73 protein-coding genes are annotated in these 93,573 nt (G+C 74.0%); 39 read left to right on the top strand and 34 right to left on the bottom strand.

Translation table 11 applies throughout. From position 1 onward, the window contains the following. From ABD249_RS13295 to ABD249_RS13280, 4 genes are all read left to right on the top strand, one after another. A partial coding sequence (locus ABD249_RS13295) for a hypothetical protein (protein WP_344344344.1) occupies positions 1–384 on the top strand: 384 nt, incomplete at its 5' end. A 115-nt stretch (positions 385–499) separates the two neighbouring features. Beyond that, positions 500–976 (top strand): pyridoxamine 5'-phosphate oxidase family protein, encoded by a 477-nt coding sequence (locus ABD249_RS13290; RefSeq protein WP_344344342.1) that lies wholly within the window; start codon positions 500–502, stop codon positions 974–976. A gap of 106 nt (positions 977–1,082) precedes the next feature. Further along, positions 1,083–1,337, top strand: coding sequence for a hypothetical protein (locus tag ABD249_RS13285; RefSeq protein ID WP_344344340.1), 255 nt, complete (start codon positions 1,083–1,085; stop codon positions 1,335–1,337). Beyond that, entirely contained in the window at positions 1,334–1,609 is a 276-nt protein-coding gene (locus tag ABD249_RS13280) for a DUF1905 domain-containing protein (protein ID WP_344344338.1), read from the top strand. Before ABD249_RS13285 ends, ABD249_RS13280 begins: the two co-directional genes overlap by 4 nt. A gap of 129 nt (positions 1,610–1,738) precedes the next feature. Here ABD249_RS13280 and ABD249_RS13275 read toward each other — a convergent pair whose 3' ends face one another. After that, the gene (locus ABD249_RS13275) at positions 1,739–2,260 is read right to left on the bottom strand and encodes an HtaA domain-containing protein (protein ID WP_344344336.1); all 522 of its coding nucleotides are present in this window, start codon (positions 2,258–2,260) and stop codon (positions 1,739–1,741) included. Positions 2,261–2,449: 189 nt separating this feature from the next. Beyond that, positions 2,450–3,421: a LysR family transcriptional regulator gene (locus tag ABD249_RS13270; protein ID WP_344344334.1), complete on the bottom strand. Its 972-nt coding sequence runs from the start codon at positions 3,419–3,421 to the stop codon at positions 2,450–2,452. A 153-nt stretch (positions 3,422–3,574) separates the two neighbouring features. Here ABD249_RS13270 and ABD249_RS13265 point away from each other — a divergent pair, with 153 nt between their 5' ends. Continuing rightward, positions 3,575–6,580: a cytochrome P450 gene (locus ABD249_RS13265; protein WP_344344332.1), complete on the top strand. Its 3,006-nt coding sequence runs from the start codon at positions 3,575–3,577 to the stop codon at positions 6,578–6,580. Between the two features lie 21 nt (positions 6,581–6,601). Here ABD249_RS13265 and ABD249_RS13260 read toward each other — a convergent pair whose 3' ends face one another. Then, positions 6,602–10,765: a beta strand repeat-containing protein gene (locus ABD249_RS13260; protein WP_344344330.1), complete on the bottom strand. Its 4,164-nt coding sequence runs from the start codon at positions 10,763–10,765 to the stop codon at positions 6,602–6,604. Between the two features lie 261 nt (positions 10,766–11,026). Here ABD249_RS13260 and ABD249_RS13255 point away from each other — a divergent pair, with 261 nt between their 5' ends. From ABD249_RS13255 to ABD249_RS13240, 4 genes are all read left to right on the top strand, one after another. Beyond that, positions 11,027–12,382: an ABC transporter substrate-binding protein gene (locus tag ABD249_RS13255; RefSeq protein WP_344344328.1), complete on the top strand. Its 1,356-nt coding sequence runs from the start codon at positions 11,027–11,029 to the stop codon at positions 12,380–12,382. A gap of 135 nt (positions 12,383–12,517) precedes the next feature. Beyond that, complete coding sequence (locus ABD249_RS13250; RefSeq protein WP_344344326.1) at positions 12,518–13,360, top strand: carbohydrate ABC transporter permease; 843 nt, start codon at positions 12,518–12,520, stop codon at positions 13,358–13,360. Continuing rightward, a complete protein-coding gene (locus ABD249_RS13245; RefSeq protein WP_344344324.1) occupies positions 13,353–14,300 on the top strand; it encodes a carbohydrate ABC transporter permease in 948 nt (315 codons plus the stop codon). Before ABD249_RS13250 ends, ABD249_RS13245 begins: the two co-directional genes overlap by 8 nt. 14 nt (positions 14,301–14,314) lie before the next feature. After that, entirely contained in the window at positions 14,315–14,632 is a 318-nt protein-coding gene (locus ABD249_RS13240; protein ID WP_344345105.1) for an L-rhamnose mutarotase, read from the top strand. Positions 14,633–14,692: 60 nt separating this feature from the next. Here ABD249_RS13240 and ABD249_RS13235 read toward each other — a convergent pair whose 3' ends face one another. The 10 genes from ABD249_RS13235 to ABD249_RS13190 form a co-directional block, all read right to left on the bottom strand. Continuing rightward, positions 14,693–15,106 carry a hypothetical protein gene (locus ABD249_RS13235; RefSeq protein ID WP_344344322.1) on the bottom strand — a complete coding sequence of 138 codons (414 nt, stop codon included), beginning with the start codon at positions 15,104–15,106 and terminating at the stop codon, positions 14,693–14,695. Between the two features lie 256 nt (positions 15,107–15,362). Continuing rightward, a complete protein-coding gene (locus ABD249_RS13230) occupies positions 15,363–16,124 on the bottom strand; it encodes a FadR/GntR family transcriptional regulator (protein WP_344344320.1) in 762 nt (253 codons plus the stop codon). Continuing rightward, the gene (locus ABD249_RS13225) at positions 16,121–17,641 is read right to left on the bottom strand and encodes an aldehyde dehydrogenase (NADP(+)) (protein ID WP_344344318.1); all 1,521 of its coding nucleotides are present in this window, start codon (positions 17,639–17,641) and stop codon (positions 16,121–16,123) included. Before ABD249_RS13225 ends, ABD249_RS13230 begins: the two co-directional genes overlap by 4 nt. Continuing rightward, the gene (locus ABD249_RS13220; RefSeq protein WP_344344317.1) at positions 17,638–18,831 is read right to left on the bottom strand and encodes a fumarylacetoacetate hydrolase family protein; all 1,194 of its coding nucleotides are present in this window, start codon (positions 18,829–18,831) and stop codon (positions 17,638–17,640) included. The genes ABD249_RS13225 and ABD249_RS13220 overlap by 4 nt, the downstream gene beginning before the upstream one ends. Next, the gene (locus ABD249_RS13215) at positions 18,821–19,618 is read right to left on the bottom strand and encodes an enoyl-CoA hydratase/isomerase family protein (protein WP_344344315.1); all 798 of its coding nucleotides are present in this window, start codon (positions 19,616–19,618) and stop codon (positions 18,821–18,823) included. Before ABD249_RS13215 ends, ABD249_RS13220 begins: the two co-directional genes overlap by 11 nt. Beyond that, positions 19,615–20,736 (bottom strand): type 2 periplasmic-binding domain-containing protein, encoded by a 1,122-nt coding sequence (locus ABD249_RS13210; RefSeq protein WP_344344314.1) that lies wholly within the window; start codon positions 20,734–20,736, stop codon positions 19,615–19,617. The genes ABD249_RS13215 and ABD249_RS13210 overlap by 4 nt, the downstream gene beginning before the upstream one ends. After that, positions 20,733–21,965, bottom strand: a complete 1,233-nt coding sequence (locus tag ABD249_RS13205) for a CaiB/BaiF CoA transferase family protein (protein WP_344344312.1) — start codon at positions 21,963–21,965, stop codon at positions 20,733–20,735. The genes ABD249_RS13210 and ABD249_RS13205 overlap by 4 nt, the downstream gene beginning before the upstream one ends. 18 nt (positions 21,966–21,983) lie before the next feature. Continuing rightward, positions 21,984–23,039, bottom strand: a complete 1,056-nt coding sequence (locus ABD249_RS13200) for a Gfo/Idh/MocA family protein (RefSeq protein WP_344344311.1) — start codon at positions 23,037–23,039, stop codon at positions 21,984–21,986. Continuing rightward, positions 23,036–23,995: an MBL fold metallo-hydrolase gene (locus ABD249_RS13195; RefSeq protein ID WP_344344309.1), complete on the bottom strand. Its 960-nt coding sequence runs from the start codon at positions 23,993–23,995 to the stop codon at positions 23,036–23,038. The genes ABD249_RS13200 and ABD249_RS13195 overlap by 4 nt, the downstream gene beginning before the upstream one ends. Position 23,996: 1 nt before the next feature. Continuing rightward, on the bottom strand, positions 23,997–25,148 hold the full coding sequence (locus ABD249_RS13190) for a mandelate racemase/muconate lactonizing enzyme family protein (RefSeq protein WP_344344308.1): 1,152 nt from the start codon (positions 25,146–25,148) through the stop codon (positions 23,997–23,999). Positions 25,149–25,285: 137 nt separating this feature from the next. Between ABD249_RS13190 and ABD249_RS13185 the strand changes: the two genes are divergently transcribed. The 6 genes from ABD249_RS13185 (at position 25,286) to ABD249_RS13160 (ending at position 30,025) form a co-directional block, all read left to right on the top strand. Continuing rightward, entirely contained in the window at positions 25,286–26,260 is a 975-nt protein-coding gene (locus ABD249_RS13185) for an aldo/keto reductase (protein WP_344344306.1), read from the top strand. Continuing rightward, positions 26,257–27,117 (top strand): amidohydrolase family protein, encoded by an 861-nt coding sequence (locus ABD249_RS13180; RefSeq protein WP_344344305.1) that lies wholly within the window; start codon positions 26,257–26,259, stop codon positions 27,115–27,117. Before ABD249_RS13185 ends, ABD249_RS13180 begins: the two co-directional genes overlap by 4 nt. Next, positions 27,114–27,980 (top strand): fumarylacetoacetate hydrolase family protein, encoded by an 867-nt coding sequence (locus ABD249_RS13175; RefSeq protein WP_344344303.1) that lies wholly within the window; start codon positions 27,114–27,116, stop codon positions 27,978–27,980. The genes ABD249_RS13180 and ABD249_RS13175 overlap by 4 nt, the downstream gene beginning before the upstream one ends. Next, positions 27,977–28,726 (top strand): SDR family NAD(P)-dependent oxidoreductase, encoded by a 750-nt coding sequence (locus ABD249_RS13170; protein ID WP_344344302.1) that lies wholly within the window; start codon positions 27,977–27,979, stop codon positions 28,724–28,726. Before ABD249_RS13175 ends, ABD249_RS13170 begins: the two co-directional genes overlap by 4 nt. Before the next feature lie 158 nt (positions 28,727–28,884). Next, complete coding sequence (locus tag ABD249_RS13165) at positions 28,885–29,532, top strand: hypothetical protein (protein ID WP_344344300.1); 648 nt, start codon at positions 28,885–28,887, stop codon at positions 29,530–29,532. A 106-nt stretch (positions 29,533–29,638) separates the two neighbouring features. Beyond that, complete coding sequence (locus ABD249_RS13160) at positions 29,639–30,025, top strand: hypothetical protein (protein ID WP_344344299.1); 387 nt, start codon at positions 29,639–29,641, stop codon at positions 30,023–30,025. Between the two features lie 10 nt (positions 30,026–30,035). On the opposite strand, the gene ABD249_RS13155 is transcribed toward ABD249_RS13160, so the two are convergent. Next, a complete protein-coding gene (locus tag ABD249_RS13155; protein WP_344344297.1) occupies positions 30,036–30,449 on the bottom strand; it encodes an SRPBCC family protein in 414 nt (137 codons plus the stop codon). Between the two features lie 100 nt (positions 30,450–30,549). Next, positions 30,550–31,065 (bottom strand): MarR family winged helix-turn-helix transcriptional regulator, encoded by a 516-nt coding sequence (locus tag ABD249_RS13150; RefSeq protein ID WP_344344295.1) that lies wholly within the window; start codon positions 31,063–31,065, stop codon positions 30,550–30,552. Between the two features lie 173 nt (positions 31,066–31,238). Between ABD249_RS13150 and ABD249_RS13145 the strand changes: the two genes are divergently transcribed. Further along, entirely contained in the window at positions 31,239–31,421 is a 183-nt protein-coding gene (locus ABD249_RS13145) for a hypothetical protein (protein WP_344344293.1), read from the top strand. A 23-nt stretch (positions 31,422–31,444) separates the two neighbouring features. Then, complete coding sequence (locus ABD249_RS13140; protein ID WP_344344291.1) at positions 31,445–31,753, top strand: DUF7882 family protein; 309 nt, start codon at positions 31,445–31,447, stop codon at positions 31,751–31,753. 114 nt (positions 31,754–31,867) lie between these two features. On the opposite strand, the gene ABD249_RS13135 is transcribed toward ABD249_RS13140, so the two are convergent. From ABD249_RS13135 to ABD249_RS13115, 5 genes are read right to left on the bottom strand one after another with little or no spacing between them, the layout of a single operon-like run. Continuing rightward, positions 31,868–32,644: an IclR family transcriptional regulator gene (locus ABD249_RS13135; RefSeq protein ID WP_344344289.1), complete on the bottom strand. Its 777-nt coding sequence runs from the start codon at positions 32,642–32,644 to the stop codon at positions 31,868–31,870. 17 nt (positions 32,645–32,661) lie between these two features. Continuing rightward, complete coding sequence (kduI, locus tag ABD249_RS13130) at positions 32,662–33,495, bottom strand: 5-dehydro-4-deoxy-D-glucuronate isomerase (RefSeq protein WP_344344287.1); 834 nt, start codon at positions 33,493–33,495, stop codon at positions 32,662–32,664. Between the two features lie 17 nt (positions 33,496–33,512). Then, on the bottom strand, positions 33,513–34,820 hold the full coding sequence (locus ABD249_RS13125) for a TRAP transporter large permease (RefSeq protein ID WP_344344285.1): 1,308 nt from the start codon (positions 34,818–34,820) through the stop codon (positions 33,513–33,515). Beyond that, positions 34,817–35,344, bottom strand: coding sequence for a TRAP transporter small permease (locus ABD249_RS13120; protein WP_344344283.1), 528 nt, complete (start codon positions 35,342–35,344; stop codon positions 34,817–34,819). Before ABD249_RS13120 ends, ABD249_RS13125 begins: the two co-directional genes overlap by 4 nt. 2 nt (positions 35,345–35,346) lie before the next feature. Beyond that, a complete protein-coding gene (locus ABD249_RS13115; protein WP_344344282.1) occupies positions 35,347–36,360 on the bottom strand; it encodes a TRAP transporter substrate-binding protein in 1,014 nt (337 codons plus the stop codon). 145 nt (positions 36,361–36,505) lie between these two features. Between ABD249_RS13115 and ABD249_RS13110 the strand changes: the two genes are divergently transcribed. From ABD249_RS13110 to ABD249_RS13075, 8 genes are all read left to right on the top strand, one after another. Further along, a complete protein-coding gene (locus tag ABD249_RS13110; RefSeq protein ID WP_344344280.1) occupies positions 36,506–37,531 on the top strand; it encodes a zinc-dependent alcohol dehydrogenase in 1,026 nt (341 codons plus the stop codon). A gap of 8 nt (positions 37,532–37,539) precedes the next feature. Further along, positions 37,540–38,283, top strand: a complete 744-nt coding sequence (locus tag ABD249_RS13105) for an SDR family oxidoreductase (protein WP_344345102.1) — start codon at positions 37,540–37,542, stop codon at positions 38,281–38,283. Beyond that, entirely contained in the window at positions 38,280–38,900 is a 621-nt protein-coding gene (locus ABD249_RS13100; RefSeq protein WP_344344279.1) for a bifunctional 4-hydroxy-2-oxoglutarate aldolase/2-dehydro-3-deoxy-phosphogluconate aldolase, read from the top strand. Before ABD249_RS13105 ends, ABD249_RS13100 begins: the two co-directional genes overlap by 4 nt. Further along, on the top strand, positions 38,897–39,841 hold the full coding sequence (locus tag ABD249_RS13095) for a sugar kinase (RefSeq protein WP_344344277.1): 945 nt from the start codon (positions 38,897–38,899) through the stop codon (positions 39,839–39,841). The genes ABD249_RS13100 and ABD249_RS13095 overlap by 4 nt, the downstream gene beginning before the upstream one ends. A 334-nt stretch (positions 39,842–40,175) precedes the next feature. After that, complete coding sequence (locus tag ABD249_RS13090; protein ID WP_344344276.1) at positions 40,176–41,063, top strand: hypothetical protein; 888 nt, start codon at positions 40,176–40,178, stop codon at positions 41,061–41,063. Between the two features lie 903 nt (positions 41,064–41,966). After that, positions 41,967–44,231, top strand: a complete 2,265-nt coding sequence (locus ABD249_RS13085; RefSeq protein WP_344344274.1) for a hypothetical protein — start codon at positions 41,967–41,969, stop codon at positions 44,229–44,231. A 163-nt stretch (positions 44,232–44,394) separates the two neighbouring features. Then, complete coding sequence (locus ABD249_RS13080) at positions 44,395–45,996, top strand: glycosyltransferase (protein ID WP_344344273.1); 1,602 nt, start codon at positions 44,395–44,397, stop codon at positions 45,994–45,996. Positions 45,997–46,087: 91 nt separating this feature from the next. Further along, entirely contained in the window at positions 46,088–47,500 is a 1,413-nt protein-coding gene (locus tag ABD249_RS13075; RefSeq protein ID WP_344344271.1) for a sugar porter family MFS transporter, read from the top strand. A 54-nt stretch (positions 47,501–47,554) separates the two neighbouring features. Here ABD249_RS13075 and ABD249_RS13070 read toward each other — a convergent pair whose 3' ends face one another. Both ABD249_RS13070 and ABD249_RS13065 read right to left on the bottom strand, forming a co-directional pair. Then, positions 47,555–47,743 (bottom strand): hypothetical protein, encoded by a 189-nt coding sequence (locus ABD249_RS13070; RefSeq protein ID WP_344344269.1) that lies wholly within the window; start codon positions 47,741–47,743, stop codon positions 47,555–47,557. Positions 47,744–48,274: 531 nt separating this feature from the next. After that, on the bottom strand, positions 48,275–49,240 hold the full coding sequence (locus ABD249_RS13065) for a hypothetical protein (RefSeq protein ID WP_344344267.1): 966 nt from the start codon (positions 49,238–49,240) through the stop codon (positions 48,275–48,277). Between the two features lie 194 nt (positions 49,241–49,434). On the opposite strand from ABD249_RS13065, the gene ABD249_RS13060 reads away from it, so the two are divergent. The 4 genes from ABD249_RS13060 (at position 49,435) to ABD249_RS13045 (ending at position 53,636) form a co-directional block, all read left to right on the top strand. Beyond that, positions 49,435–50,247, top strand: a complete 813-nt coding sequence (locus ABD249_RS13060; RefSeq protein WP_344344265.1) for a hypothetical protein — start codon at positions 49,435–49,437, stop codon at positions 50,245–50,247. A gap of 250 nt (positions 50,248–50,497) precedes the next feature. After that, a complete protein-coding gene (locus ABD249_RS13055) occupies positions 50,498–51,796 on the top strand; it encodes an ABC transporter substrate-binding protein (RefSeq protein WP_344344263.1) in 1,299 nt (432 codons plus the stop codon). Further along, positions 51,793–52,734 carry a carbohydrate ABC transporter permease gene (locus ABD249_RS13050; RefSeq protein ID WP_344344261.1) on the top strand — a complete coding sequence of 314 codons (942 nt, stop codon included), beginning with the start codon at positions 51,793–51,795 and terminating at the stop codon, positions 52,732–52,734. The genes ABD249_RS13055 and ABD249_RS13050 overlap by 4 nt, the downstream gene beginning before the upstream one ends. Positions 52,735–52,742: 8 nt before the next feature. After that, complete coding sequence (locus ABD249_RS13045; protein ID WP_344344259.1) at positions 52,743–53,636, top strand: carbohydrate ABC transporter permease; 894 nt, start codon at positions 52,743–52,745, stop codon at positions 53,634–53,636. Between the two features lie 123 nt (positions 53,637–53,759). Here the strand turns inward: ABD249_RS13045 and ABD249_RS13040 are convergent, their stop codons facing one another. Continuing rightward, the gene (locus ABD249_RS13040) at positions 53,760–54,767 is read right to left on the bottom strand and encodes a phosphotransferase enzyme family protein (protein ID WP_344344257.1); all 1,008 of its coding nucleotides are present in this window, start codon (positions 54,765–54,767) and stop codon (positions 53,760–53,762) included. A 243-nt stretch (positions 54,768–55,010) separates the two neighbouring features. Between ABD249_RS13040 and ABD249_RS13035 the strand changes: the two genes are divergently transcribed. Then, entirely contained in the window at positions 55,011–56,528 is a 1,518-nt protein-coding gene (locus tag ABD249_RS13035) for an SPFH domain-containing protein (RefSeq protein ID WP_344344255.1), read from the top strand. Between the two features lie 262 nt (positions 56,529–56,790). Continuing rightward, positions 56,791–74,250 carry a CshA/CshB family fibrillar adhesin-related protein gene (locus tag ABD249_RS13030; protein WP_344344253.1) on the top strand — a complete coding sequence of 5,820 codons (17,460 nt, stop codon included), beginning with the start codon at positions 56,791–56,793 and terminating at the stop codon, positions 74,248–74,250. A gap of 90 nt (positions 74,251–74,340) precedes the next feature. Here ABD249_RS13030 and efeB read toward each other — a convergent pair whose 3' ends face one another. Next, positions 74,341–75,624, bottom strand: a complete 1,284-nt coding sequence (efeB, locus tag ABD249_RS13025) for an iron uptake transporter deferrochelatase/peroxidase subunit (protein WP_344344251.1) — start codon at positions 75,622–75,624, stop codon at positions 74,341–74,343. Positions 75,625–75,694: 70 nt separating this feature from the next. On the opposite strand from efeB, the gene efeU reads away from it, so the two are divergent. Both efeU and efeO read left to right on the top strand, forming a co-directional pair. Then, positions 75,695–76,552, top strand: coding sequence for an iron uptake transporter permease EfeU (gene efeU / locus ABD249_RS13020; RefSeq protein WP_344344250.1), 858 nt, complete (start codon positions 75,695–75,697; stop codon positions 76,550–76,552). Then, entirely contained in the window at positions 76,549–77,802 is a 1,254-nt protein-coding gene (efeO, locus tag ABD249_RS13015; RefSeq protein WP_344344248.1) for an iron uptake system protein EfeO, read from the top strand. Before efeU ends, efeO begins: the two co-directional genes overlap by 4 nt. Positions 77,803–77,965: 163 nt before the next feature. On the opposite strand, the gene ABD249_RS13010 is transcribed toward efeO, so the two are convergent. Both ABD249_RS13010 and ABD249_RS13005 read right to left on the bottom strand, forming a co-directional pair. After that, positions 77,966–78,274 (bottom strand): DUF4287 domain-containing protein, encoded by a 309-nt coding sequence (locus ABD249_RS13010; RefSeq protein WP_344344246.1) that lies wholly within the window; start codon positions 78,272–78,274, stop codon positions 77,966–77,968. A gap of 374 nt (positions 78,275–78,648) precedes the next feature. Further along, positions 78,649–79,671 carry an Lrp/AsnC family transcriptional regulator gene (locus ABD249_RS13005; RefSeq protein ID WP_344344244.1) on the bottom strand — a complete coding sequence of 341 codons (1,023 nt, stop codon included), beginning with the start codon at positions 79,669–79,671 and terminating at the stop codon, positions 78,649–78,651. A gap of 125 nt (positions 79,672–79,796) precedes the next feature. On the opposite strand from ABD249_RS13005, the gene ABD249_RS13000 reads away from it, so the two are divergent. The 3 genes from ABD249_RS13000 to ABD249_RS12990 all read left to right on the top strand — a co-directional run bounded on the left by ABD249_RS13000 (position 79,797) and on the right by ABD249_RS12990 (position 83,249). Further along, positions 79,797–81,344, top strand: coding sequence for an AbgT family transporter (locus ABD249_RS13000; RefSeq protein WP_344344242.1), 1,548 nt, complete (start codon positions 79,797–79,799; stop codon positions 81,342–81,344). Positions 81,345–81,394: 50 nt separating this feature from the next. Then, positions 81,395–82,621, top strand: coding sequence for an amidohydrolase (locus ABD249_RS12995; RefSeq protein WP_344344240.1), 1,227 nt, complete (start codon positions 81,395–81,397; stop codon positions 82,619–82,621). Positions 82,622–82,814: 193 nt separating this feature from the next. Next, positions 82,815–83,249: a hypothetical protein gene (locus ABD249_RS12990; RefSeq protein ID WP_344344238.1), complete on the top strand. Its 435-nt coding sequence runs from the start codon at positions 82,815–82,817 to the stop codon at positions 83,247–83,249. A 218-nt stretch (positions 83,250–83,467) separates the two neighbouring features. On the opposite strand, the gene ABD249_RS12985 is transcribed toward ABD249_RS12990, so the two are convergent. Beyond that, complete coding sequence (locus ABD249_RS12985) at positions 83,468–84,598, bottom strand: phosphotransferase (RefSeq protein WP_344344236.1); 1,131 nt, start codon at positions 84,596–84,598, stop codon at positions 83,468–83,470. A 100-nt stretch (positions 84,599–84,698) separates the two neighbouring features. On the opposite strand from ABD249_RS12985, the gene ABD249_RS12980 reads away from it, so the two are divergent. The 3 genes from ABD249_RS12980 to ABD249_RS12970 all read left to right on the top strand — a co-directional run bounded on the left by ABD249_RS12980 (position 84,699) and on the right by ABD249_RS12970 (position 88,358). Then, positions 84,699–86,177, top strand: a complete 1,479-nt coding sequence (locus ABD249_RS12980) for a sensor histidine kinase (RefSeq protein ID WP_344344234.1) — start codon at positions 84,699–84,701, stop codon at positions 86,175–86,177. Between the two features lie 22 nt (positions 86,178–86,199). Then, positions 86,200–86,856 (top strand): response regulator transcription factor, encoded by a 657-nt coding sequence (locus ABD249_RS12975; RefSeq protein ID WP_344344232.1) that lies wholly within the window; start codon positions 86,200–86,202, stop codon positions 86,854–86,856. 683 nt (positions 86,857–87,539) lie between these two features. Next, positions 87,540–88,358: an LLM class flavin-dependent oxidoreductase gene (locus ABD249_RS12970; protein WP_344344230.1), complete on the top strand. Its 819-nt coding sequence runs from the start codon at positions 87,540–87,542 to the stop codon at positions 88,356–88,358. Between the two features lie 29 nt (positions 88,359–88,387). Here ABD249_RS12970 and ABD249_RS12965 read toward each other — a convergent pair whose 3' ends face one another. The 7 genes from ABD249_RS12965 to ABD249_RS12935 form a co-directional block, all read right to left on the bottom strand. Next, a complete protein-coding gene (locus ABD249_RS12965) occupies positions 88,388–88,711 on the bottom strand; it encodes a hypothetical protein (protein ID WP_344344228.1) in 324 nt (107 codons plus the stop codon). Positions 88,712–88,729: 18 nt separating this feature from the next. Then, entirely contained in the window at positions 88,730–89,767 is a 1,038-nt protein-coding gene (locus ABD249_RS12960) for a glutathione S-transferase family protein (RefSeq protein WP_344344226.1), read from the bottom strand. Positions 89,768–89,911: 144 nt separating this feature from the next. Next, positions 89,912–90,487 carry a nitroreductase family protein gene (locus ABD249_RS12955; protein WP_344344224.1) on the bottom strand — a complete coding sequence of 192 codons (576 nt, stop codon included), beginning with the start codon at positions 90,485–90,487 and terminating at the stop codon, positions 89,912–89,914. Positions 90,488–90,605: 118 nt separating this feature from the next. Continuing rightward, positions 90,606–91,871, bottom strand: a complete 1,266-nt coding sequence (locus ABD249_RS12950; protein WP_344344222.1) for an MFS transporter — start codon at positions 91,869–91,871, stop codon at positions 90,606–90,608. Continuing rightward, a complete protein-coding gene (locus ABD249_RS12945; RefSeq protein ID WP_344344220.1) occupies positions 91,868–92,296 on the bottom strand; it encodes a MarR family winged helix-turn-helix transcriptional regulator in 429 nt (142 codons plus the stop codon). The genes ABD249_RS12950 and ABD249_RS12945 overlap by 4 nt, the downstream gene beginning before the upstream one ends. Before the next feature lie 98 nt (positions 92,297–92,394). Beyond that, complete coding sequence (locus tag ABD249_RS12940; RefSeq protein WP_344344218.1) at positions 92,395–92,865, bottom strand: MarR family winged helix-turn-helix transcriptional regulator; 471 nt, start codon at positions 92,863–92,865, stop codon at positions 92,395–92,397. Between the two features lie 50 nt (positions 92,866–92,915). Beyond that, a partial coding sequence (locus tag ABD249_RS12935) for a CE1759 family FMN reductase (RefSeq protein WP_344344216.1) occupies positions 92,916–93,573 on the bottom strand: 658 nt, incomplete at its 5' end.

The following is a 93,573-nucleotide window of genomic DNA, read 5'->3' as shown; positions in this document are numbered from 1 at the left end:
AGTCGCCTGTCCACTCGGCGCCGCGTGCCCGTGCGGCTGATCGCCGCCGCCGTCGGTGCCGTCATCGTCCTCGGCAACGGCCTGCTGGTGCTGGGCCCCGTGCTCGGCCTCGTCGGCGCCGCCGCATCGCTCGGCCCCGTGCTGCAGATCCCCGCGGGCGGCATCACGATCGCCGTGATCGTCGGCTTCCTCGTCGCGATCGCCAGCGTCGTGCTCGCGGGCATCGCCCGCCATCCGTGGCTCTCCTGGACCTTCGTCGTCTCGGCATGGGTCGCATCCCTCATCGCCTCCGTGTGGCCGCTGATCGCGACCGCCAACGCCGCCGTCGACCGCGCGGGCGACGTCATCCCCTGGATCGTCGACCTCATCCAGCAGGTCGGCTGACGCCTGGCGGCACCCGCCGACAGCGGACGCATGCATCGCACGCGGACGCAATGGGCAGCGCCGTCACGCGGCGACGCGTGACGCTGGACAGACACCACGACGACAGGAGCAGACGATGGCGAAGACCGACCTCGAGCAGGTGCAGACGATGCTGGACGGATTCCGGTTCGCGATGCTCACGACGCGCGACGAGCAGGGGATGCTGCAGGCGCACCCGATGACGGTGCAGGAGCACGAGTTCGACGGCGACCTGTGGTTCATCGTCGGTGCAGACGCGCCCGCGGTGCAGCACATCGGCATCGACCCGGCCGTGGGCGTCTCGTTCAGCGGCGACTCCGCCTGGCTGTCGATCGCGGGCACCGCGGAGGTCGTCCACGACCTCGCGCGCCTGAAGGAGCTGTGGAGCACGGTCGTCGAGGCCTGGTTCCCCGAGGGCCCCGAGGACTCCAAGGCCACGCTGCTCAAGGTCACGGCCTCGAGCGCGCAGTACTGGGACAGCCCCGGCCGGCTCGCGACGCTCATCAGCCTCGTGACCTCGAAGGTGACGGGCGAGGCCAAGGGCGGCGAGAGCGGCACCGTGCAGCTCGACTGACGCATCCCACCACGCCGAGGCGTCGCATCCGATCCCGGTCGGATGCGGCGCCTTCGTCGTGCGTCAACCGGTTTCGCGGATCCGGTCGTCCGGACAGGATTCGAGCATGCGATTCCTCGCCGATGACGACGCCGGCCCCTCCGACCCCCTCACCGCCGACCTGACGCCCGTGTTCCAGGCGCTCGGCGTCGTGTCCGCGGTGGTGATCGTGCTCGCCATCGTCGTGCTGGTGCTGCGATTCCTGCGTCTGCGCCGCGGCGACGCCTTCCCGCGGCCGCTCACGGTGACGGCCGTCGTCGCCGGTGCGATCGCCGTCGTCGTGCTCGTCATGGCAGTCGGCGCGGGGGTCGTCGTCGCATGACCTGGGCGCCGTTGCGCTTCGAGGCGACGATCGGCGTCGAGGTCAAGGGCGAGACGTGGTCGTGCATCGCGATCCCCGACTCCGCCGAGCACCTGGGCACCGGTCGGTCCGTGCGCGTCGACGCCCGCGTCGACGACGTGCTGCTGACGAACGTCGGCGCGATGCCGACGGGTGCTGGCGGACACATGGTGTCGATCTCTGCGGTGGTGCGGAAGCGCCTCGGCAAGGACGTCGGCGACCCGGTCGACGTCGTCGTCTCGCCGCCGGCGTAGTGCGCGGCCGAGCCGCTCCGGAGGCTGCGGCCAGGTCCGGCGCGAAGGTTGCGGCCCAGGTCCGGCGCGGAGGTCGCGACCGGGCCTGAAGCGCAGGCTGCTGCCGAGGGTTGGGCCGGAGGCTGTGGCTCAGCCCTGGACGAAGGGATCGTCGAGCGGCGTGCCCTGCTCGTACGGCCCGAAGAAGAGGTCGGCGCCGTCGGCGGCGAGCGTCGTGCCCGTGCCGTGCTCACGGTGGTCTTGGCCGGAGGCCACGGCCGCGACGTCGGCGAAGTGCAGCCGCCGCGTCGGGGCGTCGGGATCCGAGAACTCGATGCGCCAGCCGTCGCCGACGCGCGTGATCGACGGCTCCGAGAGCTCGACGTGCATCATGCCGTTGTGGCCCTGGAACGTCACGACGCCGCAGAAGCGACGCGTGTCGGGGTCGTCGAGCGCATCGGCGTCCGCGCCTGCATCCGCAGGTCGCGGGGGGAACGCGAAGCCCTCGGCCGTCTCGACGACGCCGTCGTCGAGCAGCACCTCGCCGTCGGACATGCCGAGCACGTAGGCGATGAGCGACGACTTGATGCGCCACACGAGGCTGCCCGGGGCGGGGGAGGCGGACGCGGGCGCAGCGGCCTCGGGGGCCGTCGTCGGCTCGATGTCGGGCATCGCCACAGCGTATCCGGCGCGGTCGGGCGCAGGCCGTGGATGCGGCCGGTTCGTCGCCTCGGGGATGCGACGCGCTCAGGGTTGCGCGGTGCTGGCACCGCGTCCAGCCCGTCGTGCCGTGCTCGCGCGGTGCCGCGCCGGCCGTGCGCTGCACGTGCGCTGGACTCGCGCTGCTCCCTCGCGCGGCCGTCAGCCGGTCGCGCCGCCCACGCGCGGCCAGTCGATCGTCGTCGCGAAGTCGAGCAGCGCCTGCACGCGCGGCGGCGGCGTGCCCTCCGCGCTCCAGATGACGTCGACGCCCACGGGCTCGACGGCGGGCTCGATCTCGCGCAGCTCGACCGGGAACCCCTCGTAGCTCGCGGCGTTCGCGGGCCGCTGCACGAGGATGCCGTAGCCGAGGCCGCGGCCGACGAGCGTGCGCACCGACTCGTAGCTCGCGACGCGCTGCCGGATGCGGGGCGTGAGGCCGCGCGCGGCGAACAGGCTGAGGATGTGCTCGCTCGACGGGGGAGCGTCGAGCAGGATCAGGTCGCGATCGACGAGGTCCTCGAGCGGCACGCGCTCCTGCGCCGCGAGCGGGTCGCCGGGCGCGAGCAGCACGTGCGCCGGCAGCGCGAACAGCCGCGCCCGCCTCGGGTTGCCCGGCACGAGCCGGTCGTAGACGAACGCGACGTCGACCTCGCCCGACTCGATGCGGCCGACGAGGCCGTCCTGCGTCGTCTCGAGCACGTGCAGGTCGACGCCGGGATGCTGCGCCGCGAAGCCCGCGAGCAGCGGTGGCAGCACCGTGGGCGCGAGCGTCGGGTAGCAGGCGACCGCGATGGGGCCGACGAGCTCGCCGTCGGCGGCGGCGAGGCTCGTCTGCAGCTCGCGCGCCGCGGCGAGCAGCGACCGGGCCTGCGCCACGACGTGCGCGCCCGCGGTCGTGAGGGTGAGGCCGTGCGCACGCCGTCGTACGGCGAGATGCGCGCCGAGCGTGCGCTCGAGCTCGGTGATCGCATCCGAGATCGCCGAGGCCGACACGTGCAACCTGGCCGCGGCGGCGGCGATCGTGCCGTCGTCGGCTGCGGCGACGAGGTAGGCGAGCTGCCGCAGCGTGAAGTCGGGCGCGGGTGGCGCGGACCTTCGCGCCTGCGCCATCGCGTCGCGTCCGTCGCCCATGCGCTCCTCCAGGCCTGCCTCGTCGACCGCAGTGCGCGGCCTTCCTCGACGTCTCCGAAGAAGCATCCCGCATCTCTCCGCTTTTCACGAGGAACTGGCGCGCGCATCCTGGAGGGAGCGCGGCGACGGAGCCGCGCCGGAAGCGAGCGCTCGATGCCGAACCCTCCCGTCGCCGACTGGGTGCAGATCGCCGACCTCTACCGCGACCCGTTCCCCATCTACGAGCGGCTGCGCGCCGAGGGCGGCGTGCACTGGGTGCCGAGCGTCGGCCGCTACCTCATCACGACCTACGACGCCGTGCACGCGACCGAGGTCGACCAGGAGACCTTCTCGGCGAACGAGGAGGGGTCGCTGCAGATCCGCGCCATGGGCCACTCGATGCTGCGCCGCGACGACCCCGAGCACTACCTCGAGCGCAAGGCATGGCAGCCCACGCTGCGACCCGGCGTCGTCAAGCGCGTCTGGCGCGGCGTCTTCGAGCGCAACGCCGCCCGATACCTCGACGAGATGATCGCGAAGGGGCCGGGCGAGGCCGACCTCATCTGGGACTTCGCCGCCCCCTTCGCCGCCGAGAACCTCCGCGAGATGCTCGGCCTGCACAACGTGCACCAGACCGACCTGCAGCGCTGGTCGCAGACCCTCATCGACGCGACCGGCAACTACGCCGACGACCCCGAGGTGTGGGCGAGGGGCAAGCGCTCGTTCGACGAGGTCGACGTCGCGCTCGACGAGATGCTCGCCTGGCATGCGAAGCACCCCGACCACTCGCTGCTGTCGCAGCTCATCCGCATCCCCGACTACCAGATGCCGATCGAGCGGATCCGCGCGAACATCAAGATGACGATCGGCGGCGGGCTCAACGAGCCGCGCGACGCGCTCGGCGTCGCCGCCTGGGCCGTGCTGCTGCACCCCGAGCAGCGCCGCATCGTCGAGGCCGACGCCGGCCTGTGGCCGACGGTCTTCGAGGAGACGATCCGCTGGATCTCGCCCATCGGCCTCTACTCGCGGCAGACGACGCGCGAGGTCGAGCTCGCGGGCGTCACGCTGCCGAAGGGCGCGCGCCTGGGCATCTGCATCCTCTCCGCCAACCGCGACGAGCGCGTCTGGGACCGCGCGGACGTCTTCGACGTGCGGCGCGAGGTGCAGCCGCACCTGGCGTTCTCGAAGGGCGTGCACGTGTGCCTGGGCAACTGGGCCGCGCGCTCGGCCGTCGCCGATGTCGCCCTGCCCATGCTCTTCGACCGGCTGCGCGGCCTCGACCTCGTGCCCGATCGGCCGGCCGAGGTCGGCGGATGGGTCTTCCGCGGCATGCTCGCGATGCCCGTGCGGTGGGATGCGGTGGCGGAGCCCGCCGCATCGGCTGGCTCGGCGGCGGGCGCCGACGCGCTCGACGCCGCCCGTGACGCCGCCGCCCCTGCGCTCGCCCCACGCATCGCGATCGTCGGGTCGGGACCCGCCGGCTGCTTCAGCGCGCAGGCGCTGCGTCGCGCGCTGCCCGCGGCCCGCCTCGACGTCATCGACCGGCTGCCCACGCCTTACGGGCTCGTGCGGCACGGCGTCGCCGCCGACCACCAGGGCACGAAGGCCGTCGCACGGCAGTTCGACCGGCTGTTCCTGCACGAGGACGTGCGGTTCGTCGGCAACGCGCTCGTCGACGCCGACGGTCTTGCACGCCTGCGCGACGCGTACGACGCCGTCGTGCTCGCGACGGGGCTCTCGGCGGATGCCCCCCTCGCGATCCCCGGCGCGGACCTGCCGGGCGTGGTCGGCGCGGGCGTCGTGACGCGCGTGCTGAACGGCCACCCCGACGAGACGCACGTGCCCGCGCTCGGGCGTCGCGTCGCGATCGTGGGACACGGCAACGTCGCGATCGACGTCGCGCGGCTCGTCGCGCGCGAGGCCACCGAGCTCGACGGCACCGACGTCGACGACGCCGTACGCCACGCCCTCGCCGGCGATGTGCGCGAGCTGCATCTCGTGGGCCGCTCGGCCCCCGAGCGCGCGCGGTTCGACCCGGTCATGGTGCGCGAGCTCGCCGGGCTCGCGGGCGTGGAGCACGTCGTCCACGACGTCGACCTCGATGTCGTGCCCGAGGGCAAGGACGCGCGACTCGATGCCGTGCGTGCGCTCGCGGCTCGCACCGTCGACGCGGTGGGCGAGGCGCGCGTGCGTGTGCACTGGTGGTTCGGCGCGACGCCCGTCGCGATCGAGGGATCCGGCGGCGTGGCAGGCGTGCGCATCGTGACGGCCGGCGGCGAGCGCGTGCTCGAGGTCGAGGCCGTCGTGTCCGCCATCGGGTTCGCGGCGGGGGAGGGGGCGCTCGTGGAGGCGGGCGCGCATCCCGACGGCCGAGTCGAGCCCGGCCTCTACGTCGCGGGGTGGCTGCGGCGCGGCCCCCGCGGCACGATCCCCGACCAGCGCGCGGACGCGAAGGGGCTCGCGGGCCTCGTGCTCGACGACCTCGCCGCGGGCGCCGTCGCGATCGGTCGCCCCGGCCTCGAGACCTTCGCGGGCTCGGTCGACTTCGACGGCTGGCGGCGAATCGACGCCGCCGAGACGGCCGCCGCGACCCCCGGCCGGCGGCGGGCGAAGCTGCGCACGGTCCAGGCGCAGCTCGCCGCCGCGGCGGACGCATCCATCCCGCTCGCCGAGGTCACGCGGACCGCGGCGGAGGGCGACGGCGAGGGCGCACCCGTCACGATCCTCTTCGGCAGCGAGTCCGGCGGCGCCGAGCTCGTCGCCGACGACCTCGCGCAACATCTCGCCGGCACCGCCGACGTCGTGGTGCTGGACCTCGCCGATGCATCCCCCGAGGCGCTCGACGCGTCGCGCCTCCACCTCGTCGTCTGCTCGACGTACGGCGACGGGGAGGTGCCCACCTCGGCGCGGCCCTTCCTCGATGCGCTCGTCACGGGCGACGCCGAGCTGGCGGGCTTGCGCTACGGGATGCTCGGCATGGGCGACCGCAGCTACGCGAAGACGTACTCGCGCGGGTCCGAGCTCGTCGACGAGGCGCTCGCCGCCTGCGGCGCGCGACGCATCGGCGAGTACGGCCGGCACGACGCCTCCGGCCCCGAGGACGTGACCGAGGTCGCGCGCGAGTGGGCGGAGGGGGTGCTCGCCTCCGAGGAGCGGTGGACCGTCGCGGCGGCACGCTGACGGGCCCCGCCGGGCGCGCCGCTACGCGCGGCGGCGCGCCCGAGCGATGGTGCCCGCAGCCATGAGCAGCAGCGCGAGTGCCACGAGGGCGAGCGTCGCGTCGGATCCCGTCGTCGGCAGGCGCGAGCCGGTCGGCGCGGGTGCCACCACCGGCGGCGCGGCGATCGGGGCCGCCGCGACGGGCGGAGCCACCACGGGCGGCGTCGCCACGGGGGGAGCCACGACGGGCGGGTCCACGACCGGCGGCGTCACGATGGGCGTGGAGGCGACCTGCACGACGACGGTCGCGATCACGTCCCCGACCGTGGCGGAGAGGGTGCGCGGCCCGGCCGTGACGAACGTGACGCTCGAGCCGACGATCACGTCGGTCGGGTCGCTCGATGCGAGCGCGCCCTCGGCCGAGACGGCGATCGCGTTGCCGTAGCGATCCTCGCCCGCGACCTCGACGGCCACCGAGCCGCCCTGCGGCACCTCGGTGGCGCTCGGGGTGATCGTCAGCGTGGCGAGCGCACCGGCGACCACGCGAACGTCGAGCGAGTCCCGCAGGTCGCCGACGGTCGCAGCCACCGTGCGCTCGCCGGCGACGGTCATGTCGATCGAGAGCCCGTCGACCACGTCGGTCGCCTCGCTGCTGGCGAGGGTCGCGGAGACCGGCACGGGGTTGCCGAACGCGTCGGCCCCGGTCGCGGCGAACGTCGCCGTCGAGCCGGCGATCACCGGCTCGCTCGGGCCGGCGAGGTCGATGACGGCGAGCGCCGCCGCCTCCACCGTGAGCGTCGTCGAGGTCGAGACGTCGTCGAGCGTCGCCGCGATGGTGCGGGCGCCGGCGGTCGTGGCCGTGACGCCGAGCCCTGCGACGTCGTCGGACGCGACCGTGCTCGACAGCGTGACGCCTGCGGTGGAGGCAGGGTTGCCGAAGGCGTCGACCCCCGTCACCCCGTAGGCGGTGGTCGTGCCGGCGATCGCCGATGCCCCGGTCGGGGTCAGCGTCAGCGTCACCGGGGCGGCGGCCACCACCACAAGCTGCACGGTGGCCGTCGGCCCGTCCTCGCCCAGCGCGACCGTGACGGTGCGCGTGCCGGCGAGCGTCGCGACGACGTCCCATCCGGTCACCTCGTCCGTGGCCTCGCTGCTCGTCAGCGCCGCGCCCTCGAGCGACGCCGCGTTGCCGAACTCGTCGGTCGCGGTGGCCGTGAGGGTCGTCGTCTCGCCGGCGACGGCAGCGTCGATCGGCGTCGTGAGCACGACCGACGCCGCGACGCTCGCCGACACTGCGAGCGGCTGCGCGGCGCGGAGGTCGCCGAGCGCAGCCGTGACGACGCGCTCGCCGGCGACCGTGGCGGTGACGGTCGTGCTCGTGACCGCATCCGATGCGATCGAGCTCGTCACGACGGCGCCCGTCGCGTCGGTCGCGTTGCCGAACTCGTCGGTCGCGGCGACCGTGTAGGGCACGGCCTCCCCGGCGCCCGCCGTGCCCGTGCCCAGCGTCAGGGTGAGCGCAGCCGCGGACGCGGCCCGCACCTCGAGGGACGCGGAGGCGCTCGCCTCGCCGAGCCGCGCGGTGAGCAGCGCCTGGCCCGCCAGCGTCGACGACACGGTGAAGCCATCCGTGGCGTCGCCCGTGATCGTGTCGTCGATGCGACTGCTCGTGAGCTCGGCACCCGTCACGTCCGCGGGGTTGTCGAACGCGTCGACGCCCGTGATGCGGACGGCGATGGACTCGTCAGCAGTGACGGTGCTCGAGGAGAGCGCGAGGCGCAGCTCGGCCGCCGTTGCTGCCACGACGTCGAGCGACTCCGCGTCCGCGAGGTCGCCGAGCGTCGCGGTCACGACGCGCGTGCCTGCGGCGAAGCCCGTGACCACGAGCCCGGCGACCTCATCGGTCGCGATGCTGCTCGCGAGCGTCGCGGCGCTCGCATCGGCGGCGTTGTCGAACTCGTCGAAGGCGGCGACGCCGAACGTGCTGCCCACGCCTGCGGTCGCGGCCGCGGTCGGCGCGCTCAGCTCGATGCGCACGGCCTCGCCGGCGACGACCCGCAGCGTCGCGGTGCCGGTGGCCCCGTCGCCCGACGTCGCGGTGATGGTGCGATCGCCGGCACGGGTCGCGAGCACCTCGAGATCGGAGATCTCGTCGCTCCGCTCGTCGCTCGCGAGCGTCACGCCGCTCACGGGTGCGGGATTGCCGAAGGCGTCGACGCCGGTCACGGAGACGAGGGCGCTCTCGCCGGCGGCGATCGAGGAGGGAGCGATCGAGACGACGAGCGACGAGGTCGCCGCGGGCAGCACCTCGACGGCGACGGTCGCGACGAGCCCGGATGCGGCGTCGCGCACCGTGATCGTGCGCGTCCCGGCGGAGGTGGCCGTGAGCCGCATCCCCGAGAGCACGTCCGAGGCGCGGTCGCTCGTCGCGACGCCCACGGGCTGGTCGAAGCGATCGCGGATGAGCGTCGGGATGTCGACCGTCTGCCCGGCCTGCATGCGCAGGGGCTCCGGCGCCGGGGTCACGACGTACGTCTGTCGCTCGACGACCGTGACGTCGGCGGTGATCGTCGTCGACGCGGTGAACGTCGTCCAGGTGCCGGTCGGCCCCGCCACGGACCAGACGCCCCTCGCGGTGGGCGGCAGCGTCTGCCCGACCGACGCGAGCGTCGAACCGAGCACGCGGCGCGGCTCGGTCGCACCCGTGCCGTACTGGAAGGTGACGTCGAAGTCGTTGCCCGTCACGGGCGCCGTGACGCGCGACGGATCCAGGAGGATGCGGCCGGCGTTGGCGACGGTGCCCGGCCCCGAGGCGACGATGCTGGCATCCGCCGTCCCGAGCCGCTGGATGCTGCCCGCGGAGGAGATGGTGAGCGTGCCCGCTCCCACGTCGTACGACCCCTGCAGGCGCAGCGCGCCGCCGATGGTGACGTAGCCCGGCCGGGCGCCGACCGTGACGATGGCGGGTCCTCCGTCGAGCGCGAGCGCCGAGAGCGTGCTGCCTGCCACGGTGCGGATGCCGCCGAACGTGGTGCCGCCCGGGTCCGCGGTGATGGCGGGGCCCGAGGAGCTCGTCGCGTTGAGCACGCCGGCGTTGAGGATGATGGTGGTGGGGACGGACATGCCTGCTCCGGCTCCGACGCCGGCGCCGCCGCCGAGCCCTCCCGTGGCGGTCCACAGGGGCGTGCCGAATCCCTGCAGGGTGACCGAGGGGGATCCCAGGCCTCCGGTGGAGGCGCCTGGTCCACCCGTGCCGATCCCGGCACCGGCGCCGTTGCCGTACGCCGTGATGATGGGGGCGCCACCCGACAGGGTGTTCACGCCCACCCGGACGCCGCCGACGCCGCCGCCGATGCCGGCGCCGTCGGTCCCGCCGCGGGCGGTGACCCGCGCGTTGCCACCGAAGATGATGTTGGCGTAGCTGGAGCCGCGGCCACCGCCGATGCCGGCAGCCTGTGCGCCGCCGATCGCCTCGATCTGGCCGCCCAGGATCTGGATGGGCTGGATCGACGTCGGCACGTCGCGCGGCAGGCCGATGCCGGCGGCGCCGTCGCCACCCGTCGCCGTGATGGTGCCGCTGCGGATGACGATGGTGCCGGTGGATGTGGCACCCGTGCGCCCGATGCCCGGCGCGCCGTCGCCGCCCGTGCTCCGGATGATGGCGCTCGAGAGGTCGAAGACGCCCGTGCCGGTCGCGCCGATGCCCGCGCCGCCGTCGCCACCCCACGCGGTGATCGAGATGGCCCCGGCGGTCGTGAGCGTGCCGGCGGTGGACAGGATCGCCGACTGCGTCGTACCCCGCGCGTCGACGACGAGCGTGCCGGGACCGGCGATCGTGAAGGCGGCGGACGAGGTCACCTGCGTCGCCTCGAGCCGGAATCCGCCCAGCTGCAGCGTCTGCCCGCAGGGCGCGACGAGGGCCTCGGCGTCGAGCACGTCGGCGGCGAGGGTGACGGTCGGCAGGGTGCAGTCGAGCAGCGCCTCGCGCAGCTCCGCACCCGTGGCTGGGGTGGGGGTGGCCGCCATCGCCGTCGTGGCGCCGAGCATGGTCAGCGGCACGGCGATCGCGACGGCCGCGAGGCCGGCGAGCGCACGCCGCGCACCCACGCGAAGGCTGCGACCTCGGGTGCCGATCGTCGAGCTGCTCGGCGTCATGCCGGTCGGTGCAACGACGGCGTCGGGAAGGGAGGGGCCGAACGAGGCCATGGGGCGCTCCTGCGTCGATGGCGCCGCACGGGTCGGGCCGGATATGAGAGATCCTCTCATCGTTGGCATGCCATCGGAAGCGCCAGTGGCGAGGAGATGTCGCTTCGAGGTTCGCTCGGCGCACGAGCGTCACCACGCATCCGTAAGGATGTGAGGAGTCATCACCGACGCGATTGCGAAGACGTCATATGTATGATCTACTGATGCCGCCGCCCTCCGGCGGCCTTGTCGTCAACGACGTCGACTGAAAGGCGCGAAGCCATGGCGCACCGTCCCCTCACCCGTCTTCCCCGCACGATCGTGGCCGGTGCCGCGATCGCCGGGATCGGCCTCCTCGCCGGCTGCGGCTCCGCCGGCGGCGGCGGCGACGTCGATCCCGAGTACGGCTTCGTCACGTCCGAGCAGGTCGACGACAGCCCCATCACGATCTGGGTCGACGCCACGCGGCAGCCGGCCGTCGAGGCGTTCCAGGCCGCGAACCCCGACATCGACGTCGAGATCGTCGTCGACGACGGCTCGGCAGGCGCCTCCGGCACCTTCCAGACCCGCATCGGCCTCGCCGACCAGGCGGGCGAGGGCTGGCCCGACGTCGTCTTCTCGTCGCAGGCCAACGACGCCGCGTGGGCGTCGCAGGAGAACGCGGGCCAGCAGGCCTTCGCCGCGCCGCTCAACCAGGGCTTCCTCGACGACGAGCTCCTCGAGGGCTTCACCGAGGGCGCGCTCGAGCCGTCCACGATCGACGACACGGTCTACGGCCTCCGGAACGACCTCGCACCCGTCGTGCTCTGGTACAACCAGGCGCTCTTCGACCAGCTCGGCTACGAGATCCCGACGACGTGGGAGGAGTACGAGGCGCTCGGCGAGCAGCTCGCCGCCGAGAACCCCGGCTACTTCCTCGGCTCGATCGGCGACTCGTTCGTCGGCCCCTACGTGTACTACTGGGCCGGCGAGGCCCCGATCTTCCAGGTCGAGGGGCAGACGTTCTCGTCCGACACCTCCGACCCGAACGCCGTGAAGGTCACCGAGATGCTCGACGCGATGATCGCGAACGGCAGCCTCACGCAGGACAGCCTCTTCAGCGCCGAGTTCGTCGCGCAGTCGGACCAGCTGCTCGCGATCCCGGGTGCCGCCTGGTACGCCGGCGCGCTGTTCCAGAACCCGGACAGCATCGCGGCCGAGCCCGGCGAGTGGGGCGCAGCGCCGCCGCTCACGTGGGAGGACGGCGACGACGTCACCGGCAACATCGGTGGCGGCATGTGGTACGCCTCGAGCCACTCGCAGAACCTCGACGCCGTCGAGACGTTCCTCGAGTTCATCGTGACGAACGAGGAGACGGCCGGCACCGGCGGCCTCCCGGCCTACCAGGAGGCGGCCGACACGTGGCTCGCGGGCCAGGCCGAGAGCGGCTTCTTCGCAGGCGACTTCGAGGGCGCGATCTCGACCGCGGCATCGTCGGTGTGGAGCGGCTGGGGCTACCCCAACTTCTCCCCGGAGACCGCCTACGCCAGCGTCATCGTGCCCGGCCTCGCCGAGGGCGAGACGATCGCCGACCTCTCGGAGGCCTGGCAGACCGCGATGGAGAACGAGGCGCAGACCGTCGGCTACACGATCGACTGACGCCCCTCTCCCATCCCCACCTCTGGAGCATCGAATCCGATGATCGACACCCGACCCGCGACCGCTCCCGCTCCTGCCAAGGAGCGGTCGCGGGCCGGTGCCCGCCGCGCGGCACCGGCCAGGACGCAAGGACGCATGGGCGTCGTGTTCGTGAGCGGCTACGTCCTCTTCCTGCTCGCCTTCGGCATCGGTCCGTCGCTCTACGCCGTCGTCCTCGCCTTCACGCAGGACGGCAGCTTCGTCGGGTTCGACAACTTCCTGCGCGTCTTCGCCGACTACCGCTTCCTGCCGGCCGTCGGTCACGTCGCCCTCTACATCGTCGTGTGGCTCGTGAGCCTCATCGTGCTCGTGGTGCTGCTCGCCCTGCTCGTCCACGCCATCCGCACCCGCTGGGTGTCGATGAGCGTGCGCTTCCTCTACTACATCCCCGGCGCCCTCGCGGGAGCGTCGAGCGTGCTGCTGTGGCTGTTCGTGCTCGACCCGTCGGTGAGCCCCGTCTCGTTCCTGCTGCGGGCGCTCGGCAACGAGTCGTTCGTGCAGGTGCTGCGCGTCGACACCCTGCACGTCGTGCTGGCGATCATCGCCTTCTGGACGGGCGCCGGCGGCTGGGTCGTCATCATGTACGGCGCGCTGAACAACATCAGCACCGACGTCATGGAGGCCGCGCGCATCGACGGCGCGGGCCCGGTGCAGACGGCCCTGCACATCCAGATCCCGCTGCTGCGCAAGTGGATCTCGTACATGGCGATCATGTCGCTCGCGGCGGGCACGCAGCTGTTCGTCGAGCCGCGCGTGCTGGCCCAGGCCAGCCGCGGCGTGGTCGGCCAGGACTACTCGCTGAACCAGCTCGCCTTCCTCTACGCCTTCCGCCAGAACGACTTCCACGGATCGGCGGCGATCTCGATCGTGCTGCTCGTGGTCGCGCTCGGCCTCAGCGCCTTCTTCGTCTTCAGGGGTGGTCTCTTTGAGCGTGACTGATCTTCGGACGCGCGACCTGCGCACCGTCACCGGCTCGCGCACGCCGCGCCGCCCCGCGCCCGCCGGTGGCATCAGCCCCGGCCGGTGGATCGGCAAGGCGACGAGCGTGCTCGTCATCGTCACGTTCGTGCTGTTCTTCACGGTCCCGCTCGTGTGGCTGCTCATCGCCCCCACGAAGGACGCGCGTCAGCTGCTGCTCGACCACCCCTTCTCGGTCGGCACGTTCGAGCAGCTCGCCGAGAACTTCCAGAGCCTCGCCGGATACCAGGGCGGCCTCATCTGGACGTGGCTCGGCAACTCGGTCACGTACTCGGTGGGCGCGCTCGTCATCACGCTGCTGATCTCGGTGCCCGCCGGCTACGCGCTCGCGCTCACCGAGTTCCGCGGCCGGCGGCTGCTGCTCGCGACGACGCTCATCGTCATGCTCATCCCGAACACGGCGCTCGTGCTGCCGATCTTCCTCGAGCTGAGCGCCGTGCGGCTCATCGGGTCGCCGCTCGCGGTCATCCTGCCGTTCTCGTTCTTCCCGTTCGGCGTGTACCTGACGTACATCTACTTCTCGACGACGATCTCGAAGGATCTGCTCGACGCCGCGCGCATCGACGGCGCGAGCGAGCTGCGCGTGTTCGGCACCATCGCGCTGCCGCTCGCGACGCCCGTGATCGCGCTCGTCGGCTTCTTCTCGTTCACGGGCAACTGGAACAACTACTTCCTGCCGTTCGTGACCGTCCCCGGTCGCAACGCCCCGTTGCAGGTCGGGCTCGCCGAGCTGCTGTCGAACGTGCCGCAGTTCAACCCGACCGGTGCCGCCTCGACGACGATCCAGCTGCCGGCGCTCGCGCTCGCGACGCTGCTCGCCGTCGCGCCCGTGCTCATCGTGTTCCTGTTCTCGCAGCGCTTCCTCGTGAGCGGCATGACCGCCGGAGGGACGAAGGAGTGACGCGCAGGCTCGGCATGCTCTGCAGGATGCGGCCCGAGCTGCGCGACGAGTACCTCGCGCTCCACGCGGCGGTGTGGCCGCAGGTCGAGGCGACGATCACGGCGTGCGGCATCCGCGACTTCACGATCTGGAGCCACGGCGACGTGCTCGTCGCCTCCTTCTCCTACGTCGGCGACGACTACGAGGCCGACCAGGCGCGCATGGCCGCCGACCCGACGACGCAGGCGTGGTGGGCGCGGACCGCGCCGTGCCAGGTGCCGTTCGACGACGGACTCGAGCCCGGCGCGACCGGGTCGTGGCAGCTGCTCGACGAGGTGTGGCACCTCGACTGAGGCTCGGGCTCGCTCGCGACCGCCGTCAGGCGTCGCTGGTGGTCGACGCGCGTCGACCGCTCATGACACAGGGACCGTCTGCGGGATGTCGTGCCGCGCGACGCCGGCGTCGATGGCGACGTGGACGTCGTGGACCGCATCCAGCACCGTCATGAGCGAGCGCTGGCCGCGGATGGTCGCGAGGGCCATGTGCGCCTCGCGGCGGCGGAACCACGCCCGCACCAGCGCAGCGGCCAGCGGCCCGCCGTCGACCGAGTCGGAGGGGGCGGAGCCGCGGTCGAGGCGATCGACGAGCGCGAGCACGCGGGCGCGACGCGTCGGCTCGCCGGCGGCCCACGGCCCGGCGAGGTCGATGTCGTCCATGCGCGCGACCACCGTGGACAGGCGGCCGATCGCCTGGTCGATCGCAGCGACGTACCAGCCCGTCGCGCAGCGGGTGCCCGCATCGCGCGTGGCCGCGTCCTCGCGGCTCATCGCTCGCCTTCGAGCGCGCTCACGTCAGCCGCGAGTGCCGACGAGCCGTCATGCGGCTTGCCCATGCCTGCCTCCCTGGCGATTCGGTCCGTGAAGCACCTGTCGCGAGCGTCGAAGGAGCGACGGTGCGCCGGTGCTGGGCTCGACGCTAGTCGTCGCCCGAGGAGCTGGTTGCAGGGGCGAAGGATCCGATCGGTGCACGGCAGCGTCGAGACATGAGGAGCGACAGGGTGGTGGATGTACCGACCACTCCGCCTCAGTCGCGCGCGGTGGGCAGGCGGCGGCGCGCCCAGGCCTCGGCGATGTGGTGCTCCATCGCCCGCTGCGCGCCTGCCGCGTCGCCGGCCTCGATGGCGTCGAGCACCGCCTGGTGCTCCTCGAGCGTGAGGCGCAGCGCCTCGGCGGCGGGGGCGCCGACGAAGCGGCTCGACTCGCGGGCGCGATCGAAGAGGATGCGCGTGATGGTGGGCGCGAGGCGCGTGCCCGACTGCTCCATGACCGTGAAGTGGAAGTCGACGTCGGCCTGGCTGTAGGCGTCGAAGTCGTCGATCGTCTCGTGCATGTGGTCGAGGGCGTGCTGCAGCGCCGCGGTGCGCTCGGCGGTGCGCCTGCCGGCGGCGGCGTTCGCCATCGATCCCTCGAGCACGCCGCGTACGACGGCGAGCTCGTCGAGGATGCCGAGCGAGTCGTCGTGCTCGACGAGCGCAGAGAGGACGACGGGGTCGAGCACGTTCCACGCGCTGGCCTCGTTCACCGACGTGCCGCGGCCCTGCGCGACCGTGAGGAGGCCCTTCTCCTCGACGCGCTTCACCGACTCGCGGATCACGGTGCGGCTCACGCCGAACGTCTGGCTCAGCACGCCCTCGGGCGGCAGCACGGCGCCCGGCTGCACCTCGCCCGTGACGATGGCCTCGACGAGGTCGTGGACGACCGCGACGCCGAGTCGCGCCGGCGGCGTGCGGGGCGTGGACGCACCGAGCACGGTGGTCGGCGCCTGCGCCGCGGCCGGGTCGGTCATGCAGTCAGCGTACTGGGCAGCACGAGCGATCCGTCGATGCGACGGGGGATGCCGGGATCGGCATCCTGCAGCTCGACCGGCAGCAGCGCGGCGGGGGCGTCCTGCCATGCGAACGGGCGCAGGAAGCGGCGGATGGCGGTCATGCCCACGGACGTGTGGAGCGTGTTCGTCGCAGGCCACGGGCCGCCGTGGTGCTGCGCCCACGAGACGCGGACGCCCGTCGGGTAGCCGTTGACGACGAGTCGGCCCGCGCGGTCGGCGAGGTCGGCGGCGAAGCCCGCGAGGGCGCCGAGCTCGGCGTCCTCGACGTGCAGCGTCGCCGTGAGCGAGTCGGGCACGGCGTCGAGCGCCGCCGTGACCTCGGCGAGGTCGCGGTAGCGCACGAGCACGACGAGCGGGCCGAACGCCTCCTCGGTCGCGGCGGGCGTGACGGCCGTCGCGTCGATCTCGAGCACCGCGGGGCTCATGCCGTAGCCCTCGGGCGCGGCGACGGGGGCGACGAGCTCGCGCGCCGCGCCGTCGTCGACGAGGCGGGTGCGGATCTCGTCGAACGACGCGTGGATGCGGCCGTTGAGCAGCGGCTGGGCCGCCGCGTCGCGAGCGAGGCTGACGACGGCGTCGACGACGGCATCCCCCTCGGCGCCCGCGGGCACGAAGGCGATGCCGGGCTTCGTGCACAGCTGCCCGGCCGATCCGGTCACCGACGCGAAGAGGCCCTCGGCGATCGCGGCGCCGCGGGTGGCGACGGCGCCGGGCGTGACGACGAGCGGGTTCACGCTCGCGAGCTCGCCGTAGAAGGGGATGGGGCGCTCGCGGCCCTCGATGACGTCGAGCAGGATGCGCCCGGTCGTGAGCGAGCCGGTGAAGCCGACCGCGGCGATGCGCGGGTCGGCGACGAGCGCGGTGCCCGCCGGCTGGCCGTAGACGATGCCGACGGTGCCCGCGGGTCCGCCGGCGGCCTCGACGCCCGCGGCGAGCGCCTCGAACGCGATGCGCGAGGTGCCCGGATGCGACGAGTGGGCCTTCGCGACGATCGGGTTGCCGGCGGCGAGCGCCGAGGCGGTGTCGCCGCCGGGCACCGAGAACGCGAAGGGGAAGTTGCTCGAGCCGAAGACGGCGACGGGGCCGAGCGGCACGAGCATGCGGCGGATGTCGGGGCCGGGGCCCATGGGCGTGGGGCCGGCGTGGTCGATGGCGGCCTCGAGGTACGAGCCCTCGTCGACGGCGTCGGCGAACATGCGCAGCTGGGTGGTCGTGCGCGTGAGCTCGCCCTCGAGCCGGGCGGGCGCGAGGCCCGTCTCGGCGCCGGCGATCGCGACGAGCTCGGGCCGGCGGGCCTCGAGCGCGTCGGCGCAGCCGCGGAGGAGGTCGGCGCGCCAGGCGCGCGGCCGCGTGCGAAGGTCGAGGAACGCGTCGTGCGCCGCCTGCGCGATCGCGGCGACCTCCTCGGCCGTCGTGGGCTCGATGCCCGAGTCGGTCGCGTCGCCCGTGCGGGGGTCGGTGGTCGTGAGGGTCATCGGGGGCCTTCCGTGAGGAGTCCGCGTGCCGCGAGGCTCGCGTAGAGCGCGTGGACGCCGAACGTCCAGGGGGCTGCGTCGTTGGCGTGCGCGACGCGGTTCACGAGCGCGCCGAGGCGAGGGGATGCGATGCGCACGACGTCGCCGACGTGGTGCGTGAAGCCGCGGCCGGGCTCGTCGCGATCCTCGCCGGGCGCGAACATCGTGCCGAGGTACAGCACGAAGCCGTCGGGGTAGCGGTGGTGCCGCAGCGCCTGCGCCACGAGGTCGGCGGGGTCGCGGCTGATGCGCGCGAGCGGCGACGTGCCGTCGAGCGAGAAGCCGTCGTCGCCGTCGATGCGCAGCGACACCGTCTCCTGCCGCAGCTCGTCGAGGCCGAAGCCGCCCGCGAAGAGGCGCACGAACGGGCCGACGGCGGCCGAGGCGTTGTTGTCCTTCGCCTCGCCGAGCAGGAGGGCCGAGCGACCCTCGATGTCGCGCAGGTTGACGTCGTTGCCGAGCGTCGCACCCACGATGCGCCCATCGGAGGCGACGACGAGCACGACCTCGGGCTCGGGGTTCGACCACGAGGAGTCCTCGCGCACGCCGACCTCGACGGCGGTGCCGACGGTCGCGAGCACGGGGGCCTTCGTGAAGATCTCGGCATCCGGGCCGATGCCGACCTCGAGGTACTGGCTCCACATCCCCTCGGCGACGAGCAGCTCCTTGAGCGCCATCGCCTGCGGGCTGCCGGGCACGAGCGAGTCGAGGTCGCCGCCGAGCTGCGCGAGGATGCGCTCGCGGATGGGGCCGGCGGCGTCGGCGTCGCCGCGCGCGCCCTCCTCGATGACGCGCTCGAGCATCGAGACGGGGAACGTGACGCCCGCGGCCTTCACGACGTGGAGGTCGATGGGGGAGAGCAGCCACGGGCCGCCGCCGTCGCGCGCCGTCTCCGGCGTGCTCGCGAGCACGGCCTCGACGGTGCCGAGCACCGGTCCGTCGGCGGCGGCGAGCGCAGCGACGGGGTCGGCGGCCTCGGTGAGGTCGAGCATGGTGGGGAAGGCGCGGCTGACGTCGACGAGCGCGCCGTCGCGCACGGCGACGACCGACGGCCCGCCGGCCACGGGATCCCAGACCCGGCCGACGAGCACGGCGTCGGCGGCGTCGTCGGGCAGGGCGGCGGTGGCGTCGCCCATCCAGTCAGCGGCCACGGAACACCCCCGCGCGACGCTCGGCGAAGGCGGCGCGGCCCTCGGCGGCATCCTCGGTCGCGAACGCGATGCCCTGCATCTCGCGCTCGTAGCGGATGGCCTCCGACAGCGGCAGGTTGCGCGCGGCGGCGAGCACGGCCTTCGCCGTCTCGGCCGCGATGGGCGGCCTGGCCGCGATCGTCGCCGCGAGCTCGCGGGCGCGCGGCAGCAGCGCCTCGGGCTCGAGGACCTCGCTCACGAGCCCGATGCGCAGCGCACGGTCGGCGTCGATGGCGTCGCCGGTGAGGAGGAGCATCGCCGCGTCGCTCGCACCGAGCGACGACGAGAGCATCGCGGCCATGCCGCCGCCGCCGATCCAGCCGAGCTTGATCTCGGGGGCGGCGAACGTCGCGGTGCGCGACGCGAGGCGGATGTCGCAGATGAGCGCCGTCTCGAGTCCGCCGCCGAGCGCGTAGCCGTTGACGGCCGCGACGATCGGCGTGCGGAGCGCCCGCAGGGCGTCGCAGTAGTCGCGCCGGTTGCGGAACTCCCACGGCGAGGCGTAGCGGTCGAGCGTCGTGATGTCCGAGCCCGCGCTGAACGCGCGCTCGCCCGCACCCGTGAGCACGACCGCGCGCACGTCGGGGTCGGCGTCGATCGCGTGCACGACGCGCTCGAGGGCCTCCGACATCTCCTGCGTCACGGCGTTGAGCTTCGCGGGGCGGTCGAGCGTCACGACGACGACGTGGCTGTCGCGCTCGACGCGCACCTCGTCGATGCCGGGATCCATCGCGTCGATGGTCGTCATGCGTGCGCTCCTGTCGTGCGTGCGGTTCGGAGGAGGCCCGCGACGCGCTCGTGCGCCTCGCGCGCGGCGATGCGGCCGGCGACGGCGTCGCGCACGAGGGCGGACGCCGCGGTCTGCACCGGCACGTAGCCGGCGAACCGCGGGCGCACCCACGCCGACTCGATCGTCGCGGCGGTCGCGCCGTAGAACCCGCCGGCCGCGGCGTCGACGTCCGGGTCGTGCCAGGCTGCTCGGCTGCTCGGCTGACCCTCGAGGGCGGGGATGCGCAGGCGCTGCGCCTCGTCGGACAGCAGCCACGCGACGTGCGCGAGCAGCGCGGGGCTCGGCGTGCTGCGCCGCGTGATGGCGATGCCCGTGCCGCCGAGCGTCGAGCCGATGCGGCCGTCGATCGCGGGCGGCGCCGCGAAGGTCACGTGCCGGCCGCCGCTGCGGCGCGAGTAGGAGACGTAGCCGTAGACGAGCGGCACGTAGCGCAGGTCGTCGCCGGCGCTCATGCGCTCGAGCAGCGCGATGGGGTTCTGCTCGAGCGTGCCCTCGGGCGCGTGGGCCGCGAGGTCGGCGAGCACGTCGATCGCGAGGTCCCAGGCATCGGCGGCGACGACGTCCTCGCCGCGGTCGCCGCCCGCCGCGACGGCGATCGAGCACAGCGAGAGGAACGCGTGCGGGCCGGCGAGGCTCGGCGCGACGCCGCCCGAGCGCGCGAGCGTGCGCACGGCATCCCAGTCGGCGGGAGCCTCCGGCACCTCCCCCTCGCGCCTGGCCGACACCTGCGTCGCGGCGTCGAGCGGCAGCGCCCACGCGCGCCCGTCGACGACGTACGAGTCGAGGCTCGGGCCGATGGATGCGCGCGCCCAGCCGTCGATGGTCCCGGCGTCGAAGAGCTCGTCGAGCGGCACGATGCAGTCGGCCTCGAGCGCGTCGCCCAGGTGCGGATGGTCGAGCACGACGAGGTCGTAGCGGGCGGCGGTCTCGGCGATGGGCGCCGACTCGAAGCCCTCGAGCGGATGCGCGTCCCACGTGAGCGTGTCGAGGCCGGAGGAGGAGAACGCGCGCGCGGTCGTCTCGAGCGCGACGCGGCCGCGCGGGTGGTCCCACGTGAGCCCGCGGTAGTCGGTCATCGCGCGACCTGCGGCTCGACGGGCTCGAGCGTCGTCTCCACCACGACGCCCGATGCGAGCAGCGCATCCACGCGGTCGTCGTCGATGCCGAGCTCGGCGAGCACCTCGCGCGTGTGCTGCCCGGCGAGCGGCGCCCCGCGGTCGATGCGCGCCGGCGTCGCCGAGAACCGGTACGGGAAGCCGGGCACCTTCACGCGGCCCTCGGTGGGGTGGTCGTACTCGACGAACGTGCCGTTGTGCGCGATCTGCGGGTCGTCGAGGAGGTCCTGGTAGCCGTAGACCGGCCCCGCCCACATCCCTGCCGCGAGCAGCTCGTCCACCCAGCGCTCGGTCGTGCCGGCGCGCAGGCGCAGCGCGACCTTCGCGTGGATCTCGTCGCGCCGCGCCCATCCGTCGACCTCGGGGTCGAGGCCCGCGAACGACGGCTCGCCGATGATGCGGCCGAGGCCCTCGAGGTCGGCGAACGCGAGCGCCATGAAGCCATCGGACGTCTCGAAGACGCCGTAGGGCGCGCGGATGTAGACGTGCGCGCTCGGCTCGGCGCCGCGCCGCTGCGGCACGCCGCCGACGGTGAAGACCGAGAGCTCCTGCATCTGCAGCGTCGTGAGCGCGTCGAGCATGTTGACCGTGACGAGCTGGCCCTCGCCCGTGCGCTCGCGGTGCAGGAGGGCGACGAGCACGGCCTCGAACGCCGTGGAGGCCGTGACGGCGTCGGCGAGGTACTGGCCGGCGGGCATGGGCGGCTCGCCGTCGCGGCCCGCCGAGAGCATCGCGCCGGACATCGCCTGCACGAGGAGGTCCTGGCCGGGGCGCGAGACGTACGGACCCGTCTCGCCGTAGCCCGAGATCGACACGTAGACGAGGCCGGGGTTGATGGCCGAGAGCGTCTCGTAGTCGAGGCCGAGGCGCTTCGCGACGCCCGGGCGGTAGTTCTGCAGGAAGACGTCGGCGCTCGCGACGAGCTCGCGCAGCACCGCGGCGCCGTCGTCGGACTTCGCGTCGATCGCGAGCGAGCGCTTGTTGCGGTTGAGCGACAGGAAGGAGACGTTGATGCGGTTGCCGCGCGCGCCGCCCGCGGCTGCGAAGCGCTGCCACTCGCCGGCGGTCGGCTCGATCTTCACGACGTCGGCGCCGAGGTCGCCGAGGCGCTGGGCGGCGAAGGGGCCCGCCATCGCGATCGAGCAGTCGAGCACTCGGTAGCCGTCGAGGGCGCCGCGGGACTGGGACATGTCGGTCTCCTGGGGGGATCAGTCGTGCACGCGCACCTCGGCGCCGTCGGCGGCCGAGGAGCGCAGGAGCGCGTCGATGAGCTCGACGCTGCGGGCGGCGACCTCGACGCCCGAGTGGTTCTCGGTCGAGGCGCCGGTGATGAGGTCGATGAAGCGCGCGGGCGGCACGAGGCACTCGTACTCGCCCTCGCCGGGCGCGATCGCGAGGTCCTCGCGCGTGCCGTCGTAGCGGCTGAGCGTCACGCGCTCGCGCTCGACGTCGAGCATGAGGGTGCCCTCGGTGCCGAAGAGCCGGATGTCGACCTGGTACGGGTCGCCGTCGGCAAGGGTCGCGGCGCCCGAGAGCGTGCCGAGGGCGCCGCCGTCGTAGCGCACGACGGCCGCGTCGAACAGGTCGACGGGTGCGCCTGCCGTCGCGACGCGGCCGGCGACCGTCGCAGCCCGCAGGCCGGTGAGCCACAGCAGCAGCGCCGACGAGTGGGTGATCTGCCCGTGCGCGTAGCCGCCGCCGTGCTCGGGGCTCGACCACGTGCTCGCCTGCGGGGCGGTCGCGGTCGCGGAGTCCCAGCGCTCGAGCATGTGGGTCGGGTCGCCGCCGAAGAGGCCGCGCGTGGGGGAGGCCATGTGGCAGACGGCGTGCTGGATCTCGCCGATCGCGCCCGCCTCGAGCATGCGCCTCGCGGCGATCGTGAACGGCTTGTAGTTCCAGCCGTAGGGCACGAGCACGTGCGTGCCGGCGCGCTCGGCACGCGCCACGAGGTCCCACGCCTGGTCGGCGTGCAGCGTCATGGGCTTCTCGCACAGCACGTGGAGGCCGCGGTCGAGCGCGGCGGCGGCGGCGCCGTGGTGGAGGTCGTGCGGCGTGGAGATGACGACGGCGTCGATGCCGGCGTCGAGCAGCACGTCGACATCGTCGGTGGCGACGCGGAAGCCGAACTCGGCCTGCACGGCCGAGAGGTCGCCGAGGCCGCACACGGCGACGAGCTCGACGTCGTCGCGCGCGGCGAGGATCGGCAGGTGGTTGCTCGTCGCCCACCAGCCCGCGCCGATGGCGCCGACGCGGACGCGGCTCACGCGGCGCTCCACGCCCGCAGGCCGTCGCGCATGCCCTGCACGGCGCGGCCGTGCGCGACGAGGCGCTCGAGGTTCCCCGTCACGGGGAAGATGAGGTACTCGGCGGCGCTCGCATCCCACGGGCCGACCTCGCCGGCGATGCGGTGGATGAGCTCGAGCGTCGTGCGCGGGCCGTCGGCCTCCGCGAGCGCTGCCTCGAGCGCGCGGTCGAGCACGTCGACGTAGTCGGCCGACTCGTCGAGGAAGGCGGCGACGCCCTCGCCCTCGTGGACGGGGTAGTGCGCCGTGAGCAGCAGCTCGGCGTCGTGGGCGCGGAAGCGCTCGATCGTCGCGAGGTAGGGGTCGACGTCGCGGTACGTCGGCGGGAACGCGGGGCGTCCGTCGGCGAAGGGCACGGTCGCGCCGAGCGTCGCGTCGCCGATGACGAGCGTGCGGTTGGCGGGATCCCACAGCGCGAGGTGGCCGGGGCTGTGGCCGGGCGCCTCGAGCACGTGCACGACGCGGCCGCCGCCGAGGTCGAACGCGTCGCCGTCGCCGATGGTGCGCGCGACGGTCGCGAGACGGGTGACCGAGCGGATGTGCTCGGTGAGCTCGGGCGGATCGTCGAAGCCGTCGGGCTCGTGGAACTCGCCGTAGCGACCGGCGATGAGCAGGTCGACGTCCTGCGTCATCGCCGCGTCGGCGACGCCCGCGAGCAGCTCGACGTGGGGCGCGGCCTCGAGCAGCGCGGCGCTGCCGCCGGTGTGGTCGAAGTCGCAGTGCGACGTCACGGCCCACCGCAGCCGATCGAGCGGCATGCCGATCGCGTCGAGGTAGGGCAGGAGCGTGCCTGCGATGCTCTCGTCGATGCCGGTGTCGAACAGGAGGACGCCCTCGGGGCCCTCGAGCAGGTACAGCGCGACGATGCGCTCGCCGAGCGGTGCGACGACGCGATGCAGGCCGGGTCGGATCTCCATGTCATGCGCTCCCTTCCGCGGCGAGCCGCAGTCCCGTGCGTGCCGACCGGACGTGCGGGCCGGCGGCCGAGCGCCATCCCTCGCCCGCCATGCGTGCGGCGATGCCGTCCTCGTCGATGCGGATGCCGGCGCCGGGCTCGTCGCCGAGCACGATGCCGCCGCCCTCGAACGACTGGTCGAGCGTCACGCCGATGGGGGCGCCGAGATCCTGCACCTCGGTGGGCATGGGGTTCGGCACGGCGGCGGCGGCGTGCGTGACGGCGGCGTTCGCGGTGGGGCCGACGATGCTCACGGGCAGGTCGCGCGCATGGGCGGCGACGGCGACGCGCAGGTAGTGCGTGATGCCCCAGATGGCGCCGACCTGCACGACGTCGACGGCGCCGGCGTCGAGCAGGGGCCGGTACTGCTCGAGGCCCGTGAGGTTCTCGCCCGTGGCGACGCTGGCGCGCACGGCACGACCGAGTGCGGCGTGGCCGTCGGCATCCCAGCGGCGCAGCGGCTCCTCGATCCACACGAGGTCGAGCTGCTCCTCGATCGCGGCGACGTGGCGCACCGCCTGCTTGCGATGCCACGACTCGTTGGCGTCGAGCATGAGGCCGGGGCGGTCGGCGTTGCCGCGCAGGGCGTCCTCGACGATGCGGAGCCTGCGCACGTCGTCGGCGACGTCGCGGCCGCCCTTGAGCTTGCCGCTCGCGTAGCCGCGCTCGGCCATCGACCGGTAGAGCGCTGCGAGCCGGTCGTCGTCGAGCGCGATGTCGAGGCCGGAGGCGTAGCCCTCGACGAAGCGGTCGCCCGCGCCGAGCAGGCGCCAGAGCGGCTCTCCCGCGAGCTTGGCCTTGATGTCCCACAGCGCGGCGTCGATCGTGCCGATGCCCCCGAACGTCGCGCCGCCGTGGCCCGACTTGAAGACGCGCGCGAGCATGCGGTCGTAGAGGGAGGCGACGGCGCGGGGATCCTGGCCCTCGATCGCGGGGAAGAGGCGCTCCAGGTCGTGGGTAGAGCCGGTCGCGATGCCCTCGACGCCCGCGTCGGTCTCGAGCACGAGGATCGGCACCTCGGTGATGCCGGATGCGACATGGCCGTTGACGTCGCCGACGGGGCGCCCCCAGTCGTGCTGCGTCGCCAGGCAGCGATACCCCGTGATCTTCATCATCGCCTTCGATGTCGGTGGGCGCACTCGAACGTGCTGCGAGACACCATACATCATATGTCTGATGTCCGTGCGGTACTGGTCGTGGCGAGTGCAAACGTATGATGTATGATCCAAGCAGTCTCGACGAGGAGGTCGCCGTGCGCAGTCGCACCGTCACGAGCAGCGTGCAGCTCACCGAGCTCGGCTTCGGCGCCGCGCAGCTCGGCAACCTGAACCGCGCGACGACCGACGAGGCGTCGACCGCCGCCGTGGATGTCGCATGGGACGCCGGCGTGCGGTACTTCGACACCGCGCCGCACTACGGGCTCGGCCTGTCCGAGCGTCGCCTCGGCGCGGCGCTGCGCGACCGCCCGCGGGAGTCCTACGTCGTCTCGACGAAGGTCGGACGCCTGCTCGAGCCCACGCCCGAGCATGCGGGCGAGCAGGACGGCCACGGCTTCCACGTGCCCGCGACCCACCGTCGCGTGTGGGACTTCTCGCGCGACGGCATCCTGCGCTCCCTCGAGCAGAGCCTCGAGCGCCTCGGCCTCGACCGCGTCGACGTCGTCTACCTCCACGACCCCGACGACCACCTCCAGCAGGCCGCGACCGAGGGCGTCGACGCCCTCGTGCGCCTGCGCGACGAGGGCGTCGTCGGGGCGATCGGCGCCGGCATGAACCAGTCGGCCGCGCTCGCCGAGCTCGTGCGCCGCTGCGACCTCGACGTCGTCATGCTCGCCGGCCGGTACACGCTGCTCGACCAGGGCGCGCTCGACGACCTGCTGCCGCTCGCGCTCGACCGCGGCGTCGGCGTCGTCGCCGCCGGCGTCTACAACTCGGGCCTGCTGAGCCGCGCCGACGTGCCCGACGACGCGAGCTTCGACTACCTCCCCGCCTCCGCCGAGCTCGTCGCCCGCGCGCGTGCGCTCGCCGCCCGCTGCGCCGCGCACGGCGTCACGCTGCCCGACGCCGCCGTGCAGCTGCCGCTGCGGCACCCCGCGGTCGTCTCGGTCGTGCTCGGCACGCGCACCGCCGAGCAGGTGCGCGAGGGTGCGCGACGCGCGAGCGCACCCATCCCGGACGCCCTGTGGGCCGAGCTCGAGGCGAGCGGCGAGCTGCGAGGCGTCGCGTGATCGTCGACGCCCACCTGCACGTGTGGGACCTCGCCCGCGCCGAGTACGCCTGGATGGACGCGGGCATGGGCGGCCTGCACCGCACCGTGACCCTCGACGAGATCGCGCCGGCGCTCGCCGCGCGCGGCGTCGACGCCGTCGTGCTCGTGCAGTCGGCCGACGAGCGCGGCGACACCGAGCTGCTGCTCGAGCTCGCGCGCGAGCACGCGCTCGTCGCGGGCGTCGTCGCCTACGCGCCGCTCGACGACCCGGATGCGCTCGCCGCCGACCTCGAGGCGTTCGCCGACGACGCCCGGGTGCTCGGCATCCGCAACCTCGTGCACGAGCGGCCCGCCGCGTGGTTCGCGAGCGACGCCGTCGAGCGCGGGCTCGCCGTGCTCGCCGAGCACAGGATGCCGCTCGACGTGCCGACCGACGGCTTCGCGGCGCTCGCGCGCGTCGCCGAGATCGCCGAGGCCCACCCCGCCCTGCCCGTCGTGCTCGACCACCTGGGCAAGCCGCCCGTCGGCGGCGGCCCCGAGGCCCGTGCCGCGTGGCGCGCCGCCCTCGCCGAGTGCGCACGGCATCCCACGGTCGTCGCGAAGCTCTCGGGCCTGTACGCCGCGAGCGGTCCGCTCGACGCGTGGACGGTCGACGACCTCCGGCCGATCGTCGACGACGCGCTCGACCTCCTCGGCGCCGACCGGCTGCTCTACGGCAGCGACTGGCCCATCTCCCTCCTCGCCGGCGGCGACGCGCGCACGTGGGATGCGATGCAGCAGCTGCTCGCACCCCTCTCCGCGTCCGAGCGCGCCGCGATCCTCGGCGGCACCGCCGCCCGCGTCTACCGCATCCCCTCCGAAGGAGCCGCATCATGACCGACCAGCCCTCCGGCCTCGCCCGCCTCGGCGAGCCCGGCGCCGAGATCCCCGTGCTCGTGCAGGACGGCGTCGCGTACGACCTCCGCAGCCTCACGAGCGACGTCGACGGCGCCTTCCTCGCCGGCGGCGGCATCGATCGCGCGCGTGCCGCCGCGGCCGCCGGCGAGCTGCCCGTGCTCGAGGACGCCGACGCCCTGCGCGTCGGCGCGCCCATCGCGACGCCGGGCAAGATCGTCTGCATCGGCCTCAACTACTCCGACCACGCCGCGGAGTCGGGACTCGCGATCCCTGCGGAGCCCGTCGTGTTCATGAAGGACCCCACGACGATCGTCGGACCGTTCGACCCCGTGCTCGTGCCGCGCGCATCGACGAAGACCGACTGGGAGGTCGAGCTCGGCGTCGTCGTCGGCACCGAGATGCGCTACCTCGACTCGCCCGCCGACGCGCTCGCGCACGTCGCCGGCTACGTGCTGTCGCACGACGTCTCGGAGCGGGAGTTCCAGCTCGAGCGTGGAGGGCAGTGGGACAAGGGCAAGAGCTGCGAGACGTTCAACCCGCTCGGCACGCGCCTCGTGCCCGCCGACGCCATCGCCGACCCGCAGGCGCTCGGCATGCGCCTGTCGGTCAACGGCGCGCTGCGGCAGGACGGCTCGTCGGCCGACATGATCTTCCCCGTCGCCCACGTGCTCTGGTACCTGAGCCAGTTCATGGTGCTGCGGCCCGGCGACCTCGTGAACACCGGCACCCCGGCGGGCGTCGGCCTCGGCATGGCGACGCCCGAGTACCTGCGCGACGGCGACGTCGTCGAGCTCTCGATCGACGGGCTCGGCAGCGCCCGCCAGGACGTGGGGCAGGCATGAGCGGCGACCTCGACGGCCTCGTCGCCGTCGTCACGGGTGGCGCCTCGGGCATCGGCCACGCCACGGCCCTCGCGCTCGCGGCCGAGGGCGCACGCGTCGCGGTGCTCGACCTCGCGGTCGACGCCGTCGAGGCGCCGCTGACCGGCTACGCCGCCGACGTGCGCGATCGCGCCTCGGTCGTCGCCGCGATCGACGCCGTCGCGCGCGACCTCGGCGGCATCGACGTGCTCGTCAACAACGCCGGCATCAGCGCCGTCGGCACCGTCGAGGAGAACGACGACGCCGACTGGGCGCGCGTGCTCGACGTCAACGTCACGGGCATGGCGCGCGTCTCGGCCGCCGCGCTGCCGCACCTGCGCCGCTCGCACGCCGCCTCGATCGTCAACGTCTGCTCGATCGCCGCGCTCAACGGGCTGCCCCAGCGCGCCCTCTACGCCGCGTCGAAGGGCGCGGTGCTCTCGCTGACGTTCGCGATGGCGACCGACCACGTGGCCGAGGGCATCCGCGTGAACTGCGTGCGACCCGCGACGGTCTCGTCGCCGTTCGTCGAGCGCATGCTGCAGGGCTTCCCCGACCCCGTCGCCGAGCGCGCGGCGCTCGACGCGCGGCAGGCGACGAACCGCATGGTGACGCCCGAGGAGGTCGCCGGCGCGATCGCGTACCTCGCGTCGCCGCGCTCGGGGTCGACGACGGGCAGCGCGCTCGACGTCGACGGCGGCGTCACGCACCTGCGCGTGCGTCGCTGACGCGGCGCTCGCCGTGACCCGCGCATCCATGCCGTGACCGCCGGATCCACGCCGCAGCGGGGCGCCGGCCGCACTACGCGGCTCGCGCACCGCTGAGGCGTGGATCCGGCGGCGCCGGCCGGCGATCGACGCCCAGCGGGACGCGTCAGGATGACCGCATGATGTCGAGAGCCTGGTTCGCGCTCGCTGCGCTGTCGGTCCTCGTCGTGCCCGTCGCGCTCCTGCTGCCCGTCGAGCCCGCCGTGCGATGGGCGATGCTCGGCTACGCGGTCGTCGTGATGACGCTCGGCATCGTCATGGGCCTGCGGGTGCGCAGGCGCGAGGCGCCGGCGGACCTCGTGCCCGTGGCGCCGGCGACGGTGCCGGATGCGCTGCCGAGGCCGTGGCCGCGGGACGCGTTCGCCGCCGCGCTCGCCGCGGCCTTCGCGCCCACGCCCTTCCGCGTGCAGGCGGCGCCCGATCGCCTCCGCGTCGTCGTCGACGAGCGCGACCCGCGCTACGTCGGCTCCGTCGAGCACTGGCGCCCACCGGTCGTGCTGCACTGGGACCTCTGGATCGCCCACGACGCCGTCGTGCTTCGCCCCGGCATCGACGGGCTGGCCTGGACCGCGCCCGGGGTGCCGCCGCAGCGCACGGGCCGTGCCGTGCCCGTGTCGCGACGCACCTGGAGCATCCTCGAGGCGCAGCACGCGAGCGCCGTGCATCCGCAGCATCCGTGGCGCTGGATCGCCGCGGACGTGCGCCCCACCATCGAGGCCGTGGCGGCGCGCGCCGGGCTGTCGGTGCGACAGGGCGTCGGTGGCTGACGCCGAACGCGGCCGCGCGCGGAGTCGATGACGGGTCGTCGGCGCGGGGGTGCCGGATCCCGTCGAGACGGCGCGATCAGCCCGCATGCAGCGCTCGCCTCGCGCGATGACGGCGGAAGGGTGCAAGATCGTCTCCGTGCCCCACGACGTGACGACCGATCTCCGTGAGATGCGCGAGGTCCTCCGCGCCTTCGACGACGAGACGATCGGCATCCGCGACGCTGCGCAGCTCGACCGTCTCGGGCCGTGCGCGGCGGCGGCGGCCGAGGCGCTCGGCGACACCGACCTCGACCGCTCGGTCGCGATGTGCATCCTCACGGCGACGCAGGCGGCGAGCGAGGCCCGCGAGGCCGCGGCGAACCACGCGCGCAGGCCCATCCTGCGGCCGATCGCCCAGCTGCAGTTCGACGCGCGCATCGACACGGCGAGCGGTGCGATCGAGACGGCGCTCGCCGACCTCGACGGCGACGCCGTCGTGCCCCCGCGCTCCTAGCCCGGCCGGCTCAGCGGCGCACGAGGCGCTGCAGCGCGAACGCCGCGATCGGCGCGTAGGCCATCGTCACGGGCAGCGGTCCGGCGATGACGAGCCGCGTGAGCGTGCCGGTCTGCAGCGTGCCGATCTGCGTCGCCGCGACGACCTCGTGCGCGAGCCGCAGCCGCAGCGGTCCCACGCGCACCGTCCACGTCCACGTCCGAGCCGCCTCGTCGACGGCGTCGACGCGGAAGCGCGCACGCAGCGGCCCCGACGCGACGTGGCCCGTGAGCCCGGGCCGGATGCGCGGCTCGTCGCCGTCGACGTCGACGCGATCGATGTGGCGCGCCCACGACGACCAGCGCTCGGGCCGCGCGTAGCGCTCCCAGGCGAGGCCGGGGTCGATCGGGCCGCCGACCGCGAGGTGCATCCTGCCGCGGCGCACCCTCATCGTGCTGCGCCCGTGCCCGCTGCCGCATCGTCGCGGGCAGGGCACCGGGCGTCGTCGCTCATGCGGGCAGGCTACCCGCCCGCGAGCGACGGCGTCAGGCCGCTGCGGGGAGCGCGTTCGACGAGCGCGTGGCCTCGATGAGGTCGCGCAGGACGCGCACCGCGGTCGTGCGGTCGTCGTCGGTGAGGCGCTCGGCGACGTCGAGGATGCTCGCCTGCATGCTGTCGATCGCAGCGACGACCGTCGTGGTCGCGCCCTCGTCGAGGGCGACGAACGACGAGCGTCGGTCGGTGGGATGGGGCTCGCGGCGCACGTATCCGCGCGCCTCGAGCCGGTCGATGAGGCCCGTGGTCGAGCCCGTCGTGATGTGCAGGCGGTCGCGCAGGTCGGAGGGACGCAGGGGCTTGCCCTGCTCGCTCGCTCGCGTGACGTAGCGGAGGCCGAGCAGGTCGAGGTCGCCGATCTCGAGCACGTCGGCCACGCGGCGCCGCAGCGCCTCCTCGGCATCGCGGTACTCGAGCAGGAGGTTCAGCATCGTCGCCGCATCTGCACTGGCCGTCTCGTCGTCGTAGGTGAAGCCGGTCGGCACGTGGTCGTCGGAGCCGGTCATCGGAGCCTCGCGAGGAGGGGAGGGACGTGGAACATGTTCACCACCCTAACATCTTCTGGACAGATTATCTTGGCAAACTTGCTAAATGGTGCTCGTTCTGAAAGTCTGGAGCCATGCAGGAGCTCGGGATCGACGACCTGGACAGGGCGCATTCGCTCGGTCTGGTCCACGCGATGCTGCGCCGTCCCGGCGCCCCCGTCGCGACGCCCACCCCCGACGTCCTCTGGACGTTGCTCATGGCAGGCGATGCCGCGCACTACGAGCGCAGCGCACCCGTCCGACTCCTCGCAGCATTCACGCGAGCCTCCATGGCTCGACGCCTCGACCTCGCCGGCGACCGCATCGTCTCCGGCTGACGACACGACACATAGGAGCGATCATGGGCACCTTCCACTACGGCACCGACGCCGCCTTCGACATCGACGACCTCACGCTCGCGCACCTCTCGGCGATCATCGTCGCCAAGCTGCGTCGCGGCGAGGCGTTCACGCTGACGATCGCGGGCATCGAGGGTCGCGAGACCCTCTGGGTGCACCCGACGGCCAACCTGCGCTGCGCGTTCACGACCAACGAGCAGCACGGCCTCGACCGCGACCGCCTCGACGAGATGATGCGCAGCACGCACCGCGGCTCCGGCCTCACGATCGAGCCCGTGCGGACCGCCATGCCGGTCGCGGTCGCGGCGTAGCACCCGAACCGAACCGGCCCGGCGCCGGCGAGCACCGCTCGCCGTGCCGGCCCGTTCGCATGTCCGGGCGCGAGCGTGCGACGGGCCGCCGCGACGCACGGCGTGCGACCCGCGTCAGGCCGCGGGCGCGCCCAGCAGCCGGGAGATCTGCTCGGCGGCGGCGACGGCCGCGGGCGCGAGCTCCTCGATCGACGTGCCGGGGTGCTCGAGCGCGATCGAGGAGATCGACAGGCCGTAGCGCGCCTCGCCCGTGTGGTCGCGGATCGCGGCCGAGACGCACACCGTGCCGACCTCGTTCTCGCCGAGGTCCATGGCGTAGCCGCGCGCCGCGACGCGGGCGAGCTCCTCGTGGAGCGCCTCGGGCGTCGTGAGCGTGAGCGCCGTGCGGGCGGGCAGGCCCTCGCGCGCGACGAGCCGGTCGACGCGGTCGGGGCTCCAGGTGGCGATGACGGCCTTGCCCATCCCCGAGCAGTGCATGGGGATGCCGAGGCCGACGCGCGAGCGCATGCGGTACGGCTTCGAGGCGTCCTCGCGGATGACGTAGACCATCTCGGCGTCGGTCGCGACGCCCACGTGCACGGTGCAGTCGACGCGCGCGACGAGGTCGGCGACGATGGGCCCCGCGATCGACGAGATGTCGACGCTCGCGAGCGCCCTGCCGGCGAGCGCCAGCAGGCTCGGCCCCGCGCGGTAGCCCGCGTCGGCGTCGCCCGCGACGAAGTCCTGCTCGACGAGGGTCGCGAGGATGCGGTGCACCGTCGCCTTCGCGAGGCCCGCCTCGGCGACGATGTCGGTGAAGCGCGGGTGCTCGAGGGCCGCGGTGAGCACGCGCAGCGTCTTCTCGCTCGCACCCGCTGCCGGGGCTGCGGAACGATCGATCTGCTCGAGCACCACGTCCATCCCTCCCGTCACCGCATCGCGGAGATCGGCACCGAGTCCATGTCGTCGAACGACTGGTTCTCGCCAGCCATCGCCCACACGAACGCGTAGTTCGCCGAGCCTACGCCGGAGTGCAGCGACCAGGAGGGGGAGAGCACGAGATCGCCATCCGCCGCCATGAGGTGGCGGGTCTCCTCCGGCTCGCCCATGAGGTGCACGACGCGCGCATCCTCGGCGAGGTCGAAGTAGAGGTAGAGCTCGGTGCGCCGGTCGTGCGTGTGCGCGGGCATCGTGTTCCACATGCTGCCGGTGTGCAGGCGCGTGATGCCCATGACGACCTGGCAGCTGCGGATGCCGTCCTCGTGGATGACCTGGCGCAGCGTGCGCCGGTTCGAGGTCGACTGGTCGCCGAGCTCGCGGATCGTGCCGTCCTCCGGCGTCGCGAGCGTGCTCGGGAACGTCGCGTGCGCCGGCGCCGAGAAGCCGTAGAAGCGCGCGGGCGTCGAGGCGTCGTCCGACTCGAACGTCACCTCGCGCGTGCCGCGGCCCAGGTACAGCAGCGCCTCGGGCGCCATGGCGAAGCGCTCGCCGTCGGCGACGATCGAGCCTGCGCCGCCGACGTTCGCGATGCCGATCTCGCGGTGGTCGAGGAAGCGCTCCGAGCGGATCTCGGGCACGGCCTCGAGCGCGAGCGGCGCATCCGTGGGCACGGCGCCCACGGCGACGACGCGGTCGAAGTGCGTGACGACGGTGCGCACCTCGCCGGGGGCGAGGAGCCCCTGCACGAGGTAGCGGTCGCGGAGGGCGGCCTGGTCGAGGCCGGGGATGTCCTCGGGGCGGCCGGGGCGGTGGGCGGAGGGCATGGGATTCCTCTCTCGGGTCACATGAGGCCGAAGAGTCGCGGCAGGGCCAGCGACACCTCGGGCACGAAGACGATGATGAACAGCAGGACGACGAGCACGGCCATGAACGGCATGAGGTGCTTGATGACGTGGTCGAGGCGGACCTTCGCGACCTGCGCGCCCACGAAGAGCACGGGGGCCGATGGTGGCGAGATCACGGCGATCGACAGGTTGAAGACCATCATGATGCCGAAGTGCACCGGGTCGATGCCGTACGAGATCGCGATGGGCAGGAAGATCGGCGTGAAGATCAGGATGGCCGGCGTCGGGTCGAGCGGGATGCCGATGACGAGCAGCAGCAGCATCATGATGAGCAGCACGACGATCTTCGAGTCCGTCCAGCCGAACAGGCCCTCGGCCATGAGCTGTGGCAGGCGCGAGTACGCCATGACGAAGCCCATGATCGTCGACACCGCGATGAGGAAGATCACGATCGACGACGTGCGGCACGCCTCGAGCAGGATCCTCGGCAGCTCGCGCACCTTGATCGTGCGGTACACGAACGACAGGGCGAGCGCGTAGAGCACGGCGATCGCCGAGCCCTCCGTCGGGGTGAAGAAGCCTGCCACGATGCCGCCGATGGCGACGACGATGAGGCCGAGCGACGGCAGCGCCTTGAGGAACGTCGCGAGGATCACCGAGGCGTGCGGCCAGGGCTTGCCCTTGAGGTTCGGGTGCCTGCGGGCGTAGACGAACACGACGACGGCGCAGGCGAGCGCCCAGAGGAACCCGGGCACGTAGCCGGCGAGGAAGAGCGCGCCGACCGACGTGCCGCCTGCGGCGAGCGAGTAGATGATGAGCGTGTTGCTCGGCGGGATGAGCATGCCGGCGGGTGCGGACGCCACGTTGGCGGCGGCGGTGAAGGCGGGGTCGTAGCCCTCCTTGCGCTGCATGGGCGCCATGGTGGCGCCGACGGCCGCGGCGCTCGCGACGGCCGAGCCGGAGACGGTGCCGAAGATCGCGTTCGCGAGCACGTTGGTCTGCGCGAGCGGCGCCGGCATCCTGCCCACGAGCACGCGGGCGAGGTTGATGAGCCGTTCGGCGATGCCGCCGTTGTTCATGATGACGCCGGCGAGCACGAAGAACGGGATCGCGAGGAGCGCGAACGAGTTCGCACCGCGCACCATCTGCTGCGCGCTCGTGACGGCGCCGTTGTCGAAGCCGGCGATGAGGAGCATGCACACCGCGGACGGCAGGGCGATGCTGATCGACACCGGGGCGCCGATCGCGAGGAGGACGACGAGGCCACCGATGAGGATGGCGCCGATGAGGCCGGGATCGATCATGCGCCGGCCGCCGCGGGGTCCTCGTGGAAGCCCTGGCGCCCCTCGTAGCCGGGCGCGAGCGTCCTGGCGAGGTGGATGAGCAGGAAGAGCGTCAGCAGGATCCCCGACAGGGGGATGGAGAGGTAGAGCTGACCCTGCGTGAGGGGCAGCACGGGATTGCGCTGCCCCCACGCCTGGATGGTCTGGTCGAGGCCGCCGTAGACCATGGCGTACAGCACGAACGCGAGCGTCGCGAGGTACGCGAGCACGTCGGTGATGCGCTGCACGGCCTTCGGCAGCCGCTCGACGACGAACTCCATGACCACGTCGGCCTTCTCGCTCACGGCGAGCGCGATGCCGATGAGGCTCACCCACACGAACGTGTAGCGGGCGAGCTCCTCCGTCCAGATGCTGGGGTCGCCGAGGACGAGCCTCGTGAAGACCTGCCACGTCACCAGCAGCACCAGCATCGCGAAGAGCACGACGCAGATGACGCGCAGCACGCGTGTCAGCCCCGTCTCGAACATGGTCACGGCGTTCGCCATGGTCAGCCTCGCGCCGCGTCGATCGCGTCGTAGATCGACTGCGTGAGGTCGGTGGTGACGCGCTGCTCGTGGATGGGCAGCACGGCCTCGCGGAAGACCTCGACGTCGACCTCGGAGAAGGTCGCGCCTGCCTCCTCGGCAGCGGCGACCGCCTCGTCGACGGCGTCGGCGAACAGGCCGAGCTCGGTGTCGACGCTCTCGGCGAGCAGCTCGTCGAGCGTCTCGCGTGCGTCGGCATCCATGCGCTCGAGCACGGCCGGGTTGCCGATGAGGTAGTCGGGCATCATCAGGTGCTGCGTGCGCGAGTAGAACGGCGCGATCTCCGCGTGCGAGAGCGTCGAGTAGATGAGCTCGTTGTTCTCGGCGCCGTCGAGCACGCCCGACTGGATGGCCGTGTAGACCTCGCCCTGCGCGAGCGGGGTGCCGACGCCGCCCATGAGCTCCATCATGAGCACGTTGGTGTCGGAGCCGATGACGCGGATCTTCTGGCCGCCGAGGTCCTCGGGGGTCTCGACGGGGCCGTCGGTCGTGTACACGTTGCGCACGCCGCCGTGGTAGGCCGTGAGGACCTGGATGTCGTCGTCGACGAGCGTCTCGTAGAGGTCGCCCATGATCTCGTCGTCGTTGAGCACCTCCATCTGGTGCTCGGGCGACTCGTAGAGGTACGGCAGGTTCACGACCGAGAAGTCGGACTCGAAGTTCTCGAGCAGGCTGCCTGCGACGAGCGCGAAGTCGAGCGTGCCGGACTGCACCTGCTCGATCGTGGCCGCCTGGTCGCCGAGCGTCTCGTCGGTGAAGAGCTCGAAGCGGTAGGCGCCGTCGGTGGCCTCCTCGAGCGCGTCCGAGACCTCGAGCAGCGCCTGCGCCTGGGGGTGGTCGATGTTCTGGTTGAACGCCACGCGGAAGACGGTCTGCTCGACGGAGCCGCCCTCTCCGCCCGATCCGCCAGAGCCGCCGGAGCACGCCGTCAGGGCGAGTCCGAGGGTCGCGATGCCGGCGATTGCGCCGATCCTCATGCTGCGCATGGATCCTCCTCGTTGAGTGTCGCGGTGCTTGCCACTGGGCCGACCGCTTCGGGTACGGTAGCGTGACGAAACGAAGTTCCGCAACGTGGACCTTCGGATGGAATCAGGTTTCACGGATCCAAGGGAGCATCCGCGCATGAGGGCAGCGCAGTACCGCGGCGAGCACCGCATCACCGTCGACGAGATCGACGCCACCGACCCCGGCCACGGCCAGGTGCAGATCGCCGTGGCGTACACGGGCATCTGCGGCACCGACCTGCACGTGCTGCACGGCTCGATGGACTCGCGCGTCACGACGCCGCAGTCGATCGGCCACGAGATGAGCGGCACGATCGCCGCCGTCGGCGAGGGCGTGACGGGCATCGCCGTCGGCGACCAGGTCACCGTCATGCCGCTCGACGCGTGCGGCGAGTGCCCCGCATGCCTCGCAGGCAACGGCCACGTCTGCCAGCGCCTCAACTTCGTCGGCATCGACAGCCCCGGCTCGCTGCAGGAGCGGTGGAACGTCGACGCCTCGCTCGTCGTGCCGCTGCCCGCCTCCCTCTCGCTGCGCCACGCCGCGCTCGTGGAGCCCCTCGCCGTCGCCTGCCACGACGTCGCCCGCGGCCGCGTCGCCGCCGGCGAGCACGTCGTCGTCGTCGGCGGCGGTCCCATCGGCCAGCTCATCGCCCTCGTCGCGCGCGCCACCGGCGCCCACGTGCTCGTCGTCGAGCCGAACGCCGAGCGCCGCGCGCTCGCCGAGCGCCTCGGCGCCGACGTGCTCGACCCCATCGGCGCCGACGTGCCCGCCATCGTCGACGAGCGCACGGGCGGCGCAGGCGCCGACGTCGTCTTCGAGGTCGCCGGCGTCGCCGCGACCGCGCTCTCGAGCCCGAGCCTCGCCCGCGTGCGCGGCCGCGTCGTCATGGTCGCGATCCACGCGCAGCCCGTGCCGATCGACCTGCACCGCGTCTTCTGGCGCGAGCTCGAGCTCATCGGCGCCCGCGTCTACGAGCGCGCCGACTTCGAGCGCGCCGTCGACCTGCTCGCGAGCGGCCAGGTGCCCGCCGACGAGCTCATCACGCGCGTCGTGCCGCTGCAGGACACGCAGGCCGCGTTCGAGGCGCTCGCCGTCGGCGACGCCATGAAGATCCTCGTCGACGTCCAGGGAGCCGACTCGTGAGCACATCCATGTTCGACCTCGCAGGCCAGACGGCCGTCGTCACCGGCGCGCGCCGCGGCATCGGCTTCGCCATGGCGCTCGCCCTCGCCGAGGCCGGCGCCGACATCGTCGCCGCCTCGTCGAGCCAGGAGGCGGACGGCGGCGAGATCGGCCGCCGCGTCCGCGACCTCGGCCGGTCGTTCGAGGGCCACGCCGTCGACTTCTCCGACCGCGCGGCCGTCGAGGCATTCGGCGCCCGCGTGCGCGGCGCCGACATCCTCGTCAACAACGCCGGCACCATCCGCCGCGCCCCCGCCGCCGAGCACCCGCTCGAGTGGTGGGACGAGGTGCTGCAGGTGAATCTCGCGAGCCAGTTCGTGCTGTCGCAGGCCGTCGGCGCCGGCATGCTCGAGCGCGGCCACGGCCGCATCATCTTCACCGCGAGCCTCCTGACCTTCCAGGGCGGCATCAACGTGCCCGGCTACGCCGCCGCGAAGTCCGGCATCGCCGGTCTCGTGCACGCCCTCTCGAACGAGTGGGCAGGCCGCGGCGTCACGGTGAACGGCATCGCGCCCGGCTACATCGCCACCGACAACACCGAGGCGCTGCGCGACGACCCCGAGCGCTCGCGCGCGATCCTCGAGCGCATCCCCGCGGGTCGGTGGGGCAGCGCCGAGGACCTCGGCGGCGCCACCGTCTTCCTCGCGAGCCCCGCCGCCGCGTACGTGACCGGTGCGATCCTGCCGGTCGACGGCGGCTGGCTCGCCCGATGAGCGCGCTCGCCGGCCACCGGCTCGTGCCGCTCGCGGCGCCCGCGACCGCCGCGGAGTCGGCGGCGCTCGCCGACGGCCTCGTCGCCGGCGGCATCGGCATCGTCGAGGTGGCGCTGCGCACCGAGCATGCGATGGAGGCCCTGCGCACGATCGCCGCTCGCGGCGACCTGGTCGCGGGTGCCGGCACGGTCCTCGACGCCGAGCAGGCGCGCGCCGCGATCGACGCCGGCGCCCGCTTCCTCGTGTCGCCCGGGCTGTCGGCCGACGTCGTCGCCGTCGCGCGCGACGCGGGCGTCGACGTGCTGCCCGGCGTCATGACCGCCTCCGAGGTCATGGCGGCCCGCGACCTCGGCCTGCGCGCCCTCAAGCTCTTCCCCGCGAACGTCGTCGGCGGCCTCGCGCTGCTCGACGCGTACGCATCCGTCTTCCCCGACGTCACGTTCATGCCGTCCGGCGGCGTGAGCGAGGCGACGCTCGCCGAGCACCTCGCGCACCCCGCCGTCGCCGCGGTGAGCGGCTCGTGGCTCGCCGGCGGCGCGGCGATGCGCGAGGGCGCGGATGCCATCGCCGCCATCGCCGCACGCGCCGTCGCGATCGCGGACGAGGTGCCGGCGTGAGCATCGTCACGCTCGGCGAGGCCCTCGGCCTCGTGCTCGCGCGCCGCACGGGCGGCTTCGACGTCGTGGGCGACGCCGAGCTGTCGTTCGGCGGCGCCGAGACCAACGTCGCGATCGCCACGGCCCGCCTCGGCGTCGAGACGTCGTGGATCGGCCGGGTGGGCGACGACGCCGTCGGCCGCCGCATCCTGCGCACGCTCCGCGCCGAGCACGTCGAGGCGCACGTCACGACCGACGTCGACGTGCCGACGGCGATCATGCTGAAGGACCGCCCGCACCTCGGGCGCAGCCGCGTCACCTACTACCGGCACGGCAACGCGGGCTCGCGGCTCACGCCCGCCGACGTGCCCCTCGACGTCATCGCCGCCGCCGACGTCCTCCACGTCACGGGCATCGGCCTCGCGCTGAGCCCGACCTCGGCGGATGCCGTGCTGCACGCCGTGCGCCACGCCCGCGAGGTCGGCACGGCCGTGTCGTTCGACGTGAACCACCGATCGAAGCTGTGGTCGCACGCCGACGCGGCGCCGCGGTACCGCGAGCTCGTCGCGCTCGCCGACGTCGTCTTCGCCGGCGACGACGAGGCGCGCATCCTCGTCGACGGCGACTCGCCCGAGGCGCTCGCCCGCGGCCTGCAGGCCATGGGGCCGGCGCTCGCCGTCGTGAAGCTCGGCGAGCACGGCGCGCTCGGCATCGACGCCGACGACGTGCTGCACGTCGACGCGTACCGCGTGCCCGTCGCCGACACCGTGGGTGCGGGCGACGCCTTCGTCGGCGGCTACCTCGCCGAGCTCGTGCGCGGCGCCGACCACGCGACGCGCCTGCGCACCGCTGCGGCGGCCGGCGCGTGCGCATGCCGCGCGGAGGGCGACTGGGAGGCCATGCCGACGCCCGCCGACGTCGCCGAGCTCGTGCGCGGCGGGGGCGACCCGGTCGACCGCTAGGCCGGTGGGGCGGGCGCCATCGCGCTTCCGCCGTCGCGCCTGCGCCGTCGCGCCTGCGCCGTCGCGCCTGCGCCGTCGCGCCTGCGCCGTCGCGCCTGCGCCGTCGCGCGGTCGCGCCTCCGCCGCTGCGCGGTCGCGCCTCCGCCGTCACGCCGTTGCGCTTCGCCGCTGCGCCTCCGCCGCCTGCTGTGCGAGTCGCGCATCGCCGGCGATCACGAGGGTGCGAGGGCAATGCTCCCTCGCACCCACCGGATCGCCTGCGCACCGCGACGGCCGGCGATCGGCGCGGTGGCGCCGATGCGGCGGCCGCTCGGCACCGATGCGACGATGGAGCGTGGTCTTCCCCCTGCGCTCCTGGCGTCCGCTGCTGCGGACGGGCCGTGCCGCGACGAGCCTGCGCTGGCTCAGTCGACGGTCGCTGACCGAGCGCTGGTATCCGCAGGGCATCGACGTCGGCGTGTGGCAGGGCCGCCGCACCCTCGCCGTGAGCTGGTTCCGGCAGGACCGCGCACGCCACCACATCGCATCCCGCATCGCGCTCGTCGACCTCGAGCGCGGCACGAGCGTCGACGTCGCGCTCGCGGTCGGCGGCGACGGCGGCCTCGAGCCCGCGCGCATCCACGCCGGCGGCATCGCGTGGATGGGCGACCGCCTGCTCGTCGCCGCGACGGGTGCGGGCGTGTGGGAGTTCGACCTGTCGGACGTTCGCGCCGTGCGCGGTGCCGAGGCGCGTCGACTCGTCGGCTCGACGCGGTGGCCGCTCGCCGCGCGCGGACGCGCCGTCGTGCGCACGCGCGTGCACGACGTGCCGATGCGCTGCTCGTTCCTCGCTCGCGCCTTCGACGCCGACGGCAGCCCGCAGGAGCGCGTGCTCGTCGGCGAGTACCGCAAGGACGACGCGGGCCGCATCGCCGAGTTCGCCGTGCCCGAAGCCCATGAGCCCTGGCCCGAGCCCACGTGGTCGGTCGCGCCGGGCATCACGTCCATGCAGGGCGCCGTGCGCTGGGGCGACACGGTGCTCGCGTCGCAGTCGCGCGGCATGCAGCCAGGCGGACTGTGGACCGGCACGCGCGACGGCCTGACGCGCAGCGGCGTCGACCTCCCCGTCGGCTGCGAGGACCTCGCGATCGACCCCGAGACGCGGACGCTGTGGACCCTCGGGGAGCACCCCTGGCGACGGCAGGTGCGCGGCATCCCGCTCGCCGACGCCGGCGTGGCCTGACCCGGCGTCGACCAGGGCGTCGCCGCCGCGATCACGCGTGAGCGGGGGTCGGGGCGGAATGCGCAGCCGACGTCCCGCTGGGCCGTGGATGCGGCGGTGGCCGGGACGGTGCGGCTCGGGTGCGGGTAGTTGGCCGCCGGAACCGCGCGTGAGCGGTGGTGGGTTGGAATGTGCAGCCGGTGGCCCGCTGGGGCGTGGATGTGGCGGTGGCCGGGACGGAGTGCGGCTCGTGCGTCGCCGCGTCGTCGCGGCGCCCGCCGGAATGACGCGTGAGCGGTGGTCGGGGTGGAATGCGCAGCCGACGGTCCGCTGGGCCGTGGATGCGGCGGTGGCCGGGACGGTGAGCGGTTCGGCTGCGGGCGGCGGCCGCCGGAATCACGCGGGAGCGGTGGTCGGAGTGGAATGCGCAGCCGACGGCCCGCTGGGCCGTGGATGCGGCGGTGACCGGGACGGAGTGTGGCCCGGGCGTCGTCGAGGTGGCCGCCGGAATCACGCGTGAGCGGTGGTGGGGGTGGAATGCGCAGCCGGCGGCCCGCTGGGCCGTGGATGCGGCGGTGACCGGGACGGAGTGCGGCTCGTGCGTCGCCGCGTCGTCGCGGCGGCCGCCGGAATCACGCGTGAGCGGGGGTCGGGGTGGAATGCGCAGCCGACCGGCCCCTGGGGCGCGGATGCGGCGGCGGAGCGGGGCGCTCAGGGGACGGTCAGCGTCGCGACACGGTGCCCTCCTACGCTGCGTGGGTGCATCCGGACGACGCAGGACAGACCGACGATCGCCGCGACGAGATCGAGGCGGCGTCCGCGGTACCCGCCTCGATGCCCCCCTCGGCCCCCGCCTCGGCACCGTCCTCGGCGCCCGCCTCTGCGCCCTCGTCGGCACCCGACGGGCGCTCCGCCGCCGATCGCATGTACGGGCCGCCGCAGGCCGTGCGGCTCGCGTTCGACACCGCGGCGCCGACGCTCGCGCTCGCCGTGCCGCTCGCGGTCGTCGCCCTCGTCGCCGGCATCGCCGTCCTCACCGCCGCCTCCGGCGCCCTCGCGGTCGTCGACCACGCCGTCGCGCCCGTGCGCCCCGGCCCGGCGGTGCTCGGCGCCGCTGCCGTCCTCTCGGCCGCCCTCTCGCTCGGCCTCGGCCTCGGCGTCACCGCCGCGACGCTCGCGCTGCTGGCGCGCGTCGATCGTCGCCGGCTCGGCGTGCTTGCCGCGCTGGCGGGCGCCGCGCGTCGCCCAGGCAGCGTGCTCCTCGCGACCGCCGTGGCGCTCGTGACCTCCCTCGCCGTCGCCGGCATCGTCGGCGTGCTCCTGCCGCTCCAGCCGGTCGCCGGCATCGCTGCGGCCGTCGGCGTCGTGGTCGTCGCCGTCGTCGCCGCGCCGCTGCTGCTCGCCTTCCCCCTCGTCGTCGGCGGCCGCATGGGGCTCGGCCCCGCCATCGGATGGGCGTGGCGTTCGCCGCACGCGATCGTCGCTGCGTCGGCCGAGCCGCTCCGCACCCCGCGCATCGCGGTCGTCGTCACGGTCGTCGCGACGGGCGTCGCGTCGCTCGTCCTGCAGCTGCTCGGTGGGCTGGTGCCGACGGGATGGTGGACGCCCGTCGTGCAGGTCGCGCTCGCGCTCGTCCCCGGTGCCCTCGCGCAGGTGCTGCTCGCGGCCGTCGCCGTGCGCGGCGTCGCGCTGCGCCTCGACGGTCCCGTGGCGGTCGAGGGATCGGAGCCCTCGACCGCGGTCGCGACCCCGGCGATCGGCGCACTCGCATCCGCACTCGCCTCCGGCGACGCGACCCCGAGCTCGGCCCCCGGCGCCACCGAGGCACCCGCCCGAACCCGCACCCGCCGCACGGGCCCGCTCGCCGGCATCGCCGTGCTCCTCGTGCCCGCCATCGTCGCGGGCGCGCTCCTCGCGGCGAATCCCTGGGGCGTGCCGGCGTACGCGGCGGCCGACGTGCACCGCATCTGGTCGTCGCCGCAGGTCGCCACGTGGGAGGGCGGCACGGCCGTGCTGTCGCGCCTCGGAGGCCAGGACTCGACCGTGCGCCTGTGCTCGGCCTCGACGTGCGGGCCCGAGCACGACATGCGCGCAATCCTCCCGTCGACCATCGCGCCCGCGGCCGACGGCGGCCTCCTCTCGGCGACGTGGTACCCGATCGAGGATGCCGCCGACGAGGAGTCGGGCAGCTTCGAGCTGCGCGTCGTGCACAGCTCGCCGAGCGAGCTGCGCGAGTGGGACCAGCCGGTCGAGGAGGTCGACGACGTCGACGACGCGGACGCGGATCGGACGCAGCCCTGGGCGGGCCTGCCGGGCGACGAGCGCATGCTCGGCGGCATCGACGTGTCGTTCCAGCTCGGGACGAGCGCCTTCGATCGCATCAACGAGTCGCTCATGGCCGTCGCGATCGACTCGAGCGGCGAGGCGCCCGTGATCGCATCCGTCGTCCGTCCGCTCGACTCGCAGGACGCGACCCTCGCGATCGACGCGTGCGCCGACGCGACGTGCTCGGTGAGCCAGCGCACCGAGCTCGACCTCGAGTGGGGATCGTGGAGCACGAGCTCGACGACGCTCGACGTCGCGACGACCGCAGGCGGCACGACGGTCGTCTCGCTCGCCGACCGCGCCGACGACGACGGCGAGATCGCCCTCCGACTCGTCACCCTCGCGACCGACGGCACCTCGACGATCGAGTCGCTCGACGCCGAGGTGCCCGGCGACGTCGTCACGGATCTCGACCAGACCCACGGCGCCCAGGTCGCGATCGGCGGCGACGGGCTGCCGCTCGTGCTCGTCCGCGCCGTCGACCGTGCGACGCTGCGACTCCTCGCCTGCCTCGACGTCGCCTGCTCGGACGCGACGATCACCGACGTCGAGCCGGCCACCGACGTGCTGCACTCGCCTGCGCTCGTCGTCGACGCCTCCGGCCGCCCGCTCATCGGCACGATCGACGCCGAGGGCAACGTCGCGCTGCTGTCGTGCGACGACGCGGCCTGCGCGTCGTGGACGAGCGTGGCGCTCGCGGGCACCGCGCCCTCGGATGCGGGCTCCTCCCTCGGGTTCGCGCTCGCGCTCGACGACGATGGTCGGCCGCTGCTCGCCGTCGGCGCGCGACGGGCGGTGGCGACGGACGCCGCCGACGCGGGCGTCGTGCTCGCGTGCGCGGCGGTGCGCTGCGGCGCCGACTGACGCGCGCGGGCCCGGGCCGCGCAACCCCCGCGCGCGGCCCGATGGCGGGCGGTAGCGTCTCCCTCGCACGTGGCCGGATGGCCGCAGCGCGTGCCCGCGACCCGATGGTGCGTCGTCCCCGCCGAGCGCCTCGCCGCTCGGACGCCACGACCCGAGGAGATGCGTGACCCACGAGCAGCAGCCGACGCCCGAGACCGACGCAGCCGCATCCATCCGAGTCAGCGTCGTCATCCCGGTGTTCCGGCCCCGCGAGGGCTTCGACGAGCTCATCGCTTCGCTCGACGCGCAGACGCTCGCGCAGGACCGCTTCGAGGTGCTGCTGTGCGACGACGGCTCGGGGCCCGAGACGCAGGCGCTGCTGCAGGAGGTCGCGAGGACGCGGCCGAACGTGCGCGTGCTCGACCTGCCCCACTCCGGCTGGCCCGGCACGCCGCGCAACCACGGCATCGACGCCGCGCGCGGCGACTTCGTGCAGTTCGTCGACCAGGACGACCGGCTCACGCCCGAGGCCCTCGAGCGGCTCGTCGCCTACGCCGACGAGCACGGCTCGGACGTCGTCGTCGGCAAGGAGGTCGGCGAGGGTCGCGACATCCCGAGGCGCATCTTCCGCGCCGACGTGCCGGACGCGCGCCTCGGTCGCGACCCGCTGCTGCAGATGCTCACGCCGCACAAGATGTTCCGCACCGCGTTCCTGCGCGAGCACGGCATCCGCTTCCCGTCCGGCCGCGTGCGGCTCGAGGACCACATGTTCGTCATGCGCGCCTACTTCGCCGCCGACGTCATCTCCATCCTCGCGAGCGTGCCCTGCTACGTGTGGGTGCAGCGCGCGGGCAGCGCGAGCTCGTCGCGCATCGACCCGCCCACCTACTACCCCCACCTCGAGACGGTGCTCGACATCGTCGACGAGCACGTCGAGGCGGGCCCGGATCGCGACCGGCTGCTGCGGCACTGGCTGCGTGGCAAGATCCTGCAGCGCCTCGCGGGGCCGCAGATGCTGCGCTACCCCGCCGCGTATCGCGAGCTGCTGCTCGACGTCGTGACGCCCATCGTCGAGCGCAGGTTCGGCCCCGGCGTGGATGCGGGCCTCGCGGTGCCGCATCGCATCCGGGTCGCGCTGCTGCGGGCCGGCCGTCGCGACGCGCTGCTCGCGCTCGCACGCTTCGAGTCGGAGCAGCAGGTGCGCGCCGAGGTGACGTCGGCGACGTGGTCGCGCGGCGGTGGCCTCCACCTGCGGATGCAGCTGGCGTTCGCGGGCGCGCAGGTCGAGTCGGAGGACGTGGCCGAGGACGCGGAGCCCGCTCCGGCGACGACCGAGGCCGCGCTGCGCCGCTGGGTCTCGTCCGGCTGGCTCGCCGACGCCCCCGCCGACGTCGTCGACCTCGTCGAGGCGCACGGCGAGGACCGCCTCGAGCTCCTCCTGCGCCGGGATGGCGCCGCCGACCGTCGCGTGGTCGCCGGCACCGTCGACGCGAGCGGCCGCGTCGCCGTGGCCATCGACCCGCTGCGGCTCTTCGCGCAGGACGACGACGCGAGCACCGCGACGCTCGTCGCCTGCGTGCGCCGCGCAGCCTGGACCTTCGAGACGACGCTCGCGATCGACGACGCCGTCGCGACCGCCGTCGGCGCCTCGCCGCTGCTCGCAGGTCGCTCGACGACGGTCGCGACGGAGGACGGCGCGCTCGTGCTGCGCCGAGCGGAGGCGGGACGCCTGCGCGACGCGGCAGGCCGCACCGCGAGGCGCGTCCGCCGCCGCCTCGGCGCCTGACGCTCCGGGCCGGCGCGGCGATGCGCCAGCGCTCCATGGCGATCCGCACCTCCGCGCGGTGCCAGGATGGAGGGTCGAGTCGAGGAGGACCATGAGCGTGTCGAGCGCCCCCGTCACGCTGCCGCCGTTGGGCGTCGGGCCGCACCGTCGCAGGCTCGGGCTCATGTCCGTCGTCGCCTGCCTCGGCGGCCTGCTGTTCGGCTACGACACCGGCGTCATCAACGGCGCCCTGCTGCCGATGACGCAGGAGCTGGGGCTCACGCCCGTCACGCAGGGCATCGCGACATCGTCGCTCGTCTTCGCTGCCGCCATCGGGGCGCTGCTCGGCGGCCGCATCTCCGACGCGCGCGGCCGGCGCACGACGATCCTCGCGCTCGCGATCCTCTTCTTCCTCGGCGCGATCGTGGTCGTCGCCTCGCCGAGCCTCGAGGTGCTCGTCGTGGGCCGAGTGCTCCTCGGCCTCGCCGTCGGCGGCGCGTCGACCGTCGTGCCCGTCTACCTCGCCGAGCTCGCACCGCACGAGATCCGCGGATCCCTGTCGGGGCGCAACGAGGTCGCGATCGTCGTCGGCCAGCTCGCGGCGTTCGTCGTCAACGCGATCCTCGGCGCGACCCTCGGCCACCTCGACGGCGTGTGGCGCGTCATGTTCGCCGTCTGCGCCCTGCCTGCCGCCGCCCTGTTCGTCGGGATGCTGCGCATGCCCGAGTCGCCGCGCTGGCTCGTCGACCACGGCAGGCGCGACGAGGCGCTCGCGGTGCTCGAGCGCATCCGCACGCCCGAGCGCGCCGCGGCCGAGCTCGCCGACGTCGAGGCGGTCTCGCGCATCCGCTCGGCGGAGCGCATCACGCTCGGCGAGGTCGTGCGCGACCGGCGGCTGCTCGCGATCCTGCTCACGGGCATCGGGCTCGGCATCGGCCAGCAGGTCACCGGCATCAACGCGATCATGTACTACGGCCAGACGGTGCTCGTCGAGTCGGGCTTCGAGCGGCAGGCGGCCCTCGTCGCGAACGTCGCGCCGGGCGTCATCGCCGTCGTCGGCGGCATCGTCGCGCTGTGGATGATGGATCGCGTGAACCGTCGCACGACGTTCGTGCTGGGCTTCGGGCTCACGACGGTGTGCCAGGTGCTCATCGGCATCGCCTCGCTCGCGCTGCCCGAGGGCAACCCCGCGCGACCGTTCGTGATCCTCGCGCTCGTCGTCGCGTTCGTCGGTGCGATGCAGACGTTCCTCAACGTCGCGTTCTGGGTCACGCTCGCCGAGATCTTCCCCATGCGCATGCGCGGGCTCGGCGTCGGCATCGGCGCGTTCGCGAACTGGATGGCGAACGGCGCCCTCGCGCTCGCCTTCCCGTCGCTCGTCGACAGCATCGGCATCTCGGGCACGTTCTTCGGCTTCGCGGTGCTCGGCGCGCTCGCGCTCGCCTTCGTGCTGTGGCGGCTGCCGGAGTCGCGCGGCCGCACGCTGGAGTCGCTCGAGGTCGACGTCGTGGGTCGCTCGCGCTGACGCTCGGGCGGGCTCGACGCCCGCGCGAATCCCGGGCCGACGCCCGCGCCGACGTCAGGCGGAGGTCGCGTGCGGCGCCATGGGGGCGAGGAGCGCTCGTGCGTCGGGTGCGGTCCACGCCGAGGGAGCGGCGTGCGACGGCAGCGCGAGGCGGACGACCTTGCCGGCGGAGCGCCGACGCACGAGCTGCACCGTGGACGCCACGGGCGTCGCGTCGCGACGAAGGGTGGTCTCTGCCAGCATCAGTCCTCCCACGACGGCCGGCGAGCGCGCTCGCGAGCGCCCACGAGCAGGGCGCCGACGAGCACGATCAGCATGAGCGCCGACAGGACGCCGTGCGCGATGACGACCGAGTCCATGGCCCCACCTCTCTCCAGCAGTCGTTCGGAGCCACGGACGGCGCGGATGCGACGCTCGAGCCCGCCGTCCCCCGTTCGCGCGCGGATCCGGAGGCCGAGCGAGGCGTGCGTGCAGTCCAGCGAAGGCTTGCGAACGCGACGAGCGGCGCCCGGGATCGCCCCCGGGCGCCGCTCGCCCCGTTCGCGCCCTAGACCCGAGACGCCTCCGGCCGCTCGCGCCAGGTGCGACGGACCGTGTAGGTGCCGAACACGACCCAGCCGATGACGCCCCAGGTGAACGCCAGCCACTCCATCTCACCGATCGCGACCCAGCCTGCCCAGGTGAGGAGTCCGAGCAGGCCATGGGCCAGGAGAGGCGACAGCCACGCCGCGATGTCGCGAGCGACCCGACGGCGCCACCGTCGCAGCTCCAGCGTCACTTCCGGCATGCGTACGAGCTCGGGTTCGGGCCGGGGAAGTTGAAGCTCACGGCGAAGCACTTGCCCGCGGCGTAGGCGTTGCCGATCGCGTTCGCCCATCGCACGAACTGCGCGGCGCAGACGGCTCCGGTGAAGACCGCTGCCGCCCAGCTGGCGGCGGCGATGCCGGCGCATGTGGCGATCGCCACCGCGTAGTTGCCCTTGTTCGCGTTCAGTGCGCGCGTCTCGGGCCACGACCACCGGATCTGCGGGTACCGGAGTCCGTTGTACTGGTACGGGTCGGCCACGACCGGGTAGGCGGTCTCGGCACCGACGGCGACCTGCTGCACGAGCGTGGAGCCGTCGACCGCGAACGACGTCTCGACCGCCGCGCCGTTCGCGTCGAACGCCCAGGGCGTCTCGATCGTCGCGAGCACGAGCTCGATGCCGGGCGCCTGCGCGTCGGTCTCGAAGACCTCGGCGCCGCCGTCGTCGAGCAGCCGCACCTGCGCGTCGCCGAAGTCGAACCGCACCTCGTCGCCGGCGGCTGGGGAGTCGAGCACGGCCTGGATGCTCGTGCCCTGCTCGGTGGTGCTCACCACGACGTGCGGCGCGGCCTCGCTCGTGGTCGCCGCGACGGCGAGCCCGTCGTCGGAGACGGTCACGGGCTCGGCCGTGCCCGACTGGTCGACGGAGACGTCGAGGTAGGGCTGCGCCGCGCCGTCGAGGCTGAAGGCGATCGTCGTGTCGCCGCTGCTCTCGACGGCGACCGGACCGCCGGGGCCGGGATCGGTCGCCACGGCCTCGCCGTCGCCCGCGAACGCGACGACCTCGGCGGCGTCGGGATTGACCATCTCGGAGATCGTCGCGAGCTCCTCCGTCTCGTCCGGTGGAGCCGACGCGAAGGCGGGCGTCGGCGACACGACGGCGAGCAGGAGGGCGAACGCGGTGACGTTCGCGCCCAGGAGCGTCCTTCGGGACATGGAGACCTCGTTCCGTGGAGTGGTGGGGATCGACCACGCGCCCGCTGCCCCGAGCCCGATCGACGTCGAAAGCATGGACCGTTCTTCGACATCACGCAGGGGTCGACGCCACCTCGTCGACTTCCGGTGACACGGCGGCACGTCATCCGCGCGATGGACGCGGCACCCAGCGCGGCCCGCCTACCCTCGACTCGATGCGCACACCCTCCCGACTCGCCATGGCCGCCGGCGCCACCGCCGCGATCCTCGTGGCGGGCGTCGCGTTCGGCGTCGTCGGCATGGCTCGGCTCGTCGACCCGCCCAGCCCCACGACGACCGTGACGGGCGCCGACGGCGAGCAGGTCGTGCTCGACTGGCGCGACTATCCGGCCGACCCGAGCGTCGATCCCGACGACGTGCTCGCCGCCCCGCGCGCGGAGGACGTCGTCGACGTCGGCTCGGCCGAGCTCGCGGCCATGCGTCGTGCGTTCGAGCCGGTCGCGCCCGGGCTCGCCTGGTCGACGCCCGACGCGCCCGACGTGCTCGTCACCGACGTCGGCGGCAACGGCTACGGCGGAGCGTCGCTGCACCAGGTCTACAACTCGCAGAGCGTCGAGGGCGTCGGGCTCGACGCGGATGCCGACTGGCACGCGCTCGGCGCCGCGGTCGACGCCGAGCTCGCCGCGCTCGGCTACGGGCCGATCGCCTGGGACTTCGATCGCGAGCCCTACCCGTACGAGACGCAGGAGCAGCGCGACGAGCAGATGGTCGCAGAGTTCGGGTCGCTCGATCCCGACGAGATGTGGCAGTGGTCGGGCATGGCCGAGCGCGACTCGATGTGGGTGTGGGTGACGATCTGGGACGAGCGCCGCCCCACCACCCCCGACGGCGCGTGGCCGGAGTCGGAGTCGGGCGTGAGCCTGTTCGTCGGCGGCACCGTCGTGTCGCACGACGACGAGCAGGCCTACGTCGACGGCGTCGCCCGCTTCGACGGGCTCATGCGCCCAGAGGCGACCGGCTCCGACTGAGGAGGAGTCGCGCGGCGCGAGCCGAGGGCCGTCACGTACTCGTGGCCGCCGCATCCACGCCTCAGCGCAGCGCCGGCCACACCATCCGCTCGGCCCATCGCTCAGGCGTGGATCCGGCGGCGACACGGCGTCCCCGCGACAGGCAGCAGCCCCGGAGCGATCCGTCAAGTGCTTCGGGCCGCGAGGCCCCGAGCCGCATACTTGCCTTCCCGGCGATGACGCCGATGCGGCTCGCAGACAGGAGAACCCCGTGGCACGAACGATGCGACGCAAGGCCGGCATCGCCGCGCTCGCCGTCACCACCACCGCGCTCGCCGGGTGCGCCGGCTTCGGCGGCGGCGGTGGCGGGGACGAGGGCGACGACACCCTGTCGTTCACGACGTGGGCGAGCGAGTCCGAGCAGCTGGCGCTCGAGGACCTCGTCGCGCAGTTCGAGGACGAGTCGGGTGCCACGGTCGAGCTGAACGTCGTGCCGTACGAGCAGATGTTCTCGAACATCGACGCGCAGCTGGCCTCGGGCGACGCCCCCGACGTCTTCCGCGTCGACTACGGCAACCTCGGCGTCTACTCGAGCCAGGAGCAGCTGCTCGACCTGTCCGACGCGTTCAGCGGCGACGAGGTCGACGCGTTCACGCCCGCGCTGTGGGAGGCCGTCTCGTTCGACGGCGCCCCCTACGGCGTGCCGCACCAGACCGACGTCTCGGCGCTCATCGTCAACCTCGACATGCTCGCCGCCGCCGGCATCGACGCCTCGACGCTGCCGACGACGCAGGACGACGCATGGACGTGGGAGGAGTTCGCCGACGTCGCGGCGCAGCTGCGCACCGCGCTGCCCGCCGAGCAGTACCCGTTCGTCGTCAACTGGCAGCAGGGCGGCACGCCGCGCTGGATGTCGTGGCTCTTCCAGGCGGGCGGCTCGTTCATGGCCGAGGACGGCACGCCCACGATCGACTCGCCGGAGGGTGCCGCGGCGCTCGACTTCACGCGCTCGTTCTTCGAGAACCAGTGGGTGCCGCCGACCTCCACCCCTGCCGGCACCGTCTACGCCGACTCGCTCTTCTCGGAGCAGACGACCGCGATGGCCTTCGTCGGATCCTTCCTCGTGCCCGACATGGACTACTTCAACGAGTTCGAGTGGACGGCGCTGCCGATGCCGCGCGACGAGCGCGGCGCGACCGACCTCGGCGGCAACGCCCTCGTCGCGACGGCCGAGACCGACCAGCCCGAGCTCGCGACCGAGTTCCTGCGCTTCATGGTCACCGAGGAGGCGATGTCGACCTTCTGCGCCGCCACGAACGAGCTGCCCACGCTCACGGCGCTCGAGGGCGACGCGATCGAGTTCGCCATCCGCCCCGACGTCATGCCGGTGTTCGTCGACCAGGCGACCACGATCGAGCCGGAGGACGTGCGACAGCTCACCTCGCCCGCCATGGCCGAGATCTCGGTCGCGATGCAGCGCGAGCTCGAGGCGGCCTTCGTGAACGGGCAGTCCACCGAGGAGACGCTCGCGAACCTCGACGCGGCCATCGCGGAGGCGTCGGGCTCGTGACGCAGGCCGTCGCGCACGCCGAGGGCGTGCGCCCGGGTCGCGTGCGCGTGCGGCCGGGGCAGCGGAGGGCTCGACGGCGCGAGGGGCTCGTCGGGCTGGGGTTCCTCGCGCCGAACCTCGTGCTCATGATCGGCTTCCTGTTCGTGCCGATCGTGCTCGCGGTGCAGCTGTCGTTCCAGGAGACGCGCGGGTTCGGCGACCCGGAGTGGGTCGGCGCGGCCAACTACGAGACGATGGTGCAGGATCCGGAGTTCTGGCGCAGCCTCGCCAACACGGTCCTGTTCACGGCGGTCACGGTGCCGATCGAGCTCGCCGCCGGCCTCTCGCTCGCGGTGCTGCTGAACTCGGTGCTCCCCGCCCGCGGCCTGCTGCGCACGCTCATCGTGCTGCCGATGGTCATCTCGGGCGTCGCGTCGGCGATGATCGCCGTCATCCTCTTCTACGAGTCGAACGGGCTCGTGAACAAGGTGCTCGAGGCCGTCGGGCTCGGACGGATCGCATGGCAGTCCGAGGGTGCGCCGGCGATGCTCTCGGTCATGCTCGTCGCGGTCTGGCTGCGGCTGGGCTTCAACATGGTCATCTACCTCGCCGGCCTGCAGGCGATCTCGCCCGAGCTGTACGAGGCGGCGCGCATCGACGGGGCGACGCGGTGGCAGCAGCTGCGCAGCATCACGGTGCCCCTGCTGGGATCGTCCACGTTCTTCCTGCTCATCATGAACGTCATCGCGTCGTTCCAGGTGTTCGACGTCATCTTCGTCATGACCGGCGGCGGGCCCTCGGGCGCGACGAGCGTGCTCGTCACCTACGCGTACCGCAACGGGTTCCTGATCCGCGAGCAGGGCTACGGCGCCGCGCTCGGCATCGTCATCCTGCTCATCACGCTCGCGTTCACGTTCCTCCAGTGGCGCACGAACCGCTCCCGCGACCAGGTCGGCTAGGAGATGCCATGACCGCTCCCGCCCAGCAGGTGCCCATCGCTGCGGAGGCCGTGCCCCGCGCTCCGCGCCGCCGAGGGCGCCGCGACGAGGCGCGCCGCGGCATCGTGTGGCGCACGATCGTCGCCGTCGTCGTGACGATCATCGTCGTCTTCCCGCTGTACTGGATGCTCGTCGTCGCGTTCTCGCCCCGCGGCGAGGTCTTCGAGCCCGGCTTGCGGCTGTGGCCGTCGAGCCTGACGCTCGAGAACTTCGAGAAGATCTTCGACCGCTATCCCGTCTGGACCTGGTTCGGCAACTCGCTCGTGATCGGCGTCTTCATCACGGCGATCACGACGACCGTCAACCTGCTCGCCGGCTACGCGTTCGCCCGCCTGCGCTTCGCCGGGCGCGATGCCGTGTTCCTGCTGGTGCTGTCGACGATGATGATCCCCGTGCAGGCGATCATGGTCGCCCAGTTCAAGCTCATCTCCGGGCTCGAACTGTACGGCACGTACTGGGGCGTCATCCTGCCGGGTGCGGCGGCGGCGTTCGGCATCTTCCTCGCGCGGCAGTTCTTCCTGTCGATCCCGGACGAGCTCGTCGAGGCGGCGCGCATCGACGGCGCCGGCCACATCCGCATCTTCCTGCAGGTCGTGCTGCCGCTGTGCAAGCCGCTCATCGCGGTGCTGCTGCTGCTGACGTTCCTCGGCTCGTGGAACGACTTCGCCTGGCCGCTCATCGCCCTCAAGGAGAACGAGCTCTTCACCCTGCCCGTCGGCCTCATCTACCTCAAGGGCCAGACGACGCCCGACTACAACGCGATCATGGCGATGTCGCTCGTCTCGGTCATCCCGATGGTGCTGCTGTTCCTCTTCTTCCAGCGCTACTTCGTGCAGGGCTTCGCGAGGAGCGGCATCCGCTGACGCGTGCCTCGGCCCCCGTCGTCGAGACCCTGCGACGTCCCCTCACCCGAGCGGCGGGGCCACCGCTCGGGATCGGGGCTTCGCAGCAGGGACGTCGCAGGTGGGCGAGAGCCGGGTGACGCCTCAGGCGTCGAGGCCGAGACGATCGAGCTCGCGCTCGACGAGCGTCACGAGCCCGTGCTCGCCGACCATGCCGTCGAGCGCTGCGAGCGGGTCGACGCCCGCGGGCGACGCACCGCGCAGGATGTGCCGGATCGCGCTCGCGGCGTCCTCGATCGCGCGCACGCATCCGAATCGCACGATGCGCAGCTCGTCGACCGCGGCGTCGGCTCCGTAGCCCTCGCGGAAGCGGCGGCGATGCTCCGGGCCGATCGGCATCGAGAAGAGCACGCCCAGCTCGACGAGCATGAGGTCGACCTCGCGCGGCGCGACGGCCGCCTCGTCGAAGTCGATGAACCACGGCAGGCCCTGCGCATCGAGCACGACGTTGCCGAGATGCGGATCGCCGTGCAGCGTCACGCGTGCGGTGGGCGTGCGATCGCGCTTGAGCCGCCGCTCGGCGCGCGCGAGCCGCCGCAGCCGCGGCCGCACCTCGCGCCATCGTGCTGCGAGCGCCGGGCCGGCGTCGTCGAGGAGCACGTCGAGCTCGTCGAGCAGCGAACCGGGGGAGCGATCGAAGCGGCGGATGCCACGTCTGCGCGCCGGGACGCCGGGAGGCTGCAGGTCGTGGATCGCGCGCATCGTGCGACCCAGCCGCTCCCACGCGACCTCATCGGCGCCGACCTCCACGGCACCGAGGCCATCGATCCACGGCATGACGACGAGCGCGATGCCGTCGAGGTCGGCGCTCACGCGGCCGTCGAGGGTCTGCACGGGGGCCACGACGCCCTCGACGCCAGCACGGCTGAGGGCGGCCGCCACCTCGAGCCCGAATCCCACGTCGCGCACCGTCGTCTTCACGGCCCAGGCGCGACCGGCGTCGTCGACTGCGGACCACACGACGGCATCGGCGTCCCAGCCGCCCGCGATCGGCTCGACGACGGCCATGCGCAGGCCGAAGCGCTCGAGGATCGCGTCGCGGACGCGCCCCGGATCGAGGTCGCGAGGCGAACCCCCGGTCGGCAGCGACATGGAGGCGAGCGTAGCGCGGGCGCCCTTCGAGGCTCGCTGCGCTCGCACCTCAGGGAGCGGGGGAGGGCTCGCTGCGCTCGCACCTCAGGGCGAGGGGGGCTCGCTGCGCTCGCACCTCAGGGAGCGGGGGGAGGGGAGGGGAGCGGGGAGGGAGAGGGCTGCGTCCGTTGGGGAGAGGGTCAGGGGCCGTCCAGGGGATGTGCCTAGCCTTGCCGGACACCCCCATGCATCCGAAGGATCCTCATGCTCGGTCTCGACCTCGGCGCCGTCGCGCTCATCGCACTCGGCGTCATCGTCCTGCTGCTGCTCGTGCTCGGCGCGATCCGCCGCTACCGCATCGCCGAGCCGGACGAGGCGATCATCGTCACGGGCCGCAAGGGCCGCACCTACGTCGATGCGAAGGGGCAGGAGGTCACCGACCTCTCGGGCCAGAAGGTCGTCACGGGCGGCGGCATCTTCGTCATGCCGTTCGTGCAGAAGCACTTCCGCATGTCGCTGCGCAGCCGACGCCTGCTGTTCAACACGACGGCGCAGACGCGCAACGGCATCACGATCCATGCGCAGGCCGTCGCGGTCATCAAGGTCGGCGGCTCGGAGGAGATGATCCGTCACGCCGCGCAGCGATTCCTCTCGCAGCAGGAGGAGATCGAGACGTCGACGCAGGAGGTGCTCTCGGGCTCGCTGCGCGGCATCATCGGCTCGCTCACCGTGCTCGAGATCATCCACGACCGCAAGGCGCTCGCCGACGCGGTGCTGCAGGCGGCCGAGGATGCGCTGACGAAGCAGGGCCTCAACGTCGACACCCTGCAGATCCAGGAGATCAACGACACCCAGAACTACATCGCGAACCTCGGCGTGCCCGAGTCGGCCGCGGTGCAGCGCGCGGCGGCGATCGCCAACACCGAGGCGCAGAAGTCGGCCGAGCAGGCGTCGATCGAGGCGAAGAAGCAGATCCTCGAGGCGAACCGCGTGCTGCAGCTGCAGGAGGCGGCCGTCCAGGCCGAGACCGACAAGGCGCTCGCGCAGGCGAACGCCGCCAAGCCGCTCGAGGATGCGGTGCAGCGCCAGGCGATCGTGCACCAGGAGGAGATCACCGCCCAGCGCGAGGCCGAGCTCAAGGAGCAGACGCTGAACGCCGAGGTGCGCAAGGTCGCCGACGCCGAGGCCTACCGCATCCGCATCACCGCGGAGGCGAACGCCGTCGCGCGCGAGACCGAGGCGAACGGCGAGCGCAGGTCGCGCGAGGCGCGCGCCGAGGCGCAGAAGGCGGAGGGCATCGCGGAGGCCTCGGTGACCGAGGCGCGAGGCAACGCGCAGCGCACGTCGCGCATCGCGGCCGCCGAGGCGCAGAAGGCCGAGGGCGAGGCGGAGGCCGTCGCCGTCGCGGCGAAGGGTCGCGCGGAGGCCGAGTCGATCTCCGCACGTGGTCGCGCCGAGGGTGACGCGATCGCCGCACGGGCCGCGGCGCTCGCCGAGAACAGCGAGCTCGTGCTCGCGCAGGAGCTGCTCGAGCGGCTGCCGCAGGTGGCCGAGGCGTTCGCGAAGGCGTACGCGTCGTCGAACATCACGGTCATCTCCGCCGACGGCACGAACAAGCTCACGTCCGACATGGTCGGCAACATCGCATCGATGACGACGATGATGAAGGACGCGACGGGCATCGACCTTCAGCAGATCATCAACGCGACCGCGCAGGGCACGGCCGCGGGCGCTGCCGTGGCCGGCACGCGCGGCTCGGTGGAGGGCGGCGAGCGGGGCTGACGCCGCCGGTCGGGTGGGTGACACGCCCAAGGGGTACATCGGCTGCCGAGCGACTTTCCGCGAGTTCCGAGCGCCGGGATTCCGCGCGGCGACCGGGGCAACGCGCGTTGCTTGCCGTTGCAACCACCTAAGCGCTGACGAATGCTCATCCTTGAGGCGTCGGCGTCCGTAAAATGAGCGCGTCCCGGCGCGCATGCTGTCGGTGCATCTCTGCGCTCCGCGCAATCGCCTGGCTTCATGCCCTCCGAGAGGTCCCACCATCGTGCTCGCACGCCGTCAGCGCCCCAGCAAGCTGCGGCACGGCCTCCTCGTCGGACTCGTCGCGGTGCTGGTGGGCGTGCTCGCCGCACCGCTCGTGGCGCCGCCGACCGAGGCGGAGGCCGCCTACGCGACGGGCGGGCCCGGCCAGTACGCCGACTCCATCCTGTGGATGGACTGGGGCACGATCTCGAACACGAGCACCACGACGCGCACGACCACCGCGACGGTGCAGGGCCAGCAGCTCGCCGTCACGTGCTCGCTCTCGTCGCTCACGCGCCTGCGCGGCAACGCCGGCGGCAACTGGCTCACGCCCTACACGCCCGGCGGCTACAGCGGCGACTACCTCGACGACCTCTACGGCGGCGCAGGCGCCATCGGCCTCTACACGCAGGACGCGACGACCGTCCGATTCGACGTGTCCTGCTCCGCGACGCTCGGCGGCGCGGCCTTCCCGCTCGACGGCCTCGTCATGGCCGACGCGGAGAGCACCAACAGCAACGAGTACATCCGCGCGACCATCCCGGCGGGCGCGACGTGGCGCATCCTCGAGACCGGACGCGGCGCCGCGTGCACCGCGCAGTCGGTGCTCGCGACGCGCACGACCGGCAACCAGCTCACGCTCGCCTCGACCGGCGAGTGCGGCTCCGGCAGCAACGTCGCCGTCGCGTACATGGATGGCGCGACGAGCGCGACGGGCGTCGAGGTCTACGGCGGCGGCCGCCAGGGCATCGCGCTCGGCGTCATGGCCGGCTTCGACCACAGCGACGCACCCGCGGGCCTCGGCACGGCGGCGCACGCGCTCTCGAACACCTTCTCCGGCGGCACGATCGGCACGAGCACGACGCCGACCCGCGTCAACGACACGGGCTTCGCCGTCGCGCAGCAGACGCAGTCGACGCCGCGCCTCGGCGGGCTCGTCGACGCCGAGCTCGCCCCGCTCTCGAGCCCCACCGCGCTCGGCGACGACCAGGACGGCCTCGACGACGAGGATGCGCAGGCCTCGGGCACGCAGCTCACGCTCACGCCGCGGCAGTCGCTGCCCGGCACCTTCTCGTGCACCGCCGCCACCGCCGGCGGACTCGTCGCCGGGTGGATCGACTTCGACCGCAGCGGCACGTTCGATGCCGACGAGCGCGCGTCCGGCAGCTGCGGCACGGGCGGCACGGTCGCGCTCGCCTGGACCGTGACCGACGACGTCGCCTCCTCGACCAGCGCGACGCCCACGGTCATGCGCCTGCGCATCGGCACGACGGCCGCGATGGTCGCGAACCCCACGGGCGTCGCCCTGCGCGGCGAGGTCGAGGACCACGCGCTCGTCGTCACCGCTCCGCAGCCGGTCGCGTCGAACGACGCGCGCACGACGCCGTTCGAGACGGCCACGACCGTGCCCGTGCTCGAGAACGACACGACCGGCGGGCTGCCCTTCCGTCCCGGCAGCGTCGAGCTGCGCTCCGGATCGACGTGGGTCACGACCCTCGACACCGAGCAGGGACGCTACGTCGTGAACGCGACGACCGGCGCCGTCACCTTCACGCCCGCCGCGGGCTTCGTCGGCACGACGACCCCGGTGACCTACCGCGTCTCGGACGAGGCCGGCAGGGCCACGACGGCGACGATCGCCGTCTCGGTCACCGCGCCGCCCGCGCCCGCCGCCAACGACGACGTCACGACGGGCACGCAGGGCTCGACGCAGACGGCGGCCGTGCTCGGCAACGACGTCCGCGGCGTCGCATCCGTGCCCCTCCAGCCCTCGACGGTGCGGATCGTCGACGGCACGAGCCTCGTGACGACCCTCGTCGTCGCGGGCCAGGGCACGTACACGGTCAACGCCACCACCGGGGCGATCGCCTTCGCGCCGCTGGCCGACTTCGTGGGCCAGGCATCCGGCGTGCGCTACCAGGTCGCCGACTCGCGCGGCGTGACGGCGACCGCTCGCTACACCCCGACCGTGACGCAGGTCGCCGTCGACGACGCGAGCACGGGCGCGCAGGGCGTCGCCCAGACCATCGCCGTCCTCGCGAACGACGGCGCGCAGGGCGTGACGCTCGATGCCGCGACGCTGCGCATCGTCGACCCGACGACCGGCGCCTCGGCGACGACGTACGTCGTGCAGGGCCAGGGCACGTACGCCGTGCGGGGCTCCACCATCGTCTTCACGCCCGTCGCCGGCTTCACCGGCGCCGCGACGCAGCTCGACTACCGCGTCGCGACCACCGCCGGCGCCACGGTGCAGGCGACGATCTCCGTCGTCGTCACGCCCGTCGTCCCCGTCGCGAACGCGGATGCCACCTCGGGCCCGCAGGGCGTCGCCCAGACCGTCGACCCCTTCGCCAACGACTCCTCGGGCAACGCGGGCATCGCCCTCGACCGGGGGAGCCTCACGCTGCTGAACGCGCAGGGCCAGCCCGTCACGACCGTCGCGGTCGCCGGCGGCACCTACGCCGTGAGCGGCTCCTCGCTCGTCTTCACCCCGACGGCCGCCTTCGTGGGCACGGCGCCGAGCGCGACGTACCGCATCGCGAACGCCAACGGCACGACGGCGACCTCGACGTACGCGGCCACGACGACGCGCGTGACGCCCACGGCGGCCAACGACGTGTCGCAGGGCGCGCAGGGCGCGCTCCAGCGCATCGACCCCCTCGCGAACGACGTGGCCGGCGACGCCGCCGTGCCCCTGAGCCGTGCGACGCTGACGCTGCTCTCCGGCTCGACCGCCGTCGTGGAGCTCACGATCGCGAACCAGGGCACGTGGCGCGTCGTCGACGGCCAGCTGACCTTCCAGCCGCTCCCGGGCTTCACGGGCGTCGCGACGTCCGTGCCCTACCGCGTCGCCGACGCGAACGGCACGACGACGACCGCGACGTGGACCGCGACGGTGCAGACCGGCGTGAGCCCCGACGCATCCACGGGTCCCCAGGGACTGCCGCAGACGATCGCCGTGCTCGCGAACGACGGCGCCGACGTCGTGCCGGCGAGCCTCCGCCTCGTCGATCCCGCCACGGGCCAGCTCGTCGCGCAGCTCGTCGTCGCCGGCCAGGGCACGTACCGCGTCGACGCGGGGCGCATCCTCTTCACGCCGCTGCCCGCCTTCCGGGGCGCGGCGACGCCCGTGACCTACGACGTCGAGGACCAGCAGGGCAACCACCGCCGCACGACCCTCGCCGTCACCGTCACGGCCGTGAACCCCGCGCCGCAGCCCGACACCACCACGGGCCCGCAGGGCGTCGCGCAGTCCACGCAGCCGCTCGCGAACGACCAGCCCGGCAACCCCGGCGTGCCCCTCGTGCCGGGCACGCTGACGCTGCTCGACGGCCAGGGCGCGCCCGTGACGTCGCTCGCCGTCGCCGGTGGCACGTACGCCCTCTCGGGCACCACCATCACGTTCACGCCCGACCGTGCGTTCGTCGGCACGCCGGCGACCGCGACGTACCGCGTCGCCGACGCCAACGGCACGACCGCGACGTCGACCTACGCGCCCACCTTCGCGCGCGTCACGCCCGTCGCCGCGAACGACGCCGCGACCGGCATCCAGGGCCTCGCCGTGTCCGTCGCACCGCTCGCGAACGACGCGCCCGGCAACGCCGCCGTCCCGCTCGCACCCGGGACCCTCACGCTGCTGTCGAGCACGGGGCAGGCCACCGACCAGGTGACGATCGCGGGCCAGGGCGTCTACGCGATCGACCGCTCGACGCCGACGGCGCCGCGCGTCGTCTTCACGCCGGCCCTCACGTTCGTCGGCACGGCCACGGCCGTGCAGTACCGCGTCGCCGACGCGAACGGCACGACGACCATCGCTACGGTCACGCCCACGCTCACGGCCGTGACGCCCGTCGCGACCGCCGACGTCGGCTCCGCGCGCCAGGGTGCCGCCGTCACGATCGCGCCGCTCGCCAACGACGCCGCGGGCGACGCACGTCGCCCGCTGCAGCCCACGACCCTCGCGCTCCTGGGCGCGAACGGCAGCGCGGTCGACGAGCTCGTCGTCGCCGGGCAGGGCACGTACCGCGTCGACCGCACGACGCCGACCTCGCCGCTCGTGCGCTTCACGCCGCTGCCGACGTTCACCGGGGCCGCGAACCCGGCCACCTACCGGGTGCAGGACGCGAACGGCACCGTCGCGACCGCGACGATCACGCCGACGATCACGCCCGTCACGCCCAGGGCCGAGGACGACGTGGCATCGGCCCGCCAGGGTGCGCCCGCCTCGGTCGCCGTGCTCGGCAACGACGCGCCCGGCGACGCCGGCGTCCCGCTCGACCCCGCCTCGCTGCGCCTCCTCGACGCCGCCGGGCAGCCGACGACGAGCGTCACGGTCGCAGGCCAGGGCACGTGGTCCATCGACCGCTCCGAGCCCACCCAGCCCCGCATCGTGCTCACCCCGCTGCCGACGTTCACCGGCGCGGCCACGCCCGTCGGCTACCGCATCGCCGACGCCAACGGCACGACGGACGACGCGATCGTGACCGCGACCATCGCGCCCGTCACGCCCACGGCCGCCGACGACGCAGCCGCGACGCGCCAGGGCGGCGCCGTCGCCATCCTGCCGACCGCCAACGACGCCGCCGGCGACGCCGCCGTGCCGCTCGTCGACGGCACCCTCGCGCTGCTGTCGGCGAGCGGGGCGCCCGTCGCCCAGCGCACGGTCGCGAACGAGGGCACCTACGCCGTCACGATCCGCGACGACGGCCGAGCCCTCGTCGTCTTCACGCCCGTGCCCGGCTTCGTCGGGCCCGCGACGGCCGTGCCGTATCGCGTCTCGGACGCGAACGGCACGACCGCGACCGCGCGCATCCTCGTGACGGTCGCCGCCGTGACCCCCGTCGCGCAGCCCGACGTCGCGACCGCGCGCCAGGGTGCGTCGGTGCGCGTCGACGTCGTCGCCAACGACGTCGCGGGCGACGTCGCCGTGCCCCTCGCGCGCCCGACGCTCGCCCTCGTCGACGCCGGCGGCGCGGCCGTCGACCTGCTCGTCGTGCCCGGCCAGGGCGTCTACCGCGTCGATCGCTCGACGCCGGCCTCGCCCGTGCTCGTCTTCACGCCCGTGCTCACGTTCTCGGGCACCGCGACGCCCGCGACGTACCGCGTCGCCGACGCCAACGGCACCGTGACGACCTCGACCCTCACGCCCACGCTCACGCCCGTCGTGCCCACGGCGGCCGCCGACGAGGGCTCGGCCCGACAGGGTGCGCCCGTCTCGGTCGACGTGCTCGCGAACGACGCCGCCGGCGACGCGGCCGTGCCGCTCGTGCCCGGATCGGTCACGCTGCTCGACGCCGAGGGCGCGACCGTGGACGAGCTGGTCATCGCCGGCCAGGGCACCTACGCGGTCGACCGCGGGGACGCGGATGCGCCACGCATCGTGTTCACGCCGGTGCCGACGTTCGTCGGCGTCGCGACGCCCGCGACCTACCGCGTCGCCGACGCGAACGGCACGCGAGCGACCGCGACCGTGACGCCGACGATCGGCGGCGTCACCCCGACGGCGGCCGACGACGTCGCGAGCGCACGTCAGGGCGCCCCCGCATCCGTCGCCGTCCTCGCCAACGACGCGGCGGGCGACGCCGACGTGCCGCTCGACCCGGCGTCCGTCACCCTGCTCGACGCCGCCGGCCAGCCGGCCGCGTCGGTCGCCGTCGACGGCGGCACCTACACGCTCGACACGAGCGTCGCCGCCGCGCCGCGCGTCGTGTTCACGCCCGACGCGACGTTCGTCGGCACGCCCGACGCCGTGCGGTACCGCGTGGCCGACGCCAACGGCACGACCGCGACCGCGACCGTCACGCCGACGATCGTCGGCGTCACGCCCGTCGCCGTCGACGACGTCGCCAGCGCCCGCCAGGGTGCCCGCGCCTCCGTCGACCCGCTCGCCAACGACCTCGTCGGCGACGCCGACGTGCCGCTCGACCCGACGTCGCTGACGCTGCTCGACGCTGACGGCGCCCCGGTCGCCGCCGTCGAGGTCGAGGGCGGCACGTACGCCGTCGACGCCTCCGGCGCGACGCCGCGCATCGTCTTCACGCCGCAGCCGAGCTTCTCGGGCGAGGCCCCGGCCGCGCGCTACCGCGTCGCCGACGAGAACGGCACGACGACGACCGCCCTCGTCGTCGCGACCATCGGCGCCGTGACGCCCATCGCGCGTCCCGACGCCGGCTCGGCCCGCCAGGGCGCGGCCGCGACGATCGACGCGCTCGCCAACGACGCCCCCGGCGACGCGGACGTGCCGCTCGACGGGACGAGCCTCGCGCTCGTCGGCGCCGACGGCCAGCCGACCGACAGCGTCGTCGTCGCCGGCCAGGGCACGTGGACCGTGGACCGCGCCGACGAGGACGCCCCCGTGCTCGTCTTCACGCCCGCGCCCGCCTTCGCCGGCATCGCGACGGCCGTGCCGTACCGCGTGCTCGACGCCAACGGCACGCAGGCCACCTCCACCGCGACCGCGACGATCGGCGCCGTGCTGCCCCTCGCCACCGACGACGCGGGCACCGCGCGCCAGGGCGCGACCGTCACGATCGACGCGCTCGCGAACGACGCGCCGGGCGACGCCGAGGTGCCGCTCGACCCCGCGACCCTCGTCCTCCTCGACGGCGACGCCGAGGTCCTGACCCTCGAGGTCGCCGGTCAGGGCACCTGGACCGTGGAGGACGGCGAGGACGGACCCCGCCTCGTCTTCGCGTCGCTGCCGGCCTTCGTCGGCACGGCCGCCGTCGACTACCGCGTGCGCGACGCCAACGGCACCCCGGCCGACGCCACCGCCCGCGCGACCCTCGAGGCCGTGACGCCGATCGCCGCGCCCGACGCCGGCGACGGACGCCAGGGCGCGCCCGTCACGATCGACGCGCTCGCGAACGACGAGCCCGGCGACGCCGACGTGCCGCTCGCGCTCGACACCCTCGCGCTCGTCGACGCGGACGGCGCAGCCGTCGACGCGCTGACCGTCGACGGCGAGGGCACCTGGTCGGTCGACCGCGCGGGCGAGACCCCCGTGCTCGTCTTCACGCCCATCCCGTCGTTCTCCGGCCTGACGACCGCGGTGCCCTACCGCGTGCTCGACGCCAACGGCACGGCCGCGACGTCGACGGCCGTCGCCGCCATCGCACCCGTCACGCCGCTCGCCGCCAACGACGTCGCCTCGGGCCGCCAGGGTGCCTCGGCATCCGTCGCGGTGCTCGCCAACGATGCCCGCGGCGACGCGGCGGTCGCGCTCGACCCCGCGACCCTCACCCTGCTCGGCACCGACGGCCAGCCTGCCGCGACCGTCGTGATCGACGGCCAGGGCACGTACGCGATCGACCGCGCGACGCCGACGGCGCCGCGCGTCGTCTTCACGCCCATCCCGTCGTTCACCGGCACCGCGACCGGCGTGACCTACCGCGTCGCCGACGCCAACGGCACGACGACCACCGCGACCGTCACGCCGACGATCGACGCCGTCACCCCCACGGCGGAGGACGACACCGCGTCCGCACGCCAGGGCGCGACCGTGACGATCGACGCCCTCGCCAACGACCAGGCCGGCGACGCCGAGGTGCCGCTCGACGCATCCACGCTCGCGCTGCTCGACGGCCAGGGCGCCGCGACCGACGAGCTCGTCGTCGCGGAGGGCACCTGGCGCGTCGACCGCAGCATCGCGACCGCCCCCGTGCTCGTCCTCACGCCGCGGTCGACGTTCGTCGGCACCACCGTGCCCGTCGGCTACCGCGTCCTCGACGCCAACGGCACCCCCGCCACCGCGATCGTCACCGCCGTGCTCGGCGGCGTGACGCCGGTCGCGACGGCCGACGAGGCCTCGGCGCGCCAGGGTGCGCCCGTCTCGGTCGCGCCGCTCGCGAACGACCGCGCCGGCGACCCCGACGTGCCGCTCGTGCCCGGCACCCTCGTGCTGCTCGACGCCGCCGGCGCGCCCGCGACGCAGGTCGTCGTCGACGGCGGCCGCTACGAGATCGACGCGAGCGACGCCGCCGCGCCGCGCATCGTCTTCACGCCCGCACCGAGCCTGACCGGCCCCGCGACGCCCGTCGCCTACCGCGTCGCCGACGCCAACGGCACCGCCGTCTCGTCGACCTTCACGCCGACCCTCACCGCCGTGACGCCCGTCGCGGTGCGCGACCGCGAGTCGGAGCGCCAGGGCCTCGCCGTCGTCATCGACGCGCTCGCGAACGACCTGCCCGGCCACCCGGACGTGCCGCTCGTGCCGTCGTCGCTCACCCTGCTCGACGGCGCCGGCCAGAGCGTCGACCGGCTCGAGGTCGCCGAGCGCGGCACCTGGACGGTCGACCGCACGATCGTCGACGCGCCCGTGCTCGTCTTCACGCCGCTGCCGTCGTTCGCGGGTCGCGCCACCGGCGTCGACTACGCCGTCCTCGACGCGAACGGCACGCGCGCGACCAACCGCGCCGTCGCGATGCTGGAGGCCGTGACGCCCGTCGCGGCGCCCGACCAGGCCGCCGCGCGCCAGGGTGCCCCGGCATTCGTCGCCCCTCTCGCCAACGACGTCGCCGGCCACCCCGACGTGCCGCTCGACGCGACGACGCTCACGCTGCTCGACGCCGCGGGCGCCCCCGCCGCGACCGTCGCCGTCGCCGGCGGCTCGTACGCGCTGACGTCCGTCGCCGGCGTGCCCACGATCGTCTTCACGCCCGAGGCGACGTTCGTCGGCACGGCTGCCCCCGTGACCTATCGCGTCGCCGACGGCAACGGCACGACCACGTCGTCGACCTTCACGCCGACGATCGCCGGCGTCGAGCCGGTCGCCGCCGCCGACGGCGGCGCCGCCCGCCAGGGCGCGTCGGTGACGGTCTCGCCGCTCGCCAACGACGTCGCGGGCCTCGCCGACGTGCCGCTCGACGGCGCGACGTTCACCCTCCTCGACGCCGACGGGCAGCCCGTCGGCGACGAGCTCGCCGTCGCAGGCGTCGGCACGTGGAGCGTCGACCGCACCGACCTCGCGGCGCCGCGCGTCACCTTCGCGCCCGAGCGCACCTTCACCGGCGACGCCACCATCCGCTACGGCGTCCGCGACGGCAACGGCACGCTCGCCACCGCCACGATCACCGCGACGATCGCGCCCGTGCTGCCGGATGCCGACCCCGACTTCGCGACCGCGCGCCAGGGCGCGCCCGCCGAGGTCGCCCCGCTCGCGAACGACGACGCGGGGCACCCCGACGTGCCGCTCGACGCCGAGAGCCTCGTGCTGCTCGACGACGACGCGCCCGTCGACGAGGTCGTGGTCAGCGGTCAGGGCACGTACGCCATAGACCGCTCGCAGGCGGCCCCGCGCATCGTCTTCACCCCGCTGCCGACGTTCGTCGGCGTCGCCACGGCCGTGACCTACCGGGTCGCCGACGCCAACGGCACCGTCACGAGCGCCACCTTCACGCCCACCATCGCGGGCGTGACGCCCACCGCGCGTCCCGATGCCGGCTCCGCGCGCCAGGGCGCCGTCGTCGCGATGCCCGTGCTCGCCAACGACGCCGCCGGCGACGCCGCCGTGCCCCTCGTGCCCGGCTCGCTCGTGCTGCTCGGGGCCGACGACGCCGTGGTGGACCGGGTCGTGGTCGACGGCGGCACGTACGCGATCGACGCCTCGGGCGCGACGCCCGTCGTGACCTTCACGCCCGACGCCTCGTTCGTCGGCACCGCCGTCGCCGTGCGCTACCGCGTCGCCGACGCGAACGGCACGACGGCGACCGCGCTGGCCACGCCGACGCTCGTCGCCGTCACGCCCACGGCCGCCGCCGACGCCGCGACCGCCCGCCAGGGCGCGCGGGTGGTCGTCGAGCCGCTCGCGAACGACGCCGCAGGCGACGTCGACGTGCCCCTCGACGCCACGACGCTCACGCTGCTCGACGGCGAGCTCGCCGTCGACGCCGTGCGCATCCCCGGGCAGGGCACGTACGCCATCGAGCGCGACGGCGATGGCGCGCCGCGCATCGTCTTCACGCCCGAGCCGACGTTCGTCGGCCCCGCCGACGCCGTCCGCTACCGCGTCGCCGACGCGAACGGCACCACCGCGACGTCGACGGTCGCCGCGACGCTCACGGCCGTCACCCCGGTCGCGAACGCCGACGCCGCCTCCGGACGCCAGGGCTCGACCGTGTCGGTCGCGCCGCTCGCGAACGACGTCCAGGGCCACCCGGACGTGCCGCTCGTCCCCGCGACGCTGACGCTGGTCGACGCCGCGGGCGTCGCGGTCGACGTCCTCGTCGTCGCCGACGGCTCGTACGCCATCGATCGCACGATCGAGGACGCGCCGCGCATCGTCTTCACCCCCTCGGCGAGCCTCGTCGGGCCCGCGACGCCCGCCGGCTACCGCATCGCCGACGCCAACGGCACGGCCGCGACGTCGACGTTCACGCCGACGCTCGTGGGCGTGACGCCCGTCGCCTCGCCCGACTCGGGCAGCGCGAGGCAGGGCGCGTCCGTGTCGCTCGCGGTCCTCGCGAACGACGTCGCCGGCGACCCCGCCGTCGCCCTCGACCCCGCGACCCTCCGCCTCGTCGGAGCGGACGACGCCCTCGTCGAGGAGCTCGTCGTCGCCGAGGGCACGTGGACGATCGACCGATCGATCGCCGCGACGCCCCGCATCGTCTTCACGCCGGTGCCGACCTTCGCAGGCCCGGTGCCCGTCGTCGCGTACGACGTCGCCGACGCCAACGGCACCCGTGCCACCTCGACGGTCACCGTGACGATCGACGCCGTGACGCCCGTCGCGGTCGACGACGTCGCCTCCGCCCGCCAGGGTGCCGAGGCATCCGTGGCGGTGCTCGCCAACGACCGCGTCGGCGACCCGCAGGTGCCGCTCGCGCCCGAGACGCTGACGCTGCTGGATGCTGCAGGCGCACCCGCCGCCACCGTGACGATCCCCGGTCAGGGCACGTACCGCGTCGACGCGTCGACCCCGAGCGCGCCGCGCGTCGTCTTCGCGCCGATCGCTTCGTTCGCCGCCGAGGCCACGCCCGTGACGTACCGGGTCGCCGACGCCAACGGCACGACGACGACCGCGACCGTCACCCCGACCATCGGCGCCGTCACCCCGGTGGCGAACCCGGATGCCGCGCAGGCGCGCCAGGGCGCGACCGTCACGATCGACGCCGTCGCCGATGACCGCGCCGGCATCGTCGACGTGCCGCTCGCCCCCGAGACGCTCACGCTGCTCGACGGCGTCGTCGCCGTCGACGAGCTCGTGATCGACGGCCAGGGCACCTGGCGCGTCGACCGCCGCGTCGAGGACGCGCCCGTGCTCGTGTTCTCGCCGCTGCCGACCTTCGTCGGCGCCTCGACCGTCGCCTACCGCGTCGCCGACGCGAACGGCACGTCCGCGAGCTCGACCGCGACCGCGACGCTCGTGGCCGTGACCCCCGTCGCCGCCGACGACGTCGCCTCGGCTCGCCAGGGAGCGACCGCATCCGTCGCCGTGCTGACGAACGACGCCGCGGGCGACCCCGACGTGCCGCTCGAGCGCGACACGCTCACGCTCGTCGACGCCGCGGGCGCCCCCGTCGAGACCATCGCGGTCGAGGGCCAGGGCACGTGGTCGATCGACCGTGCGAACCTCGTCGCGCCGCGCGTGGCCTTCGCGCCCGTGCCGACGTACGTCGGCACGCCCGATGCCGTGCGCTACCAGGTCGCCGACGCCAACGGCACGCTCGCGACCGCGCTCGTCGTCGCGACGATCGCGCCCGTGACCCCGATCGCGGTCGCCGACGCCGGCGAGGCCCGTCAGGGCGCGAGCGTGACGCTCGACGTGCTCGACGACGACCGCGCCGGCGACCCGCAGGTGCCGCTGGCGCCCGACACGCTCGAGATCGTCGGCGCCGAGGACGACGAGCTCGTCGTCGCGAGCCAGGGCACCTGGAGCGTCGACCGGAGCGGCTCCGGCGCTCCCGTCCTCGTCTTCGTGCCGCTGCCGACGTTCGCAGGCACCTCCACGGTCGACTACCGCGTCGCGGATGCGAACGGCACGATCGCCACGACGACCGCGACCGCCGTCATCACGCCCGTGACGCCCGTCGCCGTCGCGGACGTCGCCCGCTCGCGCCAGGGCGCGCCGGCATCCGTCGCCCCGCTCGCGAACGACACGGCCGGCGACGCCGGCGTGCCGCTCGACCCCGCGACCCTCGAGCTGCTCGACGCCGACGGCGTGCCGCAGGCGACCCTCGCGATCGTCGGTCAGGGCACCTACGCGATCGAGCGTGCGGAGGGCGGCGACCCGGTCGTCGTCTTCACGCCGGAGCCCGCCTTCGCCGGCACCGCGGACGCCGTGCGCTACCGCGTCGCCGACGCCAACGGCACGATCGCGTCGTCGACCGTCACCGCCGTCGTCGTCGCCGTGACGCCCGTCGCCCGCGACGACGTCGCCACCGGCCGCCAGGGCGCCCGCGTCGACGTCGCACCGCTCGTCAATGATGCCGCGGGCGACGCCGACGTGCCGCTCGTGCCCAGCACGCTGCGGCTCGTCGGCGCCGCGCCCGACGGCACCGTCACGGTCGCCGCCGGCACCTACGCGATCGACGTCTCGAACGCCGACGCGCCCCGCATCGTCTTCACGCCCGCCGCCTCCTTCGTGGGCGTCGCGACCCCCGTGACGTACGGCGTGGCCGATGCGAACGGCACGATCGCGACGGCGACCTTCACGCCGACGCTCACCGCCGTGACGCCCGTCGCCGACCCCGACGCCGCCACCGGCCTCCAGGGCGGGGTCGTGCGGATCGCGGTGCTCGCGAACGACGACGCCGGCCTCGCGGAGGTGCCGCTCGACCCGTCGACCCTCACGCTGCTCGACGCGACCGGCGCGCCCGTCACCGAGCTCGAGATCGCCGGAGAGGGCACCTGGACCGTCGACCTGGACGCCGAGGGCGGACCCTTCCTCGTGCTCGCCACCGTGCCGACGTTCACGGGCGATGCGACCACCGTCGCCTACCGCGTCCGCGACGCGAACGGCACGGCGGCCACGGCCGTCGTCGACGTCACGATCGATGCCGTCACGCCCATCGCCACCGACGACGCCGGGGCCGCGCGCCAGGGTGCGCCGGTCACGATCGACGTCGTCGCCGACGACCTGCCGGGCCACCCCGACGTGCCGATCGTCGCCGCGAGCCTCACGCTGCTCGACGCCGCGGGCGTCGCGGTCGACGTGCTGCTCGTCGGCGGCCAGGGCACCTGGAGCGTCGACCGCACGGACGTGGACGCGCCCGTGCTCGTCTTCGCGCCGCTGCCGACCTTCTCGGGGCAGTCGAGCGTCGCCTACCGCATCGCCGACGCGAACGGCACGACCGACGCCGCGACCGCATCCGCGACCATCGGCGCCGTGACGCCGATCGCGCAGCCCGACGCCGGCACGGCACGCCAGGGCGCGACCGTGACGATCGACGCGACCGCGAACGACGACGCCGGCGACGCCGCGGTGCCGCTCGACCGCGACTCGCTCGTCCTGCTCGACGCCGCCGGCGCACCGACCGACGAGCTCGTCGTCGACGGCGAGGGCACCTGGACCGTCGTCCACGCCGCGGGCGTCGCGCCCGTGCTCGCCTTCGAGCCTCTGCCGTCGTTCGCCGCCCGCTCGTCCGTGACCTACCGCGTCCTCGACGCCAACGGCACGCCCGCGACCTCGACGGCCGCCGCGACGCTCGCGCCCGTCGTCCCCAACGCGATCGACGACGCCGTCGCAGCCCGCCAGGGTGCCCCGGCATCCGTCGTCCCGCTCGCGAACGACGTCGTCGGGCACCCCGACGTGCCGCTCGACGCCGCGACCCTCACCCTGCTGGATGCGGCCGGCGAGCCGACGGACCGCGTGACGATCCCCGGGCAGGGCACGTACGCGATCGACGCGACGACCGAGGGCGGCCCGCGCATCGTCTTCACGCCCGAGGCGGCCTTCGCAGGCGTCGCCGACGCCGTGACCTACCGCGTCGCCGACGCGAACGGCACGACCGACGAGGCGACCGTCACCGCGACGATCACGGGCGTCGAGCCCGTCGCCGTCGCCGATGCCGCCGCGATCCGCCAGGGTGCGACCGCCACGGTGGCGCCGCTCGGCAACGACCTCGCAGGCCTCGGCGACGTGCCGCTCGACGCCACGACCCTCGTGCTCCTCGACGGCGACGAGCCGGTGGCCGACGAGCTCGTCGTGCCCGGCGTCGGTACGTGGAGCATCGACCGGTCGACGCCGACCGCGCCGACCGTGACCTTCGCGCCCGTCGCGACCTTCACGGGCACCGCCGCCATCGGCTACGTCGTCCGCGACGCGAACGGCACCCGCGCATCCGCCACGATCGCCATCACCGTCACGCCCGTGTCGCCGGTCGCGGCCGACGACCTCGGCGGCACCGAGCAGGGCGTGCCCACGTCGATCGACGTGCTCGCGAACGACGTGCCCGGTCACCCGGACGTGCCGCTCGCCGCTGCGACGCTGACGCTGCTCGACGGCGACGAGCCGGTCGACCGCCTGTTCGTCGACGGCGAGGGCACGTGGCGCATCGACCGCACGGTCCCCGCGTCGCCGACGATCGTCCTCGAGCCGGCAGCCGGCTTCCGCGGCGAGACGACCCCCGTCGCGTACCGCGTGCTCGACGCCAACGGCACGCCCACGACGGCGCAGCTCGTCGTCGACGTCGCGCCCGTCGTGCCCGACGCGGTCGACGACGTGGCGACGGCACGCCAGGGCGCGCCGATCTCCGTCGCACCGCTCGCGAACGACGTCGCGGGCAGCGTCGCCGTGCCGCTCGTGCCCGCCACCCTCGTGCTGCTCGACGCCGCCGGCCGCGCGGTCGACGTCGTCATGGTCGCGGGGCAGGGCTCGTACGCGATCGACGCGCGCATCCCGGATGCGCCGCGCATCGTGTTCACGCCCGTCGCGGGCTTCTCGGGACCCGCCGATGGCGTCGACTATCGCGTCTCCGACGCCAACGGCACGACGGCCGAGGCGCGATTCACGCCGACCGCGACGCCCGTCGCGCCGATCGCGACCGCCGACTCGGGCTCCGCACGCCAGGGCGCGCCCGCCTCGGTCGCCGTGCTGTCGAACGACGGCGCCGGGCACCCCGACGTCCCGCTCGTGCCGTCGACGCTCACGCTCGTCGACGCCGCGGGGGCCGCGGTCGCCGAGATCGTCGTCGAGCAGGGCACGTGGTCCGTCGACCGCTCGGACGCCCTCGCGCCGCGCGTCGTCTTCACGCCCATTCCGGCCTTCGCCGGCACGCCGGACCCCGTGGCCTACCGCGTCGCCGACGCCAACGGCACGACGGTCTCGTCGACGGTGACCGTCGCCATCACGCCCGTGACGCCCATCGCACGCGACGACGAGGGCACGGCGCGCCAGGGCGCGACCGTCGCCGTCGCCCCGCTCGCGAACGACGTGCCCGGTGCCCCCGGCGTCGCGCTCGTGCCCGGCTCGCTCACCCTGCTCGACGCCGCGGGCGAGCGCGTCGAGGAGCTCGACGTCCCCGGCGTCGGTCGCTGGACGATCGATCGTGCCGGCACGACCCCGCGCATCGTCTTCGCCTCCGACCCGACGTTCGTCGGCACGGCCGTCGTCGAGTACGCCGTCGCCGACGTCAACGGCACGTGGGCGACCGCGGCGATCGTCATCGCGAACGTCACGCCCGTGACGCCCGTCGCGACCGGCGACGAGGGATCGGCGCTGCAGGGCTCGCCCGTGCGGATCGCGCCGCTCGTCAACGACGCCCCCGGGGACCCCGCCGTGCCGCTCGCGCCGGCGACGCTCGCCCTGCTCGACGCCGCAGGCGCCTCGGTCGACACGCTCGTCGTCGACCGCGAGGGCACGTGGACGATCGACCGCTCCGACCTGCGCGCGCCCGTGCTCGTCTTCACGCCGCTGCCGTCGTTCACGGGGGAGGCCACGCCCGTGACCTACGTCGTCGCCGACGCCAACGGCACCCGTGCCTCCGCGACCGTCGCGGCGACCGTCGACGCGGTGACGCCGATCGCCACCCCCGACTCGGGTGCCGCCCGCCAGGGTGCCGCCGTGCGCGTCGACGTGCTCGCGAACGACGCCGCCGGCGACCCGACGGTGCCGCTCGACGAGGCCTCGCTCACGCTGCTCGACGCCTCGGGCGCCGCGGTCGCGTCGCTCGTCGTCGACGGCGAGGGCACGTGGTCGATCGACCGCTCGGGCGAGGACGGCCCCGTCGTGGTCTTCACGCCGCTGCCCTCGTTCGACGGCGTCGCGGCGCGCGTCGACTACCGCATCGCCGACGTGAACGGCACGACGGCGACGTCGACGGTCGGCGCGACCATCGGCGCCATCGCACCGATCGCGAACGGCGACCTCGGCACGGGACGCCAGGGCGCTCCCGTGACGGTGGACGTGCTCGCGAACGACGTCGCCGGCGACCCGGACGTGCCGCTCGACGCCGCGAGCCTGCAGCTGGTCGACGGCACCGGCGCGGTCGTCGCGTCGATCGTCGTCGAGGGTGCGGGCACGTGGACGGTCGATCGCACCGACCCGGCCGCCCCCGTGCTCGTCTTCACGCCGCTCGCCGGCTACGCGAGCACGACGCCCCCCGTCGCATACGTCGTCGCCGACGCGAACGGCACCACGGCGACGAGCACGGCCCGCGCGACGCTGACCGCCGTCGTGCCGCGCGCGATCGACGACACGACGACGGGCGCCGAGCGCACGACGCAGTCGGTCGACCCGCTCGCGAACGACCTCGCCGGCGACGACGAGGTGCCGCTCGTGCCCTCGACGCTGACGCTGCTGGATGCGGCGGGCGAGCCGGCGACGATCGTGGTCGTCGGCGGCGAGGGCACGTACGCCCTCGTCGACGGCCGCATCGTCTTCACCCCCGCGGCGGGCTTCGTCGGCACCGCGGTGGGCGTCGCCTACCGCGTCGCCGACGCCAACGGCACCCTCGCCTCCGGCCGCTACGCGCCGGAGGTCACCGAGGGCGCGACGGAGATCGTCGCCGACATCGTCGTGGTCGCACCGGCCGGCACGCCCGTGACGGTCGACCCGGCCACGGTCGCCCCCGGCCTCGTGGGCGCATCCGTCCGCATCCTCGACCCGCTCGGGGCGCAGGTCACGCGCCTCGTCGTGGCGGGCGAGGGCGTCTGGACCGTCGACACGGCCACGGGACGCATCACCTTCACGCCCGAGGCGGGCTTCGTCGGCGACCCGACGCCCGTCGAGTGGACGGGCGTGGATGCCGAGGGCACGAGCGTCGCGGGCGAGATCCGCATCGCCTACGAGGCCGGCCCGGTCGACCCGAGCGTGCCGCCGGTGGACCCGAGCGTGCCGCCGGTCGACCCGAGCGTGCCGCCGGTGGATCCGAGCGTGCCGCCGACGTCGCCGAGCGCCCCGCCCGCCGTGGGTGGCGACGACGGCACGACACCGGGCGTCGACCTGCCGCGCACGGGTGCGCAGCTCGCGACGTGGCTGCTCCTCGCGGCGCTGCTCGCGATCGCGGCGGGCCTGCTCATGGGGCGTCGCCGCCGAGGCTGATCGGGCGTCGCGGACTGCACGCGAGCGCGTGCTCGAGGGTGATGCGCCCTCGAGCCCCTCGCACGTCGTCCGCGGCGCCGAGCGAGGGCGTCAGGCGAGCAGACGATCGCCGAGCGACTCGCCCTCGGCGATGCCGGGCAGGATCGCGAAGACCGCCGATCCGACATGGCGGATGTACTCGTTCAGCAGGTCGGTGCGCATCGAGCGCTGGATCGTCACGAACTGCTCCGGGTCGCGCTGGAACGACAGGAACACGAGGCCGGCATCCAGCTGCCCCACGCTCGTCACGCCGTCGACGTAGTTGAACGGTCGGCGCAGGATGCGCGTGCCCGTGACCGACGGGTGCGCCAACCGCACGTGGGCGTTGGCATCCATCGCCGGCTGCCCGGTGTCGTCGGTCGCGTCGAGGTCGACGTCGTCGCGCTCGGCACCGCCCGTCAGGGGAGCGCCCTCGAGCTTCGTGCGGCCGATGACGCGCTCCTGCTCGCGCAGCCGCGTGCGGTCCCAGGACTCCACGGTCATGCGGATGCGTCTGGCGACCAGGTAGGTGCCGCCCGCGAGCCACGCCTGGTCGTCGTCGCCGACCCACACGTGCTCGGCGAGATGCTCGGGGTCGTCGACGCGCAGGTTGGCGCTGCCGTCCTTGAAGCCGAGGAGGTTGCGGGGCGTCATCGCGCGCTCGGCGCTGCCCTCCGCATGCGTGAAGCCGGTCTGCAGCCAGCGCACCTGCGCTCGGCCGAAGGCGATGCGCATGAGGTTGCGCACGGCGTGCAGGGCCACCTGCGAGTCGGCGGCGCACGCCTGGATGCAGAGGTCGCCACCGCAGCGGGCCGCCTCGAGCAGGTCGCCGGCGAAGAGCGGCAGGTCGACGAGGGCCGTCGGCCTGCGGTCCTCGAGGCCGAACCGGTCGTCGAAGAGGCTCGGGCCGACGCCGATCGTGATCGTGAGGCCGGCGGCGTCGAGCCCCAGCGCCTCGCCGGAGTCGGGCGGCGGCGCCTCGGGACTCGTGCCGGCGGCGCCGTCCTCGGCGACCTCGAGGCCCTGCGACAGCCGTGACGCCGCGTACGTCCAGTCGGCGAGCAGCTCGCGCAGGTCGTCGACGGTCGCACCCTCGACCATGTCGAGGCTCGCCAGCACGAGCGCATCGGGGGCCGGCGTCGTCACGCCCTGCTGGTGGGCGCCGTGGAAGGGGTGCGAGCGTGCTGCGCGCTCGCCGCGCACGACGGCCGACGCCGCGGTCGCGCCTCCGATGCCGCCGAGCGCGAGGCCGGCGCCGCCGGCGCCGAGCAGCCCGAGCATGCCACGACGCGAGAGGCCGCGTGCCCCGGTCGATCGCCCGTCGTCCTCGGCGCCGGAGTGCGTGTACGTTCTCACGTGAGGTGAGCCTAGCCTTACCTGGAGGTCGTGCATCCGCTGCGACCGCATCCGTCGACCGGAGCACCCCGTGTTCGTGAACTTCCTCATCGGCCTGCGCGAGGGGCTCGAGGCGTCGCTCGTCGTGGGCATCATCGTCGCGACCCTCGTGCGCGCCGACCGCCGCGACCTGCTGCCGCGCGTGTGGCTCGGCGTAGGTCTCGCCGTCGCGGGCACCGTCGCGCTCGGCGCTCTGCTCACCTGGGGTCCGTACGGCCTGTCCTTCCAGGGGCAGGAGCTGCTCGGCGGCATCCTCTCCATCGTCGCCGTCGTCCTGATCACCTGGATGACCGTGTGGATGGCGCGCACGGCCCGCGGCATGCGTGCCGAGGTCGTCGCGAAGGTGGGGGCCGCGCTCGCGAGCGGCGGCCTCGCGCTCGTGCTCGTCGCGGCGCTCGCCGTGATCCGCGAGGGCGTCGAGACGACGCTCTTCATCTGGGCCACGGTCGACGCGGCCGGCGGCGTCGGCCAGGCGACGCTCGCGGCGACCGCGGGCATCGCCGTCGCCGTCGTGCTGGGCTGGCTCGTCTACCGCGGTGCCCTGCGCCTCCATCTCGGCCGCTTCTTCACCGTCACCGGCGCGATCCTCGTCGTCGTCGCGGCGGGCGTGCTCGCCTACGGCGTCGGCGACCTGCAGGAGGCGGGCGTGCTGCCCGGCGCATCGTCGATCGCGTACAGCCTCGAGGCGATCCTCTCCGAGCACGGCTCGGTGCTCGGTGCCCTGCTCTTCGGCCTCGTGGGCTACACGTCCGAGCCGACGTGGCTGCAGGTCGTCGCGTGGTGGGGGTACGTCGTGCCCGCGCTCGTCGTCTTCCTGCGCATCGCGACCCGCCGCGCACCCGCGACACCCGCGCCCGACCTCACCCCCAGCACCCAGGAGCACGCATGACCCGTCCCACCCAGCGCATCCTCGCCGCGGCGCTCGCCGCCGCCGTGGGCGTCGGCCTCGCCGGCTGCGTGCCGAACGATCCCGACGCCGTCGCGATCGACGTCGCGATCGGCGACGGCACGTGCGACGTCGCGGTGGCCGAGGCGACCTCGGGCACCGTCGAGTTCGCGATCGTGAACTCCGGCACGCAGATCGACGAGTTCGAGATCTTCGCCGACGACCGGCTGCAGATCGTCGCCGAGCGCGAGAACCTCGCGAACGACGGCCAGCCGGTCGCGCTGCGCGTGCAGCTGCAGCCGGGCACGTACTACACGGCGTGCCGACCCGGCATGGTGGGACAGCCGCAGGGCGTCGCCGAGTTCACGGTGTCCGGCGACGAGATCGCCGTCGACGCCGACGACCAGGATGCGATCGACGCATACGTCGCGTACACGAAGTCGCAGGCGAGCGAGCTCGTCACCGCCGTCGGCGCCTTCACCGACGCGTACGTCGCGGGCGACGACGACGAGGCCAGGCGTCTCTTCCCGCTCGCGCGGCAGTACTACGAGCGCATCGAGCCGACGGCCGAGCAGTTCGGCGATCTCGACCCGGCGATCGACTACCGCCTGCCCGGCGCCGTCGCCGAGCTCGACGAGTTCACGGGCTTCCACCGCATCGAGCTCGACCTCTGGCTCGACGAGGCGCTGGCGAGCTACGCGGGCGAGACGTACGTGGATGCCGCGGGCGCCGAGCTCGCCTACCTCGACCTCGTCGACCCCGAAGGCCGTGCCGTCTTCGCCCCGCTCGACGCTGCCGGTCGCGCCGCCGTCGCGGATCGGCTCGTGGCCGACGTGCAGTCGCTGTACGACCTCGTGTTCTCGGACGACTTCACGCTGTCGGTCTCGGACATCTCGAACGGCGCCGTCGGCCTGCTCGATGAGATCGCCGCGCCGGACGGCAAGCTGCCCGGCGAGGAGGACGAGTTCTCGCACACCGACCTCTACGACTTCCTCGCGAACGTCGAGGGTGCGCAGGTGGCGTTCGAGTCCGTCCGGTCGCTCGCGGAGGCGTCGGACGAGGGCGCGGCGCTCGCCGACGACCTCGAGCTCGAGTTCGACGCGATGACGTCGCTGCTCGCGACCTACGGATCGTTCGACGCGGGCTTCGTCTCCTACGAGACGGTGACCGATGCCGAGCGGAACGCGCTCGCGGCGCAGCTCAACGCGCTCGCCGAGCCGCTGTCGCAGCTCACGGCCACCATCGTGGAGTAGCGCGGAAGTCCGATCGTCGGGCGCGGGGCGCGGGGTCTTTCGGCGCGTGGCTCTCGGCGTGCTGCTCGAGGCGCGCGGCGTCCGGTCGTCGGGCGTCGCGGAACAGCGCGTCACGACGACCGCTGCCGATGGGTCCGGTGGGATGGGGGCGGTGCGTGCCCGCTCAGGGGCGAGCGCCGCCCCAGTCGGCAGGCTTCGACGCGGCACCGTCGAGCCACAGCGTGTCCGACTCGTCACGGTGGGAGCCGGTCGACTCGAGGTGCTTCGTGCCGATGCCGGGTCCCTTCGTGATGACGTGCACCATGGCCATGCCGTGCCCGCGGCCGAGCCCGTATGCGTCGGCGAGCCACTGCAGGATCGGTCCGGCCTTCGTCTCGGCGCCGAACCCGAGCTCGTTCGCCTCGTCGACGAGCGCGCGGGGCGTCTTGCCGGTCTTCTCCTCCACGGCGTCGAGGTAGGCCTGGAACGACATCGCTGCTCCTTCGCATCGCGTCGCCGCGCGACCTCCCGCGCGGCGTCTCCCCGCATCCTGCCGCACCGGCTCCGCCACCGCATCCGTCCGTTCTGCGTCGCTTGGTCGAGATTGCACGCACACTGGTCGACGTCGCACGCACACTGGTCGACGTTGCACCTCGGGAGGCCGCATCTGGGTGCAACCGTGACCAGTCAGATGCAAACGGTGACCAGTCGAGGTGCAACGGCGACCAGACGAGGTGCAACCGTGACCAGTCAGGCTCTCCGTCGCAGAACGTGACCAGTCGCCGCAGGACGTGACCAGTCAGCCGACGCATCGCCCGCACGGCCCGGCAGCGCCCCGCATGACCCCATCCCGCACCACCCCACCCCTCACGGCACCTCCGCGAGCCACGACACGTGCCCCTCGCGGCGGTTCGCCTCGTCGAAGAGGTGGCCGACGCGCTTGTAGTAGTGCAGCAGGATCGCGCGGTCGAGCACGCGCAGCTCGAGGCTGCGCGCGAGCTCGGCCTCCATCGTCGCGGCGTCCTCCAGCTCGCGCAGCCACACGATGACGTAGAGGTTCGAGGCACCACCCGCGAGCGCCGCGCACATGCGCGTCATCGGCAGGTTCGCGATCTGCAGGGCCGTCGCCTCGAGCCGCGCCGCGGGCACGACGAGCCACATCGCGAGCGCGTGCGGCCACATCCGCTGCTCGAGCGACACGTCGATGCGCTGCTGGATCCAGCCGTTCGCGAGCAGCCGACGCACGACGCGGCGGGCATGGGCCTCGGACGTGCCGAGCCGCTCGGCGACCTCGCGCGGCGTCGCCCGACCGTCGCGCTCGAGGGTCGTCAGCACCGTGCGCCACTGCGCCTGCGTCGCGGCGTCGCCATCGGCGCGTCCGTCGTCGTCGGCGCGCGGCAGCACCACGTCGTGCGGCGGGCCAGCGGCGCGCCAGCGCGATCCGTCGGAGAACATGCGCGTCACGATCGTCGAGCGCACGGCCGTCACGGCGTCGTGGGTGCCGAGCCACGACTGGATGAGCCGGCGGAACTGCGCCATGTCCTCGGCGAGGATCGTGAGCACGAGGTCGCGATCGCCCGTCATGCCCGTGACGGAGATGACCTTGGGATGCTGTCGGAGCACGTGCGCGACGGCGTCGACCGTGCCGGGTCGGCAGCGCACCTCCGCGAGCCCCATGAGCAGTCCGGCGGTGAATCCGGCGTACGTCGTCGGCCACGCCGCACCCGTGTCGGCGATCGCCTGCCAGCGTCGGCGCGCGGTCGGCGCGCTCACCCCGACGGCTCGTCCGATCGCCGCCCAGGACGCTCGCGGGGCGTCCTGCAGCGCGGCCACCAGATCGAGGTCCGAATCCGACAGATCGTGCGGATGCGAGGAGGTCGGCAGGTGCATGTCGAACAGCATCGCAGCCGATCGCGGTCGGATCGATCAGGATGCACGGTTCGTGACATGCGATCGGCAGGATGCAACGCAACGTCCGTCCCGCATCCGCGGGTCTCCCACAGCTCGGAGCACGCATGGCCACCGACACCACCACGACGCTGACGCTCGCCGACGCCAAGGGCGTCGGCGGTCGCATCCTCCGCGGCATCGAGCGGGTGGGCAATCGCCTGCCGCACCCGTTCTACCTGTTCCTCATCATCGCGGGCCTCGTCGCCGTCGCTTCGGGCATCGCCGCGCTGCTGGGCGCCGAGACGATCGACCCGGCCACGGGCGACACCGTGCCGATCCGCAGCATCCTCTCGGGCGAGGGCGCGGTCTACGCGCTCACGAACGCGATCACGAACTTCGTCTCGTTCCCGCCGCTCGGCCTCATCATCACGGTGATGCTCGGCATCGGCGTCGCCGAGCGCCTCGGCCTGCTGAAGGCCGCGATGCGGGGTGCCGTCCTCGCCGCCCCGGGCTGGGCGGTCACCTTCGTCGTCGTGCTCGTGAGCCTCATGGGCAACCTGGCCTCCGACTCGGCCATGGTCATCCTGCCGCCGCTCGCGGCCGCAGCCTTCCTCGCCGCCGGCCGGCACCCGCTCGCGGGCTTCGCCGCCTCCTACGCCGCGGTCGTCGCGGGCTTCAGCGCCAACGTCGTGCCCGCGGGCACCGACGTGCTCCTGTCGGGCATCACGACGAGCGCGGCGCAGATCGTCGACCCCGAGGCATCCGTCTCGCCGGTCGCCAACTACTTCTTCATGGCCACGTCGACGCTGCTGCTCGCGATCGTCATCACGATCGTGTGCCAGCGCTACGTCGAGCCGCGCCTCACGCCCTACGAGGGCGGGGATGCGGATGCCGACGCGTCGAAGCCGCTCGAGCCCGTCGAGCGTCGCGGCCTGCGCATCGCGGCGATCTCGACCGTCGTCTACCTCGCGCTCGTCGCGACGGCGCTGCTCGTGCCCGGCTCGCCCCTGCAGGGCGAGGGCGGCGAGATCCTGCGCTCGCCGTTCATGACGGCGCTGCCGATCTTCATCCTCTTCCTGTTCCTCGTCGCCGGCGTCGCCTACGGCCTCGGCGCGAAGACGCTCACGAGGGCGACGCAGGTGCCCGAGCACATGACGGCTGCGGTGAAGGACCTCGTGCCGTTCATCGTCGTGATCTTCACGGCGGCGCAGGCCATCGCGTGGTTCAACTGGTCGCAGCTCGGGCTGCTGCTGGCGACCTCGGGCGCGGAGGCGATGGAGGCGTCCGGCCTCGGCGGCATCGGCGGCCTCCTGCTCTTCAGCCTCTTCGTGACGCTGCCAGCCCTGCTGCTCGCGAGCGGCTCGGCGCTGTGGACGCTGCTCGCGCCGATCTTCGTGCCGATGTTCATGCTCGCCGGCATCGACCCCGCCTACGTGCAGGCCGCGTTCCGCATCACCGACTCCGCCACCAACCCGCTCGTGCCGATGAACCCGATGCTGCCCGTCGTCCTCGGCCTGCTGCAGCGGTGGGAGCCGAAGGCGGGCCTCGGCACGCTCTTCAGCCTCGTCATCCCCTTCACGATCGTCATCTGGGTCGTGTGGCTGCTGCAGTTCCTCGTGTGGGGCCTGCTCGGCCTGCCCGTCGGCCCGGGCCACGGCCTCGAGCTGCAGTGACCCGCGCGCACCCCGAACCCCGTCCGACCAGCCCCAAGGAGGTCCTCCCCATGTCCATCACCACCGTGCGCCCCGCCGCCGAGGCAGGCATCGCCGCGATGCCCGAGACCGTCGCCACCCTGCAGTCCCTGCTCGAGTCGCGGCTGACGACGCTCGTCGACGTCGCCGCCGACCTGCACGCGCATCCCGAGATCCGCTTCACCGAGACGCATGCGGCCGCGCGGCTCACCGCGGAGCTCGAGCTCGCGGGCTTCGCGGTCGAGCGCGGCTTCGCGGGGCTCGAGACGGCGTTCGTCGGCCGCTGGTCGACGCCCGACGCCGGCGCCGACGCTCCGACGGTCGCGATCTTCTGCGAGTACGACGCGCTCGAGGAGATCGGCCACGCCTGCGGCCACAACGTCATCGCCGCCTGCGGCCTCGGCGCCGGCATCCTCGTGAAGGACGCCCTCGAGGCGTCGCCGGTGCCCGCGCACCTCGTCGTCATCGGCAGCCCGGGCGAGGAGGGCGCGGCGGGCAAGGTGCCGATGATCGACGGCGGCGTGCTCGACGGCGTCGACCTCGCGATCATGGTGCACCCGTCGGGCTCGGATGCCGTGCGCGGCTCGTCGCTGTCCCGCGTCGCGCTCGACGTCGACTTCCACGGCAAGGCCGCCCACGCCGCTGCCGCACCCGAGCTGGGCCGCAACGCGCTCGACGGCGCGACGCTCTCGCTCACGGCCATCGGCATGCTGCGGCAGCAGATGACCGACGACGTGCGCATCCACGCCATCATCACGAACGGCGGGCAGGCGCCGAACATCATCCCCGAGCGCGCCGCGCTGCGGATCTTCGTGCGCGCGGGCGACCGCGAGCACCTGCTGTCGGACGTCGTGCCGCGCGTGCGCGCATGCTTCGAGGGGGCCGCGCTCGCGACGGGCACGACGGTCGAGATCGCCGAGAACACGCCCGCGTACTTCTCGCTGCGCTCGAACCCGACGCTCGTCGACGTCGCCGAGGCGGCGTACGGCGTGCTCGGGCGCGAGCTCGAGCCCGACCCGACGCTCGCGGGGTCGACCGACATGGGCAACGTGTCGCACGTGGTGCCGTCGCTGCACCCGATGATCTGCCTCGCACGCGACGTCGCGCCGCACACCCGCGAGTTCGCAGCCGCGGCGGGCGACGCCGACCTCGCGACGCCGACGATCGCCGACGGCGCCGTCATGCTCGCCGCGACGGCGCTGTCGGCGTTCCGCGACCCGGCGATCGTCGCCGACGCGAAGGCGACGTTCGCGGAGTGACCCCGGCGGATGCGCGAGCATCCACGGTCTGCGAGGGAGGGGCGGTGCGCGAGGGCGTGCCGCCCCTCCGTCGTGCGCGGCCGACTGCCGGCGCATGAGAGGTCTCTCACGCACCCGTCACCTGCACCTCACCCCCGCTCGCGACAGTGGAGTCCGTCAGCAGGAGCACCACCGCAGCGAAGGAGTCCCCATCATGGAGCAGCGCACCTGGATCACCGTCGGCGCAGCCGGCACCCTCGGCCTCGGCCTCGTCGCGGTCGGCGCGCTCGCCACCGCGAACGCCATCGACGTCGACGACTCGGCGCACGTCGCCTCCGGCGGCGTCGTGGTCGGCAGCGGCCTCACCGAGCGCTCGAGCGTCACGGTCCGCGTCACCGGCGACCACGCCTCCGTGGTCTCGGCGCCCACCGCGACCACCGCCGTCAGCGCCCCCGCGGCGCCCGCACCCACGGCTCCCGCGCCGACGCAGGACGCGACCTCGGCCGTCTCGGCCCCGTCGGCCGGCGCCGCCCCCGCCCCGGCGCCCGCGCCGGCCCCCGCTCCCGCCGCGGCGCCCGCGCCCACGTGGGACAGCGCGCCGTCGGCGGCCAGCCCCATCTCGCCCGTCTCCGCCCCCTCGGTCGACTGACGCGGGCTGGAGGGTCGGTCGTCGCGAGACGTCCGGCCCCGAGGCAGCGCGAGGCCCCCGACGCCTGTGCGTCGGGGGCGTCGTCGTGCGTGGGGCGGGTGGCGACGCGCTGCCGTGCGAGAGAGGCGGACGGTGCCCTGCGGATGGTGCTGCGGGCGGTGCGCTGCAAGCCGTGCGCTGCGAGCGGAGCCCTCGCGTCGTGCGCGGAGCCGGCCGGCTCAGCCCGCGGCTGCCGCCGACGCGGGCGCGACGCCCACGAGCGCCGACGCCTCGTCGAGCATGCGGTCGGCACGCGGATGCGCGCCCTGCTCGGCGGAGGACAGCGCATGCGCCATGAGGTGCGCGGCCGTGAGCGCACGCGAGTGGGGGCCGTCGAGCCACCGGTCGCCCGCGACGTCGGCGAGCACGTGCAGCGCGACCGCGGCCTCCGAGCGTCCGGCGTCCTCGGTCAGCAGCGCGCTCGTCCGCGCGTGGCCGATGAACGCGGCGGAGTCCTCGTCCCGATCGCCGACGCCCGCGGTGTCGACGTCGATGAGGCCGCTCACGGCGCCGTCGGCGAAGAACAGCTGCCCCAGGTGCAGGTCGCCGTGCACGACGACCGGCAGCGTCACGTCCCGACGCCGCTGGTGCACGGCGTCGCGCAGCGCCATCGCGAGCCCGGCGCGGGCGGGCCACGAGCGCGCGAGGCGCGCGGCGTACCAGTCGATGCGGGAGGCGAGCGCGGGGCGGGCGGCGCCCGTGATCTCGGCGCGCTCGAAGCCCACGCGGGCGACGTCGACGGCCGCGAGCAGCGCATCCGGCGCGAGCTCGAGCGCGGCCTTCGGGCCGGCGAGCCCCTGCGCCTGCTCGATGAGCATGCATCCCTGCGGCGCCCAGCGCGGGATGCGCGGCACGGGCACGCCCGCCTTCGCAAGCGCCGCGTGCAGCTGCGCGATGTGCTCGGTGGCACCCGGCGGCACGATCTTCAGGAAGTGGTCGCCGTCGGCGCCCCGCAGCCGCAGCACGGCGCGCTTGCCCGGGCGGTAGGCGACGATCTCGGACTGGAAGGTGCCGGTGATGCCGAAGCGCTCGAGCAGGCGCGCGGCCGACTCGCCGAAGGCGGCGACGGGCAGCGTCGGCAGGCGCGGGTCGGCGGGGTGCAGCCAGACGCGGGCGCGCAGCTCGTCGCCCACGCGCAGCACGAGGCCGGTCTCCTCGGGCACGGACTCGCCCGAGGTGTCGACGAAGTAGGTCAGCTGCGTGCCGTCGTCGTCGACCTCGAACCCGGCGATGACGCCCGAGCCGAACGGGTCGCGCGAGATGAGCCGCCCGGTGCGACCGAGCGCCTCCTCGAGCAGGCGCGCCTCCATGCCCTCGATCCTCCCAGGATGCGCTGGGCGACCGCTGACCTTGCATGAGACTGCTCTCATGTGCAGCGCCGCCGGTGCGGGCGGCGGGCAGGATGGATGCATGGAGGACGGGCGGAGGCGGCTGCCGGTCGTCAGCGTGCGCACACGCATCGTCGCGGCGCTCGGGCTCGTGTCGGCGCTCGCGGTGCTCGCCGCGGGCGTGACGGCGTATCTCGTCGAGCGCGGGCGCATCCTCGACCAGGTCGACGCGCAGCTGCTGACGGCGGTGGAGTCGGTGCGGGCGCTCGCGGAGGATCCGCCGCCCGACGTCGGCGGCTGGCCGGATGCGGAGGGGCTGCTCGCGACGGCCCTGTCGCGCATCGCCCCCGACGACCACACCGGCGCGCTCGGCGTGGTCGACGGCATCCCGGCGCTCGTGCCCGGCGTGCCCATGGACGTCGACCTGACGCGCTTCGACGACCTCGCGGGCCGCGTCACGGCCGAGACGGGCGGCACGGAGGTCGTCCTGGGCACGACCGTCGACGCCGACGTCGTGCTGCGCTACGTCGCGGTGCCGCTCGAGGTGACGTCGGATGCGGGGGCGACGCGCGCGATCTTCGTCACCGGCTACGACCTCGAGGCCGAGCTCGCGGAGCTCGACGAGGCCGCGACGGTGTTCCTCGTCGCGGCAGCGCTCGGCGTGCTCGCGGTGCTCGTCATCGGCTTCGCGCTCGCGGGCAGGCTCCTGCGGCCCCTGCGCGAGCTGCGGCTGCTCGCCGAGCGCATCGCGGCGTCGGGCGTCTCCGAACGCGTGCCGGTCTCCGGCAACGACGACGTGTCGCAGCTGGGCGTCACGGTCAACGCGATGCTCGACCGGCTCGACGGCTCGATCGCGGCGCAGCGGCGCCTGCTCGACGACGTCGGCCACGAGCTGAAGACGCCCGTCACGATCGTGCGCGGCCATCTCGAGCTCATGGACGCATCCGACCCCGTCGACGTCGAGCAGACGCGCGACGTCGCGATCTCGGAGCTCGATCGCATGGCGGGGCTCGTGGGCGACATCCAGCGGGCGTCGAGCGTCGACTCGGCCGAGGCGTTCCGCATGCGCGCCACCGACGTCGCCGAGCTCACCGAGCAGATCCGCACGACCGCCGCGGGCATCGAAGGCGCGACGGTGCGGCTGGGGTCGACGGCCGCGGTCGTCGCGCTGCTCGACGTCGAGCGCATCACGCAGGCGATGCTGCAGCTCGTGCAGAACGCCGTCACGCACGGCGGCGGCGACGTGACGATCGCGTCGCGGCGCGCCGGCGACCGGGTCGAGCTCATCGTGCAGGACGCCGGCCCGGGCGTGCCCGAGGCGCACAAGGAGGCGATCTTCGAGCGCTTCCGCCGCGTCGAGACGGGGCGCGGCAGGGAGGGCAGCGGCCTGGGCCTCGCCATCGTGCAGCGCATCGCGCAGGCGCACGGCGGCTCGGCGCGGGTCGACGACGCCGTCGCGGGCGGGGCGTCGTTCGTCATCGCGCTGCCGCTCGACGCTCCGGTCGAGGCGGGGCCGCCCGCGGCCTCCCGGGCGCCGCGAGAGGATGGGGCGACCGCGTGACCGCGCGACCGAGGGGGAGCGGATGCCGTCGATCCTGATCGCCGAGGACGAGGAGCGCATCAGCGCGTTCGTCGAGAAGGGACTGCGGGCCGCGGGCTTCGCCACGACCGTCGCAGCGACGGGCCCCGCGGCCCTCGACCTCGCGCTCAGCGACGAGTTCGACCTCGTGGTGCTCGACGTCGGCCTGCCGGGCATCGACGGCTTCGAGGTGCTCGAGCGGCTGCGCGGCTCGGGGGCGACGGTGCCCGTCATCATGCTCACGGCCCGCACGTCGGCCGCCGACACCGTCGCGGGGCTCGAGGGCGGCGCCGACGACTACGTGCCGAAGCCGTTCCGCTTCGACGAGCTGCTCGCGCGCGTGCGGCTGCGGATGCGCCGCGAGGGCGCCGCGGCGTCGGCGGACGTCGAGGCGGACGGCGTCGTGCTCGACGTGCGCACGCGCCGCGCCCGCCTCGACGGCCGCGAGGTCGACCTGTCGGCGCGCGAGTTCGCCCTCGCCGAGGAGCTCATGCGCAACCGCGGCAACGTGCTCTCCCGCGAGCAGCTGCTGTCGCGCGTCTGGGGCTACGACTTCGACCCCGGCTCGAACGTCGTCGACGTCTACGTGCGCTACCTCCGCGCGAAGCTCGGCGCCGACCGCATCGAGACGGTGCGCGGCATGGGCTACCGCTTCCGCTGACCCGGGCGGTCCGCGCCGCCCGCCGCGCGCCGCCGGGATCACGGCTGAGCGGGTCGTCGGCCGCAATGCGCGCCTCACCCCTCGCTGGGGCGTGATCCCGGCGGCCGGTGGTCGGAACCCCGGCTGGGCTCCAGCCGCTGGCGTCTTCCTCCTCCGGAGCGATCACGGCTGCTCTCTCCGCCGGGATCACGGCTGAGCGGGTCGTCGGCTGCAATGCGCGCCTGGCCCCTCGCTGGGGCGTGATCCCGGCGGCCGGTGGTCGGAACCCCGGCTCGGCTCCAGCCGCGCTGAGGTCTTCCTCCTCCGCGGCGATCACGGTTGCTCTCTCCGCCGGGTTCACGGCTGAGCGGGTTGTCGGCTGCAATGCGCGCTTGGCCCCTCGCTGGGGCGTGGTTCCGGCGGCCGTTGGCCGGGTCCGGCCTGCGGCCGCCGCCGGGGATGACGGCTCGTGCTTCCGCCGGATCCACGGGTGAGCGGGTGGTGGGATGCGATGCGCGTCTGGCCCTCCGCTGAGGCGTGGCTTCGGCGGTCGGGGAGTGCGACCAGACGCCGAGCCGACCTTCGGAGACCACAGGGCGGGGTCCCGGCCCCGCGGCCCGAGGTCCGGGACGCCCGGTCTCGCGCCTGTGCGTCGGAGTGGAGGTCGGAGGTCGGAGGTCGGAGGTCGGAGGTAGCGTCGAGGCATGGTCGCCGTCGCCTTCATCGTCCCTCCCGATCAGCCGCCCGAGCGCTTCCGGGATGTCGCGGTCGCCGCCGACGCCGCCGGGCTCGACGAGCTGTGGGTGTGGGAGGACTGCTTCGCCGAGTCGGGCGTCGCGGCCGCCGCAGCCGTCCTCGCCTGGACGCCGCGCATCCGCGTCGGCATCGGCCTCATGCCCGTGCCGCTGCGGTCGGTCGCGCTCGAGGCCATGGAGGTCGCGACGCTCGCGCGCCTCTTCCCCGGGCGGCTGCTGCCCGGGTTCGGCCACGGCGTGCTCGACTGGATGGGGCAGGCCGGCGTGCGCGTGCAGTCGCCGCTGACGCTGCTGCGCGAGCACCTCGAGGCGCTGCGGCCGTTGCTGGCGGGCGAGTCGGTCACGGTCGACGGGCGCTCCGTGCAGCTCGACGACGTGCAGCTGCGCTGGCCCCCGGAGGAGGTGCCGCCGCTGCTCGTCGGCGCCATCCGTCCGCGCACGCTCGCGCTCGCGGGAGAGCTCGGCGACGGCGTCATCCTCACCGACGGCGCCGACGTCGACGCCGTGCGCGAGCGCATCGCCGTCGTCCGCGACGCCCGCGAGGCGGCCGGCCGCGACGGCCGGCCCGAGGCGGTCGTGTTCCTGTCGGTGCCGGTCGGCGTCACGGCCGACGCGCTCGCCGACGACATCCGCGCGCTCGACGAGGCCGGCGTGACGAGCGTCGCCGTCTGCATCGTCGAGGCGGCGGACGGGCCGCCGATCGGCGACGAGCGCATCCTCGCGGCGATCGAGGTCGTCGCCGCGGCGAGGGCCTCCGTCACCGCCTGAGATCCTGCCGGCCGCAGCTGCCGCCGACCTCAGTCGTCGTCGTCCTCGCCGACGTCGTCGTCATCGTCGTCGTCGACCGGGGGTGCTGGCTGCACCGGAGCAGGCTGCACGGGCGCGGGCTCGACGGGCGCGGGCTCGACGGGCGCCGGAGTCGGCTCGGTCGGCGCGGGCTCGGCGGGAGCCGACTCGCTCGGGGGCGTCGACGTGCCGGGCACGCTCACCGAGGCGACGCCGGTCGAGGTGCCCGCGGCCTCCTGCATCCTCGCCGTCAGCGACACGACGCCCCATGTGAGCCCCGCGAGCACGGCGACGCCCGCCGCGACGGCGGCGATGCGTGCGAGGACGCGCTGCATGCTCCGATCCTCGCAGCCTCAGGCCGAGGGAGCCACGCCGCCCGGCAGCGGCGTCGCGTGCTGCGGCACGAGCTCGGCCTCGCGCGGCGGCGGGGGAGGGGTGCCGTCGCCGAACGGCGAGCCGTCGCCGAGCTGCTCGCGCCCGTGCGGCTCGAGCCAGCCGTCGAGCGCGGGCCCCTTCGGCACGATGCCCGACGGGTTCACGTCCTCGTGCACCACGTAGTAGTGCTCCTTGATCTGCGCGAAGTCGATCGTGTCGCCGAAGCCGGGCGTCGTGAACAGGTCGCGCGCGTAGCCCCACAGGTGCGGCATCTCGGTGAGCCGCTGCCGGTTCGCCTTGAAGTGCCCGTGGTAGACGGGATCGAAGCGCGCGAGGGTCGTGAAGAGTCGCACGTCGGCCTCGGTGATGCGCTCGCCCATGAGGAACCGCCGGGTCGAGAGGCGCTCCTCGAGCCAGTCGAGCGCCGTCCACAGCCGGTCGTACGCGTCGTCGTACGACGCCTGCGATCCGGCGAACCCGCAGCGGTACACGCCGTTGTTGACCTCGGTGTAGACGCGTCGCATGACGGCGTCCATCTCCTCGCGCGAGTCGGCGGGGAGGAGGTCGGGGGCGCCCTCGCGGTGGTGCTCGCGCCACTGCGTCGAGAGGTCGAGGCTCATCTGCGGGAAGTCGTTCGTGACGACGGCGCCCGAGGGGACGTCGACGATCGCGGGCACCGTGATGCCCTTCGGGTAGTCGGGCACGCGTCGGAGGTAGGCCTCCTGAAGGCGCTCGATGCCGAGCACGGGGTCGACGCCGCCGGGGTCGAGGTCGAACGTCCACGAGCGGGCGTCGTGCGTCGGCCCGCACATGCCGACCGAGATCGCATCCTCGAGGCCGAGCAGCCTGCGCACGATGAGCAGGCGGTTGGCCCACGGGCAGGCGCGCGCGACGATCAGGCGGTAGCGGCCGGCCTCGACGGGCCAGCCGTCCTCGCCGTCGAGCGTGATGCGCGACTCGATGTACGCGGTGTCGCGCGTGTACTCCTGGCCGGGGGCGACGTAGTCGGAGGGCATGCCCCCACGCTACGCGCCGCATCCATGACCCTGCCCAGCGAGCGGGGAGGCTTGCGCGACGCAGGCGATCCGGGGGTCACGGGGGGCGATGCCCCCTCGCGACCCCGGGATCGCCTGCGAAGCGGTGTCCGGCGAGCAGGCCGATCAGGCCGCGATGACGATCTCCGACAGCGCCTTGCGGGCGCGCGGGGCTCGCTCGGCCTCGCGCAGCATCTCGGCGAGCGCATCGGCATCGCCGAGCGTGCCGAGGGCGATGACCGTGACAGGTGCGAAGCGGGCCTCGAGGCCGAACGACTCGGAGGCGGCCGCCGCGTCGAAGCCGGACATCTGGTGCACGACGAGGCCGTCGGCGTGGGCCTGGATCGTGAGGTGCGCGACGGCCTGGCCGAGGTCGTAGACGGCCGTCGGGTTGGCGCGGCCCTCGGCGTTCTCGGTCTCGGCGATGGCGAGGATCAGCACGGATGCGTTGGGCGCCCACTGCTGGTTGAACTCGGCCAGCGAGCCGACGACGCGGTCGAACGCCTCGGTGCCGCGGCGGGCGACGACGAAGCGCCACGGCTGCGCGTTGTAGGCGCTCGGGCTCCAGCGGGCCGCCTCGAGGGCCTTCGACAGCAGCTCCTCGTCGATGGCGACGGGCTCGTAGGCGCGCGGGCTCCAGCGTGCCTGCAGCACGTCGAGGATGTCGTGGTCGGTGGGTGCGGTGCGGTCGACGATCGTCATGGCTGCTCCTGGGTTCGAGAGGGCGGATGGACCGGTCGCCGTTGACCCGTGGAGTGGAACGCCGCGCAGCCGCGGCCATTCCCGATTCGTTCGAATCCGAAGGACCGCGTGTCGCGGATCAGGACTTCGTGGTCTGCAGCTCCTCGGTGGTCCCCATGAGGCGCAGCGTGCCGGTCCGCGTCATGCGGTCGGCGCGGCGCTGGCGCGTCCACCAGGCGGCGCCGATCGTGAAGGCGACGAGCGCCGTCGCGACGGCCACCATGATCGCCCAGCGCGGGCCGTACGCATCCGCGACCCAGCCGACGATCGGGGCGCCGATGGGCGTGCCGCCGAGGAAGACCGCCGAGTACAGCGCCATGACGCGTCCGCGCATCTCGGGGGCCGTCGACAGCTGCACCGTCGAGTTCGCGTTCGTCATGAACAGCTGGGCCGTGAAGCCGGCGAGCGCGAGGCCGGCGGCGAAGAGCCACAGGTTCGGCACCCACGCGAGGATCGCGCACGCGATGGCGAACGCGCCGAGTCCGCCGATGACGAGCGTCCACCTGGGGCGCTCGGAGCGCGCGGCGAGCAGCGCGCCGGACACGGATCCGATCGCCATCGCCGACGACAGCAGCCCGAACGTGTCGGCGTCGGCGCCGAACTCGACCGTCATGGTCGAGATGAAGATGGGGAAGTTCAGGCCGAACGTGCCGAGGGTGAAGGCCATCACCATGACGACGACGATGTCGTGCCGCCTGCCGACGTAGCGCATGCCCTGCACGATGTCGCCGAGGCCGCGCGCGCCGCGCGGGGCGGGTTGCAGCTCATGGCGTCGCAGCCGCAGCAGGGCGACGATCATCGCGATGAACGTGAAGGCGTTGAGCAGGAACACGGGGCCGGCGCCGAGGAGGGCGATCGACAGGCCGGCGACGGCGGGGCCCACGAGGCGGGCGCCGTGGAACGACGCGGAGTTCAGGGCGACGGCGTTCGAGATCTGGTCCTGCCCGACGATCTCGGAGACGAACGCCTGCCGTGCGGGGTTGTCGAAGGCCTGCGTCGAGCCGAAGAGGGCGGCGAAGGTCCACACCATCCACAGCTCGAGCACGCCCGAGAGCGCGAGCACGCCGAGCGCGAGCGACAGGACGCCGAGCGTCGACTGCGTGACGAGCAGCACGTTGCGCTTGGGGAAGCGGTCGGCGACGAGACCCGAGATCGGCACGAGCAGCAGCTGCGGGCCGAACTGCAGCGCCATGGTGACGCCGACGGCGGTGGCGTCCTGATCGGTGAGCTCGGTGAGGGTGATCCACGAGAGCGCCGTCGCCTGCATCCAGGCGCCGACGTTCGAGATGAGGGCGCCGACGAACCACGTGCGGTAGTTGAAGATGCGCAGGGACCGGAACATCATGCGTCGGACTCCGCGAGGCGCTCCATGATCCGCGCCGCCTGCTGCAGCGTCTGCCGCTCGTCGGGCGTGAGCGCGTCGATCTGGGTCGCGAGCCACAGGTTCCGTCGCCTGCGCGTCTCCTCGATCATCTGCTGCCCCTCGTCGGTGATGACGAGCAGCTGCTTGCGGCCGTCGGTCTCGTGCGGCGTGCGGTCGACGTAGCCGTGGTCGACGAGCCCCTGCACGGTGCGGAGCATGCTCGGCGGCGTCACGCGCTCCTTCGTGCTGAGCTCCTGCAGCGTGATCGCCCCGCACTTCTGCATCGTGCCGAGCGCGGACATGTGCGGGAATCCGAGCGTCTCGTCGGCGACGGCGCGGCGCAGGCGCCTGCTCAGGCGCGCGACGGCGATGCGGAGGTCGTTGGAGAGTGCGAGGGATCGAGGCATGCCATTCGTTAGCCTAACGAATGGAACGGCGCGAGGCCAACCCTCGCGGCGCGTCGCGTGCCACGCTGCGACGGCTGCGTCCCGGGTGCACCCGCCCGCTACACGGCGTCGTCGGCGACGGACACCGACTCGCACTCGCCGAGCAGCGTCGAGCGCACGGGCGCGAAGATGCCCGCGAGGTGCGACGCGTCGTCGGGGGAGATGCGCGAGAGGAAGAGCTCCTCGACGTGCCGCGCATGCAGCGGTCGCGCCTTGCGCAGCGTGCGCCGGCCGACGTCGGTGAGCACCGCGTCGGTGCCGCGGCGATCGGCGGTCGACGCCTCGCGGCGCACCCAGCCCTTCGCCTCCATCTGCTGCATCCGGTACGTGAGGCGACCGGGTGCGAACGCGAGCTGGCGCGCGAGCGTGCCCATGCGCATCCGCGAGTCGTCGGCCTCCGACAGCAGCAGGAGCACGTTGAAGTCGGCGAGGTCGAGCCCGCACGCGTCCTTGAGGCGCCGCTCGAGCGCAGCCGCCAGCATGGCGCTGCCCTCGAAGTAGGTGCGCCACGCCTCGGAGGCCGCGGTCATGCCTCCACGGTACGCGCCGTCGCTGGTCGTCGTCTGCGTCTCGACCGGCGTCATCGGCCGAGGAGCGACGCGAAGTCGTCGAATCCCTCGCCCTCGGGGTCGAACGGGTCGACCTTCCGAGCGCGGGGCATCTGGGTGACGAGGCGCGCGAGCTCCGCGCCCGCGCGGTCGATGCGCGTCTGCAGCGCGGCGTCCCGGCCCCAGTCCTCGGTGGCGGCGAAGACGCCCGTGGGGGCGACGACGGCGCCGAGGTAGGCGAAGAGCGGACGCAGCGCGGTGTCGACGACCATCGAGTGCCGCACCGTGCCGCCCGTGGCGCCCAGGAGGGTGGGGATGCCGGCGAGCTCGCGCTCGGCGATGCCGTCGATGAACGACTTGAACAGGCCCGAGTAGGACATCGCGAACACCGGCGTGACGGCGACGATCGCGTCGGCCGACGTGACGCGGCGGATGGCGTCCTCGAGCGCCGGCGGGGCGACGCGCGTGACGAGGTGCGTCGCGATGTCCTGCGCGAGCGGGCGCAGCTCGACCTGGTCGACCTCGACGGTGCGATCGGCGGCGGCGAGCACGGCCTGCGTCGCGGCGCCCAGGCGGCTCGCGAGCATCGTCGTGGTCGACGGGTCGCCGAGGCCGGCGCTCACGACGGCGATGCGGATGGTGTCGGTCATGGTGTCCTCCAGCGGATGCGGGTCGATGCGCGGATCGCGC

Source organism: Agrococcus versicolor (assembly GCF_039531815.1).
Taxonomy (GTDB): domain Bacteria; phylum Actinomycetota; class Actinomycetes; order Actinomycetales; family Microbacteriaceae; genus Agrococcus; species Agrococcus versicolor.
This window is presented reverse-complemented; position numbering and strand designations above follow the sequence as displayed.

What these genes read in the sequence shown, in the direction of transcription:
- ABD249_RS13115 (WP_344344282.1), bottom strand. Translation starts at nt 36,360, where the DNA reads ATGAGGATCGGCGCAATCGCCGGCATCGCGACCCTCGGACTCGCCCTG.
- ABD249_RS12970 (WP_344344230.1), top strand. Translation starts at nt 87,540, where the DNA reads ATGGTCGCCGTCGCCTTCATCGTCCCTCCCGATCAGCCGCCCGAGCGC.
- ABD249_RS13120 (WP_344344283.1), bottom strand. Translation starts at nt 35,344, where the DNA reads ATGGCGAACGCCGTGACCATGTTCGAGACGGGGCTGACACGCGTGCTG.
- ABD249_RS12945 (WP_344344220.1), bottom strand. Translation starts at nt 92,296, where the DNA reads ATGCCTCGATCCCTCGCACTCTCCAACGACCTCCGCATCGCCGTCGCG.
- ABD249_RS12980 (WP_344344234.1), top strand. Translation starts at nt 84,699, where the DNA reads ATGGAGGACGGGCGGAGGCGGCTGCCGGTCGTCAGCGTGCGCACACGC.
- ABD249_RS12985 (WP_344344236.1), bottom strand. Translation starts at nt 84,598, where the DNA reads ATGGAGGCGCGCCTGCTCGAGGAGGCGCTCGGTCGCACCGGGCGGCTC.
- ABD249_RS13160 (WP_344344299.1), top strand. Translation starts at nt 29,639, where the DNA reads ATGACGGCGGAAGGGTGCAAGATCGTCTCCGTGCCCCACGACGTGACG.
- ABD249_RS13145 (WP_344344293.1), top strand. Translation starts at nt 31,239, where the DNA reads ATGCTGCGCCGTCCCGGCGCCCCCGTCGCGACGCCCACCCCCGACGTC.
- ABD249_RS12960 (WP_344344226.1), bottom strand. Translation starts at nt 89,767, where the DNA reads ATGCCCTCCGACTACGTCGCCCCCGGCCAGGAGTACACGCGCGACACC.
- ABD249_RS13040 (WP_344344257.1), bottom strand. Translation starts at nt 54,767, where the DNA reads ATGTCGCTGCCGACCGGGGGTTCGCCTCGCGACCTCGATCCGGGGCGC.
- ABD249_RS13260 (WP_344344330.1), bottom strand. Translation starts at nt 10,765, where the DNA reads ATGGCCTCGTTCGGCCCCTCCCTTCCCGACGCCGTCGTTGCACCGACC.
- ABD249_RS13170 (WP_344344302.1), top strand. Translation starts at nt 27,977, where the DNA reads ATGAGCGGCGACCTCGACGGCCTCGTCGCCGTCGTCACGGGTGGCGCC.
- ABD249_RS13265 (WP_344344332.1), top strand. Translation starts at nt 3,575, where the DNA reads ATGCCGAACCCTCCCGTCGCCGACTGGGTGCAGATCGCCGACCTCTAC.
- ABD249_RS13035 (WP_344344255.1), top strand. Translation starts at nt 55,011, where the DNA reads ATGCTCGGTCTCGACCTCGGCGCCGTCGCGCTCATCGCACTCGGCGTC.
- ABD249_RS13065 (WP_344344267.1), bottom strand. Translation starts at nt 49,240, where the DNA reads ATGTCCCGAAGGACGCTCCTGGGCGCGAACGTCACCGCGTTCGCCCTC.
- ABD249_RS12975 (WP_344344232.1), top strand. Translation starts at nt 86,200, where the DNA reads ATGCCGTCGATCCTGATCGCCGAGGACGAGGAGCGCATCAGCGCGTTC.
- ABD249_RS13105 (WP_344345102.1), top strand. Translation starts at nt 37,540, where the DNA reads ATGTTCGACCTCGCAGGCCAGACGGCCGTCGTCACCGGCGCGCGCCGC.
- ABD249_RS13125 (WP_344344285.1), bottom strand. Translation starts at nt 34,820, where the DNA reads ATGATCGATCCCGGCCTCATCGGCGCCATCCTCATCGGTGGCCTCGTC.
- ABD249_RS13230 (WP_344344320.1), bottom strand. Translation starts at nt 16,124, where the DNA reads ATGACCGACCCGGCCGCGGCGCAGGCGCCGACCACCGTGCTCGGTGCG.
- ABD249_RS13280 (WP_344344338.1), top strand. Translation starts at nt 1,334, where the DNA reads ATGACCTGGGCGCCGTTGCGCTTCGAGGCGACGATCGGCGTCGAGGTC.
- ABD249_RS13215 (WP_344344315.1), bottom strand. Translation starts at nt 19,618, where the DNA reads ATGACGACCATCGACGCGATGGATCCCGGCATCGACGAGGTGCGCGTC.
- ABD249_RS13000 (WP_344344242.1), top strand. Translation starts at nt 79,797, where the DNA reads ATGGCCACCGACACCACCACGACGCTGACGCTCGCCGACGCCAAGGGC.
- ABD249_RS13290 (WP_344344342.1), top strand. Translation starts at nt 500, where the DNA reads ATGGCGAAGACCGACCTCGAGCAGGTGCAGACGATGCTGGACGGATTC.
- ABD249_RS13010 (WP_344344246.1), bottom strand. Translation starts at nt 78,274, where the DNA reads ATGTCGTTCCAGGCCTACCTCGACGCCGTGGAGGAGAAGACCGGCAAG.
- ABD249_RS13110 (WP_344344280.1), top strand. Translation starts at nt 36,506, where the DNA reads ATGAGGGCAGCGCAGTACCGCGGCGAGCACCGCATCACCGTCGACGAG.
- ABD249_RS13255 (WP_344344328.1), top strand. Translation starts at nt 11,027, where the DNA reads ATGGCGCACCGTCCCCTCACCCGTCTTCCCCGCACGATCGTGGCCGGT.
- ABD249_RS13225 (WP_344344318.1), bottom strand. Translation starts at nt 17,641, where the DNA reads ATGACCCTCACGACCACCGACCCCCGCACGGGCGACGCGACCGACTCG.
- ABD249_RS13240 (WP_344345105.1), top strand. Translation starts at nt 14,315, where the DNA reads ATGCTCTGCAGGATGCGGCCCGAGCTGCGCGACGAGTACCTCGCGCTC.
- ABD249_RS13150 (WP_344344295.1), bottom strand. Translation starts at nt 31,065, where the DNA reads ATGACCGGCTCCGACGACCACGTGCCGACCGGCTTCACCTACGACGAC.
- ABD249_RS13005 (WP_344344244.1), bottom strand. Translation starts at nt 79,671, where the DNA reads ATGCACCTGCCGACCTCCTCGCATCCGCACGATCTGTCGGATTCGGAC.
- ABD249_RS13235 (WP_344344322.1), bottom strand. Translation starts at nt 15,106, where the DNA reads ATGAGCCGCGAGGACGCGGCCACGCGCGATGCGGGCACCCGCTGCGCG.
- ABD249_RS13275 (WP_344344336.1), bottom strand. Translation starts at nt 2,260, where the DNA reads ATGCCCGACATCGAGCCGACGACGGCCCCCGAGGCCGCTGCGCCCGCG.
- ABD249_RS13165 (WP_344344300.1), top strand. Translation starts at nt 28,885, where the DNA reads ATGATGTCGAGAGCCTGGTTCGCGCTCGCTGCGCTGTCGGTCCTCGTC.
- efeO (WP_344344248.1), top strand. Translation starts at nt 76,549, where the DNA reads ATGACCCGTCCCACCCAGCGCATCCTCGCCGCGGCGCTCGCCGCCGCC.
- ABD249_RS13210 (WP_344344314.1), bottom strand. Translation starts at nt 20,736, where the DNA reads ATGACCGACTACCGCGGGCTCACGTGGGACCACCCGCGCGGCCGCGTC.
- ABD249_RS13045 (WP_344344259.1), top strand. Translation starts at nt 52,743, where the DNA reads ATGACCGCTCCCGCCCAGCAGGTGCCCATCGCTGCGGAGGCCGTGCCC.
- ABD249_RS13285 (WP_344344340.1), top strand. Translation starts at nt 1,083, where the DNA reads ATGCGATTCCTCGCCGATGACGACGCCGGCCCCTCCGACCCCCTCACC.
- ABD249_RS12990 (WP_344344238.1), top strand. Translation starts at nt 82,815, where the DNA reads ATGGAGCAGCGCACCTGGATCACCGTCGGCGCAGCCGGCACCCTCGGC.
- ABD249_RS13100 (WP_344344279.1), top strand. Translation starts at nt 38,280, where the DNA reads ATGAGCGCGCTCGCCGGCCACCGGCTCGTGCCGCTCGCGGCGCCCGCG.
- kduI (WP_344344287.1), bottom strand. Translation starts at nt 33,495, where the DNA reads ATGCCCTCCGCCCACCGCCCCGGCCGCCCCGAGGACATCCCCGGCCTC.
- ABD249_RS13140 (WP_344344291.1), top strand. Translation starts at nt 31,445, where the DNA reads ATGGGCACCTTCCACTACGGCACCGACGCCGCCTTCGACATCGACGAC.
- ABD249_RS13190 (WP_344344308.1), bottom strand. Translation starts at nt 25,148, where the DNA reads ATGATGAAGATCACGGGGTATCGCTGCCTGGCGACGCAGCACGACTGG.
- ABD249_RS13250 (WP_344344326.1), top strand. Translation starts at nt 12,518, where the DNA reads ATGGGCGTCGTGTTCGTGAGCGGCTACGTCCTCTTCCTGCTCGCCTTC.
- ABD249_RS12950 (WP_344344222.1), bottom strand. Translation starts at nt 91,871, where the DNA reads ATGATGTTCCGGTCCCTGCGCATCTTCAACTACCGCACGTGGTTCGTC.
- ABD249_RS13070 (WP_344344269.1), bottom strand. Translation starts at nt 47,743, where the DNA reads ATGCTGGCAGAGACCACCCTTCGTCGCGACGCGACGCCCGTGGCGTCC.
- ABD249_RS12955 (WP_344344224.1), bottom strand. Translation starts at nt 90,487, where the DNA reads ATGACGATCGTCGACCGCACCGCACCCACCGACCACGACATCCTCGAC.
- ABD249_RS13175 (WP_344344303.1), top strand. Translation starts at nt 27,114, where the DNA reads ATGACCGACCAGCCCTCCGGCCTCGCCCGCCTCGGCGAGCCCGGCGCC.
- ABD249_RS13085 (WP_344344274.1), top strand. Translation starts at nt 41,967, where the DNA reads ATGTACGGGCCGCCGCAGGCCGTGCGGCTCGCGTTCGACACCGCGGCG.
- ABD249_RS13205 (WP_344344312.1), bottom strand. Translation starts at nt 21,965, where the DNA reads ATGTCCCAGTCCCGCGGCGCCCTCGACGGCTACCGAGTGCTCGACTGC.
- ABD249_RS13075 (WP_344344271.1), top strand. Translation starts at nt 46,088, where the DNA reads ATGAGCGTGTCGAGCGCCCCCGTCACGCTGCCGCCGTTGGGCGTCGGG.
- ABD249_RS13195 (WP_344344309.1), bottom strand. Translation starts at nt 23,995, where the DNA reads ATGGAGATCCGACCCGGCCTGCATCGCGTCGTCGCACCGCTCGGCGAG.
- ABD249_RS12940 (WP_344344218.1), bottom strand. Translation starts at nt 92,865, where the DNA reads ATGACCGCGGCCTCCGAGGCGTGGCGCACCTACTTCGAGGGCAGCGCC.
- ABD249_RS13270 (WP_344344334.1), bottom strand. Translation starts at nt 3,421, where the DNA reads ATGGGCGACGGACGCGACGCGATGGCGCAGGCGCGAAGGTCCGCGCCA.
- ABD249_RS12965 (WP_344344228.1), bottom strand. Translation starts at nt 88,711, where the DNA reads ATGCAGCGCGTCCTCGCACGCATCGCCGCCGTCGCGGCGGGCGTCGCC.
- ABD249_RS13060 (WP_344344265.1), top strand. Translation starts at nt 49,435, where the DNA reads ATGCGCACACCCTCCCGACTCGCCATGGCCGCCGGCGCCACCGCCGCG.
- ABD249_RS12995 (WP_344344240.1), top strand. Translation starts at nt 81,395, where the DNA reads ATGTCCATCACCACCGTGCGCCCCGCCGCCGAGGCAGGCATCGCCGCG.